This is a genomic window from Solwaraspora sp. WMMD792 (assembly GCF_029626105.1).
Taxonomy (GTDB): domain Bacteria; phylum Actinomycetota; class Actinomycetes; order Mycobacteriales; family Micromonosporaceae; genus Micromonospora_E.
In genome coordinates, this window is the sequence record NZ_JARUBH010000009.1 from 6,443,464 (window position 1) to 6,558,806 (window position 115,343).

Here is a 115,343-nt window from a genome sequence, read left to right on the forward strand (position 1 = left end):
CGTACACGACTGGCTGGCCCCGGTCGCCTACCTGCACCCCGGCGGACCGAAACCCGGCGACGAGAGCGGCGGCCGGCGGGGCCAGGCCGGTGACACCGCACCCGGCCACTGGCTGGCCGCCGGGTTCGTCGGCTTCGCCGCGTACCTGGGCGACCGGGACAGCGCCGACTGGTTCGCCGACTGGTTGACCCGGCACACCGCCACCGTCAACCGGGCGCACTGCCTGCTCAGCGTGAACGCCGTACCGGCCGCCGTCGCCCGGCTCGGCCCGGCGCTCGCCGCGGTCGGCGACTGCACCGTGCTGTTCAGCCACCTCGGTCTGCCTGGCCGCCAACCCACACCGCCGGCGCCGGCGACGGCAGCCACCATCCTCGCCCCGCTGGGCGAGCTGGCCAGGCTGCCCCACGTCGGGGTGAAGGTCTCCGGCCTGTACGCGGTCAGCGACCCCCCGTACGACCACCCGCACGCGGCCGCCCGGCCCTTCGTCGAGCAGCTGATCGAGTGGTACGGGCCACAACGGCTCTACTGGGGCTCCGATTTCCCGCCCTGTCTGGACCACGTCTCGTTCGCCCAGACACTCGATCCGGTCGGCCTGGCCGGCCTGAGCGTCGGCGAACACGCGGACGTGGCCGGCCGGAACCTGCTGAGGGCTCTCGGCGACAACGGATGACGGCCGGTCAACGGTCGTGCACTCGGGGCCGGGGCTCACGCCACATCGGCCAGATCGGCGGGCCGTCGGGCAGCCGGACCGGCCCGTGCGGCCGGTAGCCGTGCCGGAGGTAGAGATCCCGGTTGCGGGGCGTGGTCGCCTCCAGGTAACCGGGGGTGCCGTAGCCGTCCAGATGCCGGTGGTGGTGCCGCAGAAGCGCACTGCCCAACCCACCGCCCTGCCGCCATGGCGCCACCGCCAGGTAGGCCAGATGCCAGTGCGGCTGCCACGGATGGTGCGCCGCCAGGATCCGGCCCAACGCGGCGAAGCGGGGTTGCCACCGTCCGGTCGCGGTGAGCAGCTGGAGCTCGTGATCGCTGACCGTCTCCGGCTCGGTGGGCGTACGTCGCCCGCGCGGGTGCCAGACCGCGACCCCGCTGAACTGACCGGCGACGTGCACCGTGCCGCCGGCCCGGATGGCGTGCTCCAGCTCGATGGTGAACAGCGTCCGGAAGACCTCCGCCCGTGCCTCCAGGTCTTTGACCAGCCACTGCGACACCGGCGCGATCAGGAACGCCTCGGTGAGCAGGGTGGCGGCCTGCGGGAGGTCGTCCACTCCGGCGGTACGGATCGTCACGGCGGCTGGGTGGATCGCGGTCATCAGCGGCCTCCTGCCGGTCGGCGTATCTGCGTGACGGGTGGCCCGGCCGGTGGGCCGGGTCATGCAGATGACGCCCGTGGGACCGGGCCGGATGGCGTAGCGGCAGGTCAGATGCCCGACACTCGTACTGTCGGTGGTGGATGCTGCAATACACCGGGTTGGTACCCGGGCGGGCTGGAGGCTCGATGGCGACGTTCGTACTGATCCCCGGCGGTGGGACCGACCCGTGGTACTGGCACCGGCTGGTCAACGAGTTGCGGGTCCGTGGGCATGAGGCGATCCCGGTCGACCTGCCGTGCGAGGACGACGCCGCAGGGTTCGACGAGTACGCCGACACCGTGGTCGCCGCGATCGGCGGCCGAGCGGACGCCGTGCTGGTCGCGCATTCGCTCGGCGGCTTTACCGGGCCGCTGGTGGCCGCCAGGGTGCCGGTGCGGATGCTGGTGCTGCTCAGCGCGATGATTCCGGTGCCGGGTGAGACCGCCGGGGACTGGTGGGCGAACACCGGGCACGCGGCCGCCCTGGCCGGGCAGCCCGAGTTGGACGTGCTCGCGTTGTTCACCCACGGGATGCCGGACGACTTGGCGGCGGAGGTGCTGCGGCACGACCGCGACCAGTCCGGCGCGCCGTTCGGGCAGCCCTGGCCGCTGCCGGCGTGGCCGGATGTACCGACCCGGTTCGTCGTCTGCCGCGACGACCGCTTCTTCCCCGCCGGCTTCATTCGCGGCCTGGTCGCGCGGCGGCTCGGCATCACGCCCGACGAGATCGGCGGTGGCCATCTGGCGGCGCTCACCCACCACCGGGAGCTGGCCGACCAGTTGGAGGCGTACCTCCTCGACTGACCCAACCGGGTTGCCCGCCGAGCGTGAGCCCGGCGCGCAACCGGACCGAGGGCGTCGCAGACCTGCGACGCCCCCGGTTCCGGTGCGCTGTCCGGCCAAGGCCTGGTCAGGATCGACTCGACCGGGCCCTGGGCAGGATCACAGCTCCAGTGACCAGGTGTTGATGTAGCCGGTGTCCCCGCTGAAGACGTCGCGGACCCGCAGCTGCCAGGTGCCGTTGGCGGTCTCCGAGGACAGGTTCACCGTGTACGTCTCGATCACGTTGTCGGCTCCGTCGAAGAACGCCCAGCTCTTCAACCGGTAGGAGGAGCCGTCCGGGGCGATCAGGTCGACGATCAGGTCACCCCGGTAGGTGTGCTGGATGTTGACGTCCACCGTCGACGACGACGAGGGGGTGCTGCTGCAGCCGCTGATCGAGATGCTGCTGCTCACCCACGATCCGCTGTCCGGGATCGCCACGTCGGTGCCGTTGGTGCCGGTGCAGCTGCCGCCCGGACCGATCACCGTCAGGGTGAACGTCGCGGTACGGGTCGCCGAGCTGCCGGTGCCGGTGACGGTGACCGGGTAGCTGCCGCCCGGGGTGCTCGCCGAGGTGCTGACGGTCAGGGTGGCCGAGCCGCCCGAGGTGACGCTCGACGGGCTGAAGCTGGCGGTCGCGCCGCTCGGCAGACCGCTGGCCGAGAAGCTGACCGACTGCGCCGAACCGGACGTGGTGGCGGTGGAGACCGTCGCCGTCACCGAGCCACCCGGGGTGGTCGAGCCGGACGTCGGGCTGACCGACATGGAGAAGTTGTCCGCCGGCGGGGTGCCGTCGTTGACCACGTACAGCAGCCGGTTGGGCGAGCCGCTGCCCGGGTTGCCCACCGCGCCCACCGTCGCGTTGTCGTACAGGTAGTCGCGGACCTCCTGCGGGCTCCAGCCAGGGTTGGTCGAGGCGACCAGGGCAGCCGCGCCGGCCACGTGCGGCGCGGCCATCGAGGTGCCGCTGATGGTGTTCGTCGCGGTGTCGCTGGTGTGCCAGGCCGAGGTGATCGACGACCCGGGGGCGAACACGTCAAGGCAGGTGCCGTAGTTGGAGAAGCTGGACCGGCCGTCGTTGCTGGTGGTGGAGCCGACGGTGATGGCTTCGGTGACCCGGGCAGGGGAGGTGTTGCAGGCGTTGGCGTTGCTGTTGCCCGCCGCCAGGCTGTAGGTCACACCGGCCGCGATCGAGTTGCGCACCGCGGTGTCCAGCGAGGTGTTGGCGCCGCCGCCGAGGCTCATGTTGGCCACCGCCGGCAGTTCGGCGTTGTCGGTCACCCAGTCCACACCGGCGATGACACCGGCGGTGGTGCCGCTGCCGGAGCAGTTCAGCACCCGGACGCCGACCAGGGTGACGTCCTTGGCGACGCCGTACGCGGTGCCGCCGACGGTGCCGGCGACGTGCGTACCGTGGCCGTTGCAGTCGTCCGCGGACCCGCCGTCGACGGCGTCGAAGCCGCTGACCGCCCGGCCGCCGAAGTCGTTGTGGCCGAACCGGATCCCGGTGTCGATGATGTACGCGTGCACGTTGGACGCGGTGTTCGGGTAGGTGTACGAGTCGTCCAGCGGCAGATCACGCTGGTCGATCCGGTCCAGCCCCCATGACGGCGGGTTCGGCTGGGTGCCGGTGATTCGTACGGTGTGGTTCTGCTCGACGTACTCGACCGCCGGGTGGGCGGCGATCCGGGCCGCCTGCTTGGCGCTGGCGGAGATCTCGAAGCCGCGCAGCGCGGCGGTGTAGGTGCGGGCGACCGTCCGACCGTGCTGGCTGGCCAGGTTGCGGGCGGTCGCGGCGACCTGTCCCCGGGTGACCGCGCTCTTCTTGAAGACCACGATGTAGCTGTCCGGTACGGCGGTCGGTCCACCAGCGTGCCGGATCGTCCCCTCCGGTTCGGCGGCGGTGACCGGTCCGGTGACTGCCGCCACCATGGCCAGTGCGGTGGCACCGACGATGATGATCCTGCGGGGGAGATTCATCTCCCGTCCTCCCATCAGATCGGCAGGCGTCAGTCCGCTGACGGTGACAGCGGATCAGTGAACGCCGATCTTGCTGAGAGTAATCTGAGTCGACACTGGGAAGTTATATTCCGAAACGTCTATACCACTGGTGCGATGGAACCGACGGGATCATCGCCCACCTGCGGTGCCGTGCCCGAAGAGCGGGTGGTGCCGGGTGGTCTGAAACAAGGAATTTTCATGATCGCCCTTGGCGGGGGCGGGTGATCGAGGCTCAGCGGGAGACCAGCCGACGCCGTACCCCGCGGGCGTACTTGCGGGCGACGAAGACGGTCGCCCGGCCGAGGCTGCGGGCCCCACCGACGGTGACCGTCTGCCCGGCCCGTCGGCCGCCGCGCGGTCCGGCCGTAGCCGAGCCGCCCGCCGCGCCCGACCCGGCCGCGGTCAGGTCGACCACGTCGTACTCGCTGCCGGTCTCCCACCGTTGCCCGTGGCTGGCGGCAACCGCCTCGACCAGCGCGCCGTCGGCGGTACCGGCGTGCAGCGCCCGGCTGCGGGCTGCGGTGGACCACAGCTCGACGGCGTGGGTCGGGGCACCGGCACCGGCCGGCAGCACCCGGAGCAGCCCGCACCGCCACTTCTCCATCGCCGCGACCAGCGAGCGGACGGCCCGCGGACCGACGCCCAGCCGGGCCGGCACCCGGAGCAGGTACGGCGCGGGGAAGGCGGTCACCGGAGCGCTGCTGACCATGCGTACCCGTGGTTCGCTGCGGTACTCGGCGGCCAGCAGCCGCAGGTCGGCCCGGCCGCTGTCGGCTCGGCTGCCGTCGGTCCCGCTGCCGTCGGTCCCGCTGCCGTCGGTCCCGCTGCTGTCGGCTCCGCTGCTGTTGGTCCCGGCCACGGCCCAGTCGCCGACCAGGGCCACGTGCAGGTCGCGCTCGTCGCTGCCGAGCAGCCGGTCGACGCAGGACCGGACCACCTGGTACGGCTGGTCGACCGGTACCACGGCGGTCACCAGTGGCACCTGCCAGACCCGGCCGGGCCGGTTGCGACGCTCGCGGGGGAACGGCACCAGGTCGGTCAGCTCGGCGTCGGCCCGCTGCCCGGCGGTGACCGGATCCGCCGGGGCGGCCGTCCACAGCGTCGCCGCCGGCTCCGGCACGAACACCGCCCCAGCCTGCGCCAGCCGGTAGGCGACCTCGACGTCAGTGCCCTGGAACCGGTCGGAGCCGGCCTGGTAGCGGTCCCGCTGGAAGGCGTAACCGGTGCCGGCGGCGGCCAGGAAAACGAGATGGTCGGCGGTGCGGAGCTGATGTGTGGTATCGAGCAGCCGGGCCAGCCCGGGGTCGACCGTACTGCCCGGGAAGAGTTGGCCGAGGGTGCCGGCGCTGGCATGGGCCACGATCACGTCCGGGTCCGGGGCCCGGCCGGAGAAGATCATCGGTACGGCGACACTGACCGCCGCCGGACTGGCCTGCTGCCAGCGGGTGAGCGCCGAGACCAGGTCCGGTGCCGGGACCGCCCCGGCCGGAATCCGGACGATGATCTCGCCCTTCGCGGTGCCGACCTGGTCGGCGAAGTCGCTGTCGGCGGTGACGGTGACGATCTGCAACAGCCGGTCCGGGTACCGCTGCTGGCGCAGCGCGGCGACGGTACGGGCGGCGCCCGCCGGGTCGCCACCGTCACCGACGACCAGCACGCTCACCTGGGCGGTGGGCGCCGGGTGACCGGGCTCCACGGGGGCGATCAGGGTCCAGTCGTTGTGTGGTGACGGAGCGGCGGACACGGCACCAGGCAGGGACACGCGTGCAGCGTACCGGAAGCCTGGCCGGTAGCCTCTGCCGTGATGTGGGTCGGCGTCGCGAGCGTCGGCCCGACGTGGTGCTCCGAGCCGGAACGACAAGGTGGCGCAGGGTGGCGGAGAATGCGGTGGGTGGCGTCGTGCGCGGCGGGAGCCCCGATCACCGGCGCTGGTGGTGGCGGGTCCGATTGACTGATCGACCGGACGGCCGCCCGGTGTCCGGGCCGACCACCGGGGCGGCCCGCCGGGCGCTGGTGGACGCCGACTCGGTGGCGGCGCTGCGCCGCCTGCTGGCTGAGCCGGCCGCGGCCACGCCGACCCGCCAGCTGGTGGTCCGGGTACGCCGTTGGCGTCCGCCGACCGCCGGCTGGTCCGGCCGGCTGGGCCCGGTACCGGGCCTGCGGCGGCACCGGGTGCGGCTGCCGCGCGGTGGCGGCAACGCACGGCTGAGCGTCGATCTGGCCGAGCCGGTCCCGCTGCACGATCTGCTCACCGCCGCGCTGGCGGTGCTGGCGCCGGTCCGGCCGTTGCCCCGACCGGCCAGCGCCGACGTCGCGGCGGTCGGGGTGGCGCCCGGCTGGCTGCCGGTCGACGCCAACCACTCGGTGACCGGGGCGCTGACGACGAACCCCGAGATCCGCGGGTACGACGTGGTGCTCGCCCCGGACGCGGCGACGCTGGCCGCGCCGTCGGACCTGGTCGGGGTAGCGGTGACCGCCGGTGGCACCGGTGCCCGGGTGGCCAACCGGCAGCCGCTGGTGCTGATCGATTCGGCGGTGGCGAACCCGGTCGGCCGGGGCCGCCGCTACGGGCCGACGGAGCCGACCGGGGTGCTGGAGTTCCTGCCCGGCGACCCGGTGCCGGGCTGGCAGGTGCGGCCGGCTGAGTCCGTCCCCGCCCCGGCGAATCCGGCACCGGTCGGGGCGGATTCCCCGGCAGCCGGTGCGGTGCCGGCGGCGCGCGGCGGGTTGGCCGGCGTGCCGCTGTCCGGCGACCAGCTGGCGGCCATCCGCCGGTTCACCCATCTGATCTGCCCCGACGTGCCGGCGGTCGCGCCGGCGGCGGAGGCGACGCTGCTCGCCCAGCTGGCGGCGACCGGTGCCGTGCTGCGGGTGCCGCAGCTGCCGCCGGCAGTGGCGGACCGGCTGGCCGAGCCGCTGCTGGCGGTGCTGCACAGCGACCTGCCCGGGGTCGGCGCGGATCCGTTGGAGTGGGAGATCCGCAGCGTACGGCAGCGGTCGGCGGCGTTGCGTGGGCACGCCGCCGCGTTCGCCGCCGGTGACGTCACCGCCGACACGTTTCCGGCGTTGGCGGCGCCGCCGTCGGTGAGTGCGGTGCTGGTCACCCGGCGGCCCGAGTACCTGCCGGACGTGGTGCGGCAGCTGGCCGGACAGACCTACCCGGAGTTGGAGATCGTGCTCTGCCTGCACGGTATCGAGTTGACGGCGGACCTGCGGGCGCGGCTCGGTGAGTGTGGCCGGCCGATCCAGATCTTCAGCGCGCCCGCCGGGTTCAGCTTCGGCGAGGTGATGGGCGCGGCGACCGCGCGGGCGCGGGGCAGCCTGGTCACCAAGGTCGACGACGACGACGTGTACGGCCCGGAGCACATCTGGGACCTGGTGCTGGCCCGGGAGTACTCGGGCGCGATGCTGGTCGGCAAGGCGGCCGAGTTCGTGGTGCTGCAGATGCTCGGGGTCACGGTCCGCCGGGCCGCGGTGCCGCCGGAGGCGTACGGCGCCCCGGTGGCCGGCGGCACGATGTTGATGGCGCGCGGTGACCTGGAGGCGGTCGGTGGTTGGCGGCCGGTGCCCCGGTCGGTGGACCGTGGCCTGATGGACCGGGTGCTGCGTGCCGGCGGGCTGATCTACCGCACCCATCCGCTCGGCTACCTGTACGAACGGCGGGCGGCCGGGCACACCTGGGACGCCGGTCTCGACTACTTCCTGCGGCGGGGTGGCCAGCAGTGGGACGGGGTACCCCGGCACCCGGAGTTCGGTACGTCGCCGGTCGGACTACCCGAAGTAACCGCTCGGTAATCCATCCGACCTCCTGGTAATCGAGTTGTCACAATATGAACATGGCACGTTTACCCGATGTGCCAGGGCGATGGCGCTCGTCACAGTCATTCGGGGGCCGGCAACCGATGGCTGGGGGAGGTGACGGTGACCACCGTCGCGCTCAAGGATGTATCCAAGGTCTTTGCCGACGGGACCGTCGCCGTCGACAAGGTCAACCTCGACGTCAACGACGGTGAGTTCATGGTGCTCCTCGGCCCGTCCGGCTGCGGCAAGTCGACCGTGCTGCGGATGATCGCCGGGCTGGAGGATCCGAGCAGCGGTGCGGTGCTGCTGGACGGCGAGCTGGCCAACGACATTCCGCCCCGGGACCGCCGGGTCGCGATGGTCTTCCAGGACTTCGCCCTCTACCCGCACATGTCGGTGGGGGACAACATCGCCTTCCCGCTGCGCCTGTCCGGAGTGGAGACGGCGTCCCGGCAGGAGCGGGTGGCGGACGTCGCCAGCGCGTTGGGCATCGGCGACGTACTCGCCCGCAAGCCCAGTCAGCTATCCGGTGGCCAGCGGCAACGGGTGGCGATGGGGCGGGCCATCGTCCGCCGTCCCGGCCTGTTCCTGATGGACGAGCCGCTATCCAACCTGGACAGCGGGCTGCGGGCCGAGCTGCGGGCGGAGATCTCCGGGCTGGTCCGCGAGCTCGGCGTCAGCACCGTCTACGTCACCCACGACCAGGCCGAGGCGCTCACCATGGCCGACCGGGTGGCGATCATGCGCAAGGGCGTGCTGCAGGACGTCGGCACCCCGACCGAGGTGTACGGCCGGCCGGCCACCCTCTACGTCGCCGCGTTCCTCGGCAGCCCTCGGATGAACCTGCTGGAGGCATCGGTCTACGTCCATCTCGACCGCTACGTCGCGCTCAACCTGGGCGAACAGACCCTCTACCTGCCCTGGACCGATCTGCGCGCCCGGGCCGTGTCGCACTACCACGGGGAACGCATCGTGGTCGGCCTGCGGGCCGAGGCCCTGACCCCGGTCGCCCCCGGCAGCCCGGGTGACGTGCTGCAGGGCCGGATCCGGTTCCTCGAACACCACGGCCACGAGTCGCTGGCCTACCTCGACATCGGGGCCACCGCGATCGTGGTCGACGACCTCGCCGGCACGGCGGTGGAGCCGGCCGGTGCCGGCGGCCGCCTGCGCCGGTTCGGCGGCGTTATGCAGCGCCTCACCGGTCGGTCCGTCGGCCGGGCGGCCGTCGGCGAGCAGTCGGCCGAGTCCGGCCCGGACCGGGAGAGCGTGCTCAGCGACCCGGGGCGGCACCACCGCCGGCCGGCCGAGCTGGCCGTGCGACTGGCTCCGTACCCGGCGGTCACCCCCGGCCATCCACTGGCCGTCTCGGTCCGGATGGACGCCCTGCACTTCTTCGACGAACGGGGCGACCGGATCGACGTCGGCTGGCGATGAGTGACTGACCGGTCACCATGGGCTGGCGCGCCGGTGGAAACCGAGCCGGCCGACCGGAGATCAGGTTAGATTGGCTGCGTGCTCGGTCTACCCGCTCATGTGACCGCCTGCCTGTTCGACCTCGATGGGGTGTTGACTCAGACCGCGAAAGTGCACAACGCGGCGTGGGAGGAAACCTTCAACAACTTCCTCCGCGCCCGCGCCGACGAGACCGGCCAGCCGTTTCAGCCATTCGATCCGGGCGCCGACTACAGCCGGTACGTCGACGGCCGACCACGAGCCGACGGGGTGCGTTCCTTCCTCGCCTCGCGAGGCGTTGAGCTTCCCGAGGGGTCGGCGGACGACCCCCCGGAGGCCGACACCGTGTACGGCATCGGCACCCGGAAGAACGAGGTGCTGCTGCGACGCATCGCCGAAGACGGGGTGCAGGTCTACGACGGTTCATTGGCCTACCTTCATGCTGCCCGCTGGGTCGGGCTGCACCGGGCCGTCGTCTCGGCCAGCGCCAACTGCCGGGACGTGCTGATCGCGGCGGGGATTGAGGAGTTGGTCGAGGTGCGGGTAGACGGGGTGATCGCGCGCGAAAAGGGCCTGCGGGGCAAGCCGGAACCAGACACGTTTCTGGCCGCTGCCGCGCAGCTCGGCGTCGAGCCGGGCAACGCCGCGGTGTTCGAGGACGCGCTGGCCGGCGTGACGGCGGCGCGTGCGGGGGAGTTCGGCTGTGTCATCGGTGTCGACCGGGTCGGCATCGGTGACGAACTGCTCGCCAACGGTGCCGACATCGTGGTGAGCGATCTGGGGGAGTTGCTGGTCGGAGCCGAACGGTGATCCGCGAGCGGGCCTACCCCGTGGAGCCGTGGCACGTGCGGGAGACCCGGCTCGACTTCGACATCCTGGCCCAGTCGGAGTCGGTCTTCGCCCTCGCGAACGGGCACGTCGGATTCCGCGGCAACCTGGACGAGGGCGAACCGCACGGACTGCCCGGCACCTACCTGAACTCGTTCTACGAGTTGCGGCCGCTGCCGTACGCCGAAGCCGGCTACGGCTTCCCCGAGTCCGGCCAGACGCTGGTCAACGTCACCAACGGCAAACCGATCCGGCTGCTGATCGACGACGAACCGTTCGACGTGCGCTACGGCGACCTGCTCTCCCACGAGCGGGTGCTCGACCTGCGGGCCGGTCTGCTGGACCGTCGGCTGGAGTGGCGCTCGCCGGCCGGGCGTACCGCCCGGGTCCGTAGCACCCGGCTGGTGTCGTTCACCCAACGGGCGGTCGCGGCGATCTGCTTCGAGGTGGAGGCGGTCGACGAGCCGTTGCGCATCATCGTGCAGTCCGAGCTGGTCGCCAACGAGGAGCTGCCGGCACAGAGCAAGGACCCGCGCGTCGCGGCGGTGCTGGAGACGCCGCTGCAGGCCGAGGAGCGGCTGGTACAGCCCGACGGCGGGCTGCTCATTCACCGGACCAAGGCCAGCGGGCTGCGGATGGCGGCGGCGATGGGGCACGAGATCGACGGCCCCGGCGAGGTGTCGGTCAGCACCGAGGGTTTCGACGACTGGGTCCGGACCACCGTCTCCTGCCTGCTGGAGCCGGGGCAGCGGCTGCGGATGGTGAAGCTGCTGACGTACGGCTGGTCCAGTCAGCGCTCGTTGCCGGCGCTGCGCGACCAGGTCGGCGCGGCGTTGGCCGGCGCCCGGATCTCCGGCTGGGAAGGGCTCTGCGCCGAGCAGCGCAAGTACCTCGACGACTTCTGGGGCCACTCGGACGTGCGGGTGGACGGCGACCCGGAGATCCAGCAGGCGGTCCGGTTCGGGCTGTTCCACGTCCTGCAGGCCGGTGCCCGAGCCGAGCAGCGGCCGATCGCGGCGAAAGGGCTGACCGGACCGGGGTACGACGGGCACGCCTTCTGGGACACCGAGATGTTCGTGCTGCCGGTGCTGACCTACACCCAGCCGGGGGCGGTCGCCTCGGTGCTGCGCTGGCGGCACTCGACCCTGGACCAGGCGCGGGAGCGGGCCCGGATGCTCGGGCTCAACGGGGCGGCGTTCCCGTGGCGGACCATCCGTGGCCAGGAGTGCTCGGCGTACTGGCCGGCCGGCACGGCCGCGTTCCACGTGGCGGCGGACATCGCCGACGCGGTCCGGCGGTACGTGCACGCCACCGGGGACGTCGAGTTCGAGCGGGAGATCGGCCTCGAACTGCTGGTGGAGACCGCCCGGTTGTGGCGTTCGCTGGGCCACCACGACCGGCACGGCCGGTTCCACATCGACGGGGTGACCGGGCCGGACGAGTACACCGCCGTGGTCGACGACAACATCTACACCAACCTGATGGCGCAGCGGAACCTGCTGACCGCCGCCGACTGCGCGCTGCGCTACGCCGACCGGGCCTGGGTGCTCGGCGTCGACGACGAGGAGACCGCGGCCTGGCGGGACGCGGCGCTGTCGATGCACGTCCCGTACGACGACGAGCTGGGTGTGCACCCGCAGTCGGCCGGGTTCACCCGGCACCAGGAGTGGGACTTCGCCGGCACCCCGCAGGACCACTATCCGCTGCTGCTGCACTACCCGTACTTCGATCTGTACCGCAAGCAGGTGGTCAAGCAGGCCGACCTGGCGCTGGCGATGCACTGGCGGGGCGACGCGTTCACCGAGGAGGAGAAGGCCCGCAACTTCGCCTACTACGAGCGGCGTACGGTGCGGGACTCGTCGTTGTCGGCGTGCACCCAGTCGGTGATCGCCGCGGAGACCGGCCATCTGGAGCTCGCCCACGACTACATGGGTGAGGCCGCGTTGATGGACCTGCACGACATCAACCGCAACACCCGCGACGGCATCCACGTGGCCGCCCTGGCCGGGGCGTGGCTCGCGCTGGTCGCTGGCTTCGGGGGGATGCGTGACCACGGCGGGGAGCTGGCCTTCGCTCCCCGGCTGCCACAGCGGATCAACCGGCTGGAGTTCGCCATGATGTGGCGGGGCCTGCGGCTGCGGGTGGCGGTCCAGCACGACGAGGTGACCTACTCGCTGCGCGACGTCGACCCCAACGCCACCGTTGACCTGACCCACCACGGCGAATCGATCACGGTGGCTGCGGACAAGCCGGTCACCCGGGCGATCCCGCCGGCCGGCCCGGTCGGTCCGCCGCCGCAGCAGCCGACCGGCCGGTCACCGGTACGCCGGTCGGCGCGTACCGACTGACGACCTACGTCTCGTGCGGTGCCGGGCCGGCCCGGCACCGCACGAGGTGAGGTCAGGTCACAGCAGGGACAGATGTACGTGGTTGGTGTGGTCGCTGTTCGGGTCGCCGCCGGCGCCGCTGTACGAACTCCAGCCGGTGGTCGGTGACCAGAACTGCCGGTACCAGATGACGTACAGGATGCCGAGCTTGTCGGCGTTGCGGACGAAGAAGGCGGTCAGGTTGTTGCCGTACAGCCGGTCGTCGCCGAAGGCGTCGCCGCCGAACCCCTGCTGCTGAGCGGAGAAGTCGCAGGCCCGCCCCTTGGGGTGCTCGAACGGTCCGCCGGGGCGGAAGCAGGAGACGAAGCGGGTGAAGCCGGCCTTCTTCGCCTCGTTCAGCGCGTGCATGGTGCGCGGCGTGATGCAGCCGCTCGTGGTGGGGTCGTCCAGACTGCACGACTGGGACGGCCAGGAACCGTCCGAGTTGCGCGGCGCCTGGGCGGCGACCGGCGAGGTGGCCGAGACGAACCCGTTGGTGGCGACCGCGCCGACCAGTTGCAGGGCCTTTTCGGCCTCTTTCTTCTGGCGGGCCATCGCTTCGAGTTGCTGTTCCTCGCGGGCCACTTCGGCGTCGATCGCGGCGACCGCCCGGGCGGCCTGTTCGCGGGCCTCGTTGAGCTCCCGGATCCGCTTGTTGTCGTGCATGGCGATCATGTCCAGGCCTTCGGCGCGTTCCAGCAACGCGTCCGGGTCTGCGCTGTTGAGCAGGACCATCACCGGGGTGATCCGACCGAGACGGTACGAGTTGGAGGCGACCTGGCCGATCTGTGGGGTCAGCGCCGCTATCCGTTCCTCGACCTTTTCCAACTCGAGGTTGAGTTTCAACTGGCGTTTGCGGGACTCGTCGACCGCCGCCTTGGCTTCGACGTAGCCCCGGCCGGTCGATTCGAGCACTTCGCTGAGCAGTGGCGGGGCGCCTTCGTCGTCCGGATCCTGAGCGGCGGCCGGCGACGCTACGACGAAGCCGGCGAGCAGGGCGGCGACGGCGGCGAGGGCCGCGGCCGTCGGAATCCGCCGGCGGAGGGGTGCGGTCATCCTGTTCCTTTCCTTGGCCGCCGACCGAGTTAGCTGACGGGTTCGGGACGGAACGATCCCTACCGCTGGCGCGGATTCACCCCGGTGGAAACGTGGTTCCCCGGCTCACCCCGGAGGGTGATTGGGCGGCGGTCACCGCCGGCACCGGTGGGCGCCGCCTGGCGGAGACCGCCGGCAAGCTTACCGGATCGGTCACCGGCATCAACACCTCGACAATCCTGACTGAGCTGAAAAATCCGTTACCAGGCAACGACTTTCGGTGATGTCCACTGTCTGCGTTCGGCGGCGTACGACAAGTCGTCAGGCGGGCCGGATTCGCTGCGCCGAGGTTAGCGGCTGACTACAGTGCGTATGAGGAAAAGCGGGAAAGTCGCAGCGTCGGACGGATCTTCGATGAGAGATGACGATTCCCCGGTCGGGCCGCCGGACGCCGACAGCGTGGTGGTGATCGGCCTCGGCCGGTTCGGTGGTCAGGTCGCCCAGTCTCTGCTCCGTCTCGGCCACGACGTGCTGGGCATCGACGAGCACCCCAAACGGGTGCACCGCTGGTCCGAGCGGCTGCCGAGGGTGGTCGAGGCGGATTCGACCGATGACCAGGCGTTGCGCCAGTGTGGCGTCGCCGACTACCCCCGCGCGGTGGTCGGCATCGGCTCGGACGTCGAGGCCAGCATCCTCACCGTGGTGGCGCTGACCGAGCTGGGTGTCCCGGAGGTCTGGGCGAAGGCGATCACCGCCAAGCACGGCCGGATCCTCGCCTCGGTCGGCGCGCACCATGTGATCTTTCCGGAGGCGGCGATGGGTGACCGGGTGGCCCACCTGCTGGCCAGTCGGATGCTCGACTTCATCGAGTTCGACGACGGGTTCGCCATCGCCAAGGTCTGCGCCCCACCGGACGCCGCCGGCCGGACGTTGGCCGAGTCCCGGCTACGTCAGCGGTACGGCATCACGGTGGTCGGGATCAAGGAGCGGGACCGGCAGCTGAGGTACGCGGGACCTGAGACGTTGATCCCGCCGGATGCGCTGCTGATCGTCGCCGGGGCGACCACGGCGGTTCAGCAGTTCGGCCGGTGAACATGGGCGTGACCGCCTCATCACACCTTCATTTCGTGAGCTGATCAGCCGCCGGACTTTCGCAAACTCGTGACTCAGGCTACAGTCCCTGCATGGGAGCGCTTCCATCGATGGATGTGCCCCGCTGAAGTAGTCGACGCGTGGCGCGGCGATGGCGACATCACCGTGTCAACCGCACAGCTCCCGAGGCTGGCGGCGGGCCAAGCCCGGACTCCGCCGCCAGCCCGCGCACCACCTGTCGAGAGGAGGTGGAACCAGAGCCACTCGCGTGGCCCGGCTCCCGCGCGTCACGCACGACCTGGACGCCAGACCGCTCGTGCGTGTTTAGCAACTGATGGTGGGGACGGGGGTTGCCCTCCCCGTCCCCACGCTAGTCCTCGATTGTTACGGCGGGGAATCGCCGACAAGTCAGGACCGCGACGCCGGTCCGTCCGACAGTGCTGCCCGGCCTGCCGATGCATCGGCAGGCTTCGTTGTATATGGGGCCTGGGGCAGCGGCTGGGCTGCCGCGCCCGGTCTGTGGCGACGGTCGGACCGGGCCCTTTCCGTCGCCCCGCATGGGTTCGAGGTTCGTCGATCGGTAGTGGGCAAGCTCACAGTCGGTCGATCCGCTGGTCGCGACCGGACGATCCGGTCGCGCGCCGCCGGCGCGGTGGTGCCCGGCTAGTCAATCGACAATCATGGATATCAAGGTCGCTGGTCCGTCCCGGCGGCCGCACCGAAAGCGAGATGTCCATGCCGCAACCGCCGCACCGCTGCCGCCGGTGGATCCGGCGCGATCCCAACCACACCCGACGCCGGCTCGGCGTCGCGGTCGCCGCCGCACTGCTCGGCCCACCCCTGCTACCGGCGTCCGTGGCGCTCGCCGCGGCGGACACCGAGCCGCCGACCACTCCCGGCACCCCGACCGTCGCCGAGATCAGCACCACCGACGTCACCCTGGTCTGGACGGCGGCCACCGACGACGTCGGGGTGACCGGCTACCGGAATGCGGGCCAGTGCTCCGGCCTTCAGGCCGGGGGTGAAGGCCCGCGCTGGGAGGGCCGCCAGGCCCGAGCAGTGCCTTAACCGGGACGGTTCTGCTGCTCGATGTACTGCTTGATGACGCTCAACGGTGCGCCGCCGACAGACCCGGCGAAGTACGAGCCGGACCAGAGTTTGTTGGCCCGGTAGTAGTGGCGTGCCAGGTCGGGGAACTCCTGCCGGAGGCGGCGCGAGGAGACCCCTTTGAGGCTGTTGACCAGCCTGGCCACGGCGACCTTGGGCGGGAAGTTGACCAGCAGGTGGACGTGGTTGTGGCCGCCGTTGAACTCGACCAGTTCGGCCTCGAAGTCGGCGCACACGTCTCGCATGATCGCCTCCATCCGGGTCAGGTGCCGGTCGGCGAACACGTTGTGCCGGAACTTCGTTACGAAAACCAAGTGGACATGCATCGCGAAAGTGCAGTGCCTGCCGGTGCGGATGCCTCGAAGTTCGACCATAAACCAACATGATACAGTGATGGCCGTGCAGCTCCGTTACAACTACCGGATCACCCCGGACGCCGCCCAGCGCACCGCGCTGGCGCAGGCGTTCGGGTGTGCCCGCGTGGTTTTCAACGACGGACTCAGGCTGCGTCAACAGGCCCGCGAGGCGGGCGAGAAGTACATCTCCGACGGCGACCTGTCGAAGTTGGTCATCACAGCGGCCAAGGCCAGCGAGGACCGGGCCTGGCTGGGTGAGGTGTCGGCCGTGGTGTTGCAGCAGGCCCTCGCCGATCTGAACACCGCGTACCGCAACTTCTTCAACTCGCTGTCCGGCAAACGCCGGGGCCGCACGGTGGCCCCGCCCCGGTACCGGTCCCGTAAGGACAACCGGCAGGCGATCCGGTTCACGAAGAACTCCCGGTTCAAGGTCTGTGACAACGGCCGCCTGCGGCTGCCGAAGATCGGCGACGTTCCGGTGCGCTGGTCGCGCGGCCTGCCGTCGGATCCCACCTCGGTCACCGTGATCAAGGACACAGCAGGCCGGTACTTCGCCTCGTTCGTCGTGTAGATCGGCGAGGACGAAACGCTGCCGCCGGTCGACTCCGAGATCGGCATCGATCTGGGCCTGACCCACTTCGCGGTCATGTCCGACGGCACGAAGGTGACCGCACCGAAGTTCCTGCGCCGCGCGGCCCGCAAGCTCAAGCGGTTGCAGCAGGCACTCTCACGCAAGCAGAGGGGCAGCAACCGCCGTAGGAAAGCCGTGATCGAGGTGGCCCGCGCTCACGCGCGGGTAGCCGACACCCGGCGGGACTGGCAGCACAAGCTGTCCACGGCGATCATCCGCGAGAACCAAGCGGTGTACGTCGAGGACCTGTGCGTTGTCGGTCTCGGCCGGACTCTGCTGGCGAAGTCCGTGCACGATGCGGGCTGGGCCGCCTTCACCGGCATGCTGGAGTACAAGGCGCAGCGGTACGGGCGCGCGTTCGCCCGGGTGGACCGGTGGCTCCCGTCCACCCGGATGTGCTGCGACTGCGGCCGGATCAACGAGAAGATCGCGTTGAACGTCCGGGAGTGGGACTGCCCGTGCGGCAGTCACCACGACCGGGACATCAACGCCGCCATCAACATCAAGGCCGCCGGACAGGCGGACTTCAACGACCGTCGAGCGCACGTAAGACCGGGACTTGTCCCGGCGGCGCGCAGTGAAGCGGTAACCCACCCGGACGCTGCGTGTTCCACGCGCAGCGTGGAGGGAATCTCCGTCCTTCAGGGCGGAGAGGATGTCAAGAGGTCGCCCGACTGCACACCGACTACGTCGTGATCAGCACGACCCCCGACTACGCGATCACCATCGGCGGGCTGGGGCCGTCGCAGACGTACCAGTTCTGGGTGTACGCGCTCGACGCCGCCGGCAACCGTTCGCCGGCCAGCCCGAGCCTGCGCCTGACCATGCCGCCCGGCGACGACCAGCCACCCACCGCGCCCAGCGCGCTGACCACCACCACGATCGGCGCCGACTCGGTCACCCTGCGGTGGCAGCCGTCCGTCGACAACGTCTACGTCGCCTGGTACGAGGTGCTGCGAGTCGACCCTGACGGCTCCACCACCCCGGTGGCGACCGCCCCGCAACACCCGCCGACCGGACCGACCGCCCGGGTCGGCGCACTGCGGCCGCAGACCGCGTACACCTTCGTGGTGCGGGCCCACGACGACGCCGGCAACACGTCACCACCGTCCGAGCCACTGACCGTGCGGACCCTGCCGGCGGCACCGGTCTGCGAGGTCAGCTATCAGGTGGTGAACCACTGGCCCGGAGCCCTCCAGGCCCAGCTGACCATCCACAACGCCGGACCGGCCGTGATCGACGGCTGGACCCTGCGCTGGACCTTCCCCGGCGACCAGCAGATCAGCCACCTGTGGGGCGCCGAACCGGTCGACCTGATCCCGCCGGACATCACCGTCACCAACACGCCGTGGAACAGCCGGATCCCGGCCAGCGGCAGCGTACAACTCGGTTTCGTGCTCAGGTACTCGGCGGACAACACGCCGCCCACGGACTTCCTGCTCAACGGCGACCGGTGCACGTCCTCGGGTTGACCCCTCGTCGAAGACGCGCTGGTGACGGCGGCTTGCTAGCCTCGCCCGCATGCGGGTGCTGGTGGTCGAGGACGACCCCGAGGTACGCAGCGCCGTCGTCACCGCGCTGCGCTCCGGCGGATTCGCCGTCGACCAGGCGGCCGACTGGAGCCAGGCCGACCTGAGCATGAGCATCAACGACTACGACTGCCTGGTGCTCGACCGGATCCTTCCGGAAGGCGACTCACTGCACCAGCTCGGCCACCGACGGCGGGCCGGGCTCACCACACCGGCCCTGGTGCTCACCGCGCTGGACAGCGCCGGGGACCGGATCGCCGGCTTCCAGGCCGGTGTCGACGACTACGTGGTGAAGCCGTTCGTCACCGCCGAACTGGTGCTGCGGGTCCGGGCGCTCTGCCGACGCCGCGGCGCAACCACCCCGCCGCTGTTGCGGGTGGCGGATCTGGAGGTCGACGCCGCCCGCCGGGAGGTGCGCCGCGCCGGCGTCCTGCTGACGCTCACCCGCAAGGAGTTCGCCGTACTGGAGATGCTGCTGGTCCGGCGCCCGGCGGTGGTCAGCCGGAGCGACCTGTTCGAACACTGCTGGGACGAGCTCGCCGACCCCAGCTCGAACGTGGTGGACGCGGTGGTCGCCCAGCTGCGCCGCAAGCTCGGCGAGCCGCAGCTGATCCACACCGTACGCGGGGTCGGCTACCGGGTCGGCGGGGCGCCGTCGTGACCGCCGGCCGGGTCGGCGGGGCGCCGGCGTGAACCGCCGCGACCGGCGGGGCGGCAAGCCGCTGCAGACCGCTGACCGGCTGCGTAACCTGCGGATCCGGATCACGCTGCTGGTGATGGCGATCAACGTGGTCGGCCTGGCCGGAATGGGTGCCGTCGCGTTGCTGGTCGACGGACGGCAGCGGGACGAGGTGGTCGCCGCCGAGCTGCGGCGTACCGCCAGCACCGCCGCCGCCCTGCTCTACTACGAGTCCGGGGCGCTGCAACTCGACAAACTGTTCGACAACGCGGTCGCCAACGGCACCACCGCCGTCTACGTCTACGAGGCCGGCCGAACCGACCTCAGCCTGGTCTTCGCGTACCCGGCCAGGCTGCCGGTCGTCCCGCCGGACAACCTGCTCGCACCGGCCCGGACGGTCTGGACCTCCGGCACCGAGCTCGCCGGCGGAGTCGGCGACACCGCCGGTACCCCCACCCCGCTGCTCGCCGTACCGTTCGAGCACGCCGTCACCGGGGCGGTGGCCGGCGCCGTCGTGGTGCTCGGCGACACCGGGCCGGCCGAGACCGCCAACCGGCGGCTGGCCCTGGCCCTGGTCGCCGGCGGCGTCAGCTTCACCGCGCTGGCCTGCGCCGGCGGTTACCTGCTCGCCCGCCGCGGCACCGAGCCCATCGCCGACGCGCTCAACCAGCAGGAACGGTTCGTCGCCGACGCCGCGCACGAGTTGCGCACCCCGTTGACCGTGATCCGTGCCGTCTCCGAGACCGCGCTGGCCGAGCCGCAGCGCCGCCCGGCGGCGCTGCGCCAGGTGGTGCGCTCCGCCGACCGGCTCGCCGACTCGGTCTCCGTCCTGCTCACCCGGGCCCAGCTCGTCGCCGGCCTGCGCGACCTGCGCCGCGAGCCGTTTCGCCTGGACCAACTGGCCGAGGAGGTGCTGACCGACACCGTCGTCGCGCCGCACCGGGCGGTGCCGGTCACCGAGGCGGTGGTGGCGTACGGCGATCCGGCGCTGGTCCGGATCGCGCTGCGCAACCTGATTCAGAACGCGGTCCAGCACGGTCGGGCCGCCGACCAGCCGGCCGAGATCCGGCTCGAGGTCACCGGCGGACCGCCGACGGTACGGGTACGCGACCACGGCACCGGGCTCAGCGAAGCCGTCGCCGCCGCGCCTGAGCAGCGGTTCCGCAGCGGCACCGAGGACGGCACCGGGCTCGGGCTGGCCATCGCCAGCTGGGTGGCGCAACTGCACGGCGGGCAACTGCGGCTGGTCAACGCCGAAGGCGGCGGTGCCGAGGCCCGGCTGCGGCTGCCCGGCGGTCAGGGCGGGTAGGGCGGGTAGGGCGGTATGCCCGAGCGGACCGGCCAGTGTGCCGGGACCACCCGATCAGGGCACGTAGACCGCGTTGTCGCCGTCAGGGCGGATCGCGAACCAGATGCCCGACTGGCCGTGACCGTTCGCGTCGCCGGGCATCCGGTCACCGGCGTACCCGTACAGCGGCCAGCCGGCCAGGCTCAGCTGCCGGCTCCCGTCGGACCGGTCGAAGCAGCCGACCAGCTGCCGGTCGATCCCCTCCACCCGTACCTCGCCCTCGCAGGGGGCCGGAAGCCAGGACTGCCGGCACTGTCCCTCGCAGGCGGACCAGGTCGGTGCCGCGGTGTCCCGGTCGGACCGGTACAGCACGAACCCCTGCGCGTCGATGACGATCTCGTCCAGCGTCCGGGAGTCGACCGCGTACAACGCGGTGCCGGTCGCGGTGGACGACGGCGCGGCGGAAACACCCGCCGGGGTCCCCGCCCCGGGGTCACTGCACCCGGCGAGGACCAACCCGGTGAGGGTCAACACCGCGCTCAGGACCAACCGTCTCATCAAAACCTCACGCTCCTACCAGCAGGATAGGCGGGTCCGACCGGGTACAGGAGGTGGACGTGCGCACGTTGCTGCGGCCGACGGCGGTGCTCGGCCTGCTGTCGGTGCTGACCGGATGCGTCGCGGCCGGCGGCGAGCAGACGGCACCGGCCAGCGCCTGCGGCAGCCGCATCGCGGTCCTCGGCCCGCTCTCCGGTGACTCGGCCGACCTCGGCGGCAACGTCCGCGACGGCGCCCGCCTGGCCTTCGACCAGTACCGGGCGGAGCATCCGGACTGCCCGGTGGAGCTGGTCGAGTTCGATTCGCAGGGCGACCCGAAGCAGGCCCCCGCGCTGGCCCAGCAGATCGTCAACGACGCCCGCATCATCGGGGTGGTCGGTCCGGGTTTCTCCGGCGAGGCCGAAGCGGCACTGCCGATCCTCGACCAGGGTGGCGTCGCCACCATCACCACCTCGGCGACCCGTACCGAACTGAGCGAACGCGGCTGGTCCACCTTTCACCGGCTGGTCGGCAACGACGCCGCGCAGGGGCGTGCCGCCGGTCGGTACATCGACCAGGCGCTGGGCGGCACGGCGGTGTTCGTCGTCGACGACGGCGGGGCGTACGGCCAGGGGCTGGCCGACCAGGTGGCCGCCGGACTCGGCGCCAAGGTGGTGCAGCGGGCGACGGTCGCCGCCGGTGCGACCGACTTCAGCGCGGTCGTCGGGCAGATCCGTTCCGCCGACGCCGACGTGGTCTTCTACGGCGGCTACTACGCGGAAGCCGGTCGGCTGCGCCGACAGCTCCGCGCGGCCGACATCCCGGCGACCTTCGTCGCCGGTGACGGGGCGAAGGCGGACGGCTTTCTCCGCGAGGCCGGCGACGACGCCGAGACCGGGGTGGTGATCACCTGCCCCTGCCTGCCGCCGGAGCGGGCCGGGGCCGAGTTCCCGCAGCGCTACCGGGAACGCTTCGGGGTGGATCCGGGCACCAACTCCGCCGAGTCGTACGACGCGGCGACGGTGTTCCTCGCCGGAATCCAGGCCGGACACGGAGACCGGGCCGCGATGGCCGCGTTCGTCGACGACTACGACGCGCCCGGGGTCACCACCCGGATCGCCTGGACCGGCACCGGCGAGCTGGTGGCGTCGTCGGTGGTGGTCTGGGCGTTCCGCGTCCAGCAGGGCCGGTTCGTGGCGGAGCGGTCCATCCCGGCAAGTTGACCTGCGCGCCCCTGGCGGGCGCGTCCGTGAACGTGGCAGAGGAGTTCAGTCATGACCCTACCGACCACGGCCGGCAGTGGCGGTGCCGGCGACGCCTGCACCGGGGCGGACAGCCGGCCCGGTGGCGGCACCGAGAAGGTGCTGCGCGCCGTCGCGGCCGGCCCGCTCGGCGCGTACCCGTTGCTGGAGGCCGCGTTCTGCTGGAACGAGCGGCGGCCGGTCGGCTGGCGCCGGCTGGGGGCGGCGTCGACCACCGCGGACCGGCAGCTACCGGTTGCGCAGACCGAGCAGCCCGCGGCCGCGGCCCGGACCGCCCGCCTGCTGTCCACGATCACCTGGTCGGTGACCAGCCCGGTCGGCGCATGCACGTCGCTGACCAGGGTCGAGGTGTCCTCGGACGGGTACCACCGGGTGTTGCGGGCGTTGGCCGGCGCGTGGCGCGACGGGCGGCGGATGCTCGGCAGTCCCGGGCTGGCGGCCGCGCACTACCCCGCTGCGCTGGCCGTCTGGCGGATGGCCGCGCTGCTGGCTCCGGCGGACCGGACCGCCGGGGTGCTCGCCATCTCGGTGAGCACCCCGGCGGCGGCGCTGCTGCGAAGTGCCGCACCGGCGTTGGCGCTGCCGCACACGGTCGTCGAGCGCAGCGGGCGCAGCACCGTGATCCGGGTGGACCGCCCGACGCTGTTCCGCCGGCTGCTGACCGAGATCGACCCGGCCGTCACCGGTTCGGGCGACGGCACGCCCGCCGGACGGCCGGTGGTGGCGGTCGGACGCCGGCTGCCGGCCGAGTCGATGCGCCGGCTGGCAGCCGCCGGCTGACCGGGCCGTCGGCCGGGCCGACGGAGTCCACCGGCCGGGCCGACGGAGCCCGCAGCCGGTCAGCAGGTCAGCCGGCTGCGGCGGGGCCGGTCCGGCGGCGCGGCCGGCGGGTCAGCCCGAAGCCGACCACGCCACCGACGGCGGCCAGTACACCACCGGCCACCGTCCAGATCCACCGACTCGTCAGGCCGGGCAACCAGCCGCTGAACCAGCCGACGACACCATCCCACCAGGACTCTTCGCTGACCTGTCCGGCGGCGTCGGCCGTATCGGTGCCGTCGGCCGTGTCGGTGCCGTCGGCCGTGTCGGTGCCGTCGGCCGCGCTGGTGAGCACCGCCCCCTGCCGTACGGTCGGCGTCAGCGGCGCCGCCAGCCGGCCGCCCTCCGGGCTGGTGTCGCCCGACACGTCGGCGCTCACCCGCAGCTCGACCTGCACCGGCAGACCGAGGTCCTGCTCCGGCAGGTCGGTGACGGAGAGTCGGACGTAGTAGGTGCCGGGTAGTGGATCGGCGGACCACGGCTCCGCCCAGGCCCGGACCTGCCGCAGTACGCAGCCCGCCCGTACCTGCCGGTCGGTGGCGGATCCGACGGGCGCCTGCATGCCCGCGGTGCACGGCTGGCGGCGGCGCAGCCCGTCGAACACGTCGATGGTCCAGGTCGACGCGCCGCTGCGCGTCGCCGGATCGGCGAGGGTCACGGTCGCCGCGATCGAGCTGGTCTGCCCGGCCTGGGCCGGGAACGACCAGTACAGGTACTCGCCGGTCGCGGCGGAGACCCGAACCGGCTGGTCGATGTGGACCGCCGCAGCGGTGAGGAACGACGTACCGGCCTTGGTGAGAGTGGCCTCCACCGGTGCCGGGGTGGGGCCGTCGGCCGCCGCCGGGGTCGCGACGAGAAGGACGGCGGCGCCAGCGGCGCCGACGGCCAGGCCGGTGCGGGTCAGCCGGAATGTACGACGGGTCAACTCAGCTCTCCTTCCAGACAGTGGTCCACCAGCGGGTCAGCCAGCCGGCGAAGACTCCGGTGACCAGCCCCGCGAGGCTGAGCACGATCAGCAGCAGCCAGCCGCGGCCCAGGCCCGGGCTTTCCGGGGTGGGGGAGGCGGCCACCAGATCGACGGTGAGCTCGATCGGCATGCCCGGGGCGTCACCGGCCCCGCCGGCGGCGGCGAACGAGTTGCTGACCACCAGGCAGACCTCGGAGGGCGGTGGTTCCACGCCGGCGGCCGTCGGCGCGGCGGCGGACGGAGTACCGGCCAGGTCAGCAGTTCCATCGGCGTCGTCGGCCCGGTCGGTGTCGTCGGCCCGGTCGGTGTCGTCGGTCCGGTCGTCTTCCGGGCCGGCGGACCAGCGCAGGCCGGTGGACAGTACGTCGGTCCGGCCGCTGCCGGCGTCGGTACCCCGGACCAGTTCACGGCCGTTGGGATGGACCGCGCGGAGCAGGATCCCGTAGTCCCGGTTCACCGGGCGGTCCAGCGCGATGCTCACCGAGGCGCGCAGCTCCTGGTCCGCTCGGATCGGTACGCGGTACCAGCGGTGCTCCTCGAAGCGTTCCCGGTCGGTGTAGACGCCGGCCGCGAGCAGTGGTGCCGCCGTGCAGTCGGTGCTGCCGGTGACCAGCTCCGGGGTCTGGGTGTAGGTGTCCTGGGCCCGGTCGACCAGCTGGTTGATCCGGTCGGCGAGCTGGTCGGCGCTCTGCGCGGTGGTGTACGTGCCGCCGGTGGCCCCGGCGATGCAGACCAGCTGCTGGCGGACCTTGTCGTCGAGGGTGAGGCCGAGCGTGTCGACGATCAGCCGGGTGCCCTGGGCGGCGAGTTCCCGGGCGACGTCACACGGGTCGGGTGGGGCGCAGGTGTCCTCACCGTCGGTGATCAGAACGATGCGGCGGGCGGTCTCACCAGAGCCGAGATCCTTGGCCGCCTCCCGCAGCGCCAGCCCGATCGGGGTGAAGCCGGTGGGCCGCAGGCTGGCGATCGCGGCCTTCGCCTGGTCGCGGTCGACCGGCCCGACCGGCACGATCTGCTGGGTGTCCTGGCAGCCGAGTGCCTTGTCGTCGCCGGGGTAGGTGGCACCGAGGACCCGGATGCCCAGGTCGGTGCCGGCCGGCACGGCGTCGACGACCTCGTTGAACGCGCGTTGGGCGACGGCCATCCGGGTCTGGCCGTTCATGTCGGGCTCCCGCATCGAGCCGCTGACGTCCAGGACCAGCTGCATCCGCAGGTTCTCGGTGGTCTCGTCGGCACCGGCGGGCGGGGTTCCGGGCAGGATGATGACGCCCAGTAGTCCGATCAGGACAGCCTGGGCGGTACGTCGGATGATCACCGGGCGATCCTAGTGATCATCCAATGTGCCCTCCACAGTGGCAGGCCGCGGACCGGTGCGGGATCGGGCAGCGGCCACGGGGTTGCGACCGGGCGGTCGTCACGCGTACCGGCTCAGTCGCGGTGTGGGGTCTCGAACAGTTCGGTGACCATCTTGGCGTAGTCGCGGGCCATGTCGCCGAACTGGTAGCTGCGGGCGGCGGCCCGGGCCGCCAGCTCCACGTGTCTGCCGCGCAGATTGGTCGAGGCCAGCAGGGCGTCGGTCAGCCCGTCGCGGGCCGCCGGATCGAAGCCGATGGTGTACGCCGGATCGAGCAGCGCGGTCAACGCGCCCACCCGTGGCGCCACCACCGGGCGGCCGAACGAGACCGCCAGATGGAAGCTGCCCGAGTTGAGCACCGTGCGGTACGGCAGCACCACCGTGTCCGCGGCCTTGAAATAGAACTGGACCTCCTCGTCCGGGACCGGATCGAACATCGCGGTGATCCGAGGGTCACGGTCGCAACGTTCGGCCAGCCCGTCGCGCGGGTCGAGCCGTTTCGGCGCCCCCGCGACGATCAGCCGCAGCCGGGGATCCTGCTCACCGGCCGCGTTGAACGCGTCGAGCAGTTCGCTGACCCCCTTGTACGGTCGGATCCCACCGAAGAACAGCAGGACGTGATCGTCTGCGGCGTACCCGAACCGGCGACGGGCCGCGAGCCGGCTCACCGAGTCGGGATACACCCCGAGGTAGCTGCTGTGCCGGACGATCCGGACCTTCTCCGGCGGCAGCGGATAGTGTGGCGCGGTCGCCGCCACCGTCTCCGGGCAGAGCAGGTGCACGACATCGGCCTCGGCGGCGAGGTACCGGGCCAGCTCCTTCTCCACCTCCGGGAACTTCCACTCGTGCGGGAAGACGTTGTGAATGGTCCAGATCAGCCGGCCGCCCCGACGCCGCAGGTCGGCGATCCGGTTCTGGAACTCGGCCAGCCGCGCCGCCGCCTGCTGGGCGTCGGTGGCCGGGTGCACGATCGGGTCGGTCCAGTGCACGTGCAGCACGTAGTTGTCCAGCCGACCGGCGGCCAGGTGCGGGGCAGCGGAGACCCGGACGGCGTCGGCGACCGGGAACCACCGCACCCCGACGTCGCGTAACCCCGACATCAGCAGCTGCTGGTACGGATTGTCCAGGTAGTAGGGGTACGTGCCGACGAACCGGCTGTTCGCCCGGCGCGGCTGCGGGTCGAGCCCGTCGATCACCGCGTGCAGGTCCACCGCCCGGCGGGCGAACGAGTGCCGCTCGCGTACCACCGCGGACAGCTGGCCGGCCAGCGCGACGGTGCCGGCGGGGTCGCCGGTCAGCCGGGCGATCAGGTCGCCGAGGCTGGCCGCGTCGCTGTACGTGGGCAGCTGCGCCAGCCCGAGTTCGGCGAGCCCGATCCGGCAGTTCGTCAGGGGCAGCGCGCCCGCCGCCAGGCTCTCCAGCAGCCGGGAGTTGACGTTGCCGTACGGCCGGGTGGTGTGGTTGAGGTCGTCGAGCACCAGCAGCGCCCGCCGGTACAGGCCCGGCAGGTTGAAATAGCTGGTCGGGCCGCCGGCGTACCGGGAGAAGTACGAGTTCAGCCCGCGCTGCTCGCCGAAGACGACGAACGGGAAGGTGATGTCCACCCCACGCAGGCACTGGTACAGGTGCCGCTCCCGGCCCCACGAGTTGACCGTCGTCACCGCGCCACCGCGGACCTGGTCGGCACCGGGCAGGGTGAACAGCTCGGTGTCCACCCCGAGCGGCAGCAACCCGACCGGCCCGTCGTAGTGCTCGCGTAGCCGGCTGACCGAAGCGGACGAGGAGGCGACCACCGTGTCGAACAGGGCGAGGTGCGGATGCTCTCGCCAGCGGTCGGTTTCGTTGCGGACCCAGGCGACGATCCGGCAGCGGTCCGGCACGGTCAGCGGGTCGAACGTCGGGATCATGGCGACCGCCACGTCGGTCTCCGGCGGCAGCTCCGCCCAGCGCTCCGCCGGCAGGTACGCGACCTCGTAGCCGTGTCGCTGCAGGTGGCGGCCGATCCCGACGGCGACGTAGAGGTCGCCGCGGCCGGCGTCCAGGTCGACGGTGGAGACGCAGAACAGCACCTTCACCGCGTCCGAGCGGTGGAACCGGTCCTGCCCGCAGGCCCGCCGGTAGGCGTCGCACAGCACCGGATCAGCGGTCAGCCCGTGAAACTGGGCCGGCACGTTGGTGGCCGGCGCCCTGCGGCCCTCCGAGCTGTCGGCACCGGCACCGGTGCCGGTCGTGGCGCGTCGGTTGGTCGACCGGCTCCGTCGGCGTTTGACGGCCCGCAGGCCCTCGTTCGGCCGGAACACGTACCGGACCATCTTTCCGGCCCGGTACGTGTTGCTGTTGGTCATCTTGTTGATCCGGGTCTGCAGCCTGGTCGCCGTCTCCTGCAGTTCCTTGACCTTCTGCTGCGAGTCCTTCAGCTTCGCCTGGAACTGCGTCCGTTCCTGCTCGGCCCGGCGCAGCGTCTCACGGGCCTGCAGCGCGTCGAGTCGTTCCTGGCCGACCAGGTCCTGGGCGAGGCGGAACTGCTCGTCCAGCTGCCGGTGCCGGTGCTGCAGGTCGTCGAGTTGCGCGGCCAGCCGCTCGTTCTCGGCCAGCGCGTCGAGGTGGGCCGAATGCTCGGCGGCGAGCCGCTGCTCGGCCAGGCTGATCCGGACCGCTTCGGTGGACGGCCGGCACTCCATGACGTACTGGTAGGTCTCGGCCTCCGCACCTAGCTGGGCTACCACCCGGCGCAGCTCGGCGCTGATCTCGAAGGCGCGGGCCCGGTGCGGAGTCTGCTCGGCGGACCGGATCGTCCGGTGTGTCGCGCTGACCAGGAACCCGTTCGACTCCAGCAGCGTCTGCATGCTGGTCCGGGTGAAGAAGCGCAGGTGGGTCGAGTCCAGCAGGCCCGTCCTGGTGTACTCGAAGTTGCCGGTCATCAACTCGATGATGATCGACTCGTGCGCCATGTTCGGGAAGCTGACGACCAGCAGACCGTCCGGAGCGAGGATCTTGTCGTCACGCAGAGCGCGCAGGACGGAACCCGGCTCGATCAGGTGCTCCAGTACGTCGGCGAGGATCACCACGTCGTACTCGCGGCCGGCCAGCACGCCGGGCCAGTCCGGTTCCCGCAGGTCGACGACCATCGTCTCCTGTACGCCGCCGGCCCGGGCCTCGGCGAGCGCCTCGGTGTCGACGTCGGCGCAGGTGACGGTGCGCCCCGCGACGGTGGCGAGCATGCCGGAGACGACGCCCGGCCCCGAACCGAGGTCGAGTACCCGGGGGCCACCGCTCGCCGCCAGCCGGTAGACGGCGGCGGCGGTGTTGTTGGTGTCCTCCGGCTCGAAACTGTAGGAGTATCTGCTCAAGTCCGTCTCCGCGGGTGCGCCGTGGGCCTCGTCGGCCGGGCGGTGCGTAGTCGGGGCGCAGGGGGTGGCTGAACAGCAACTTTACTGGATCAACGGGGTGAGCGGCGGCGAAGCGACAGCAACCGCGTCAAATCTGGTTGGCGATCCGTCGGGCTCCGCGCGGCTGGCGATCGGGCTCGTCTCCGGCTGACGATCCGCTCGTCGTCTCCGGCTAGCCGCAGACGAGCGCGTCGATGTCGTCGCGGCGGCCGAGGCGACCGTCCCGGCCGTCGGCGAGAGCCAGTTCGACGAGCTTTTCGTAGCCGACGCGCAACTGCGGGGCATGGGTGGCGACCTGCTGGAGCCAACAGGTGGCGAACGCCTCCAGCTCCGACTCGATCTCGCTCAGCGGGGCGGTGAAGAACCGCTTGCTGAAGTGCAACCGGTTCCGGCACATGTAGTAGACGTAGTACGGCGGCGGGTATCTGCCGGCCGACCGTTTGTAGTGCCAGACCCGGGAGTAGGGAGCGAGGACGGTACGCCAGCCGGCCTGCTGGGCGCGCAGGCAGTAGTCGGTCTCCTCGTAGTACAGGAAGTAGTCCTCGGACAGCAGACCGATCTGGCGTAGCGTCTCCCGCCGGATCAGGAAACACGCGCCGGTGACGTAGTCGACGTCGCGTACCGTCCCGTCCGGCACGGACGGATCGAACACCCCGGCGTCGGCGTGGTACGTGGACCCGTGGCCCTTGATTACGCCGCCGTTGAACAGAATGCGGGCCGGGTGTCCGCCGTCGAGGATGCGGCTGCCGACGATCCCGGCGTCCGGGTGCTCCTCGGCGGTCTGCAGCAGACGGGTCAACGTCTCCGCGCTGACGACCGCATCCGGGTTGAGCAGCCAGACGAACTCGGCGGACGACGCCAGTGCGGCCCGGATCCCGATGTTGCAGCCAGCGGCGAAGCCGACGTTGTCGCCGGCCGAGACGACCTCCACGGCCGGATCCAGCAGGTCGGTGAGATCGGGTCCGGGGTGCTCCCGTTCGGTGTTGTCGACGACGATCACCCGCTGGTCGGCGGTGTCACTGGCCTGCAACGAGGTGAGGCAACGGACAGTGTCGTCGTAGTGCCGGTAGTTGACTACGACGGTTGCTACCCGCGGCCCGATCCGCACAGGTGACCTCCCGAACGGCAGGCGTCCGTAGCCGGTCCGTCCACCTGGGCCGAGGCTATCAGCTCGGCCACCGGGTGTACGGCGGACCGCGCGGAGCCGGTCCGCCGTACACCGTCGGGTCACCGCCAGGTGTCGGTGAGGGTCGTCGCGTCGCCGGCCGGGGTGGCACTGCGGTTGCCGCCCGACTCCCAGTCGACGGTGCCGTCCGGTGCCCGCTTCAGGTACTTGTACTCGAAGGACTCACCGGCCGGCAGCGTGACGCTGCCCGACCAGACCGGGTAGTCGTCCGGAGCGAGGGCGACCGCCCTGGTCGGGTCCCACGAGCCCAGCGCCGGGACCGAGCCGACGACCAGGACGTCCTGCCCGTACCAGGTGGTCGCGGTGACGTCGAAGGTGACCGTGACGGTGCCCGGCTGCTCGCCGCCGGAGTCGGGCTGGCCCCAGGTGGCGGTGAGCGGGGTGCCGCCGACGCCGGTGCGGTTCGCGCCAGCTTCCCACTCGACGATGCCGTTCGGCGCCACCTTGACCAGTTTCCACTCGAACGCCGTACCGTCCGGGACGTCGACGGAGCCGGTCCAGGTCGGGTAGCTGGCCGCGTCGGTGCCCAGCGGCGCCGCGCCGGCCGGGTCCCAGGAGCCGAGTTCGGGCAGTGAGCCGACCACCCGTACCTGCTGACCGGGCGTGGTCTGCACGGTGGCGGTGACCGGGGTGCCGTCGCCCGGGGGCGGGTCGACCGGGCCGCAGCCGGCCGGGTCGGTGCAGTCGAGCCGCGCCGCGACGTGCAGTGCCACTGCCCGGTTCGCCGGGATGTCGGCATGGAAGCCGCCGTCGGTGACGGCGATCGTGCCGCCGGTGCAGGTGCCACTGTCCGCCCGGTAGGTGCCCCGGGCCACGTTGCAGTACCAGCCGTCCGGCAGGCCGGTGGTGAAGCTGCGGCTCCAGGTGCTGCCGGTCGCGTTGAACGCGGCGTACCCGCGGTCGGCGCGGGCGAAGCCGAACCGGCCGTTGCCGTCGGTGACGACGCCGCCGATGCCGGTGCCGGCGGTGGCGTTGCGGAAGCTGACCATGCCGGCGACCTGCTCGTCGCGGTGCTCGCAGATCCACTCGGCGCTGGCGCAGTCGGTCGGCAGCGTGGTGCCGTCGCCGGTGCTGGGCGGGCCCTGGGCGACCACCGGGCCGAAGGCGTAGCTGGACATCAACTGCGGGGTCCCGTACGGGTGGGCCAGCATGAACGCGTCGGCCAGGTAGTAGCGGTCGCCGTCCTGGTAGGTGAGCGTCGGGGTGGCCCGCTGGGTGTCGTGGTTGTCGATGAAGACGACAGCCTGGTCGCCGGTCAGCCCGCCGTAGTCCGGCAGGCTGGCCAGCTGGGCGATGTTGCCGTCGCGGAAGGCCGCGGAGACCGCCCGCTGGTAGTCGAAGTTGGTGACCTTGCCATACGGTGCGTACGCGGTGTACGGGATGGTGCCGTCGCCGTACACCTCGTGGAACAGGTCGGGCCGGCCGCCGAAGCCGGGCACGTCGTCGAGCCGGGAGATGATGTCCGCCAGGTGGGCTTCCTGGACGTGTTTGGCGGCGTCCACCCGGAACCCGGCGACGCCGAGGGCGATCACCGAGTTCATGTACTTGGCGATCTTGCGGCGTACCTCCGGGTCGGCGGTGTTGAGGTCGGCCAGGTCGAGCAGTTCGCAGTCCTGCACCTCGGTCTTGCTGCCCCAGTTGCTGATGGTGCGGTAGCAGGGGCCGAAGTCGGCGTAGCCGTAGCTGTCGCCGGAGCCGTCGCCGAACAGGTCGGGATAGCCGTACTTGCTGTAGACGGTGCCGGCGCTGCCCGGCCCGCTGCCGACCGATCCGGTGCCGCTCATGTGGTTGAGCACCATGTCGACGTAGATCTTGACGCCCTGGTCGCGGCAGCGTTCGACCATGTCGACGAAGTCGGCTCGGTCGCCGCGCCGGGTCTGGTCGATCCGGTACGAGACCGGCTGGTAATCCTGCCACCACGGATAGCTGGCACCTTCGGCGCTGGGCAGCACCACATGCTCCTGCGGCGGGGATACCTGGACCCCACCCCAGCCGTCCGGGCCGAGTGTTGTCTCGCACTCCTCGGCGATGGAGTCCCACCGCCACTGGAACAGGTGCACGATGGTGTCGCCGTTGCTGACGGCGGCGGCGGGGGTGGTGGCGGTGGCGGGCGCGGCCAGGCTGACAGCCAGCGGGATGCCGAGGACGGCCGCCACGGCGGCGGCCATCGGTCTGGACACGGTCGATCCGGGTACGGACATCAGCGTTCTCCAATGCTGGTGACGGCTCGCCTGCGGGGGGACAGGCACGGGATCTGAAAGGATCTGCAAGGATCGCAAACACTTTCAGGCGTGTGGTGAGGGTAACAATCGGACGGCCTGTTGTGAACAGCTTGTTTCGGCCGCACGCTCGGAGACGCCGACGATGGACTCGCCCGATGCATGCTGTTTTGCCGCCGCAATCTGCAAGAAAAGACGGCAACTTGCAGCAAGAACTGTCGATCTGCGATCCGGGTCGGGTCAGTCGGCGGTCGGCAGGACCCGTCCCCGGCCACCGGCGGTCGGTCGACCGGCGGCCCCGACCGCCTCACTGACCGCCGCCGCCACCGCCGGATCGGCGTCCGGACGGGACAGCAGGATGAACTCCACCTCGCCCAGCGGCGGCAGATCGGCCGGGGTCACCGGGGTCAGGCCGGCCGGCACCAGCCGGGCCGAGTGCGGCAGCAGGCCGAGACCGGCGCGGGCGGCGGCCACCAGCCCGCCGAGGCTGCCGCTGGTGCAGGCGATCCGCCACGGCTGACCGGCCGACGAGAGCGCGGCGAGCGCCTGCGCCCGGGAGATGCTCGGCGGCGGGTAGACCACCAGCGGCACCGGTTCCCCGGCGGTGCGCCGTGGCGGCGTCGGCTGGTCCGCAGCGCCCAGCCAGACCAGCCGGTCCCGCCAGACCAGGGCGCCCCGGGACTGACCCGCCAGACGTTTGGCGAAAACCAGGTCGAGTGCCCGGGCGTCCAGCAACTGGTGCAGTGTGCCGCTCAGCGCCACGGTCAGCTCGACGTCGACCAGCGGGTTGCGGCGGCGGAAGGTCTGCAGCACGTCCGGCAGATAACTGGAGATCAGGTCCTCGGAGACGCCGAGCCGCAGCTTGCCGCGTACCACCGTGGTGCTGAAATGCCGGCGGGCCCGGTCGTGCGCGTCGAGAATGTCCCGGGCGAAGCTGATCATCGCTTCGCCGTCCACCGTCAGCTGCACGGTGTGCGTGTCGCGCAGCAGCAGCGGCCGCCCGGCCGCCTCCTCCAACCGCCGTACGTGCGCGCTGACCGTGGACTGCCGCAGACCGAGCCGCTCGGCGGCCCGGGTGAAGCTCAGCAACTGGCTCACCGCCAGGAAGCTGCGCAGCTGGACAGGCTCGTACACGATCCGGATGTTATCGCGTTACGCGATGACAGTCAGTGCGGTGATCAGCTTTCCCGCTGATCGGCCGGCCGCTCAGAATGGGTGGACCACCCCCCTGGCTACCTGGAGCACCCGGATGCGCTGGCCCCGCTGGCTGATCATCGACCCGTTCATCGCGATGCTGTTCGCCGTCGTGGCGCTCGCCGCGCTGCTCCCGGTCCGCGGTACCGCCGCCTCGGTCGCCGGTGTCGTCGCCAGCGTCGGCATCGCCCTGCTGTTCTTTCTGCACGGGGCCAGGATCGCCCCGGCGGCGGCGCTCGCCGGCGCCCGGCACTGGCGCCTGCACACCGTGGTGCTGAGCACCACCTTCGTGGTCTTTCCGCTGCTCGGCCTGGCCGTCGCGGTGATGAGCCCGCAACTGCTGCCAGCCGACCTCTACCAAGGGGTCCTCTTCCTCTGCGTGGTCCCCTCGACGGTGCAGTCGTCGATCGCGTTCACCTCGATCGCCCGGGGCAACGTGCCGGCCGCCGTGTTCAGCGCGTCGTTCTCCAACATCGTCGGGGTCGCGCTCACCCCGCTGCTCGCCGTGCTGCTCATGCAGAACACCGGTGACCTGCGGCTGACCGCCGGTTCGATCGGATCGATCGTCGGGCAGCTGCTGCTGCCGTTCGTCGCCGGTCAGTTGTCCCGGCGGTGGACCGCCGACTGGATCGGCCGGCACAAGAGCCTGACCTCGGTGGTCGACCGGGGCTCGATCCTGCTGGTGGTCTACACCGCGTTCAGCGCCGGTGTGGTCGCCGGGATCTGGCAGCAGATCGCCGTCAGCCAGCTGCTGGTTCTCGGGGCCACCGTCGGCGCCCTGCTGGCGGTGGTGATGGGGCTGCTGTTCGGCGTCACCCGGCTGCTCGGCTTCGACCACGCCGACCGGGCCGCGACGGTCTTCTGCGGCGCCAAGAAGAGCCTGGCCACCGGGTTGCCGATGGCGGCCGTGCTGTTCAGCCCGCAACTGCTCGGCCTGCTGGTCCTGCCGCTGATGATCTTCCATCAGATCCAGCTGATCGTCTGCGCGGCCCTGGCCCGGTGGTGGTCGAACCGGGCCCCGGTCACGCCGTCCGGGCCCCCGAGCGAACCCGCCGAGCCACGAGCGCCAGAGCGCCGAGCACCAGCAGGCCGAACACCAGTGACCCGCCCATCACCGTCGGCGCGGTGAGCATCCCGCTCAGAACCGACGCGGGTACGCCGACCACGCCCGGCTCCGGAAAGGTCAGCCGACCGGTCGCCTCGTGGGCGACGGTCCCGCTGCGCAGCCGTACGGTCACCGTCCACGGTCCGTCGGGCAGGTCCCCCGGCAGCTCGACCAGCACCGATCCGGTCTCCCCGGGCAGCAGGGTGGTCCCTCGTACCACCGGGAACGGCCCGGCCCGCGCCCCGGCCGGCCCCTCGGACAGCTCCACCTCGCCGGTCAGGTCGACGGCCCGGCCGCCGGTGTTGCGCACCCGGGCGCTGAGCGACGGCACACCGGCGTCATCGCGGGCCGGCAGCAGCCCTTCGATCTCGAAGTCGGAGCGCGGCTCGCCGCCCATCCCGACGTCGAGATAGACCCGGATGCCGACCCGGTGCACCTGGCGGACATCGCCCTGCACTCCCTGCCGGTCGCCCGGTTGACCACCGCCGGTGCCGCTGTCCGCACCGGTGCCGTCGTCGTCCGTGCCATCGTCTGCGCCGTCGTCCGTGCCGGTCGCCGCCCAGATCACTGCGTACCGCTCGCCCTCGGATGCCTTGGGCGGCACGGCGATGGCCACCTCGACCCGGGCCTGCTCGTACGGTGCCAGATCCAGTCGGGGCCGGTCCACGGTGATCCAGGAGGTCAGCTCGTTGCCGGTGCCCGTGGCGGCGAAGCGGAACCGGCCCTGCTCGATGCGGGCGGCGCCGGCATACACCTCGATCCGTCGGTGCAGCCCCGAGTTGTTGACCACCAGCACCTCACGCCGGATGCTGGTGCCCGGCGGTACGTGGTCGACGATGTACCGGTGCGCCCGTGGATCGGCACGACGCTGCGTGGGCGCCTCCAGCAGTTGGATGCCGATCCCGCCGTCGGCGGCGGGCGCCGGCTCCGGGGCCGGGGCGGCGCCGGCCCGGGCCGGGTGGCCCAGACCGGCGACGCAGCACAGCAGGACGGCGAGCGACAGCCACCGTCGACGGCGGTCAGGCGACCGAATGGGTCACCGTCCCGGTGTAGGTGCCGGCGACGTTCGCCAGCGGTACGTTGACCTCCAACGTCGGGTTCCAGGACGCCGAGTTGTTCCCGGTGCCGCCGGCGTGGGTGAACGCGGTGACCGGCGTGACGTCACTGAGCGGGACGGCCGCGCCGGCGTCGGCCTGCCCCGGCGTGAAGGTGCCGTTTCCTTCGGTCGCGGTCGCCGCGCCGGACCAGTAGTCGATGTTTCCGGGAGTGACGATCTCGCTCGCGTCACCGCCGTCGTCGGTGGTGAAGTCGGTGGCCTGCACCTCGGCGGTCCAGGACGCGTCGGCGGCGGCCCGGGTGTCGTCGACGGTCACCGCGCCGAGCTGGCCGGTGATCGTCGTGCCACTGCCGCCGTTGCCCAGGTCGGCGGTGCCCGGGACGGTCATGTCCAGGGTGCCGGCGTCCAGGTCGAAGGTCGTCGTGGTGTCCTGCTGGGCGGCGGCCGGGGCGGCCGCCAGGGCGATCGCCGTCACCGTCGCGGCGCCGACGGTCAGCAGTCTGCTGATACGCACAGGTTCTCTACCTTCCTTGATCGTTCCGGTTTTTCCGGTCTGGGGGAATCCGGTGCGCAGTCGCGCCGGGTCCGACTGATGGGAGGGGTGAGGTGGTCAGCGGACGACGACCGAGTCGAGCTGCTCGGTGCCGTACCGCTCGATGTACTGCTCCAAGGTGTCGTCGCGTACGGCGCTCCAGAACTCGACGCCGCGATCGGTGTCCAGCCATATCACCCACTGGTCGCCGACGTACCCGGTGTTCGCCACCGGAGCGGTGACGAACCGGACGTCGTTACGGATCTTGCGTAGGTCGAAGGTGAGCTGCCGGAGCTTGTCGTTGGTCAGGCCGTCGTCGACGGTGACGGTCGCGGTGATCGCGTCGAGCAGCGCGCCGAGCTGCCGTGGGCTGGTCAGAGTGTCCCGGTCGAGAGTCTCGTCGAGCAGCGCGCGCAGGTAGTTCTGGTGGCGGCGCATCCGGTCGAAGTCGCCCTCCGGTAGGCCGTAGCGCTGGCGTACGTACTTGACGGCCTGCTCGCCGTCGAGCCGCTGCGGTCCGGCGGGCCAGCTGGATTGCAGGCTCGGTCCGGGCGTCCCGGCCGGGATCTCCACGGTCACCCCACCGACCGCGTCGGTCAGGTCCTGCAGCCCGACGAGGTCGATCAGGGCGACGTGGTCGATGCGCAGCCCGGTCACGTTCTCGACGGTCTGCACGGCGAGGCTGGCGCCACCGAGCGCGTACGCAGAATTGATCTTGAGGTTGCCGTGCCCGGGAACCGGGACCCACGAGTCGCGGGGGATGGAGACGACGTACGCCCGCTCCCGGTCGGCGGTGATCCGGACCACCATCAGCGAGTCGGTCCGGCCGTACGGCCCGGTGGGGGAGTCCGCGCCGGTGGCGCTGGAGGCGAGGCTGTCGACGCCGGCGAGCAGCACGGTCAGCCCTTCCGGCGTCGGTGCCGGCCGCTGGTCGGCCGGGATGGCGGCGAACGGGTCGGGGATCCGCTTGATCTCGCCGAGGTAGTAGTGGCTGACGGCGGCCACCCCGGCCACCCCGGCGAGGGCGGCGACCACCAGGCCGGTGATGCCGAGCAGGGCGATGCGGCGCAGCCGGCGACGGCCGTGCCGGGCCGGTGGCCGCCGGTGCTGGCCACTGCCGGCGCTCGACCGGGTCAGCGTCACCGGGCTGGTCGCCGAGGCCCCCGGCTGCCGGTCGGACCACTGCGGCTGGTCCGCCGCCCAGCGCGGCTGGTCGGCGGCCGCCCACTGGTCGTATGTCTGGTCGGCCGTGGCCCATTGGTCGTGCTGCTGGTCGATGGTCCACTGGTGTGACTCGGCCCAGTCGTCGTCCGCCGTGGCGGGGCGGTGCTGGCCCTGGTCGTGCGCGGGCAGGTCGGCCCAGTTCTCCGGGGCCGGTGCCGGATTGCCCTGATGGTCAGGTCGCCCGGTCAAGGTGATCACCTCTGGCTCGATCGCTGAGAGATCCAGGCTAACCAGACATTACGTATCTATAACGCCAATCGGCGAAAATCTAGACGAGACTCGGGCTGACCGGCGTCGTCGGGTGAACCTGATCGACAACTCGACACCCGGCGGAGCCAACTGGGGTTAGCGTCACAATATGTCAGCAATAGTCGGTATTGTCGGTGATGTGGGTGGCCGCCAAGAGGGCGTCGACCAACTCGCCCTGGCCTGCACCCCGCACGACCTTCAGCAGACCGGTCGCTACCTGGACGACCGCGCGGCGATCGTCGCCCGCTGGTCCGACGGCGACCGGGCGGCGACCCGGTCGCCGTACTCCGCGACCCGGTCGCCGCACTACGCGGCCACGGCGGACGCGGTCGCGGTCAGCTGCACTGCCCAACCCGACCTGCTCGACCTGTACCGGCGGCACGGTACGGCGGCTGTCACCAGGCTGACCGGCGACTTCGCGATCGCGGTCTGGGACCGCGACCGGAACCAGCTGCTGCTGGCGGCCGACCGGACCGGAGAGCGGACGCTGTACTGGCGGCTCAGCGGTGGCCAGCTGACCTTCGCCTCGCAGCTGCGGGCGTTGCTGGCCGATCCCCGTACCAGCCAGGAGCTCGACCCGGTCGCACTGCACCACTACCTGACCTACCGGTACGTCCCCGCGCCGTGGACGATCTACGCCGGCATCCGCAAGCTTCCCCCGGGCACGTCGCTGACCTGGGCGGACGGGCGGGTCACCACCCGTCGCTACTGGACAATCGACGCCGCTGCCGGGCCGTCGGCACCGGGCGTCGACCAGGCCGCCGAGCAGCTCCGCGGGCGGCTGGTCGACGCCGTGCGCTCCCGGCTGCCGGCCACCGGGTCGCCGCACGTGCTGCTCTCCGGCGGGATCAGCGCCACGCTGGTCGCGGCCGCCGTGACCCGCAGCACCAGCGTCAGGACGCACACCTGCTCCGTCGGGTTCGGCGAACCCCGGCTCGACCAGCGGGCGGCGGCGCGAGCCGTCGCCCGGGCGCTCGGCACCGAGCACCAGGAGTATCTGGTGACCGGGCTCGACCCGGCCGTACCGCAGCAGATCGCCGGCCTGTTCGACGAACCGTTCGCCAGCCCGGCCGCGATCCCGGCCTACCTGGTCGCCCGGTACGCCGGGGTGCGGCGGGCGGAGGCGTTCTGCGGCCTCGGCGGTGCCCTGCTGTACGGCGGGTTCCCGCACCACCTGCTGCTCGGCTGGCTCAACGGCTGGCCGCAGCGGCCGGCCGGACTGCCGGGGTTGCAGCGGGCCGGGGCCGCGTTGGTGCGGCGGAGCATGGCCGGGACCCCGGTGCGCCGGTTCGGCCGGCTGCTGGAGGTCGCCGGCTGCCCACCGCCGACCCGGTACGCGCGGATCGTCGCCGAGTGCAGCGCCGAGCAGAAGAATGCCCTCTACCTGGCGCGGCTGCGCGACGAACTCGCCGACGTGGACAGCGGCCTGCTGGCCGAGGCGGCCTACCTCGCCTCGTCGGGGGACTCCCAGGCGGCCCGGATGACCGATGCGGACCTGCTCGGATACCTGCCCGGCGACGTACTCGCCCGGTGGTCGACGGTGTCGGCCGGCGCGGGACTACGGCTGCAGGCGCCGTTACTCGACCACCGACTGATCGAGTGGGCGGCCGGCCTGCCGGCATCGTGGAAGGTGCCGGGGCGGCGGCGGAACCTGGCGCGGCGGACGGCGGCCGGCTGGTTGCCGGGCCGGGTGGTCACGTCCGATCCGGTGGACGCCCGGCCGCCGCTGGCCAGCTGGCTGCGAGCCGAGCTGCGCGAACTCGCCCGGGACCTGCTCACCGACCGGACCTTCCAGGACCGTGGCCTGTTCCAGCCGGCTGCGGTCCGCCGGCTGCTCGACGAGCACCAGGCCGGGCTCGACCACGCCGGCGAGATCTACACGTTGCTTCAACTCGAACTCTGGCTGCGGCACCGGACGGGGTCGGTGAGAGACCCCGCACTTGCTGGTCAGCGCGACATGACCTTGGAAGAATCGGGGTACGGCAGAACCGGTGCCGGAGGTTGCCCGGCGGCGGCGTCGCCAACCGGAGACCTTCGGTAACCGTGCCGGAACGGATAGTGTGATCATCATCGACGCGCCGGTCAACCAGGACCGGCGTCGCTGTACCTGCTGCACGTACGTGGAGGTGGAGTTCTCTAAATGACCGACCCGACCCCCACCAAGGCCTCCGGATCCGGCGACAAGTCCGGATCGAGTGAAAAGTCGGACTCAACCAGGCCGCCGGAGTCCCGGCGTCCGTTCCAGCTCTCCTCCTGGGCGGAAGCCAAGTTCATCGGCGACGTGCTCCGCACCGAGACCGTCGGCGGCGGGCTGCTGCTGCTCGGCGCGGTCATCGCGCTGATCTGGGCCAACTCACCGTGGGGTGACGCCTACACCGACCTGGGCCAGTTCGTGCCCTGGCCCGGCGGGGCACCGCTGCACCTGGACGTCGACCTGGCGCACTGGGCGGCGGACGGCCTGTTGGCGATCTTCTTCTTCGTGGTCGGTCTGGAACTCAAACGCGAATTCGTCGCCGGTGAACTGCGCAGCCCACGCCGGGCCGCGCTGCCGGTGATCGCCGCGGTCGGCGGCATGGCCATGCCGGCGCTCATCTACGTACTGATCAACCTCAACACCGGCGACAGCGCGCTGCGCGGCTGGGCGATCCCCACCGCCACCGACATCGCGTTCGCCCTCGCCGTGCTCGCCGTCATCGGCTCCCACCTGCCGCAGGGCCTGCGCGCCTTCCTGCTCACCCTGGCCGTCGTCGACGACCTGCTGGCGATCACCATCATCGCGTTCTTCTACACCGAACAGGTCAACTTCCTGGCCCTGGCCGGCTCCCTGCTGCCGCTGCTCGCCTTCGCGCTGCTGCTGCGGTTCGGCAGGACCTGGTGGTGGGCGCTGATCCCACTGGCCGCCATCACCTGGACGCTGATGCACGCCTCCGGCGTACACGCCACCATCGCCGGCGTACTGCTCGGCTTCATGGTGCCGGTGCTGCCCCGCAAGGGCGAGCAGCACGGCATGGCCGAGCACTTCGAACACCGGTGGCGGCCGATCTCCGCCGGCTTCGCCGTGCCGGTCTTCGCCTTCTTCGCCGCCGGGGTGTCGCTGCGGGACGGCGGCATCGGGTCGGTGCTGACCGATCCGGTGGCGATCGGCGTGATCGCCGGTCTGGTCCTCGGCAAGACGATCGGCATCCTGGGCGCCACCGGGCTGATGACCCGCTTCACCCGCGCCGACCTGGGCGGGCTGAAATGGGTCGACCTGCTCGGGGTGTCCCTGCTGGCCGGCATCGGGTTCACCGTCTCGCTGCTGATCGGCGAGCTGGCGTTCGGCGCCGGCAGCGACCGTGACGCACACGTCAAGGCGGCCGTCCTGATCGGCTCGCTGACCGCGGCGCTGCTCGCCGCCATCGTCCTCAGCCGGCGCAACAAGGTCTACCGGCGGATCTCCGAACAGGAACGGCAGGACCGCGACGGCGACGGGATCCCGGACATCTACCAGCAGCTGCCGCAACCGACACCGGACGACGACCGCCGCTGACCCGGAGTGCCCCGGCGGCGCCCCGCAACCCGGTCGTACCCCCTGGTCCTGCCCCTAGTCGAGGGACAGGTCCAGCAGCGACCGGAGTGCGGGGCCGTCGCCGTCCAGCGTGATCCGCCGGGTCAGCCGCACCGACTCCAACATTCGCCGGTCGTGCGTGACCAGCAGCAACGTGCCGGTGAACGACGCCAGCGCCGACTCCAACTGCTCGATCGCCGGCAGATCCAGATGGTTCGTCGGCTCGTCGAGGACCAGCAGATTCACCCCGCGCGCCTGCAGCAACGCCAACGCCGTACGGGTCCGCTCGCCCGGCGACAGGGTGGCCGCCGGACGCAGCACGTGGTCGGCCCGCAGCCCGAACTTCGCCAGCACCGTACGGGCCTCGGCGGGGGCCAGGTCGGCCGCCGCCCGGAACGCGTCCAACACCGGCTCGTCGCGCAGGAACAGTTGGCGGGCCTGGTCGATCTCGCCGACCACCACCCCGGGGCCGAGCCACGACTCGCCCGAGGCCAGCGGCAGCCGCCCCAGCAGCGCGCCGAGCAGCGTCGACTTGCCGGACCCGTTCGGCCCGGTGATCGCCACCCGGTCCGCCCAGTCGATCTGCAGATCCACCGGGCCGAGGGTGAACCCGCCTCGGCGTACCACCGCCCGGCGCAGCACCGCGACCACCGCGCCGGCCCGGGGCGCGGCGGCGATCTCCATCCGCAGCTCCCACTCCTTGCGCGGCTCCTCGACGACCTCCAGCCGCTCGATCATCCGCTCGGTCTGCCGCGCCTTCGCCGCCTGCTTCTCCGACGTCTCGCCCCGCAGGTGGGGGATGAACTTGTCGTTGTCGGTGGCCTTGCGCCGCGCGTTGCGGACGCCTTTCTCCATCCAGGCGCGCTGGGTACGGGCGCGGGTTTCCAGCCCGGCCCGGGTGTCGGCGTACTCCTCGTACGCCTCCCGGGCGTGCCGGCGGGCCACCTCCCGCTCGGCCAGGTACGCCTCGTACCCGCCGCCGTAGTGGTTGACCTGCTGCTGGGCCAGATCCAGCTCGACCACCCGGGTGACCGTACGGGCCAGGAACTCCCGGTCGTGCGACACCACCACGGCACCGGCGCGCAGTCCGGTGACGAACTGCTCCAGCCGGGCCAGCCCGGCCAGGTCCAGATCGTTGGTCGGCTCGTCGAGCAGCACCACGTCGTAGCGGCTGAGCAGCAGCGACGCGAGCTGGGCGCGGGCCGCCTGGCCGCCGGAGAGCGCCGTCGTCGGCTGGTCCAACGTCACCGTCAGACCCAGGTCGGCGACCACCTGCTCGGCGCGTTCGGCCAGGTCGGCACCGCCGAGATCCAGCCAGCGTTCCAGCGCCACCGCGTAGGTGTCGTCGGCACCGGGCTGGCCGGTGGCCAGCGCCTCGGCGGCGGCGTCCATCGCCTGCTGCGCCGCCGCCACCCCGGTCCGGCGGGCCAGGTAGTCGCGTACCGACTCGCCCGGTCGGCGCTGCGGCTCCTGCGGCAGCAGCCCGACGGTGGCGGTCGGCGGGCCGAGCGTGACCGTGCCCGATTCGGGCGTGTCCACCCCGGCCAGGATTCGCAGCAGCGTCGACTTGCCGGCACCGTTCGCGCCGACCAGACCGATCACGTCGCCGGGCGCGACGACGAGGTCCAGCCCGGTGAAGAGCTGCCGGTCACCGTGCCCGGCGGACAGGTCTCTGGCGATCAACGTGGCGCTCATGGCCCGGCGATCGTAGCCGCCGACCGGCAGACTGTGCTGCATGATTTCCACGCTGGCGATCGACTGCGGCGGCGGCGGCATCAAGGCGTCCGTACTCGACGAGGCCGGCACCATGCGGGCCCGGCCGCTGCGGGTGCCGACCCCGTACCCGCTGCCGCCGAAACGCTTCGTCGACACCCTGCGCGGGTTGAGTGACCAGCTGCCGGCGGCCGACCGGGTCACCGTCGGGATGCCCGGCATGATCCGGCACGGGGTGGTGGTCGCCACCCCGCACTATGTGACGAAGGCCGGTCCGCGGACCAAGGTCGACCCGGGACTGTTCGCCGAATGGTCCGGCTTCGATGCCCGTGCGGCGCTCGGCGCCGCCTTCGACCTGCCGGTGCTGGTGCTCAACGACGCCGAGGTGCACGGCGCCGGGGTGGTCGCCGGCACCGGCTGCGAACTGGTCCTGACCCTCGGCACCGGGCTCGGCTGCGCGCTGTTCGACGGCGGCCGGCTCGCCCCGCACCTGGAGCTGTCCCAGGCGCCGGTGCGCTGGGGGCAGAGCTACGACACCTACGTCGGCGAGCACGAACGCCGCCGGCTCGGCGACGCGTTCTGGTCCCGGCGGGTACGCGGCGTCGTCGACGGTCTGCGACCGGTGTTCTGCTGGGACCGGCTCTACCTCGGCGGCGGCAACTCGCGGCTGATCCGGCCCGAGCAGGTGGCCCGGATGGGCGACGACGTGGTGGTGGTGCCGAACACGGCCGGCATCGTCGGCGGCGTACGGGCCTGGACGCTGATCCGACCCTGAGACCGGTCCGACCGCGAGACCGGCCCGACCCCTGAAACCATTCCGGCCCTGACTGGTCTGTGCCGGGTCGTCCTGAATCTGACTGGGTGACCGGCGGATGTCCGGTACGGGAACAGTCGCATTCCGCCGGTGGTTGTGCCAGCGTCAAGGGTGTCGGTGATCGCGACCGGGAAGGTGGGGCGGCCATGGATCTGTTGGAGGAGTACCGCCGGGCGAACCTGTACTTCGAGTCCGGCGATCCATCCGGGGCGGCCCGGTTGCTGGAGCCGATCATCGCCGCCGAGCCCGACAACTCGGCGGTCCGCCAGCTGCTGGCCCGCTCCTACTTCAAGTCTGCGCAGCTCGGCCGGGCCGAGGAGCAGCTGCGCGAGCTGATCGACCGCGACCCGAGTGACCACTACGCCCATCACGTGCTGGGCCGTACCCTGGAACGGCTCGGTCGGCCGTCGCAGGCACTGCGGCACCTGCGGCTCGCCGCCGCCATGCGTTCCGAGCATTCGGACTACCTGGCCGCGCTGCGCCGGGTCGAGGCGAAGGTCAACGGAAGGGCGTCGTGAAGATCAAACTGGACCTGCACGACATCTACAACCGTGGCCAGGACATCGATCGGGCGCTGCGGGGTGTCATCGACGAGGCGGTGGCCAAGAAGGCCACCCTCGTCGAGATCATCCCCGGTAAGGGCTCCGGCCAGCTGAAGAAGCGGGTGCTGCGGTTCCTCGACCAGAAGGACGTCAAGCAGCTCTACCACCGGGTGGAGAAGGACTCGAAGAACTTCGGTCGACTTTTCGTCCATTTTCGATGGAAGTGACTCCGTCGCTGCGCCGGTAGCGACTCGGCCACCGCGCCGGTAGCGACGCCACCTATCGCGGGCTGAGGGCCGCCATCGCCCGGTCGACGTAGTCGGCGAGTGAGTGTTCGGTCGTGGACGCCAGCCAGGCGTGCTGCGCCGCGACCAGGCAACCGAAGGCGGCGGCGGCGAGCGCTCCCGGCGTCGGGTCGTCGGCGGCGTACGGGGCGCCGGCGGCCTCGGCCCGCTCCCGTAGCACCGCGACGACGGCGTGCTGCATGCTCTGCAGCTTGCGCAGGTAGACGGCGAGCAGCGCGGGCGTCTCCAGGATCACCCGCTGGACGGGCTTGCTGACCTGCTGTTGGCCTGACGTGTCTGCTGTGGCGTCCACGATGTCGAACAGCCGGCGTAGCGACGTCCAGACGGGTTCGTCGGCCGGCCGCTCCCGCAGGTTGGCGAGCATGTCGTCGGCACCGAGGTCGAACTTGCCAACGACGATGTCCTCCTTGGTCGGGAAGTAGCGGAAGACGCTGCGTTGGGACATGCCGACGGCCGCCGCGATGTCGTCGATCGTGGTGGCGTCGTAGCCCCGGGACACGAAGAGCTGCAAGGCCGCGTCGGCGATGTCGCGCTGCACCGCTCGGCGGGTGCGTTCGCGCAGGGTCGGTTGCTTTCCAGTCATGATGTGGCCCAGCCTAGCACCGGCCGTCGCAGTTGACAGTAGCTGACAGTTTCGGCGTACAGTGTCGTCATGACCAAGGTGATCGTCATAACCGGATCCAGCGACGGCATCGGTGCCGCGGCCGCCCGCCAGCTGCACAGCGCCGGCCACCGGGTGGTCGTCGTCGGGCGCTCCCCGCGCAAGACCGAGGCCGTCGCCCGCGAGATCGGCGCGGCGCACTTCCTCGCCGACTTCGCCCGCCTCGACGAGGTACGCAAGCTCGCCGCCGAGCTGGACGCCGCGTACCCGCGCATCGACGTGCTCGCCAACAACGCCGGCGGCGTCTTCGGCGACCCCACCAAAACCACCGACGGCTTCGAGCTGACCTTCCAGATCAACCACCTGGCACCGTTCCTGCTGACCCGGCTGCTCATCGACAAGCTGACCGCGTCGCGGGCCACCGTGATCCAAACGTCGAGCGTCGGCGCGCGGCTGGCCGGCAAGCTCGACGTCGACGACCTCAACCTCGACCGCAACTTCGACCCGGTACGCGCCTACAGCGCCGCCAAACTGGAGAACATCCTGTTCACCACCGAACTGCACCGTCGCTACCACGCCGAAGGCATCGCCGCCGCCGCCTTCCACCCGGGCAACGTCGCTACCAGCTTCGGCACCCAGTCGGCGAGCCGGTTGATGCGGTTCATCACCACCAACCCGGTCACCCGGGCCATGCTGACCACCCCGGAGAAGGGCGCCGACCAGCTGGTATGGCTGGCCACCAGCCGACCCGGCATCGACTGGGAGCCCGGCCGCTACTACGAGAAGCGCCGGCCCGCCAAGCGCGTCAACTCCCAGGCGTACGACCCTGAGCTCGCCCGCCGGCTGTGGGAGCGCTCGGAGCAGCTGCTCGGCTGACCGGCGTCGCCGGCACCGGGTCCGTCGACCAGGCCGCCAGCGCGGCTTTCGGGTCGTCGGCGAAGAACCGGATCGTCCGTACGAGTGCGAGCCTGCCCAACGGGCGGACCACCCGCAGCGGCTCGGCCAGCTCGACCACCAGGTTGGTCTGCGCGATCGCCGACACGATCAGCACGTCACCGTCGACCCGGATGGTGCCCTGCTCGTTGTAGTTGCGCACCATGCGGACCTCGGCGACCAGCCGACGGGGCACCCGTACGTCCAGGAACGCGGCGTTGCGGACCCGGATCTCGTCGGGCCCGATCACATGCGGCCGGGTCACGGTCGCGGCGATCACGGCCAATGCGATCAGTACGCCGTACGCGTCGACGATCAGGATCGCGTGCCGCAGCGGGTCCGGGGCACCGATCGCCCGCAGCAGGATCTCCACCGCGACCAGCTCCACGATCGACACCACCAGGAACATCACCATCGTCGACGCCACCGCCCCGGCGTAGGGCACCGCGGTCGCCGACTCCGGTACGTCGTGGCGGCGACGGCGTACCCACAGCCAGAGACTGGCCAGGCCGGCGGCTTCGAAGCCGACCAGCCGGCGCAGCACCACCCCGAGCCGTCGCGCGGTCATCGTCGGCCTCGCAGCCGGGCGACCAGCAGCCGGAACACTTCGGCCTGGGCGGGGGAGAGCTCACCGGCGATGGTGGTCAACCACTGGATACCTGCCGCGTCGCCCGCGTTCGCGACGATCGCCTCGGTCATCTCGGCCGGCAGGAAGCCTTCCAGGTCGGCGGCGAGCGACGCCACCCGTACGTCGGTCGGGTCGGCGTCGGCGATCTCGTCAAGCCGCCGGTAGAACTCCTGCGTACGGGCCAGCGTCGCCGGCTCGGTCAGTGGCCGGAACAGCGCGCTGAACTCGCTGCGGTGCTCCGGCCCGACCCCGGTGTCCAGCAGCGCCAGCATCTCGCGGTCCAGGGCGGCGAACGCCGAGCCGTCGGTCGGCAGCTGACGCAGCACCGCCGCCATCTCTTCGGAGACTGTGGCATCGGCGTCCAGCTCGTCGAGGTTCTCGCCGGCGGCCAGCAGTACGGCGAGCCGTTGCCGTCTGCTGGCGATCGCTGTCTGCTGGCGGGCCAGGTCGGCGTCCAGCTCGGTGAGCACCTCGCGCAGCTCCCGGCCCTGGTCGTCGGCGAGCACGTCACGAATCTCGTCGAGCGAGAGCCCCAACTCGGTCAACCGGCGTACCCGGGCCAGCGCTACCGCATCCCGCAGCCGGTACTCCCGGTAGCCGTTGGGCAGCCGCTCCGGCTCAGGCAGCAACCCGAGATGGTGGTAGTGGCGCACGGTCCGGGTGGAGATCCCGACCAGCGCGGCAAGCTCGCCGATTCGCATGCCACCAGTAGAAACGTTGCCGCTACGACAAGGTCAAGCAACGTGCGGCGCGGTCACGCATCCGCCGTGCAGGCGTCCTGCAGTTCGCGGAGGTGGTGGTGGTCGGTCGCGTACCACTTCAGCGAGGTGAGGCTGACGCACGTCAAAAAGCGAAATGACGTGCGTCAGCCTCACCTCGATCGGCCCGCTGCCGACGCGACGACAGACCGGGTCCGCACAGGACAAGTCGATAACGCCAAGCATCCTTGATGCACGCATAGCGTGATCCCGAGAAGGCTGGGCGGCTGGTTCGGCTTGATGCCGGAGACGCATCAAGATGCACCTGTGGCATCAGGCCAGCGGAGCCACCCTGCTCCGGAGCAACCCGAGCGGCCAGTTCAGCCCAGGTCGGCCCAGGTCAGCCAGAGCGACCGGGGCAACGGTTCAGTCTTTTCTTTATTCAGCAGCTGATGTACTGTCGCGGTCGTGGAGACGCTGACCTACGGGCAGGTGCTGGCGCGGTTCGGGCACGCTTTGTCCGACCCGGTGCGGGCCCGGTTGCTGCTCGCGCTGCGCGACGGCCCCGGCTATCCCGCCGAGCTGGCCGACCTGCTCGGCACCAGCCGGCAGAACCTCTCCAACCACCTGGCCTGCCTGCGTGGCTGCGGCCTGGTCGTGGCGGTGCCCGAAGGCCGGCGGTCCCGCTACGAGTTGGCCGACCCCCGGCTCGCCCACGCCCTGGGCGACCTGCTCGGCCTGGTGCTGACCGTTGACCCGGCGGCCTGCCCGACCGCTGACACCGACGGCTGCTGCTGATGTCCGCCCAGCTGCCGCTCATCCCGATCGGCCCAACCCGACCGTCCGAACAGAACCAGCTGACCGGGCATTGCGGCCCGGCCCGGCCGTCCGCCGTCCGGCAGGCGACGCTCGCCCGGCGGATCCGATGGTTCGTCGCCGCCACCATCACCTACAACGTGATCGAGGCGATCGTCGCGATCAGTGCCGGCACCGTCGCCTCCTCCACCGCGCTCATCGGGTTCGGCCTCGACTCGGTGGTCGAGGTGGCCTCCGCCGCCGCGGTCGCCTGGCAGTTCACCGGCGCCGACCACAAACGCCGCGAACGCCGGGAACGCGCCGCGCTGCGGGTCATCGCCGTATCGTTCTTCGCCCTCGCCGGCTACGTCGGCGTCGAATCGGTACGGGCACTGCTGGGCGCACACCGCCCGGACCACTCCACGGTCGGGCTGATCCTCGCCGCGCTCTCCCTGGCGGTCATGCCCGTGCTCTCCACCGCGCAACGCCGCGCCGGGCGGGAGCTCGGCTCGGTGTCGGCCGTCGCCGACTCCAAACAGACTTTGCTCTGCACCTACCTGTCCGCCGTCCTGCTAGTCGGCCTGGCGGTCAACTCGCTGTTCGGCTGGTGGTGGGCCGACCCGGCAGCCGCCCTCGTCATCGCCGCCGTCGCCGTCAGGGAAGGCCGGGAGGCCTGGCGCGGCGACACCTGCTGCTGCACGTCCTAACGGAGGAACAGTGATCGCCGGCTTCGCTCTCGTCCTCTACCTGCTCGCACTCGCCATCGCGTTCGGCTGGCGTAGCGTCGTCCAATGGCGGCGCATCGGTGACACCGGGCTGCGCCTGGACGCGGGCCGGCCCTGGCGGTCGCGGGTGCCGCGCTGACCCTTGCCGCCCAGCAGCAGATGAGAGCGTCGTGGCGGGATCCGGTACGCGGCCCGGGTCGGCCGGTTCCTGCCCGGCGTCGGCGGCTGGCGACCGCGCTCGGGTTGACCACCGCCGGGCTGACCGCACCGTCGGACCACGGCCGGCCGGGTGGCTACCATCGCCGGGTGAATGAGGCAGCCGACGGAAACAGGGGCGACCAGAGTCACCCGGGTAACCAGGGCGAGCAGCGGCGCGGCACGCTGTCGGTGGTGCCGACGCCGATCGGCAACCCGCGCGACATCACCCTGCGGGCGCTGGACGTGCTGCGTACCGCCGGGTTGGTCGCCGCCGAGGACACCCGGCGGGCCAGGCGGCTGCTCGACGCGCACGACATCGACGTCCGCATCGTCAGCTGTTACGACCACAACGAGCAGGCCCGTACCGCCGAGTTGATCTCCGTGCTGAACGCCGGCACCGACGTCGCGTTGATCTCCGACGCCGGTACGCCGCTGGTCAACGACCCTGGCTACCTGGTGGTCGGGGCGGCGTTGGCCGACGGGCTGCGGGTCGACCCACTACCCGGGGCGAGTGCCGCGCTGAGCGCCCTGGTCGGCTCCGGGCTGCCGGCAAACCGTTTCCTGTACGTCGGCTTCCTGCCCCGCAAGTCGGCGGCGCGGCGCACCGCGTTGACCGAGCTGGCCCCGTTGGCCGCCACGTTGATCTTCTTCGAGGCGCCGCACCGGGTGGTGGAGATGCTCGCCGACGTACGCGAGGTGCTCGGCGACCGGTCGGCGGCGCTGGTGCGCAACTTGACCAAGTCGCACGAGGAGTGGCTGCGCGGCCCGCTGTCCCGGGTGCACGCCGACCTGGCCGGCCGCGACGAGGTCAAGGGCGAGATCACCGTGGTGGTGGAGGGCGTACGGCGGGGTGGGTCGACCAACGGCGGCGTCGGGGCCGGCGGCCTCGACCCGGACCGGGTGATCGAATTGCTGCTCGGTGCCGGGCTGGACACCCGGACGGTACGGTCGTTGGCCGGCCAGTTGACCGGGCTGGCCCGCAACGAGGTCTACGACCGGGTGTCGGCGCTGCGTCCGCGCTGAAGGCGCCTGCATAGATCTATTGACATGCTCGAAACACGCTGAGAATATTCGAGTACTGCGGGTGGGAGCGCTCCCATCCGCTGCTTTCGATGCACGACCGCTGACGCGGCGCGCCGGGCAGAGCCTCGCCCGCGCCGCACGACCATCGAAAGGACCCGGCGTGTCGATACTCTCCCGGCGGCGGACCGTTCCGCTCGCCGTCACCGCAGTGGCGGCGCTGACCGCCACCGCACTCACCGCCGCTGTTCCCGCCCACGCGCAGGACGAGGCACCCGAACAGATCGTCAACGGCACCTTCGACGACGGCCACGCCCCCTGGTGGGGCACCCCCAACATCACCCTCGACTCCAGTAGCCAGCAGCTCTGCGCCGACATTCCAGGCGGCACCGTCAACCCCTGGGACGTGATCATCGGCCAGGACGACGTCCCGCTGGTCGCCGGTGAGACGTACGAATACAAGTTCTTCGCCACCGCGACCCCCAACAAGATCGTCCGGGCGTTGATCCAACTGCCGGTCGATCCGTGGACCCAGTACATGGCGGCCAACCCCGAGGTCAGCGTCTCCGGCAACAACTACACGTTCACCTTCACCGCGCCGACCGACCTGCCCAACGCGCAGGTGGCCTTCCAGATCGGCGGCAGCGCCGACCCGTGGCGGTTCTGCCTCGACGACGTCTCGCTGCGCGGCGGGGCGGAGCCAGAGGAGTACGTGCCGGACACCGGACCCCGGGTACGGGTCAACCAGGTCGGCTACCTGCCGAAGGGGCCGAAGAACGCCACCCTCGTCACCGACGCCACCGACCCGCTGCCCTGGAAGCTGTACGACTCAGGCGGCAAGGTCGTCGTCAACGGCAAGACCAAGCCGCGCGGGCTGGACGAATCCTCCGGCCAGAATGTCCACTCGATCACGTTCAGCCGTTTCGTCCGGCCCGGCACCGGCTACACCCTGGTCGCCGACGGCGAGACCAGCCACCCGTTCGAGATCGGCACCACCTTCTATACGCAGCTGCGCGCCGACGCGCTGAAGTTCTACTACACCCAGCGCAGCGGCATCGAGATCCGCGACGAGCTGCGGCCCGGCTACGGCCGCCCGGCCGGGCACGTCGGCGTCGCACCCAACCAGGGCGACCTGGAAGTGCCGTGCCAGCCCGGCGTCTGTGACTACACGTTGGACGTCTCCGGCGGCTGGTACGACGCCGGTGACCACGGCAAGTACGTCGTCAACGGTGGCATCTCCGTCTACCAGCTGATGAACGAGTACGAGCGGTCCCTGCGGGTGCACCAGGGCAAGCCGTGGTTGCAGCGTGACGGCGTGCTGGACCTGCCGGAGAGCGGCAACAAGCTGCCGGACATCCTCGACGAGGTGCGCTGGCAGCAGGAGTTCCTGCTCAAGATGCAGGTCCCGGCCGGGCAGCCGCTGGCCGGCATGGCCCACCACAAGATCCACGACGCCGCGTGGACCGGGCTGCCGCTGCTGCCGCACCTCGACGCCCAGCTGCGGGAGCTGCACCCGCCGTCGACCGCCGCCACGCTCAACCTGGCGGCCACCGCCGCCCAGGCGGCGCGGGTGTTCGCGCCGTACGACGAGGCCTTCGCCGACCGCAACCTGAACGCGGCCCGCACCGCGTGGGCGGCGGCCCTGGCCAACCCCGAGAGGTACGCCGACCCGGCCGACGCCACCGGCGGCGGTCCCTACGACGACGTCGACGTCACCGACGAGTTCTACTGGGCGGCCGCCGAGCTGTACCTGACCACCGGGGAGCGGGAGTTCCGCGACTTCGTGCTCGCCTCGCCGCACCACACCGGTGACATCTTCGAGGAGGGCGCCTTCAGCTGGCAGTGGACCGCGCCGCTGGGCCGGATGGCGCTGGCCACGACGCCGAACAGCCTGCCGGGCTGGTGGCAGGTGCGGGCGTCGGTGATCGAGGCGGCCGACCACTACCTGGCCACGCTCAAGGCCCACCCGTACGGCATCCCGTACGCCCCGGCCGGCAACATCTACGACTGGGGTTCGAACAGCGTCGTCGTCAACAACGCGATCGTGATCGCCACCGCGTACGACCTGACCGGCAAGGAGAAGTACCGCGACGGGGTGCTGCAGACGATGGACTACATCTTCGGCCGCAACGCGCTGAACATGTCCTACGTCACCGGCTACGGCACGGTGTCGTCGCAGAACCAGCACTCCCGCTGGTACGCCCGGCAGCTCAACGCGGACCTGCCGAACCCGCCGCGCGGCACCATCGCCGGTGGTCCGAACTCGTCCATCCAGGACCCGGTGGCGCAGCGGCTGCTGACCGGCTGCGCGCCGCAGTTCTGTTACATCGACGACATCGAGTCCTGGTCCACCAACGAGCTGACCATCAACTGGAACGCGCCGTTGGCCTGGATCGCGGCCTTCATCGTCGACCAGGGCCGCGGCTGATACCCCTCCGCCGCCCGGGCGTACACCGGGCGGTGGAGGTCAGAACGTGTAGGTCCGGGCGACGGTCACCAGTTCGCTGGTGTGTGAACCGGCCACCCCGACCCCGGTCGGCCGGGGGGTGAAGCCGGGCAGGTCCGCCAGGCCGTCGCTGCCGTCGGCCACCCGGATCCGGACCGGGCCGGCGGCGGCGTTCGCGCCGTCGCCGGCCCGCAGCACCAGCACGACCTCCAGCCCCTGCGGCGGCGGGGCGTGGAACACCGTCCCGAAGCTCCACCCGTCACCGGACGAGGTGCCGGTCGGCTCGACCGGCACCTCCCGGCCGGCGACCGTCGCCGACACCACCTCCGGCCCGCCGGCCGCCACGTGCAGCCCCACCAGCCGGACCGGTCGCTGCTGCAGCAGCCGCAACCGCAGGGTACGCAGCCCGTCGGCGGCCACCCCGCTGTCGTCGAGCAGGTCCAGCGCCGGGGCCGGCAGATCCGCCGCCTCGGCCGGCCCGGTACGCAGTGGATGGTCGCCGATCAGCGGGAACTCGTCCGCCACCGAGGCGGTCTGGTCCACGTACCCGGCGGTCCACGGCTGCGGCCGGGTCTCCCAGCTCAACCAGCGGGCCTCGCCGGTGTCGGTGTCCAGCGCGTACATCAGCTGGGTCGGCACCGGATGGTCGGCGTCGAACCGGTCCCCGACGAAGCCGACGACGGTGAGCACCAGCGCGGCGAGCCCGGCGGCGACCGCCGGCACCGGCCCGGCCCGGCGGGCCCGGATCGCGGCGACGCCGCGCTGCCCGCCGGCCTGCGGTAGCAGCAGGTCCAGCACCGGCAGCGCGGCCAGCGCCAGCAGCGTCGCGACGAACGCGGCGGCCGCGCCCAGGCCCATGCCCAGCGCCGGGAAGAGCAGCACTACCGTCGGCGCCAGCAACAGCACGCCGACCGTCGCCCCGGCGGCCAGCGCCACCACCGGCCACGGGCCGGTGATCCGCAGCGACAGGGCGACCAGGCAGCCGGCGGTGCCGGCCAGCGCCGGCAGCGTCGCCAGGTAGGACCCGCCGGGGGCGAGGGCGGCGAGCAGCAGACCGAGCAGGGCAAGCCAGGCCAGTCCACCGACGGCCAGCGCCGCCGGGCCGACCCGCCGCCGCAGCAACGCGTACCAGGTGAGAATCACGGCCGTGGTCAGCGCCAGCACCGCCAGCCGGTACGGCACCGGCCGGTACGGGTCGAGCAGGTCGGCGTACTCCGGCCGGAGCCGGACCACGACGGTCCACAGCAGCTGCGCGGCGACCGGCGCGGCGACCAGCGGGATCGCCGCCAGCCCGAACCCGGCGGCGAGCCGTGGCCAGTCGGCCCGGCCGCGTCGCCGGGTCGCCCAGGCCAGTACGCCGACCCCGACGGCGGCCAGCACCGCCAACGGCCAGGTCAGTGTGCCGGAGTAGCGGGCCAGCCCGAGCGGGGTGGGAAAGTAGGTGGCGTCGGAGTCGCCGGCCAGCGTCGGGATGTCCGTCGCGCCGAATCCGCGGGCCAGGCCGAGGGCGTTGTCGCCGTGGTGCTGCAGGCTGGCCAGGTCCATCGACGCGGGAGTGTCCTGCGGGGTGTGGTAGATGGCCGATCCGTCGATGTACGCCGAGTTCAGCCCGGCGAAGCCGGCGTCCAGGAACGGGGTGAAGTCGGTGTCGTTGGGCAGCAGCCGGTAGACCTCGACGGCGAACGACGTGCCGATCGGGTGCGGGGCGGCGCGGCCGAACACGTCGACCAGGGCGGCGTTGTCGCGGGACGTCTCGAAGGTGACCACCGGCCCGCTGCTGCCGCGCGCCTCCAGGTTGAGCACCACGGTGTCGTCGGCGTCGGCCAGCGGGTGCCCGGCGACGAACGCCGCCGCCCCGCACAGGCAGGCCTCCTCGGCGTCGGTGAACAGCAGCACGACGTCGTTACGCGGCCGGTCACCTTCGGTGATGGCGCGGGCCACCTCCAGCAGGGTGCCGACGCCGGCGCCGTCGTCGTTGGCACCCGGACTGACCTGGACCGAGTCGTAGTGGGTGACCAGCACGACCCGTCCGGTCGGGTCGGTCCCCGGGATCTGGGCGACCACGTTGCGTACCCGGGCCAGGGTGGCACCGTTGGCCGCGCCGCTGAGCTGCCCGGCCTCGACACCGACCGCGTCCTGGGTCTGCGGGGCCAGCCCCAGCCCGGTCAGCGTGTCGACCAGGTAGTCGCGGACCTCGTCGTTGGCGGCGCTGCCGCTCGGGTGGGGCCGCTGCGCGATCCGTTCGATGTGTCGGTGGGCCCGCGCGGCGCTGAACTCGCTGGCCGGCGCGTTGGCGCCGCGTGGCGCGGGTGGGCGCAGGTCGACCAGCGCGACGGTGGCCAGCAGGCCGAGGGCGGCCAGCGCGGCGAGCGCGGCGGCCGGCCGCCGTCGGGGGCGGGCGAACGCCCGGTGGGCGGCGGCGACGAGGGGTACGCCCATTGGTGCTCTCCTGCGCTGCGGGGGTCGGGGTGCCTACATCCTGCCCAACACGGGCCGGCCGGGTCACCAGGCATCGGCCGGGTGGCCTAGTTTGTGAATGTTCCCGTGGTTGTGTGCCCTGGTCGGCCGGGAGACGATCAGCGGGTCATCGAGAAGGAGCCCACCATCGATACTCACCTGGCGCGGCGGCGGACCAGCGGCAGGCCGGCATGACCGGTTCGTCACTCGTTCCGCCCCGTTCCCATCCTCGGTCCGAGCCGGGCCCGCCGGTTGCTGTGACGCCGGCGGAGCGGCTACGGGTGCTGCTGGTCGAGGACGACGAGGGCGACGCGTTCCTGGTCGGCGAGTTGCTGGCAGAGGCGCAGGCGGCGGTCGACCTGGTGGTGGCGAACAGCCTGAACCAGGCCCGGGAGCGGATCGCCGGGGTCGACTGCGTCCTGCTCGACCTGGGGCTGCCGGACGCGCAAGGGCTGGACGGCCTGCGCCGGGTGCTCGGCGTGGCCGGCCGGGCGGCGGTCTGCGTGCTCACCGGCCGGCAGGACGAACACCTCGGCATCGACGCGGTCGCCGAAGGCGCCCAGGACTACCTGGTCAAGGGCCAGGTCGACGGGGTTCTGTTGAGCCGCGCCCTGCGGTACGCCGTCGAGCGTAAACGGGCCGACGAGAACGCCCGCCGGCTGCGCGAGGTCGAGCTGCGGCAGGCCGAGTCGGCCCGGCTGGAGCGCGGCCTGCTGCCGCAGCCGCTGATGGACACCGACGAGGTGTCGGTGCACACCTTCTACCGGCCGGGTCGGCACGCCGCGCTGATCGGCGGTGACTTCTTCGACGTGGTGCAGACCACCCCGGAGCGGATCGACCTGATCGTCGGCGATGTCTGCGGGCACGGCGTCGACGAGGCCGCGTTCGGGGTCGAGCTGCGGGTCGCCTGGCGGGCGCTGGTGTTGGCCGGGGTGCCCGACGACGCGGTGTTGCCGGCGCTGGAGCAGGTGCTGATGAGCGAGCGCCGGCTGCGGGAGATCTTCGCGACGGTGGCCGCGATCCGGCTGGATCTGGCCGCCAACCGGGCCACTGTACGGTTGGCGGGACATCCGCCGCCGCTGTTGTTCCGCCACGGTCAGGTCGTGCCGGTGCCCGCCCCGGGCGGCCTGCTGCTCGGCGTCCACCCCCGCCCGCCCCGCGCCTTCGATGTGGAGTTCGACGCCGATGAGTGGTCCCTGTTGATGTACACCGACGGTCTGATCGAGGGGCGGCTCGGCGACTCCGACGAACGGCTGGACGTGGCCGGCCTGCAACGGCTGGTGGCCGAGCCGGCGGCCCGGGACGTGCCGCTGCCGGCGCTGCCCGGCTGGCTGGTCGGCCGGGCCGAGGAGATCAACGGCGGCCCGCTCGCCGATGACGTGGCGATGCTGCTGGTCAGCCGGGGCGGTGGCCGGTGACCGTACGCCCGATCGGCCGGTTGACGCTGCGCGCCCGGGTGACGCTGCTCTGCGTGGTGGTGGGCGGCCTGCTGGCGGTGCTGGCCGGCGGCGCGGCCCTGGTCGCCCGGGCCAACCAGGACCACATCGACACCATCCTGACCCAGGTCGGCCCGCTGCGGGCCGACGCGGAGAGCCTGCTGACCGTGCTGGTCGACCAGGAGACCGGGGTACGCGGCTACGCCGTCTCCGGTGACCCGGCCGATCTCGAACCGTACCGGCAGGGGGTGGTGCAGGAACGGCAGTTGATCGACCACATGCTCGGGCTGCTCGGCGCGGACGACCCACTGCGCGACCAGATCGAGGAGATCGCCGACCAGTCGCGGCAGTGGCGGGACCGGGTCGCCGAGCCGGCGATTGCCGCCGTCGAGACGGACGGGACCACCGCCGGGCAGGCGCTGCTCGACGGCGCCGCCCGGCAGCGGTTCGACACGTTGCGGACCGGCGTAGACCAATTGCAGACGGACATCCTCGCGGTGCGTAACCAGGTCGCGGCGGACGCCCGGGGGACCAGTCGGACGCTGGCCGGTCTGCTGGTCGTGGCGGCCGTGGTGGTGGTACTGGCCGGGGTGGTCCTGCTGATGTCGCTGAACCGCCTGGTGATCGGCCCGGTCACCGGTCTCGCCGCGCAGGTGCGGCAGGTGGCCAACGGCGAATACCACCGGGACATCGCCAACGTCGGGCCGCCGGAGCTGGCCGCGCTGGCCAGCGACGTCGACGGCATGCGCCGCAAGATCGCCGCCGATCTGGCCGAGGTGCGCGAGGCCCGGGAACGGGTCGAGTGGGTGAACAGCCAGCTGCAGAAACAGGCCGAGGAGCTGGTCCGCTCCAACCGTGACCTGGAGCAGTTCGCCTACGTGGCCTCGCACGACCTGCAGGAGCCGCTGCGCAAGGTGGCCAGCTTCTGTCAGCTGCTGCAGCGCCGGTACGCCGGTCAGCTGGACGCCCGCGCGGACCAGTACATCGCCTTCGCGGTCGACGGCGCGCAACGGATGCAGCGGCTGATCAACGATCTGCTGGCGTTCTCCCGGATCGGCCGGATGACCTCCGGCTTCACCGACGTCGACCTGAACAAGGTGATGACCGACGTGGCCAGCCAGACCGAGGCGAGCCGGGAGTACGCCGGTGGCGAGCTGACCTGGTCGCAGCTGCCGGTGGTCCCCGGCGAGGAGCCGCTGTTGACGAATCTGCTGGTCAACCTGGTCAGCAACGCGTTCAAGTTCCGCCAGCCCCAGGTGCCGCCCCGGGTGGAGATCTCCGCTCGTGAGCTGGCCGGCGAGTGGGAGATCACCTGCCGGGACAACGGCATCGGGATCGAGGCCGAGTTCGCCGACAAGATCTTCGTGATCTTCCAGCGGTTGCACTCGAAGGACGCCTACCCGGGCACCGGGATCGGGCTGGCGATCGGCAAGAAGATCGTCGAGTACCACGGCGGCCGGATCTGGGTGGACACCCAGGTCGACGAAGGTACGGCGATTCGTTTTACGCTTCCGATGACCGCCCGCCCGGACCCGGTGTCCGCCGCGTCGGCCGACGGCGGCACCGAGAAGGAGGCGATGGCGTGATGACCGAACCGGACGGCACGAGCCCGATAGAGGTGCTGCTGGTCGAGGACGACCCGGGTGACGTACTGATGACCCAGGAGGCGTTCGAGGAGCACAAGGTCCGTAACCGGCTCACCGTCGTCTCCGACGGCGCCGAGGCCCTGGCCTACCTGCGCCGGGAGGGCAAGTACGCCGATGCGGTGCTGCCCGACCTGATCCTGCTCGACCTGAATCTGCCCCGGCGCGACGGCCGTGAGGTCCTCGAGGAGATAAAGAAGGACGACGAGTTGGGCCGGATCCCGGTGGTGGTGCTCACCACCTCGCAGGCCGACGAGGACATCCTGCGCTCCTACCAGCTGCACGCGAACGCGTACGTGACCAAGCCGGTGGACTTCGAGCGGTTCATCGCGGTGATCCGGCAGATCGACGAGTTCTTCGTCAGCGTGGTGAAGCTGCCCCCGCGCGGCTGACACATGATCGACGAGGTGGGTGAGCTGCTGCGGGAGGCGGCGGCGCGGGCGGTGCTGCCCTGGTTCAACCAGCTGTCCGCCGAGCACATCACCGAGAAGGCCCCAGGTGACCTGGTCACCGTGGCCGACCAGCAGGCCGAGGAGGTCATCGCGGCCGGGCTGCGTCGGCTGGCGCCGGGTTCGGTGGTGGTCGGTGAGGAGGCGGTCGCCGTCGATCCGCGGCTGCTGCGTCGGCTGGGCGACGCCGGCCGGGTCTGGCTTGTCGACCCGATCGACGGTACGGCGAACTACGCGGCCGGCCGTCGGCCGTTCGTGATGATGGTGGCCCTGCTCGCCGGGGGTGAGCCGGTGGCGAGCTGGATTCTCGATCCGGTGGCCGGGTCGCTGGTGACGGCCGAGCGCGGGTCCGGTTGCTGGGTGGACGGGGTACGGCTGGAACAGCCGTCGACCATGCCACCGGTGGGCCGGCTGCGCGGGGCGGTGCCGCTGGAGTATCTGCCGGTGCCGGTGCGGGCTGCTGTCGAGGCCGGCGGTGACCGGGTGGGTGCGGTGCTGCCGGGGCAGCACTGCGCCGGCCGGGAGCACTGGGACATCGCCGCCGGGGAGCAGGACTTCGCGGTGTTCTGGCGGACCCTGCCGTGGGACCACGTGCCGGGCACGCTGCTGGTGCGGGAGACCGGCGGCGTCGCGATGCGGCTGGACGGCAGCCCGTACGACTTCACCGACGACCGGTCGGGGCTGCTGGTGGCCCGGACCGACGCGGCCTGGCAGGAGGTACGGGCGGCGCTGCTGCCGGCCGAGTGATCATCGGCCGCCGGCCGGCTGCCAGTCGACGGCCAGGCTCTCCCGGGCACCGGCGCGTTCCAGGTGTTCGCCGACGAGGTACTCCACCCGGGCGAGCCCGATGTCGTCGTCGCTGTCGGCGTGCAGCGTGAGACTGTCGTCGGTGGCGTCGATCCGGCAGGTACCGAAGCCGAAGTCGATCAGCCCCTGGTCGGCGGTCCATTTGACCGGTACGGCGGTGGCGAAATGTTCGCACAGCCGGGTCAGGTGGCGTTGCGACCGTGGGGTCCGGACGTGAGCCTCGGAACGTGGCACCGAAATCCTCACTGGAGACTGTGGATAAGGTTAGGCTAGCTTAATTTATTGCACCCCTGCGGCATCGCCGGGATGGCTGTGCGACACGCCGGCCGTCACGATCTGTAATCGTGCTGATTTTGCGTGATGAGTTCATTGCTGCAGGTAATAGTTGAGACTCGACTGCGCGCCATCTGCATGATGTGGTAATGCACTCGACGCGCCGGTGTTCCAGTGGTGACGGTGAAATCCGGTAAGCTGTGCCCGGTTTACGGACCGCGACCCGACAAAGTGATCCAGGAGGACGCGACTGTGGTCGGCACGACGGAATTCCGGCGGCGCTCCGGTGCGGCGGCGTCACTCGTTGCGCTGGTCACCGCGATCGCGCTGGTGATCGGCACGCCGGTCGCCTCGGCCGCACCCGACGCCCCGGACGAAGGCGACAACAAGAGCCTGCGCGAGGTCCTGGAAGCCGCTTCCAAGGGGCACATCGAGGCGAAAGCCAAGCTGGACAACTCCAAGAAGCGCCAGAAGGAGTTGACCGCCCAGTACGACGCCGTACAGGAGCGGCTCGTCTCGCTCACCGACGAGGTCGGGCTGATGGCGGCCGAGTCCTACCGGGTGGGGCGACTGACCTCGGTCACCATGCTGCTGAACAGCGCCTCCCCGGCCGACATGCTGGACCGCGCCGCCGGGCTGGAGGTGATGGCCCAGCGGGAGGGCCGCAACCTGCGGGCCCTCACCGAAGCTCACGAGCAGGCCGCCCGGGCCAAGGCCGCGATCGACAACGAGGTACGGGAGCAGGAAAAGCAGGTCGCCATCATGGCCCGCAAAAAGCAGGACGCCGAGCGCGCCCTGGCGGCCGTCGGCGGCCAGTCCAGCGGCGGATTCGTCAGCACCACCTCGGCCGCCGCCAAACCCGCGCCCCGCAACTCCGACGGCTCCTGGCCCTCCGAGTCCTGCAACGTCGACGACCCGACCACCTCCGGCTGCATTACCCCGCGCACCCTGCACGCCTTGAACCAGGCGAAGTCCGCCGGCTTCACCCGGTACGTCTCCTGCTTCCGCAACGGCGGCAGCGGCGAGCACCCCAAGGGCCGGGCCTGCGACTTCTCCGCCGAACCCGGCGGATTCCAGAACCGCGCCGCCACCGGCGGCAACCGCACGTACGGCAACAACCTCGCCAGCTACTACATCAACAACGCCGACCGGCTCGGTGTGCTCTATGTCATCTGGTACCGGCAGATCTGGATGCCCGGCACCGGTTGGCGGTCGTACAACGGCGGCGGCAGCCCGGCCGGCGACCACACCAATCACGTGCATCTGTCGATGCTCTGAACCACCCCCGTGCATCGCTGACCTCCGGTCGGGCGGCGGGCGGGATGCGTACCATCACAGCGATGGACTCGCCACCACCGGACGTCGCCACCGACAGCGCCGACCCGGCCACGCCGCTGCGGCCCGGCCTGGCCGCCGCGCTGGTCTTCGTCTCCAGCGGCGCCGTACTGGTGCTGGAGATCGTCGCGCTGCGGCTGGTCGGGCCGTACATCGGGGTGACCCTGCAGACCAACAGCGCGGTGATCGGCGTCGCGCTGGCCGCGATCGCCTACGGCACCTGGATCGGTGGCCGGATCGCCGACCGGCGCGACCCCCGCCCGCTGCTGCCGGCCGCGCTGGTCCTCGCCGGGATCACCACCGCGATCACCCTTCCGCTGGTGCGGTACGCCGGTGAACTGCTGCGCGGCAGCGCTGTGGTGGGCATCCTGCTGCTCACCATGGTGGCCATCGTGCTGCCGGCCGCGCTGCTGTCGGCGGTCACCCCACTGGTGATCAAACTGCAGCTCGGCGACCTGAACCGCACCGGCGAGGTGGTCGGCAAGCTGTCCAGCATCGGTACGCTCGGCGCGATCACCGCCACCCTCGGCACCGGCTTCTTCCTGGTCGCCACGCTACCCAGCAGCGTGATCATGATGACGCTGGCGCTGCTGCTCGGCGGCAGCGGCATCGCCCTCGGGGTGTATCTGCACCGCACCCGGCCACCCGCCGCCACCGCCACCGCCACCGCCACCGGCGGCGGCGCAGCGCCCGGCGGCCGGACCGGCACCGCCACGCGGTCCGCCGTCGCCGTGATCGGGCTGCTCGCCGTCGGCCTCGCCGTCGCCGCACCCGATCCGTGCGATGTGGAGACCGAGTACCACTGCGCCACCGTGCAGGCCGACCCGGACCGCGGCTCCGGCCGGCTGCTGCTGCTCAACTCGGCCCGCCACTCGTACGTGGACCTCGACGACCCCACCCACCTGGAGTTCGCCTACACCAAATGGATCGGTGCCGCCCTCGACGTGACCGCCCCACCCGGGGAACCGCTCGACGCGCTGCACCTCGGCGGCGGTGGCTTCACCATGCCCCGGTACCTCAGTGCCACCCGGCCAGGCACCCGCAACACCGTCTACGAGATCGACGGTGGACTGGTCGACCTGGGCGTGCGGGAGCTCGACGTACAGCCGGGTCCCGACCTGGCCGTGGTGGTCGGCGACGCCCGGATCCTGGTCACCGACCTGCCCACGGACAGCGTCGACGTGGTCGTCGGGGACGCGTTCGGGCACCTGGTCGTGCCCTGGCACCTGGCCACCCGGGAGATGGCCGCCGAGATTCGCCGGGTGATCCGACCGGGCGGCAGCTACCTGCAGAACGTGATCGACTACCCGCCGCTGCGGTTCATCCAGGCCGAGGTGGCCACCGTCGCGGCCGAGTTTCCCGAGGTGGCACTGATCACCCGGCCGGGGGCGTCGACCCGGCTCAGCGGCAGCAACTTCGTCATCCTCGCCGCCGACCGGCCGCTGCCGTTGGACGAGGTACGGGCCCGGTTGACCGCTTCGGTCGGTGCCGAGTTCGATCTGCTCGCCGGGGACGAGCTGACCGATTTCGTGGCCGGCGCGCAGCCGCTCACCGACGACTATGCCCCGGTCGACCAGCTGCTCGTCGCCCCCTGACGCGTTTCCGCAGGTGTAGCTCGGGCCAGATCGGGCAACTCGGGAGTCATGGGTGGGGTGGCGAACGACTGCGGGCAACTGCTTGGTGACCGGTACCGGCTGATCGAACGGCTCGGCACCGGCGGGACGTCGGTGGTCTGGCGCGGCTACGACGAAATCCTCGACCGGCAGGTCGCGATCAAGGTCCTCGCCCCGCAGTACGCCCCGGACCAGGTGTTCCACCACCGGATCCGGGTGGAGGCGCAGGCCGCCGCCCGACTGTGCCACCCGCACATCACCAACGTCTACGACTACGGCGAAGCCGTCCGGGACGAAGCCACCCTGCCGTACGTGGTGATGGAACTGGTCGACGGTGAGTCGCTGGCCACCCGGCTGCGCCGGGAACACATCCTGTCCTGGCGGGACGCGGTGGTGGCCTGCGCGGAGGTCGCCTCGGCGCTGGCCGCCGCGCACGCCACCGGCGTCGTCCACCGCGACGTCACCCCGGCCAACGTCATGCTGACCAGCACCGGAGCAAAGGTCGTCGACTTCGGCATCTCCGCGTTGGCCGGCGAGAGTGACGTCGGCCCGGACGGCAACCTGCTCGGCACCCCGGCGTACCTGGCGCCGGAGCGCCTCAACGGCGGCCAGGTCTCCCCGGCCACCGACGTGTACGCCGTCGGCCTGCTGCTCTACCGCTCACTCACCGGCCGGCTGCCCTGGCAGGCCGCGAGCGTCACCCAGATGCTGCGGGCACACCTGCACACCGTGCCCGACCCGATGCCGCCGGTCGCCGGACTGCCGGCCGAGGTGGTCGACCTCACCCTGCGGTGCCTGGCCAAATGCCCGGCGGACCGGCCGACCAGCGAGGAGGTGGCGAAGACGTTGGCGGCAGCCGTCGGGGTCGCCGCCGGGCTGTCGCCGTCGATGGTGGCACCGCTGCCGAACCGGCCGGGCTCCGCCACCGACTCCGACACCGACGGCGCCACCGACGACGGCCCGCCACCCGTCGGCGTCGACGTCACCTGCGGGCTGGAGGTCACCGGGCTGGACCTGCCGGTCGCGACCGGCACGGGCCGGCGGCGCCGGCTGCGGACCTCGTGGGTGCAGCGCCGGGCGGAAGCCGTGGTGATCGGGGTCGGCCTGATGATGCTCAGCGCCCTGGTCTGGGCCGGAGCCGGTGCCACGCCCGCCACCGACCGGTTCCGTGAGGCGGTGGCCGCGCCGCCGAACTTCGGGCTCGCCGCCCAGTCCTCGGCGCCCTGCCGGGTCGAATACACGGTGCGCGGCGACTCCGGGCGGGAGTTCGTCGCGGCGGCCACCGTCACCAACACCGGGTCCGCCGAGCTGACCGACTGGTCGTTGCGCTTCGCCTTCCCCGGCACCCAGCGGCTCACCGCGGTGCGGGGCGGACAGTGGGAACAGCAGGGCGGCGACGTACGGCTGCGGCCCGCGGCCGACGCCACCACCCTGGCCCCGGGGGCGACCGCACAGCTCCAGCTGGCCGGTGACTACGACGGGGTCAACACCCTGCCGCTGGAGTTCCACCTCGACGAGCTGATCTGCGACGTGTCCGTCGCGGCGGTCGCCGGACAGGCGGCGGGCGCGACGACCGAGCTGCTGGAAACGGCGACCGGTCAGCCCGCCACCGACCCGTCCCCGGCCCGGTCGGCCACCGATGGGCGGTAGGGATCGGGTGACGGGGTACGGGTTCAGGTGGCGGCGGCGAACCGCTGCACCTGTTCGGTGGTGCCGGAGACGATCAGCAGAGCACCTTCGCGCAGTTCGGTCTCCCGGTCGGCGTAGGTGAACCGCTCCCCCGGCATCTTCACCCCGATCACCGTCACCCCGTACCGCGACCGCAGGTCGGTCTCGCCGAGCCGCCGGCCCGCCGTACCGCTCGGCAGCCGGGTCTCGGCGATCGAGAAGCCGTCGTCGAACTCGATGAAGTCGAGCATCTTGCTGGTGATCAGGTGTGCCACCCGGTCGCCCATCGCGGCCTCCGGGTAGATGACGTGCCGGGCGCCGACGGAACGCAGGATCTTGCCGTGCTTGCCGGAGACCGCCTTGGCCCACACCTCGGTGACGCCGATCTCGGCGAGGCTGAGCACGGTCAACACGCTGGCCTCGACATCCGAGCCGATGCCGACCACCACCCGCTGGAAGTCCCGCAGACCCAGCTGACGCAGCGCCTCGGTGTCGGTCGAGTCGGCCTGCACCACGTACGTCAGGCGGTCCGCCCACTGCTGGACCACCGCCGGGCTGGAGTCGACGCCGAGCACGTCGAAGCCCATCCGCAGCATGGAATCGGCGATCTGGCCGCCGAACCGGCCGAGCCCGATGATGACAGCGGTCCGGGTGGATTTGGTGCCGGTACGGTCAGCCAACGATGGGTCGCTCCTCCGGGTAGTGGAACCGTCGCCGCCGGGTGTTCAACGCGATCGCCGAGCCCAACGTGACGCTGCCGATCCGGCCGACGAACATCAGCACGACGAGCAGCACCTGAGCGGGGTCGGGCAGGTCGCCGGTGATCCCGGTGGACAGCCCGGTCGTGCCGAACGCCGAGGTCACCTCGTACAGCGCCTGTTCGCCGCCGATGTCGTCGGTCAGGCTGATCAGCGCCAGGGTGCCGGCCCCGACCAACGCCACGCCGATCAGCGCGACGGTCAGCGCCTGACGCTGGCTGGCCGCCGCGATCCGGCGTCGGCCGATCACCACGTCGTGCTCGCCGCGCAGCTCCGACCAGATGACGAAGGCGAGCAGGAAGAAGGTGGTCACCTTGATGCCGCCGGCGGTGCTGGCGCTGCCACCGCCGATGAACATCATCCCGATGGAGACCGCCGTCGTCTCCGGGTTGAACTCTCCCGGGTCGACCGTGTTGAACCCGCCGGACCGGGTCATCACGTCCTGGAACAGCGCGGCCAGCAGCTTCTCGGGCAGGTCGAGCGGGCCCAGGGTACGCGGGTTGGCCCACTCGAAGGTGAGCATGCTGACGAAGCCGGTGCCGATCAGCGCCAACGTGCCCCAGACGGTCAGCCGGGTGTGCACCGACCAGCGCTGCGGCCGGCTGCGCTCGCGGGCCAGCTCGAACAGGGCCGGGAAGCCGAGCCCGCCGACCACCACGCCGACGATCAGCGGCAGGCAGATCCACCAGTCACCGACGAACTGGACCAGCCCGTCGGAGTAGAGGGCGAAGCCGCCGTTGTTGAACGCCTGGACGGCGTGGAACAGCCCGTACCACAGGGCCCGGGGCAGCGGGTAGTCGTAGTGCAGCCACAGCCGGGCGGCCAGGACGAGGGTGATCGTCGTTTCGGCGCCGAGCATCGTCGCCGCGATCCGCAGCAGCACCCGCCGGATGTCGGACAGCGCGAGGCTGTTGGTCTCGGCCTGCGCGGTGAGCCGGCTGCGCAGCCCCAGCCGGCGCGACACCAGCAGGCCGAGCAGGGTGGCCAGCGACATGATCCCGAAGCCGCCGAGCTGGGTGAGCACGGTGATCAGCACCAGGCCGAGCGGCGTCCAGTAGGCCGGGGTGTCGGTGACGGCCAGCCCGGTCACGCAGACCGCCGAGGTGGCGGTGAACAGGGCCGTGACGAGGGGTGCCGAGTCGGGTCCCTGGCGGCTGGCCGGCACCATCATCAGTACGGTGCCCACGGCGATCGCCCCGAGGAACGCGATCGGCACGATCCGGGCGGGGTTTCGCAGCGGCCGGCGCATCAAACATGTCATACCACCGCAAAACCGAAAAACACCGGAGATTGATCGACATTCATGTGGTGGTCGGCCGGTCACCGTCCGCCCGTCGCCCACCGGTCTCCCGCCCGTCGCCTGGGGCGTCTTCACTGACGCCGACGACGCCCTGCGACACCCCTGTGAGGAGACGACGTTGTCGCGTACTCTGCCGATCATGCTGCTCGCCGGCACCCTGCTGGCCACCATGGCGATCCCGTCCGCCGCCACCGCGACCGACCCGGCGGCCCGCGGCAAGCCGCCGCAGGCCGAGCCGAAACCACTGGTCATCGCGCACCGAGGGGCCAGCGGCTACCGGCCGGAGCACACCCTGGAGGCGTACCGGCTGGCGATCCGTCAAGGCGCCGACTACATCGAGCCCGACCTGGTGTCGACCGCCGACGGGGTGCTGGTCGCCCGGCACGAGAACGAGATCTCCGGCACCACCGACGTCGCCGACCGCGCCGAGTTCGCCGACCGGCGGGCCACCAAGACCATCGACGGGCGATCCGTCACCGGCTGGTTCACCGAGGACTTCACCCTGGCCGAGCTGCGTGCCCTGCGGGCCGTGGAGCGACTGCCGCAGGTCCGGCCGACCAACACGGCGTTCGACGGCGAGTTCGCGGTGCCGACCCTGCAGGAGGTCATCGACCTGGCCCGGTCGGAGAGCCGGCGGCTGGGCCGGACCATCGGCATCTACCCGGAGACCAAGCACCCCACCTACTTCCAGTCGATCGGGCTGCCGCTGGAGGAGCCGCTGGTCGACACGCTGCGACGCAACAAGCTGACCCGGCGTACCGACGCGGTGTTCATCCAGTCCTTCGAGACCGCCAACCTGCGCAAGCTGAGCCGGATGACCGACGTACGGCTGGTCCAGCTGCTCGGCGGCAGCGGCCGGCCGTACGACTTCGTCGTGGCCGGTGACCCGCGCGGCTACACCGACCTGGCTACCCCGGACGGGCTCGCCTGGATCAGCCGGTACGCCGACGCCATCGGGCCCACCAAGGACCTGATCGTGCCGCGCGACGCCGACGGCGCGCTGCTGGCCCCGACCTCGCTGATCCGCGACGCCCACCGGGCCCGGCTGGCGGTGCACGCCTGGACGTTCCGGGCGGAGAACCAGTTCCTGCCGGCCGACCACCGCATCGGTTCCGACCCGGCCGCCCGGGGCGACATCACCGCAGAGTACGAGCTGTTCTACGGACTCGGGCTGGACGGACTGTTCGCCGACCATCCGGACACCGCCGTGGCGGTGCGCGCCGCCACCCGCTGAGCCCGGCCCGGGGCCGCCGGTCGGTCGGTTCCGCTGGTCCTTGTTACGGTCCACCCCATGACCGTTACGCCGGACCGGGCCGAGTTACGCGACCGCGCCGAGCAGACGCTGCACCGGCTGGCCGGGCCGGGCGCGACGTTGCGCGACGACCAGTGGCGGGCCATCGAGGCGCTGGTCGTCGACCGGCGGCGGGTGCTCTGCGTACAGCGCACCGGGTGGGGCAAGTCGGCGGTCTACTTCATCGCCACCGCGCTGCTGCGCGCCGGCTCGTCCGGCACCGGCACCGACTCGTCCGGCACCGACCCGGCCACCCCGGCCGGGCCGGTGCCGACCGCACCGGCCGGGCCGACGGTGATCGTCTCGCCGCTGCTGGCGTTGATGCGCAACCAGGTGGCCGCCGCCGAACGGGCCGGCATCCAGGCCCGCACGATCAACTCCGCCAACCTCGACGAGTGGGACACCGTCAGCGCGGAGATCCGGGCCGGCACGGTCGACGTACTGCTGATCAGCCCGGAGCGGCTGAACAACCCGGACTTCCGGGACAACGTGCTGCCCAGCCTGGCCGCCACCACCGGCCTGCTGGTCATCGACGAGGCGCACTGCGTGTCGGACTGGGGGCACGACTTCCGCCCCGACTACCGGCGGATCCGGACCTTCCTGCGCGAGCTGCGCCCCGGGACGCCGGTGCTGGCCACCACCGCGACCGCAAACACCCGGGTCACTGACGACGTCGCCGAACAGCTCGGCGACACCAGCGCCACCAGCGAGGGCGGGGCCGGCAAGCTCGGCGACACGCTGGTGCTGCGCGGTCCGCTGGACCGCCAGTCGCTGCGGCTGGCCGTGCTCGACCTGCCCGGCACCGCGCACCGGCTCGGCTGGCTCGCCGATCACCTCGACGCGCTGCCCGGCTCCGGCATCGTCTACACGCTCACCGTCGCGGCCGCCGCCGAGACCGCCGAGTTCCTGCGCTCCCGGGGCTACGCCGTCGCCGCGTACAGCGGCCAGTCCGACGACGCGCAACGCCGCGCCGCCGAACAGGACCTGCTGGACAACAAGATCAAAGCGCTGGTGGCGACGTCCGCGCTCGGCATGGGATTCGACAAGCCGGACCTCGGTTTCGTGGTGCACCTCGGCGCGCCGCCGTCACCGATCGCCTACTACCAGCAGGTGGGCCGGGCCGGCCGGGCCCTGGACGGCGACCGGTACGCCGACGTGGTGCTGCTGCCCGGCCCCGAGGACCAGGCGATCTGGCGGTACTTCGCGTCGCTGGCCTTCCCCCGCGAGGAGCAGGTGCGTTCGGTGCTCGCCGCCCTCGAAAACGCCGGCCGTCCGCTGTCCACCCAGGCCCTGGAGCCGATCGTCGACCTGCGGCGCACCCGGCTCGAACTGATGCTCAAGGTGCTCGACGTGGACGGCGCGGTGCGCCGGGTGCGCGGCGGCTGGGTCGCCACCGGCGAGCCGTGGCACTACGACGCCGCCCGGCTGCACCGGGTGGCCCAGGCGCGCACCGCCGAACAGCAGATCATGCAGGAGTACGCGGTACCGGCCGACACCGCCCCGCCGGCTGGCCGACCCGGCTGCCGGATGGAGTTCCTCCGCCACTGCCTGGACGACCCGCAGGCCCAGCCGTGCGGGCGCTGCGACCGGTGCGCCGGCGGGTGGCTGCCGTCCGAGGTGAGCCCGGACGCGCTGCGCGCCGCCGAGACCTTCCTTGGCCGCGCCGGAGTGGAGATCGCCCCGAAGAAGCTCTGGCCGACCGGGCTGGAGGCGGTCGGCGTACCGCTGCGCGGCAAGATCGGCCCCGACGAGCAGGCACTGCCCGGCCGGGCCGTCGGGCGGCTGTCCGACCTGGGCTGGGGCAGCCGGCTGCGGGACCTGCTCGCCGCCGGCCGGCCGGACACCGCGCTGCCGGCCGACGTCGCCGGTGCGGTGATCGACGTGCTCCGCGAGTGGGCGCGCGGCGCCCAGCCCTGGCCGGCCCGACCGGTCGGGGTGGTGGCGGTCGCCTCCCGGACCCGCCCGGAACTGGTGGCCAGCACCGCCCGACGGATCGCCGAGGTCGGTCGGCTGCCGCTGCTCGGCTCGGTCGAGCCGGCCTGGGCCGAGCCGCCGTCGACTCAGGGCCGGGGCAACAGCGCCCAACGGGTCCGTACCGTCCACGACGCCTTCGCCGCGCCGCCGGAGCTGGCTGCGGCGTTGTCCGGGCTGACCGGTCCGGTGCTGCTGGTCGACGACCTGGTCGACACCGGCTGGACGTTGACCGTCGTGGCCCGGCTGCTGCGGCGCTCCGGTGCCCCGGCGGTGTTGCCGTTCGCCCTCGCCACCACGAACTGACCCGGTCCGAGCGGGACGGGGTCGCCCGGCCCCGGTCAGCCCGGCCCGGTCAGCCTGATCCGAGTCAGCCCGGCCGGCCGTAGCCCTTGATCGGCATCCGGTCGATCCGGTCGACGCGGACCACTTCACCGTGTCGCGGCGCGTGGATCATCTGGTCGGCCCCGATGTAGATCCCGACGTGCTGCACGTTGCTGTAGAAGAAGACCAGGTCACCGGGGCGGAGCTGGGCGCGGCCGATCCGGGTGACGGTGCCGAACTGGCGGCGGGCGTTGTGCGGCAACTGCACCCCGGCCTTCGCCCAGGCCGCCGAGGTCAGCCCGGAGCAGTCGTACGAGTGCGGCCCGGCCGACCCCCACCGGTACGGCTTGCCGAGCTGGGCGTGGGCGAAGGCGACGGCGTTGGCCGCGCGGCCGGTCGCCGCCTCGGGCAGCGGGCCGGCCGCCGGGCTGCGGTCGGCGGCGTCGGCACCGGACCGGTTCAGCAGCGCCTGCTGGCGGTCCCGCAGCTCGGTCAGCGCCCGGATGTCCGACTCGATCTGCCGTTGCGTCGCGGACAGCTGCTCCTGCTGCAGCAGCTGCTGCTCGATCAGCGCGTTCGCCGCCCGGCGCGCCGCTTCGCTGCGGTCGCGGGTGTCGCGCAGCCCGGCGATCGTCCGCTCGTTGTCGCGGTTGATCACGTCGGCGATGAGCAACTGGTCGACGAAGTGTTCCGCCGACGCGGTGGACAGCAGGGTGGCGACGGGTCGGGCACCGTTCACCCGGTAGTTGCTTGCCGCGAGTTGGCCGACCTGGTCGTGTCGGACCGCGAGCTGCCGGTCCAGTTCGATGATCGTTTCGCTGAGTCCAGCAGCGCGTTCCTGGTTGTGGCGCAGGTCCAGCCGGATCTCGTTGTACTGCTCGACCACCGTCTCCAACTGGTGGGCCGCCTGGTCGATCCGCCGGTCCAACTCGGCGATCGAGGCCTGCGCCTGGGCCGGAGCCGGCAGCAACGTGGCGGTTACAGCGGTGACGAGGGCGGCTGCCCTACCTGCCAAGCTATTAACGGTCACGGATGGTACAACGATGGTGCGTTGCGGAAGCCACGGCCGATGGTCCAGCCGACGACCAGCCGACGACCCGGCCGAGGCGTTGCCGGCCGGTAGCGACTACCGTCGGCGAGGTGGGAGAAACAGTGACCGGTGCCGGCGATCCGACGGGGCCGACAGACCCGGCAGGGCCGGCTGAGTCGACGGACCGGGCAGACCCGACGGGGCCGGGGACGTCGACCGTGCGGCTGGCGACCGGGGTGGCTGCCGTCGTGCTCGCGATGCTCGCCGGGTTCGCCCTGGGCCGGGCGGTGACCGCCCCGACCAGCATCGGCACCCAGTACGCGGCCGGCGCGCCCGACCACACCCACCCGCCCGGGACCACCCCGCACGTGCACGGCGGTGGTACCGACGGCGGTGACGGCGGTGCCCAGGTGTCCGGCCTGTCGGTCAGCGTCGGCGGCTACACCCTGGTGCCGGTGCAGCGGCAGTTGCCGATCGGCGACCAGGTCGACCTGCGCTTTCAGATCGTCGACGCCGATCAGCGCCCGGTCACCGCCTTTGACGTGGTGCACGACAAGCCGATGCACCTGATCATCGCCCGCCGGGATCTGACCGGCTACCAGCACCTGCACCCGACGATGGCACCGGACGGCACCTGGAGCGTCCCGGTCCGGCTGGCCGCCGCCGGCATCTGGCGGCTCTACACCGACTTCACCTTGCGCGACTCCGGCGGTACGCCGGTCGCGTTGACGCTCGGCGTCGACCTCGTGGTGGCCGGCGAGTACCTGCCGGCCGACCTGCCTGCCGCCGCCGACACCGCCGAGGTTGACGACTTCACCGTACGGATGCGCGGCGTCGCGCAGCGCGGGGTGGTGACGCCGCTGCTGTTCGAGGTGAGCCGGGCCGGCCAGGCCCCGACGCTGGAGCCCTATCTCGGCGCGTACGGGCATCTGGTCGCGCTGCGCGACGGCGACCTCGGCTACCTGCACGTGCACCCGGAGGCCGAGCTGGTCGACGGCGCGGTGAAGTTCTGGCTGACCGCCCCGAGCTCCGGCGACTACCGGCTGTTCCTGGACTTCCAGGTGGCCGGCGAGGTGCACACCGCCGAGTTCACCGTCACGGTCGACTGACCACGGTCGCCCCGGCGGCGTCCGGCACGGTCGCCCCGGCGGCGTCGGGTACCACCGCCCCGGCGTCGTCTGGTACCGCCGGCAGCAGGGTCTGCAGCCGGGGGGTCACCGCCCACTGGTCGACCAGCGCCCGGTAGGCCCGGTGCTGCTCGCGCCGGTCCGGTACGCCGCCGCGCCGGGCCCGCAGCAGCAGGTTGCGCGGCGTGTGCTGGGAGTCGATGAACTCGACCACGTCCACCCGGTAGCCGTACGCCCGGAGCAGGGTCGCCCGCAGCGTGTCGGTGAGCACGTCGGCGAACCGTTCCCGCAGGATGCCGGCGGAGACCAGCGGCCCGTACGGCTGCGGTGCCGGCTGCCGGCGCAGCTGGGCGGCGATGTCGTGGTGGCAGCAGGGCGCGGCCAGCACCCACCGGGCCTGCCAGTCGACGGCGCGGGCCAGCGCCTCGTCGGTGGCGGTGTCGCAGGCGTGCAACGCCAGCACCAGGTCAGGTGCCGGCTCGACCGGTGCCTGCCGGATCGTGCCGGCGACGAACCGGACCTGCCCGGCGCAGCCGAGCTGGTCGGCCAGCGCCGTGTTGCGCCGCCGCTGGTCCTCGCGGACGTCGACGCCGGTTACCACCGGCTGCGCGCCGCGGGCGACCAGGTAACGGTAGGCCGCGAAGGTCAGGTAGGCGTTGCCGCAGCCCAGGTCGACGACGTGCAGCGGCCCGGCGGGCAGCGTGTCGGGCAGGGTGGCGGCGAGCGCCCGCAGGAACGCGTCGACCTGGCGTCGTTTCGCGGCGTTGGCGCCGATCGCGGCGAACAGCGGGTCGTCCGGATCCAGCAGGTACCGCTTGGCCCGGTCGTGGTCGCCGGGGCCGGTGTCGGCCCGGTCGGCGGTGGACCGGTGCACCTGCGCGGTGCCCTTCTTGGTCACCCGCAGCTGCAGCGTGCTGGTGCTGGTCTCGACGTGCCAGTTGCCGAACGGCTCGGCGAGCAGCTGGTCGACCGCTGCTTCGGCGGGGGCACCCGGCGGCAGGTTACGGGTCACCGGCCGGGTGCCGTCGTTGGTGACGATCTGCAGATGGGTGCCGGCCCGCAGGGCGACCGGCCGGAGCTCGGCCCGAACGAGCGATGGGGCGGCGTTGCGCCGACGCCCGGCGGCGACCGCCCGGGTGAGCTGCGGGCTGAGCAGCAGCGCCCGGACGTCGTCGAGGGCGTCGGCGAGGGACCGAGTCAGTTTTCGCCGCCGCTGCCCTGGTCGGCCCGGCCGGCACCCCCTGAGCCACCCCGGCGGCGCCGTCGGCGGCGCGGCGAACCGCCCGAGCCGCCGTCCGACGTGGCGGCGGCCGTGATCTCCGTACCGCCGGTGGACGCCGCACCGGAGTCGGCGCCGGCGCCGCCGTCGACGAGCTGGCCGCCGCGCCGCCGCCGACGTGGCCGGCGCCTGGCCGGGGCATCGTCCTCACCGGCGGTCGTCGCGGTGGCGGCGGACCGGTCGGTGTCGTCCGGCGCGGCGGAGCGACGCGACCGCGACGACCGGCGGCCCCGGCTGTCGCCGCGTGCTCCGCGCTCGGCGCGGCCGTCGCCGTCACCGCGCCGCCGTCGACCGGCGCTGCGCCCGCCGAGGTCCTCCTCGACCTCGGCGGACAGCCCGGCGCGGGTACGGTCGGCGCTGGGCAGCGTGCCGGAGACGTCGCGGGAGATGTCCAGGTCTGCGTAGAGGTGCTCGGAGGTGTGGTACGTCTCCGGCGGCTCGGGCATCTCCAGCCCGAGGGTTTTGTCGATGATCCGCCACCGGGTCATGTCCTCCCAGTCGACGAAGGTCACCGCCACCCCGGTCGCGCCGGCCCGGCCGGTGCGACCGATCCGGTGGGTGTAGGTGTCCTGGTCCTCCGGGCAGTCGTAGTTGATGACGTGGGTGACGCCGGAGACGTCCAGGCCGCGGGCGGCGACGTCGGTGGCCACCAGGATGTCGATCTTTCCGGTACGGAAGGCGCGCAGCGCCCGTTCCCGGGCTCCCTGGCCGAGGTCGCCGTGCACGGCGGCCACCGCGAAGCCACGGAAGTCCAGGTCCTCGGCGACCCGGTCGGCCGCCCGCTTGGTACGCGTGAAGATCATCGTCAGCCCGCGCTCCTCGGCCTGCAGGATCCGGGCGACGATCTCGATCTTGTTCATCGGGTGGGTGCGGTAGACCACCTGACGGGTCAGCGGGGGAACGCCCGCCTCCGTGGTGTGCCCGGCGTGGATGGTCACCGGGTGGCGCAGGAACCGCCGGGAGAGGGCCACGATCGGGTCGGGCATCGTGGCGGAGAACAGCATCGTCTGCCGGTCCTCCGGCAGCATCGCCAGGATCCGCTCGACGTCGTCGAGGAAGCCCAGATCGAGCATCCGGTCGGCCTCGTCCAGCACCAGCGCCCGGATCCGGTCCAGCCGCAGCTTCTTCTGCTTGGCCAGGTCCATCAACCGACCCGGCGTACCGACCAGGATCTCCACGCCGGAGCGCAGCGTCTCGATCTGCGGCTCGTACGCGACGCCACCGTAGATCGGCAGCACCCGCACGCCCCGGGTGCTGCCGGCGGCGGCCAGGTCCTTGGCGACCTGCAGGCCGAGCTCGCGGGTCGGGACGACGACGAGTGCCTGCGGCACGCCGTCACCGCCCTCGGCCGGCGCGAGCACCCGGTCGATGAGCGGTACGCCGAAGCCGAGCGTCTTGCCGGTCCCGGTCGGTGCCTGGCCGATCAGGTCGCTGCCGCGCAGCGCGATCGGCAGGGCGTACTCCTGGATGGCGAAGGCGTGGACGATGCCGACCTCGGCGAGAGCGGTCACCGTCTCCGGGCGGGCGCCCAGGTCGGCGAAGGTGGGGCTGTCCGGCCGTGCCGGTGGGCGTTTCGCCGGCTCGTCACCGGCGTTGTGATCGAAAATGTCAGTCATCAGGTGTCGGGGGTGCCTCTCGTGGTGCGCCCCGCCTGTTCCTGAGGGCGCGTGTCGGATGCGGCGCCGTGACGGCGCCGGTTGTGCGGTGCGCACGGTGCGCGCCGGTTGTGGCCGGTGCCGGAAGGGCTCCGGTTGTGTGGCGCGCCGAGCCGGCGCGTCCGATGGTCGTCGGCACCGACGTCGCGTCGGTGCGGTGCGGGTGCTGCGACGTGCCGTCGCGATGCCGGGGCGACGCGTTGTCTGCGGCGTGCCGCAGTGCGTCAATTGACGGCGCTGGCCACACGCGATCAGCAGGTCGCGGGCCGCACGCGCGCCGCGAACCCCGCTCGAGCATCCTCGACGGCCGCAGCATTGCTGACCATGGTAGCTGACGGTCCGCGTCGACGTGCAGATCCTCGGCGACGGTGGCCGGACCGACGACTCAGCTGTGGTTCTTGTCACGCCGCCGGGGTGGTGCAGGCGCGGCGGCAGTGACGAACGGCACGGTCGTCGGCGGTGTCGGCCGGACGGCTTCGCGGCCGAGCCGCAGTCGCGACCGGCGCGGCGATCTGGCGGGTGAGCTGGGCGGACCGATCCGGATCAGGGTGAACCGATCCGGATCGGTGCGGTCGGTGGCCGGCAGCCGGGAGCTGGCGGCCGGTAGTCGGCAGCTGGCCAGGCGGCTTCGGGCCGGTCCGGCCAGGTCAGCGGACGGTGAAGCCGACCGAGCGGGGAGCAGCCTCGGCGATCTCGACGTACGCGATCTTGCTGACCGGGACGATGACCCGCCGGCCGCGCTCGTCGGTGAGTGACAGAGTCCCCTCGGTCGTGATTGCCTGGGTCACGATCTGCTCGATCTCAGCCGGTGACTGGGCACTGTCCAGAACGAGCTCGCGCGGCGCGTACTGCACGCCGATCTTGACCTCCACGGGTCCTCCTTGAGGTGGGCGAAAACAACGCCAACGCGAAGGTTAGCCGATGCGGACGCGCTGTGGTCAGGATGCCTCACCCTGCAGCGGGAACCCGGCGATGCCCCGCCAGGAGAGTGCGGCGAGCAACGACTCGGCTTCGTCCTTGGGCACCTGTCGACCACCGGCCAGCCAGAACTGGGCGGCGGTCTCGGCCGCGCCGACCAGCCCGGAGGCGAGCAGTTCGGCCCGGGATCGACTCACCCCGGTGTCCGAGATGATGGTGTCGGTGATCGACGCGATGCACTCGCGTTCGACGCGTTCCACCCGGGCCCGTACCAGCGGTTCGTTGCGCAGGTCGGAGTCGAAGACCAGCCGGAAGGCGCCGCTCTCCTCGTCGACGAAGTCGAAGTAGGCCTGCACCGCCCCGCTGACCCGTTCCTTGTTGTCGGTGGTCGCGGCCATCGCGGCGGCGACTTTTGCGATTATGGCGTCGCAGTGCGTGTCGAGCAGTGCCAGATACAACTCCAGCTTGCCCGGAAAATGCTGATAAAGCACCGGCTTGGACACGCCGGCCCGCTCCGCGATGTCGTCCATCGCCGCTGCGTGGTAACCCTGTGCGACGAACACCTCCTGGGCGGCGGCGAGCAGCTGCTTGCGGCGGGCGGACCTCGGCATCCGGGCCGGTCGGCCGCTTGTCTGTGCGTCGCTCGACGCAGCGGTCATGTCGAACCTCCGAGTCCGGTCGCGGCCATCTGGTCGGCGAAGAAACGAAACGATCAGTGCATATCACCTGGCCGGTCAATTGGCCCGACGTTGCAACTTATCGCCACTGTCAGCACACGGTAGCCTCAGCGGGGGCGACCGAGGAGCGCACGGTGGACGAATCAGGTGAACCCCGCGGGGCTGCACCGGGACCAGAGGACGGCGGAGCGGATCCGCGAGACCGTCGTGACCAGGGCATGGGCAGTTGGACGGGGTCGCCGACCCGGTGGTCGGACGGCTCCGGGGTCGGGCCGGACGCCGACCATGCCGGTGCCGGCTGGGCCGCCCGCGACGAACCGGTGAGCGGCCCGCACTGGGCCGACCCGCCGTCCCGGTACGCCGAGGTGCTGCCGTTCACCCGGACGCCGCGCGGCGGCTCAGCCACCCGCGGCTCCCGCAGCACTGACAACGGCCGCGCCACAGCCGTCAACGGCCGGCCGGTCTCCGGGCCGGCCGAGACCGTGGTACCGACCCCACGCCCCGCGCCGGCCGGTGAGTCGATCCAGCCGGGCGGCGCGGACACCGGACGGGCCGACGACGAGCCGACCGGCCGGGTAGCCGGTGGACCCGCAGACGATCCACCCGCAGCTGGCCGCCCCGCCGAGCGCCGGGGCGGTGACAACCCACGCCCGACCCCGACGCCGGTCAACCCGCCGCCCCGCTGGCAGGAGACGGCCCGGGTGGTGCCGACCGCGCCGCTGCGCGCGGTGCCGGTGGCCTCGGCGGCACCGGTGTCGCCCGCCCGGCAGACCCGCCCCGGCACGCCACCGGGCTTCCAGCCGCCGCCGACCGGCCGGCCGGGCGCGCAACGATCCGAGCCCGACGACCGCCCGGTCGAGCCCGACCGGCAGCGCTCCGCGCAGTCCGACCTCCCGCCCGACCGGCCGGACCTGCCGCCCGACCGGCCCGGGATGTCGCCCGACCGGCCCGGCCCCTCAGGCGCGCCGGCCGACCGGTCTGCTGGCGGCCCCGCCGGCCGTACGGCGGACGCAGCCGGACGTGACGAACCTGCCCGACGCGACGGCCCCGCCCGACGTGACGACCCTGCCGGACACGATGACCTTGCCCGACGCGACGACCCTGCCCGACGTGACGAACCTGCCCGACATGATGACTTCGCCTCGGCGCCGCCGCAGCCTGCTGGGCAGCCGTCCAACGCCGGTCCGCTCCGGCAGCCGACCGGCGAATGGCCCGGTCCAGGTGCTGGCGGGCCGTGGTCCCGGCAGGTGACCGGCGAGTGGCCCCGGCCCGGCGCCACCGACGAGTGGCGACGGCCGGTCCCGACCAGCGCCGCACCGGTCCCGACCAGCGCCGCACCGGTCCCGACCAGCGCCGCACCGGTCCCGACCAGCGCCGCACCGGCCGCAGACCAGTGGCACCGACAGAGCGCCACCGGTGAATGGCCACGACCGACCAGCTCCGCCGCCTGGGACCGGCCCGCTGGCGACGAGGCGGGCCACCGGATCCAGCGTGGTCAGGGGTCGGCCTCCGGGCCCCCGGCCGGCGAGCCGGACTGGTCGTACGGGCAGCACTGGTCGGCGTCGGAGCCGGGCTGGACGGACGGGCCGACCGATTCGAGCTGGGCGGCTGCGGAATCCGGCGGTCAGAGGTGGGCGTCCGAGGCCGCCGGTGGGCCGAGCGGCCCGGCGGAACGGGACGACCCCGAGCCGTCGGCCTGGTCCGACGATCGGACCGCCACGGCTGACAGCGGCTGGTCCGGTCCGCCGCCACCGAGCTGGGGCGGCGACGACCGCGGCGGCTGGCCGGGCGCGGCGGGCGGCGAGTCGGGTTGGGCGATGCCAGATCCGCCGACCGTGCCGGAGGAGATGCCGTGGCGCCCCGACCGCCCGGCCGACCTGGGCCAGGCCGCCGGGTACCGGCCGGTCAGTGGCCAGCCCCGGTACGAACCGACGGCTCCCGCCGGGCAGTACGAGCGGCCGGCTCCTGCCGGGCAGTACGAGCCGACGGCTCCCGCCGGCGGACAGTACGGACCGGGGCGGGTCGGCCAGGGCGACAGCGGCGGGGACGCCGACGACCTGATGCCCCGCCGCCGGGCGGTGTCCCGCCGCGCGGACGACGAGCTGGGCGAGGCGACGGTGTCCGGGCCGCCTGGTGCGTCGGTCCCTGCGGAGCCGCCTGGGGCGCCGGTCACCGCCGAGCCGGCCGGTGGCGCGCTGCCGCCGGTCGAACATCCGGCGGATCTGTCCACCACCCCCATCGCGGCTGCCGCGCTGGACGCGTTGCCGCAGCGGGTTCCCGCCGACCCGGACGTGCCGACCGTGCCACAGCAACTGCCGCCGGTCGAACACGCGGCGGAGACGCCGGAACTCGCGCGGATCGCGTCCCACCTGCGCCGCGGCGATGTCGTCGACCAGCCGCAGGAGCGGCCGGAAGGCTTCGACGTCGGAGCGATCCTGGCAGCGGTACGCGGCGTCGGCGGAGTCCGGGACGCCTCGCTGCGGACCACCGACGCCGGTGCCCACAGCCTCCGGCTCGACCTGTCCGAGGGTGCCGACCCGGCCGAGGTGAGCCGGTTGGTGGCGCGGCTGCTCCAGGAACGGATGGGCCTGGCGGCGGCCCCGCAGAACCTGCCGGGTGGCGAACCCGACCACGGGCTGCCGGCGTTGCCCGGCCGCGCCGATCTGCCGGCGACGGGTCGACCGCCGGGCTCGACGGCTCCGCCGTTGACGGCACCGGGCGGCATTCCCGGCTGGGTCGCCCCGGAACCGGCGGACGTACCGCGCCGCCGCCGACAGCCGCTGGGTCCCCGCCCCGGCCAGGACGATCCGCCGCCCCGGCACGCGGGCGCGGCCGCCGCGACAGCAGCTGTGCCGTGCGTGGAGCCGGCCGGTACCGCGCCGGAGAGCGGGCCGCCCCGGCCACTGAACCCGGGTGGTCGGCCCGGCCCTCGGGTCGTGCTGGACCACGTGCAGGTCAGCACGTTCGGCGTGGACGCCACCGTCGAGGTGCGACTGACCGCCGGCCAGCGGACCACGTCCGGTGTGGCGACCGGGCCGGCGGTTGACGGGTACGTGCTGCGGTTGTGCGCGGTGGCCGCCGCCTCGTCGATCGAGAAGCTGTTGGCCGGCCCGGCCGGCGCGGCGGACCGGGGACGGTGCATCGTCGAGCACGCGGCAGTGGTGCCGATGGGCGGCTGCGAGGTGGCGGTGGTCGTCGTACTGCTCGCCTGCGGTGGCTGGGTGGAACAGCTGGCCGGTTCGGCGGTCGTCTCGGGGGATCCGCGGCAGGCTGTGGTGAGAGCCACACTCGCCGCCGTCAACCGGCGACTGGACGCTCTGCTGGCCTGATCGGCACGCACCTGCGACCTGATCGGCACGGTCCGGCGGCCTGACTGGTCGCTCAGTGGCCCGGCCGGCGGGACGGTGTGCCGGACCGACGCGCCGGTCCGGGGTGCCCGGACCGACGTCGGCTGTGGCACGCTGGTCAGCGATGTCCGACCGCCGTACCCGCCCGACACGCCGTGACCACCCGACCGGGGCACGGAGCCGGTCGGCGCACCGCCGGCAGCGGCGGGACGCGTCGCGTACCCGCCGACGGCAGCTGCGGTGGCCGGTGCTGGCGGCGGCGCTGGTGACCGTGCTCGGGCTGGCGGCGATCGGGTTCGCGTTGCCCAAGGTCGGAGTGGGCGGCGATCGGGACGCGGTGGCCGCGCCACCCGGCGACACCACAGCGGCGACGCCCAGCGTCGAACCGCCCCCGACGACCGGCCCGCCGCCGACCACCGCGCCACCCGCGCCGGTGCTGCGGCTGTCCGGCACGGCGCCGTCGGCCGGCAGCGGCGAGTTCGACTTCAGCACCAAGCAGGGGAAGATCGCCGGTCGGTCCGGCACGCTGCGCCGCTACCGGGTGGCCGTGGAGATCGGCTCCGAGGAGGACGTCGAGGCGTTCGGTGACGCGGTGGAGAAGCTGCTCTCCGACGAACGGAGCTGGATCGGCGGTGGTCAGCTGCGCCTGCAGCGGGTGCCGGACCAGGCCGGCCACGACTTCACCGTCTACCTGGCCACGGCGCAGACCGCCGCCCGGATGTGCCAGGCCGGCTGGGTGGACATCCGGGTCGACGGCAAGCCGTACACCTCGTGTCGGGCGCAGGGCCAGGCGATCATCAACCTGGACCGCTGGCGGTTCTCGGTCGACCACTACGTCAGCGGTGAGGTTCCGCTCGACGTCTACCGGGCGTACGTGATCAATCATGAGGTCGGCCACGAGCTGGGCCACGGTCACGAGCGCTGTCCGGGGGAGGGCGAACCGGCCCCGGTGATGATGCCGCAGACCCTGTTCCTCGACGACTGTGTGGCCAACCCGTGGCCGTTCCTGGCTGGTAAGCAGTACTCCGGTCCCCCACTGTGATCGGTCCGCTCGGCGGATCGTCGGAGGACACGGGGCGTACGGTCGGATTGAATCCCTGAACCGATGGTCCCCGCGCGTCGTTCGGGCCTTACCGACATGCCGTGACAATCTGGGCAGGTCAGGCCAGGGATTCGCGCCGGTTCGCCCCCTGTCGTGCACCAGTCCGACCGGCGCGGGTGGCGAAGCACGCCATGAGGGGCGGGCCACGATGCACGACCGACGACCAGTCACCGAGGAGCCGGACCACCGGCCGGGCAACGGACCGGACCACCGGCCGGGCAACGGACCGGACCGCCAGTGGGATCACCGGACGGAGCGTCGACGGGCGTCGCGCCGCCGACGCCGCCGGGCCGGGGCACTCATCCTGGTGACGATGGCGGCGGCGCTGATCGTCACCGACGTCCTACGAGCCGGTTCCGGCGCTACCGGGCTGCTGGCGGCGGCGGTACGCGAGCCCGGCCCCGGCGGCGGGGCGGCACCCGCCGGCAGCACACCGCCGGACGGAGCAGGCCTGCCGCCCGCCCCGTCGCCGGCCCCGTCGCCGGCCAGCTACCCGGAGACCGGTCCGGGCACCTTCGGCTACCTCACCGGGACCGGCCCGCTGCTCGGCTGGGCCGGGGACCTCCGCCGGTTCCGGGTCGCCGTCGAGGACGGGACCGGTCAGCGCGCCGACGAGTTCGCGGCGATCATCGACGCGACGCTCGGTGACGAACGCAGTTGGGTCGCCTCCCGGCAGTTCCGGCTGCAGCGGGTGTCCCGGGTCGACGCCGCCGAGTTCACCATCTACCTGGCCACCCCGGGCACCTCGGAGCAGATGTGCGCGCTCGGTGGGCTGTCCACCGAGAAGTACACCTCGTGCCGGCTGCCCGGCCAGGTGATCATCAATCTGGCGCGTTGGCTGGAGGCGGTGCCACACTACGACGGGACGCTCGCCGAGTACCGCGCCTACGTGATCAACCACGAGGTCGGTCACCAGTTCGGCATGGGCCACGAACTCTGCCCGGCACCCGGCCGACCCGCCCCGGTGATGCAGCAGCAGACGTACGGAATGCAGGGCTGTGTGGCCAACGGCTGGCCGTACCTGGACGGCAAGCGGTACGCCGGCCCGCCGATGATCTGACCGATGGCCCTGACCGGGCGACAGTGCCGGCGGCTATTCCCGGATCCCGGATGGCGGGCGGTGTCGCTACTCATGGCCGAGTCGGCGCGAAGCGAGCAACAATAGCGCAGCCAGCATTGCCGATCCCGGGGAGTTCACCGTGTCGTTGCCCCCGCTCGTCGAACCCGCCGCCGAGCTGACCGTCGATGAGATCCGCCGCTACTCGCGGCACCTCATCATCCCGGATGTCGGGGTCGACGGCCAGAAACGCCTCAAGAACGCCAAGGTGCTCTGCGTGGGCGCTGGCGGGCTCGGCTCACCCGCCCTGATGTACCTGGCCGCGGCCGGTGTCGGGACGCTGGGCATCGTCGACTTCGACACCGTCGACGAGTCGAACCTGCAGCGCCAGATCATCCACGGCCAGTCGGACATCGGCCGGTCCAAGGCCGAGTCGGCCGCGTCGTCGGTGCGGGAGATCAACCCGTACGTCAACATCCAGATCCACGACGTGTCGCTGGACAACGACAACGTCTTCGACATCTTCGGCCAGTACGACCTGATCCTGGACGGCACCGACAACTTCGCCACCCGCTACCTGGTCAACGACGCCTGCGTGCTGCTCGGCAAGCCGTACGTGTGGGGGTCGATCTACCGGTTCGACGGTCAGGTCAGCGTCTTCTGGGACCAGCACGGCCCGAACTACCGGGACCTCTACCCGGAGCCGCCGCCGCCCGGCATGGTGCCGTCCTGCGCCGAGGGCGGCGTGCTCGGCGTGCTCTGCGCCTCGATCGGGTCGATCATGGTGACCGAGGCGATCAAGCTGATCACCGGCATCGGTGACCCGCTGCTCGGCCGGCTGATGGTCTACGACGCCCTGGAGATGACCTACCGGGTCATCAAGATCCGCAAGGACCCGAACGGCGAGCCGATCACCGGCCTGATCGACTACGACGACTTCTGCGGCGCCGTGTCGGCCGAGGCCGAGGAGGCGGTCGTCGACTCCACGATCACCGCCCGCGAGCTGAAGGACTGGCAGGACGCCGGCAAGGACTTCTTCCTGATCGACGTCCGGGAGCCGGCCGAGTACGAGATCGTCAAGATCCCCGGCTCGACGCTGATCCCCAAGGGCGAGTTCCTCAACGGCGAAGCCCTGGCGAAGCTGCCGCAGGGCCGGCAGATCGTGCTGCACTGCAAGTCCGGCGTACGGTCGGCCGAAGCCCTCGCCGCGGTCAAGGCCGCCGGTTTCGCCGACGCCGTGCACGTCCAGGGCGGGGTGCTCTCCTGGGTCAAACAGGTCGACCCGTCGTTGCCCAGCTACTGATCCCGCCCGCCGACCACTACCCGCTGAGCCGCTGACGACGGCACCGCCGGGGATCTGGTCCGTCCAGGTCCCCGGCCGGCTAGTTGACCTTGACTGAGTTACCGAGGCGGACCGCCCGACCCGCCGGTAGCCTGTCGTCCGTGGTCGATATGGATGCCGCCATCGGGTTCGTCGTCGCGCACGGCGACACCGTGGACCGGGCCCGGCTGTCCTGGTTGCGGACCGGGGCCGCCCCGCAGCCCGACGCACTCACCAGCGCCGAGGTCGGGCAGGCCCCGGACGGCGGCTGGCCCGCCTTCTGGGCCGGCGACGTCGCCTCGGTCGACGCCACCTGCTTCCGGCTCGCCGAGCTGGACGACCTCGGTGCGCTCGACCGGCCACCGGCCCGCAAGGCGCTCGACTGGCTGGCCAGCCGGCAACGGGCCGACGGCAGCTGGGAAGAGGACGAGAGCCTGGCCGCCGAGGCACCCGACTGGGCGCGGCCCGGCGACCCGGAGGCCACCTACTACCTGACCGCCAACGCCGGCTACTGGCTGAGCGTCGCCGACACCGACGGTGCCGGCGACCCCGGTCACCGCGCCGCCGCGCAGCGCGCCGCCCACTACCTGGCTGCCCAGATGCGCCCGGACGGCACTTGGCCGTCGTACCTGCTGGCCGGCTGGCTGGCCGCCGCCACCCTCTACCGGCAGACCATGTTCTACGAGTCGGCCCGGATGCAGGTGGTGCTCAACGACCGGCTCGCCACCATGGCCCCCGGCGACGTCGCCCAGCTGGCTGCCGCGCTGCGCCGGGCCGGCCTGGCCGACGACGACTGGTTGCTGACCAACGCCCGCCGTCGGCTGGCCAGCACGCAGCGCAGCGACGGCGGCTGGGACAGCGACGCGGGCGACGCGTTCGAGGTGCACGTCGTCCTGGCCGCGATCCGCGCCTGCCGCTGACCGGGCTGCCGGCGTGCGCGCCTGCCGCTGACCGGATTACCCGCGCAGGTGGCCGTCGCCGGTGACCACGTACTTCGTCGAGGTCAGCTCCGGCAGCCCCATCGGCCCACGGGCGTGCAGCTTCTGGGTGGAGATGCCGATCTCGGCGCCGAAGCCGAACTGCCCGCCGTCGGTGAACCGGGTGGACGCGTTCACCATCACCGCGGCCGCGTCGACCCGGGCGGTGAACTCCCGGGCGGCGCTCGCCGAGTCGGTGACGATCGCCTCGGTGTGCCCGGTGCCGTACCGCTTGATGTGCGCCACCGCCGCGTCGAGCGAGCCGACGACGGCGACCGAGATGTCCGCTGACAGGTACTCGGTGGCGAAGTCCTCGTCCGTGGCCGGCACCACGTCAGCCGAGAACGCGGCGACCTCCGGGGTGCCGTGCACGGTGACATTCGCGTCACGCAACGCCGCCAGCATTTTCGGCAGGAACGCCGCCGCCACGTCCACGTGCACCAGCAGCGACTCGGCGGTGTTGCAGGTCGACAGCCGCTGCGTCTTCGAGTTGACCGCCACGGCGAGGGCCTTGTCCAGGTCGGCGGCGGCGTCGACGTACACGTGGCAGTTGCCGACCCCGGTCTCGATCACCGGCACCGTCGACTCCTCGACGACGGTGCGGATCAGGTCCGCCCCGCCGCGCGGGATCAGCACGTCGACCAGGCCGCGCGCCCGCATCAGCTCCTTGACCGAGTCGCGCGACGAGGCGTCCAGCAGCTGCACCGCGTCGGCCGGTAGTCCGACGCCGACCAGCGCGTCCCGCAGCACCTCGACCAGAATCGCGTTGGAGTGCGCCGCCGACGACGAGCCGCGCAGCAGCGCCGCGTTGCCCGACTTCAGGCAGATCCCGGCGGCGTCGACGGTCACGTTCGGCCGCGCCTCGTAGATGATGCCGACCACCCCGAACGGCACCCGTACCTGGCGCAGCTCCAGCCCGTTGGGCAGCGTCGAGCCGCGTACCACCTCGCCGACCGGGTCGGCCAGCCCGGCCATCTCCCGCAACGCCTGCGCCATGTCTTCGATGCGCTTCTCGTTGAGCGCGAGGCGGTCCAGGATCGCCGTCGACAGGCTGTTGGCCCGTCCGGCGTCCAGGTCGGCCGCGTTCGCGGCCACGATCTCGGCGGTACGGGCGACGAGCGCATCGGCCATCGCCAGCAACCCGGCGTCCTTGGCCGCCCGGGTCGCGGTGACCAGCTCGTCGGCGGCCACCCGCGCCCGCTTGGCCTGCTCGGTCACGCTCACGCTCGCGCTCATTGTCGTCGTCTCCTCACATGTTCCGCTACAGCAGTACCAGGTCGTCGCGGTGCACGACCTCCCGCTCATATCCTGGCCCCAGTGCCGCGGCCAGCTCACCGGTGGACCGGCCGAGCAGCGTCGGCAACTCCACCGCGTCGTAGTTGACCAGCCCACGGGCCACCGGCGCACCCGCCGCGTCGACCAGGTCGACCGGGTCGCCGGCGGTGAACGTGCCGTCCACGGCGGTGATCCCGGCCGGCAGCAGCGACTTTCGGCGGGCCACCACCGCCTGCACCGCGCCGGGGTCCAGGTGCAGCCGGCCCCGGGGTGCGGTGGCGTGCGCCAGCCAGAACAGCCGGGCGGCGGGCCGGCGCTCCACCCGGTGGAACAGGGTGCCGACGGTGTCACCGCGCAACGCTTCGGCGGCGAGCGGGGCGGCGGTCAGCACCACCGGGATACCGAATCCGGTGGCGATCCGGGCCGCCTCCACCTTGGTGACCATGCCGCCGGTCCCTACCCCGGCCCGACCGGCCCTGCCGATCGCCACCCCGGCCAGGTCGGCGGCGTCGCGCACCTCGGTGATCCGTTCACTGGCCGGCTTCGCCGGGTCGCCGGTGTAGAGCGCGTCGACGTCGGAGAGCAGCACCAGCAGATCGGCGTGGACCAGGGCGGCGACCAGGGCGGCCAGTCGGTCGTTGTCGCCGAACCGGATCTCGTCGGTGGCGACCGTGTCGTTCTCGTTGACGATCGGGACCGCACCGAGGTCGAGCAGCTTGCGCAACGTCCGGTACGCGTTGCGGTAGTGCACCCGCCTGGTCACGTCGTCGACGGTCAGCAGCACCTGGCCGGTCGTCAGACCGTGCCGGGCCAGGCTGGCGGCGTACCGGCCGATCAGCAGGCCCTGCCCGACGCTGGCCGCCGCCTGCTGGGTGGCCAGGTCATTTGGGCGTCGGGTCAGCCCGAGCGGCGCGAGCCCGGCCGCGATCGCCCCGGAGGAGACGAGCACGACCTCCCGTCCGTCGTTCGTGAGGGAGGCGAGGACGTCGACGAGGGCGTCGACCCGGTCGCCGTCGAGGCCGCCGCCCGCTGTCGTGAGGGAGGAGGAGCCGATCTTGACGACGACCCGCTTCGCCTGGGTAACTGCGGCACGCACGATGCCCATTCTGCTTCCCTGCCCGGCGACGCCTGGCCCGAGATCTCATATCGTGGCGCGCGTGACCCCGCAGGAGTACGTGGAGGAAGTGCTGGCGCTCGTCGAACGCATCCCACCCGGGAAGGTCATGTCGTACGGCGCGGTCGCTGACGCGCTCTCTGAGCTTTCCGGGCGTTGTTCCGCCCGCCTGGTCGGGAACATCATGGCGCGGCACGGCTCCGCTGTCCCCTGGCACCGGGTGGTTTCCTCGGCCGGCCGGCTGCCGCCGGGGCATGAGGAGCGCGCCTCTGCTTTGCTGCGCGCCGAGGGTTGTCCGTTGCGCGGTGACGGCGTCGACATGAAAGCCGCCGCCTGGTACCCGCCGCAGGAAAGCGGGCGAGACCCGCGAGTGGAGGGCTGGGGTACGTAATTCCGTGGATATTACGTACCCCAGCCCTCCACTCGAGGCGGTCACCCGGCACGCTCGGCGATCGCCTGCCGTACCGTTTGGGGAATTTGTTCGCTTCGCCGGAGTACGTCGTCGGCGGTGAAGCGCAGCGCCAGCCAACCGGCGGCCCGCAGAGCGTTGAACCGGTGCACGTCCTTGCGGAAGGTGGTTCGCTCCCGGTGGTGGTCGCCTTCGTACTCGATGGCGATGCGCCACTGCGGGTACGCGAGGTCGACCCTGGCGATGAACTTCCTATTGCCTGCCGAGCCACTTGAGCTGGTTGCTGGGGTGACGACTTTGAACTGCGGGGTGGGCTTCGGCAGGCCGGCGTCGTGCAGCAGCAGCCGGAGTCGGCTCTCCATCGGTGACTCGCTCAACGGCTCAGCGAGGTTCAGCAGTTCGCGGAGCTGCTTCACCTGTCTCCACCCCGGGTGGGCGTCGACGTAGGCCGATAGCTGGGCTTTCGTGCAGGTCCGGCGGCGCAGGAGCGCGTCAATGGCGACGAGCGCGTCGGCCCTCGGCAGCCTCCTACCCAGGTCGAAGGCGGTCCGGACGCCGGTGGTGATGGGCATCCCGGTGAGGGAAGTGACGTCACGTTCCCAGTCGAGGGCCAGGTTGGCGTACCGGATGCGGGGGTGCGGGTCTGGTCGGGCCTTGCTCGGTACGGCGACGTGCACGGGTGCTGGCACTTTGCCCTTGTGTGGCAGCAGGTCGACGCCCCAGAGAAAGGCGGCACTCAGGCCGTAGATAGTCGCAATGGGTGGGAGACGGACTGCGACGGCGAGGCACCACATCCGGTGGTCGGTTGGCTGGTACGCGTCAGCATGCACGTAGACGTCGTGGAGCAGGCGACGCCAGGTCGGGCCGGCGAGCATTCGCTTGGTGATCAGGCCGGCGGCGACTGCCTGGCTGCCGGCGAACGGTTCGACGGTCAACTCGCGGGGCACCTTGACGGGGCGGGCCATCCGGCAGAGCTTGCCGGCACACATGCATGCTTCGCTGCCCCGATTGTCGACCTGGTCGCGAATCCGACTCAAGAGTGAGGGGGAGTGGGCTGGAAGGCTCCGGCCCGGTGCGGACGGTGGAGGGGCGGGAGCCGGCGGTGGTGGTGCAGGCGGGGCAGTCGATGACGGTGACTGGTGACTGCCCCGCCTGCGGGTGGGGTCGGCGCGGTCTCCCGCTGGCGGCGCCGAGCCGGCGGCGTCGGGTCAGATGTCGGCCGTCACCGCGGTGACTGCTCCGTCGAGGGTGGCGGCGGTGGCGATCAGCCTGGTGTGGTGCGGGCCGTCGGGCAGGTGGACTTCGCATCGCCGTGGGGTGAGCAGGACGGTGACGGCGGTGCCGGGGTGGTGGGTGGCGAGTGCGGTGAGCGCCGGCACCGGGTCGGGTGTGCCGTTGTCGGGCCGGGCATCGCCTGCGCCGCCGGGCTCACCTGGGTTGTTGTCGAGGTTGGTCGGCACCGGGATTGGGGTGGTCGGGTCGGTGGGCACGGTGGCGTCGCTGGCGTTGCGCAGGTGCTCGAGGGCTTGCGCGATCGCTTTCGGCAGGCTGGGCTGGTGTGCCCCGGGATCCCAGCGGTCGAGGTGGCTGGTGGTGTCGGGTGGGGCGAAGCGGACTCCCCACCGGAGGCCCTGGACCTGGTAGGGGATGCCGTCGTTGCGGCGGTGGTCGGCGACGCTGACGACCAGGGCCAGGCCGAGGGCGTACGCCAGTTTGACCACTGTGGCCAGGGTTGGCACCTTCGGCGGGGTGGCGTGCAGCAGGATCCGGCCGCCGGGGTGCCCGTTGGTGACATTTTCGAGGTACGCCGTGAGTGGGTTGCCGCCGGGCCGGTGCACGGTGGCGTAGCCGTGCAGCAGCTCGTGGTCGCGCAGGTGCATGGTGAGGCCGTCGAGGGTGGCCAGCTCGGTCGGGTCGAGGCCGAGCTCGGTGAGATGGTGGTTGAGCTGGTATTCCGGCGGGAGCTGATGGATCGCCTTGCCGTTGGGGTGGTAGCCGATCCACGGCGGTGCGGCTGGCGGCGTACCGCCGAGGGGTGGCCAGTTGAGGTGGCGGACCCGGCGGCGGCCGGCGGCGATGGTGACGGTCGCACCTTGATAGATGCGGTGGCTGCCGCCGCAGGTGCGGCAGCCACCGATCGGTTCGCAGTCGCAGTCTTCCCAGTGGGGCAGGTGGGTGCAGTCGGGGCAGCGCCGGTGCGGGATCGGTGGTCCCTGCCACGATGGTGGGGGCGGCTGCCAGGAGCGGGCCAGCCGCCCACCGGTGCCGGTGCCGGTGTGGGTGTCGGTGGTGCGCAGGGTGGTGTGCCACCAGCGGCCGTCGCGCCAGATGGCGTGCGCGCCGGGGGTCGGTTCGCCGGTGAGCAGCGCGGAGCAGTCGGCGACGATGCGGCGTTCGAGCTGGTCGACGTCGACCGGTGGTGGGCCGAGGCTGATGCCGTTGGCCGGGCGCGGGGTCACGTAGTGGGCGGGGGCGTGCTGGCTGCGGTCGACCAGCTCGTAGCAGGCGCGGGCGACACTGACCCGGGTGGCGGCCTCGGCGAAGCTGCCGTAGCGGCCGGTGCCGGCGGGGACCGGGCTGCCGGGCAGTTCGAAGCGGACGTCCCAGCGGAAGCGGTCGCTGTCGGGGGCGAACGAGTCGCGGCGGGCTTCGACGACCAGGTCGAGGCAGAGCAGTTCGGCGGTTTCGCAGAGTTCACCGAGGCGGCGGGCCGGGTCGGGTGGTGGTGGGGCGGCGGTGCGGCCGTACCAGATTCGCCATGGTTCGTAGCCTTCGCCGGCGATCGGCCCGGCTTCGAGGGCGTGCCGTTGGTGGTCGGGCAGGTCGGGCTGCCAGCCGGCGGGCAGCTCCGCCCACGGGGCGAAGATCGGTTCGCCGGGTAGCTCGGGGTCGTAGACGTGGGCGGCGCCGACCTGGGCGGCGAGGTCGTCGACGACGGGTGCCAGGTCGAGGCACCAGAAGCGGCCGTCGTCGGTGCGGGTCGGGGTGACTGCGCCGGGTACGACGTTCGCCGACGCGACGGCGGCGGTGTCGATGTTGGCGACGGTGAGCACGAACTGGGCGCGGCGTTTGCCGGCCCCGCCGCAGCGCGGGCACGCTGCGGCGGGGCTGCCGTCGCAGCGGGGGCAGCTGACGACGGTGACTGTGTGGTGCGGGGTCGGGTCGTGGGTCACGACTGTCCCGCGTACCTGGTGGTGGTGCCGGCGCCGGTCCAGGCGGGCAGGTTGACGGCGGCCTGCGCGGCGCGGGCCTGGCTGGTCTGCCAGCGGCGGAGCGCGTCCTTGATCCGGTCGTTCTGCTCGTAGGTGCGGTCAAGCTCGGCGTAGACGACGCCGAGGTCGTGGGCGACCCGTTCGAGGAAGGCGGCGACCTCGCCGGGGTCCAGGCCGGGTCCGTGCGCCTTGCGGGTGACGGTCGGGAAGCGGTGGGCGCGGATCTGCCAGGGCCGGATCGGCCGGTACGCGGCGGGCCGCTGGTTGCGGCCACGACCGTCGGCGGGTACGCGGTAGACGCCGCTGCCGTTCGGCCAGTCGCGTGGTGGTGTGCCGGCCATCGTGCGGCGTTGCCGGCGCAGCCGCCAACGTCGCCAGAGCTCTCGCATCACGTGTTCCTCCCCATTCCTTCGCTGCTGGTGTTCGGGTCTCGCGGTGCCGTGGGTGTGCCTGGACCGGGGGTGGCCCTGCCGCTTGCCGATCCCGGCGGGGCCACCCCCACCCCGATCGCCGCAGCCCTCCTCGGCAGTACGGCGACCAGGGCAAACCTTCGGGGCCGGGACGCCCAACGGCGTGACCCGCTGACCGCCCCGACCGGCCGCGTGGAGCCCTCTGAGGTTGGAGACCAAGGAGGAAACCTCGCACCGAGGAACCTAAGCGAAGTAGTTCGCTTAAGTCAACACCACTAGTTCGCTGTACCGGCATCTTGCTGCCTGAGCTGTCAGCGTGATCTCATGGCGGGTGGAGACCAAGGAGTGCCCATGCCCGCCACCAAGTGGGAGAAGCTTGCCGACCACATTCGCGCTCAGATCAAGAGCGGCGAACTGCGGCCCGGCGACAAGCTCCCATCAACTGCCCAGCTCAAGGCCGAGCACAACGTCTCGGACTCGGTGATCCGCTACGCCATGCATGCCCTGCGCACGGAGGGCCTGGTCGAGAGCGCCCACGGCGTCGGCGTCTTCGTCGCCGAACCGAAGTAGGACTCCGCCTACGTGGCTGGCTGCTCCGCTGACATCGCCGTGATGCTTGCGAGGCCTGGACGATAGCGGTACGACCGCGGGGCGCAATCTCGTCTACGTTGGTAGGCCTAGAGACTAGCCGTGGGAGCGCTCGTGGCGGGGCGGCACTGGTTCGCAGGCTCCGATAGTGTGGACCAATGGCTCGGGGAGCATCGAGACGCATCCCTGAGTGCAGGCCGATGGGAGGGACCGGATGGCCAGCATCCACGAGGTCAAGGCTGGTCTCGCCCAGGCCATGACACACGGCGGTGCGACCATCCAAGAGATCCGTGCTGCACGGGAGAAGCTCGAAGAGATCATGGGTGACGTCCGTGTGCTCGGGGCTGGCACGGGACACCCGCACATCGATGCGGCTATCAACGCCTGCGAGCAGAGCCTTAGGTACCTCCATGAAGTCTCCAACCTGATCTACGGAGCGAACGAGGCTACCCGCAACTACGGGGATCGGCTCGGCTGAGGCGTGGGCGATGAGTGTCGACGACGTCAAAGCCGCGCTTGTTGAGGCGAACACTCTGATGGCCAGAGCTCGCGGCATCTTCCTCGGAGCCACAGAGGTTGTTGTGGAGGGCGAAGCCCTAGCTGAAAGTGCTTGCCACGACAGCGGCAAAGACGAAGTTCTTGCGGCCGGAAAGACTTTCACCGCTGCAGCGCAGGAGATCGAACGGACTGTCCGTAGATTCGATTGCGCCATCGAACTGGCAGACGAATACCGAGGTCAGATCTAGTGACCGCAAGCATGGAACCTGTCCTTGCCCAGGTTCAGGCAGCTTTCGACAAGCTTGCCGAGGCTGCAGTACGAGCGAGACGTGCAGCGGCTGACGCTGAACAGGCCCGCGACATCTACGAGCGCACGGCTCAAGGTGCTACCGACCCAAAAGTGCGTCGAGCGATGACCGAGGCGCAGATCGCCGCAGACAAGTGTGGGCGATACGCGAATCTTCTTGACGCTGCTCGCGCCCAGTATGAGGCGTATTTCAGGGTCGTCGCACCCGGTTGGCAATTCACGAGTACCGACGGGATGCCGGATGGTGAACGGCTGGCCGAGGAGGCGCTGACACAGGAATCCCGCGCCGAGCAGCTTCATCGTAAGCTGGTCAACGGTGTCGGAGAAAAAGAGGGTGAGATCAAGCAAGGCGAGCAGTTGGCGCGCGACATCGCCTCTGCGATCAAGGATCTTGTGAAACCTGGGGACACTCATTCGGGTACAGTTGCACCTGGACAAAATCCGTTCCTGCAGCCAAGGGCACAAGATTCTCAACACCCTGTCGCCGACGTTGTGATCGCATTGACTGGCGCGGGGCTGATCGTCCATTCATTTATCAGGAAATTCAGGGATTCGAGAGCGAAGAAGAATGATTGAGATCAAGCCGGAGATAGTTGAGTATGTCCGCACGTTCGTACGCGATGACCACGAGGAGAACGATCGGATCGAACGCCTCCTTGATGAAGAGGGCTGGGGCGACGGTTTCGCCTCGTACCTGGCTGCGGTCTTCTACTACGCCATCGATCGTAGGTTCGGGGGCAGGTGGAGCCAAAGTGCGGTGATCCAATTTGTCGCAGACATGCGAGCTGCTAACCCCGTTGCGGCCCAAGTGGACCCAGGTGTTGCGGAAGCTGCGATTCGAGCTGCTCTGGACCCGGCGGCCGATTTGAACGTGCCGGCGCTGGAGTTGCCCAAAACGCAAATTGTAGCCATCCATCATGCGGTCGCCGATCTAGACATGACAGACAGCGATCTCGACGATCTCCTGCGCAAGGCCGAGCGCCTGGCGGCCCGATGAGATAATCGAGATGGAGGACTGAAAGGTGACTGTTGGCCAACATCCAAGAAGTCAAAGCCGGGCTTGCCATGTCCGAGGAGCAGGCAGCCGAGGTCGTCGCCCGAATTCAGGGCGCGATCGACGAGATCGAAAGAATGCTCGTCATGCTGCGATCTGTCTCGTCTACCGCTGGGCATCCGCTGGTTCAAGCTGCAACTACCCGTTGCGAGCAGAGTAAACAGCGCTTGACGGAGGCCACGAAACTTGTGCGGCAAGCTAGCAAGGCTACATCCGAGTACCGAGGGCTCCTTGGCTAGTCCTAACGGTGCGACCGGGCTGGCATTCGTGCAGTCCGGACTTCGTGATGTAGTTGCACAGGTGGCCTCTCGGCTCCTAATCTTCGACTTGCTCGTCGGCCAGACGAATGTTTCGGTGATATTCGATCAAAGACCAGTTGAGCGGGTGTTTGTCGGTCTGCTGCAGGTCGACGACAAACGTATTACTCATGGTGTCTATGACTCGACCACTCGGGTCAATTTGAATGGCTCCGTTGTCGAATAGTGTGTGATGGTTCGGGCAGAGGCAGAGGATGTTGCTGAGGTCGTCTGGGCCGTTGTGTGGCTTCCCGAGGGGCTTGATGTGTGCGGCTTCCGCGTATGGGCCGGCGGGGGTCATCAGCTTGATCCCGCAGACTTGGCATGTGTAGTCATGAAGACGCTTGGCCTCAGCTGCGACAGTGGCACTTCTAACGAGCCGTTGAATTGTGGCCTCGACCCGAGTGGTGCGGGCGGACGTCTCCGGCGGAGCGAGGCTCCTGGGTAGATCCAAGCTCTCGTAAGTCACTAAGCGAAAGCGCCAAATAGTGTACCCGTCGGTCCCGATGTCTTTCCAGTGGTCAACGACTCTGAAGAGTCCGTCATAGCGGAGACCGACCTTGGGTGAGTGCGTCTCGTCCCCTCCGGCGCCACGAATTACGCGGACCGGGTTGCCATCAAGTCGGCTCCTGGCAAGACCGAGGTTTCCGCGCGTGAGTTCTTGATGCGCAATCTGGCGCTTGGTTCGAGGATCGTTGCCGCCCTGGCCTGTGTAGACGATCTCGTCGCCGTAGTCTTCGTCGTCGATGTATCCGCCGGAGACGACGATGGACTCGGCTCCATCTGCCCCGCCGCAGATGCCGCCCTGAAGTGGCCGGTGGACCTTGGCCACTGCGAGATCAGTGCGGTTAGCGAACGTTGAGCCGGGTGGGTAGCCGGGGATCTCGCCGTACGTCCGCTCCGCCATAGCCGGCAGAGTAGGTCATGCGGACGGGAATGTGAAGACGATTCGATTCTGGCAAGTGGCTGCGCCGGAGGTTCAAGGCTGGCGTAGTCAGCTGTGCTGCAGGGATGGAGGCACAACGATGTCGATGCGCTGCTCCAGCTTGTGCGGGGTGGCGAAGAACTCTACGTCGCTGACGGACCTCAACTCGCGGACGATGGCCTGCGGCCAGTCGTGCTCGGCCCCGTCGAGGGCTGCGATGCGCTGCTGTTTGGGCACTTCCGACAAGCTGAAGATGTGGTAGCAGTGCTCGGCGGCCTGCTCCTGGTCGCGTCCGCTCACCGCCTGCACGTAAGCGGCCTTGTTGGCGGACGACACCTGCACGGTGACCGGCCGCTGGCGACCCGAGGTCAGCCGTACTGGTGCCTCGCGCTGCACCCGGCGGGCATCGTTGGTAGCCCACGCCTTGATTCGGGTGACGACCCGGTCCGGGAAGCGGACCGGGGGTTGTTTCACCGCCAGCCACCGCAACTGGTCCACCCGCATCGACGCCTGCGCCACGGCGAGTACCAGTTCACCCAACGACTCCTTGGCGCCGTAGGTGGCCAACTCGCCGGGTACGGCGTCGAAGCCGTTCAGGCCGGACAGGCGTGCTGCTTCGGCGATCGCTTCCGCAGGGCGACCGTGGTCGAAGTTGACGCCAGCCATCGACAGCAGGGTGGTCGCCGTGGCCCGGTCGGAGACGCGGTAGCCGTCACCGATCGGCTCGACGAGCAGACGCACCGAGTCGCCGTCGCCGTAGGTGAGGGGCAGATCGATGAGCAGGCCATCGCCGTACGCCTGGGTGACGCTCTGGTCGTTGACCGCCCGCAAGATCGCGCCTACGACGGTTTCGCTGTTCATCGCCACCCCCATCACGGCTCTGACTCACTATCCAGGTGAACGAGGCACCTAACGCTTTGTCCTATGCCGACGTTGCCCGATGTGGCTGCGGCTATGGACAATGATGTCCGTTCGAGCCAGGGAGGCCATGGATGGCAGTCGACGGAGCGCCTACGGACGAGCCCGCCCCGCGTCCGCTTGCTGACGCTCTCGCTGCACCACTGCTGGGCGCCTACCGTGCCGGCGGGTTCGGGCTGGCCTTCCTGCTGCTCGGCGCGTTGATCCTGACTGGTGCCGGAATTGCTGGTCGCGGGCTGGTCACCTACGTGCTGCTCGGCGTGGGCATCGTGCTTGTTCTCGTCCCCTGCTATTTCTTCTACGTCAAGGAGATCCGGCCCATCGATCGAGCCCGCCGGGCGGTGGTCAGCAACGAGGAGTTGATCAATGAGCTGCAGGAGGCGGCAGTCTCAGCCGCGCAGCTGGGATTGATGTTGCAGTCCGTGGTGTACAAGCACTCTCACGACGTCAACGTGGTGCTCAAGACGACCCGGTCGCAGCTGCGGCGTATTCCCTTTGGCCTGGCCAAGCAGATTGCCGACCAGCCCGCCTTGATCAATGCCGACGCGCTGGCCACAAGCGTGGTGACGTTCTCGGAGCGGGCCGAGGAGGTGCTCCGTGAACTCAACGCAGCGATCGTTGAGTCCGACGCAGCCCGGCTGCGCAAGTACATCGACGAGGCGGACAAGCTCAAGGCGTCGATCCGTGGGCTCCTGGCCGCACGCAATGAGCTGGCCGTCGAGGCCGGTACGGCCGCTGCGCCGCTAGCCTGACTGTACGTCGCTGGCTTGCGAGCATGAATCGGACTCCCAGTCGCCGAGGGCAGCAGGCGGGTTGTCTCCTGCCGATCGAGCGGCCTACCCGCCCCGCTGCAAGTCTGCTGTTCAACCACACCAGCGCGGAGGCTCCATGGGACTGGTTCCGTACCGCTGATGTGGTTGACTGAACCCGCATACGTGGAGCGGCCGAGGAGGTGGCGGGGCGGTGGTGCAGGTGCCGGCGGTGCTCGGTGAGCCGATCCGGTTTGTGCTGAACTGGGGTCGCCGCTACTCGCTGTGGGTGTTCAACTTCGGCCTGGCCTGCTGCGCGATCGAGTTCATCGCCACCAGCATGGGCCGGCACGACTTCATCCGGCTCGGCGTCATCCCGTTCGCCCACGGGCCGCGCCAAGCCGACCTGATGGTCGTCTCCGGCACGGTCACCGACAAGATGGCGCCGGCGATCAAGCGGCTCTACGACCAGATGCCCGAGCCCAAGTACGTCATCTCGTTCGGTGCCTGCTCCAACTGTGGCGGCCCGTACTGGGACTCGTACTCGGTGACCAAGGGCGTCGACCAGCTGATCCCCGTCGACGTGTACGTGCCCGGCTGCCCGCCCCGGCCGGAAGCGCTGCTGCACGGCATCCTGCGGCTGCAGGACAAGATCGCCGCCGAGCGGTCCGGCATCGGCGGCGTGCACCGGCCCGACCCGCTCGCCTCGCCGGTCGACCGGCTCACCGCACCGGCCGTCAAGCCACCGAGCTGAGCCGGCCCGCCAGCCAGAACCCGACCGACCGGCGAGCTGACCCGGCGTACCGCCGGGATCTGACCCGGCGCTCAGTGGCGCGGTTGCTGAAACGCGGTAGCCTGCGCGGACGTGAGTGATTCTCAGCGCGCGACGCAGATCGTCGACATCCTGACCGCCGAGTTCGGCGAGCTGATGGCGGTGGACCCGGCCGCCTTCCGCCGCAAGTTCCGCAAGATGGCCGCCAGCCCGTTCGCGTTCTACCGGGGCACCGCCTGCCTGTTCTACGCCGACCAGACCGAGCCCGACGGGCCGTTCAACGACGACAGCTTCTGCGACAAGCAGACCAGCCGGGTCTGGATCCACGGCGACCTGCACGCCGAGAACTTCGGCACCTACATGAACGGCTCCGGCGAGCTGGTCTTCAACGTCAACGACTTCGACGAGGCGTACGTCGGCCCGTTCATCTGGGACCTGCGCCGCTTCGCCGCCAGCCTCGCCCTGATCGGCTACGCCAAGGCGCTCTCCGACGAGATCATCGGCACCCTGGTACGCGAGTTCGCCACCGCCTACCTGGCCGAGCTGCGGGCCATCGTCGCCGGCGGCGAGGAGGCCATCGGCTCGATCACCCTGGCGAACGCCACCGGCGTGCTGCGCCACGTGCTGCAGGAGGCCCGGCTCAACACCCGCGTCGGCCTGCTGGAGAACCTCACCACCATCAACGACTACGAGCGGCGGTTCATCATCCGCGACGGGGTGTACGAGGTCGACGACGACACCCGGGCCGCGGTGACCGCCGCCTTCGGCGACTACCTGGCCACGTTGCCGCACCGGGCCGGCGGCGGTCGCGCCGTCGCCGCCCAGATCAAGGACATCGTGCTGCGCAAAGGCGTCGGCATCGGCTCGGCCGGGCTGCCGTCGTACAGCATCCTGCTCGAAGGCCACACCCAGGCGTTGGAGAACGACGTCGTCGTCTACATGAAGCAGGCCCAGGTGCCGGCCGTCGCCCGGCACGTCCACGACGAAGGTGTCCGGGCGTACTTCCGGCACCAGGGCCACCGGACCGCCGAGTCGCAGCGGGCGCTGCAGGCCCACGCCGACCCGTGGCTCGGCTTCACCGAGCTGGCCGGCGTCGGCCAGCTCGTCGCCGAAGTCTCGCCGTACGCCGCCGACCTGGACTGGTCCGACGTCAACGAGCAGGCCGAGCTGACCGGCGTCGTCACCGACCTGGCCCACTCGGTGGCCCGGATGCACTCGGTCGCCGACGACGAGTCCAGCCACGACCTGGTCGACTACTCCACCGAGGAGGCGATCGTCGCGGCGATCGACGCCGACGGGGCCGGCTTCGTCGCGGGCCTGGTCGACTTCGCCCACCGGTACGGTGCCCGCGCCCGCACCGACCACCGGATCTTCGTCGACCTGTTCCGCAACGGCCAGCTGCCCTGGGTGTAGCGCCGGGTGCCCGGTAACAGCGAGATCAAATTGTCAGGTCGCCGACCGCGCCGTTGGGCCGGGGCTGCCATCCTGGACAGTGTCGGCACGGACACGGATGAAGGGCTACCGTGGCGAGAAGACCCAGGCAGATCCCGGCCCGGCGGGGTAGCGGCAGCGGCAGGGCCAATCGTTCCGGTAGCGGCCTGCAGAACGCCGTGATCCTGACGGTCATCACGGCGGTCGTGGGCGCGGTAGTGGCCGCGGTGCTGACCAGGGATTCCCTCCTCGGCCTGGTCGACCGGGCCCAGGGCGGGACGCACCTGACGTACACCTTGGAGCGTCACTTCCCCACGACGGCGATCGACGACGCCTGGGCCCTGCCGGCAGATGTGACGGCCGAGCAGGAGGCGGCGATGCCGCCGGCCGGGCCGGACTTCCACAAGTGGGTGCTGGCCGAGGGCGGTGTGCAGGTCTACAGCCACGTGACCCGCATCGAGTTCACCAACCCCCGGGAGCGCCAGGTGCGGATCAACAGCATCCGGGGCCGGGTGGTGGACAGCCAACCAGCGTGGGACGGCAGCCTCTTCTGCCAGTACTCGGAGGGCACCGGGGACGTCACCGTCGTCGAAATCAACCTCGGTGACCAGGACCCGGTCGCGCGAGTCGCGAACGGTCGAGGGACCGGCTCCTCCTACTTCCTCTCCAACGGAGACATCACGCTGGCCAAGAACGAGACCCACAGCCTCGTGGTGACCGCACGCCCGCCGCCCGGTCGATGGGCGGCGTGGCACCTCGAAGTCAGATACACGGTCGACGGCGAGCCCGCCACGCTCGTCATCGACGACAACGGCTCGCCGTTCACCGTCAGCGACGAGGCTGACGACTACCAGACCTACCTCGTCCGGGCCGGAAAGCAGGAGTTCGACCACGACTGGCAGAAGGACAACGGCTGGTACGAGCGGTCCCCAGGCCAGTGCAGGAACCGGTAGTGGCCCGGTTGAGGAACCGCCGAGCACTCGCCGTCGCCATGAGCGCGGTGCTTCTCGCGACGCTCCTCGTCGCCTGCACCGGCAGCGGATCCGGGTCCGAGGCCGAGCCTGAGGCCGAGGCGACTCCTACGGCCGAGTCCGACGCGCAGCCGACGGCGGAGTTCGACGCCCCACCGACGGCCTCGTCTGACGCCCCGTCAACGGCGGAGTCCGACGGCCCGCAACTCGACGTCACCGCCACCAGCACAGTGGACGACTTCGGACTGCCCGGCGACGCGGCAGTAGTCGCCTTCCCCAGCCTCGCCGAGCCACCCGAACCACCAGCCGGGATCAGCACCTGCGGCGACCTGCACGCCTGGATGCGGACCCAGGGCGCGATCGACGTCGGCGGCAGCCAGGTCCAGGTCAACCTCTGGGCGCCGGCCGACGACGTGACCGTCACCGCCACCAAGGTCGAAGTGGTACGGCTGGAGCGGCGCGACCCGTTCGAGAGCCGGGCGATCGCCTGTTCCGCCACCCAGAAGGTTCCCGACGAGGGGCAGCTTCCGCTCGTTGACGTGCCCGGTGACACGCCCTCCCGGGCCGGCGACGCCCGGACCCTGGACGGGCTGGAAACCGGTGTGCCCACCGAGGTGCCAGCCCACTACGTACACATGTTCTGGACGTCACCGCAGCCGATCGAGCTGCGCGCCGGCGACCGGAAGCCGTACATCACGGTCCGGCTGGAGGCCCGCGACGGCTGGTACGACTGGGAGCTCGTCGTACATCTGCTCGTCAACGGAGAGCAGCGGACCTACCGGTTGCGGGACGGCCGCGACGACCGGCCGTTCAGCACCAACTCCGGTTACCTCGGTGACGACCTGACCCGCCTGCCACGTACGGAGAGCTACGTGTGGTGTGTGCACGACCAGCCGCCGCGACTGCACCGGCAGACCGCGCCGTTCCTCTGCCCGGACGAGGACCGATGAGCTGGGACGCGGGGTCGACTCCGGAGGCGGACCGGTGAGCCGGGCCGGCCGGCGAGGCACCGTACGCCTCGTCGCGGCGTCGGTCGTGCTCGCCGCCATCGTGGGCGGGACCGCCCATGTCGTCTGGACCAGATTCGGCCCGGCCGGCTCCGACCCCGACGGGGCAGGGCGGCAGCCGGTCGGCAGCGGGCTGTTCGCCATGTCCGACGGCGAATCGCTGACCCTGATGCGCGGCAGCAGCCCGGCCGTGACCATGCCGGCCGGGGACGGCTGGTCGCTGGGCCGACCCAGGTTCACAGCGGACGCCGCCTACGCGTACGCCATCTCCAGCAGCGAGGATCGCGAGCGGCACCGGATCCTGGTGGTGGACGTCGCCACCGGTGGACAGCACACCGTCGACTGCCCGGACTGCCCCAACGAGGGCACCCCGGTCGCCGCCGGCGGCAGCAGCGTGGCCTACCTGGACCAACGGAACCAACAGGCAGACCTGCAAATTTTGGACCTGGCCACCCCGGAGGAACCACCGAGCACCACCCCGGTACGGGGCCTGCCGCCGACCCCCGATCCGGACCACGGATACCGGGTGATCGCCGCCGTGCCGGATGTCGTCCTCGTCGCACCGAGCCGGGGGATCGGCAACCTGCAGCTGATCGGCCGCGACGGAACGGTGCGTACGGTGGCCGCCGATGACGACAGCGCCCCGTTCGACGCCGCAACCGGCACGGTCGACGGTGCCACGGTGCTCGCGTTCGACGCTCCGGTCATCCAGCCGGTCGAGGAGGGCGAGTTTCACTCCTGCATGTCCGCTGGCGTGTCGCTGCTCGACCCCGCGTCCGGGCAGTTGACCAGGACCCCGGGTTTCGCCATCGAGCACGGCCCCGACGACGGGACGCGCGTCACCGACCTGTGGTGGGGAGCCGACGGCGAGCTGTACGCCCTGGTCCGGCCGTTCTTCTGCCGGACCGACCGGCTGGACCGGGGCAACCCCGACCACCGGCGGGCCAGGCCGGTGACCCTGTGGCGGCTGACCGACGGCCGGTGGGAGCGCCTGGACAGCCTCCGGGGTGCCGAGTGGATCCGGCAGATCGACCCGGAGACGCAGATCATCCTCGACCGTAGTCGCCGACTCGTCGTACAGGACGCGCAGCGGCAGATTCCGGTCGCCACCGACCGGGAGCCGATGGTGACGGTGCCGCCGGCAACCGGCGCCGACCCCGCCATGGCGGTACGGACGACCCCGCCGCCGTGCACCGAGCAACTCTTCGCCGGCCTGGCCCCGACGCTGATCGAGGAGCCGGACGTCACGTCGGTCAACTGCCGGGACGGGTACGCCCACGTCCAGTTCACCGACGCCGCGCACGCCGACCGCCCACGCCAGGCGGTGCTGTTCGCCGCGATCGGGGCGAGCTGGCACACCCGGGCGCTCTCCACCGGATGGGACGGCCGGTTCCGCCCCGCCGACCTCGTCTACTTCGACCTGGACCCGCAGGAGCTGCAGCCACTGTTCCCGGACCTGATGCAGGAGCCGCCGCCTTCGGCGGAGCCGCCGGACGTCACCGCCTTCGTCGGGGCGTGGCGCAGCCAGGAGGACGGCCTGCTCGAAGTGCGCCCGGACGGCAGCGCCGAGGCGACGTACCTGGTTGACCGGTGGTCCGACCCGGTGCGGATGTCCACCGTCCAGCTGAAGATCATCCTCGCCACCCGCAACTCCGCGATCGCGGAAGTGGCCGCCAGCGACGGCCAGGGTGCTCAGGTCGGCAGCCAGTTCCGGTTCGGTTTTCAAGGCGACTGGCTCGTCCTGACCCCGCCGTACGGCTACGGGAATCTGTTCAAGCCCGCCTGAGCCGGATCAGCTAGGACGGCGCGGATCAGGGCGACGACGCCCGCCCGGATCTGCTCCGGTGGTTCGTCGCGCAGCTGGTGCAGCAGGTCGCTGCGGACGGCGGCAAGCAGGGCGTGCGCCAGGAAGTCGGCGTGCTCCGGGCCGCGTACGCCGGTGATGATGCCGGTCAGGTGGCGGTGCAGGTCGCCGTACGCCGGGTTGAGGTACGGGCTGCCCCGGCCGGCGCTCTCCAACGCCAGCGCCAGTGCCCGGTTGGCGTGTTTGTAGTCGAGGATCGCGTCGAAGATCGCGATGACCTGGGCAGTCGGGTCCCGGTCGGCTCCCTGTCCAGGATCGTGCAGGGCGGCCTGCAGGGCGGTGCCACGCTGGGCGGCGAGGGCCTGTAGCAGGCCGGTGCGGTCGCCGAAGCCACGGAACAGGGTGCCCTTGCCGACGCCGGCCGCCTGGGCGATGGCGTCCATGGTGACCTCGTCCGGGTCGTCGGCGGCGTCGAGCAGCCGGCCGGCGGCGGCCAGCACGGTCTCCCGGTTGCGGGCGGCGTCGACCCGTTCCTTACGTGCTGCTGCCGGCACGGTTGACCGTCCTCTCGCCCCCGCCTCGAATATCCGGACCGACGGTCCGTATAGTTGATCCGGACCGCCGGTCCGTATCCTAGAGGAGGCACCGTGACCGAAGCGCCCAGCCCTACCGTCAGCCCCGCCGCCCAACTGCTGCACCGCTGCCTTGACCACCTGCTCGCCAAGGACATGCCCGGCTTCCTCGCGCACTGGCACGACGACGCGGTGGCCGAGTTCCCGTTCGCCCCACCCGGCTACCCACGCCGCCTCGACGGCATCGCCGCCGTCACCGGCTACCTGATCGACTACCCGAAGCTGATCGACATCGCCGAGTTCCCCAACGTGACCGTGCACCAGAGCGTCGACCCCGAAGTAGTGATCGCCGAACTCACCGCCACCGGCACCGTCGTGCCCACCGGGCAGCCGTACCGGATGTCGTACGTCGTCGTGGTGACCGTGCGGGACGGCCGGATCGCCCACTACCGCGACTACTGGAACCCGCTGGCTGCCCCCGACCTGGCCTCGGCCGCCCCCGACCCGACCGCAGCCGCGCCCGACCCGACCGAGAGCGCGGTGGGCTCCGATGTCTGACCAGCGGACCGTCCTGGTCACCGGGGCGACCGGCAACATCGGCCGGCACATCATCGCCACCCTCGCCGCAGCCGGCCACCCGGTGCGGGCCGCCAGCCGGCACCGCCCCACCGACCCGGCCGCCGCCACCAGCCACGTCCCCTTCGACTGGCACGACCCGGCCACCCACCAGCCTGCCGTCGACGGCGTACACGCCGTCTACCTGATGCCGCCGCCGGCCAGCGCCGACCCGGTCGGCCAGGTCGGCGCTTTCCTCGACCTGGCTCAGGACGCCGGCGTACGCCGGATCGTGCTGCTCAGCTCGTCGGCGATCCGCACCGGCGACCCCGGCCCCGGCCAACTGCCCGCCACCGTCGCCGACCGGTTCCCGGAGTGGACGGTGCTGCGCCCGTCCTGGTTCATGCAGAACTTCGTCGGCGCGCACCCGCACGCGCACAGCATCCTGCACGACGGCGAGATCGTCACCGCCACCGGCGACGGCCGGGTCGGCTTCATCGACGCCGCCGACATCGCCGCCGTCGCCGTCCGGGCCCTGACCGACCCCGTGCCGCACAACGCCGAACATCTGCTCACCGGCCCGCAGACCCACAGCTACGCCGAGGTCGCGACCATGATCAGCGAGGTCTGCGGCCGACCGGTCCGGCACCGTACCGTCGACGTCGACACCATGCGCCACCGGCTCGCCAGCTTCGGCATCCCGGACGGCTTCGCCGCCCTGCTGGCCGGCATGGACGCTGCCATCGCCGCCGGAGCCGAAAACCGGACCACCAGTACGGTCGCCGACGTCACCGGCCGGGCACCGACCAGCCTGCGCGACTTCTGCACCGCCCACACCGGCTACTGGCGACAGACGGTGGCGTGACCGGGCTACCGTCGGATGGTGGCCCGACCCGGTTGGCGGTTCGAATCGACAGAGTTGCTGAGCGCCCCACTGGTGGCCGGTGGTCTCGTCCACGTCGTCGGCGAGGACGGGCACGTCCACACCCTCGATGCCGGCAGCGGCCGGCCCCGGTGGCGGGCCCGGCGGGGCGAGCCGAAGCCCAACCCGTACTTTCCGCCGCTGCCGCCGGTGCTCGCCGGTGACACCTTGGCCGTCACCGCCTCCCTCGGCGGGTCCGGCTGGGCGGACGCGGTGCTCGGGCTGGCCGGCGCCGACGGCGCCGACGGCGCCCAACGGTGGACGTACCCGCTCGTCGGCACCACCGTCACCGGGCTCGCCGCCGACGACTCAGCCGTCGTCGTCACCGACCGCGACAGTCTGACCTGCCTCGACCCGGCCGACGGACAGGTGCACTGGACGGTGCCGCCGCCGACGGCGACCGGACCGTGGCAGGCCAGCTTCGACCAGCCGGCGGTCGACGACGACCACGTGTACGCGATCGCCCGGTTCAGCCGACCGAACACGGCGCTCGACGGCGGGTACCTGATCATGGCCTTCGACCGGTCCACCGGCACCGAGGTCTGGGGCGTCCAGGTCGACGGCGGCTGGGGTGCCACGCTGACCGTCGGCGGTGACCTGGTCTGCGTCGGCGACGGTAAGGGGTGGTTCATCGTGCTCCGCCGCGACACCGGCGACACGGCCTGGTCGACGCAGATCCGGCCGAAGTTGGGGCTGCCGGTCCAGTCCGGGCTGTTCCCGTTCGCCGCGCCGACCGGGGCGGCGGCGTTCGCCGGTGAGCAGGTGGACCGGCCGGTGCTGGCCGAGCAGGAGATCCACGTACCGAGCCGCAACGGCGACGTCCACCTGATGGACCGGGACACCGGTGAGGTGCAGCGCGTCTGGCGGGTCGGCGTACCGGCGCTGAGCATCGCCGTCTCGGACGACCTGCTGCACGTCGGCGGCATCCACGGGCTGCTGGTCGCGTTCCACCGGGACCGCCGCGAGGTGAGCTGGTGGCGGAGGCTGCCGGTCGGCCGGATCGACGCGCTGACCGTCGCCGACGGCATGCTGTACGTCGGCGGCGAACGGCACCTCGCCGCGGTCGACCCGGCCACCGGGGCCGGAGCCTGGCGGCGCTTCCCGGCCCGGGTCCACCGGTCGTCGTACCCGCCGGGATCGGCCGACCGGGAGCTGACCAACGCCGACCTGCCCTGGGCCTGACAGCCCGTCCTCGGCCCGGAGCGACGGCCCGCCGGCCCGCCGGCCCGCCGGGTGGACCGGTCAGAACTCGATGACCGTTTTGATGCCTTCCTCCTCGGCGTACGCCCGCTGGAAGTCGTCCAGGCCGTACCGGTGGGTGATCAGGCCCATCAGCCAGTCGTGGTCGGCGCGGGCCAGCGCCTCGGCGGCCTGCCGCCAGTGCCGCCGGTTGGCGTTGACCGTGCCGAACAGGACGTTGTTCTTCAACACCAGGCAGCGGTTCAGCTCGTTGAGGTCCAGCTCGATGTGGTGGGCCTTGGCGTTGATCCCGGTCAGGCAGCCGATGCCGTTCGGCGCAAGTTTGCCGAACACCTCACGGACCACCGGCGGCGCGCCGGTGCACTCGATGATGACGTCCGGGTCGAAGTCCAGCTCCTCCACCGGCACCGCGTGGTACGTCGCCCCCAGCCGACGGGCCAGCTCCGGCTTCGGCCCGGACGTGCCCCGGGCCAGCACATGCGTCTCCAGGCCGCGCTGCACACTCAGCAGCGCCGCCAGCAGCCCGATCGGTCCGGCCCCGGTGACCAGCACCCGCTGCGGTGCCCAGAAGCCACGTGCGCCGATCTTGTCGACGTGGTCCCAGGCCTTCGCGACCACGCTGGTCGGCTCCAGCAGCACCCCGGCCAGCCCCAGCTCCGGCCGCAGCGGTACGGCGTACTCGGCCGGCACCCGCCACCGCTGCCGGGCGAACCCGTCGATCCCCTTGATCCCGCACTCGGTGTACCGCCCGTTGGTGCACATGTCCCACTCGCCGGCGGCACAGTACCGGCACGGCACCGGGTCCGGCCGCCGGACGATCCCGGCGACCAGGTCACCCGGCCGGGCCGTCCCACTCGGGTCCTCGACCACCCGGCCCAGCGACTCGTGGCCGAGGACCAGCGTGTCCCGGCCCGGCGGCGGCTCGCCGTACTCACCGCCGAGGATCTCCCCGTCGGTGCCGCAGATGCCGACCGCGACCGCCTCGACCAGCACCTCACCCTCGTCGGGTGACGGCTCCGGCGCGTCGTCGACGAGCCGCAGCGAATCGGCCTTGCCCGGGGTGACAGTCAGCGCACGCATGACCAGGATGTTTCCCCGCAGGTCAGTACCTACACGCGCAATGTCGGGCCCACCTGCGTACCACCCGCGCCCTTAGGATCAGACCCATGACCCCCGAGGAGATCGGCGCGCACCTGGTCAGCCTGCTCGACCAGCCGACGGAGGCGTCGGAGGCTGTGTCGGAGGCCGCGCAGGTCACCGCCACGGTCTCCGGCGGCGGCGACCGGTACGCCCGGGCCACCGTCGACGTACCCGCCGACAGCTGGCCGGCCGCGCTCGCCGCCGCCCGCGACGACGCCGACCTGGCCTGCGACTTCTTCGACTGGCTCTCCGCCGTCGACGAGCTCGACGACGGCTTCGCGATCGTCGCCCACCTGTGGTCCACCCGGCACCGGCACGGACTGCTGCTGCGCACCCGGGTGCCGCGCGAACGCCCCGAGCTGCTGTCCGTGGTCGACGTGTTCCCCGGCGCAGACTGGCACGAACGGGAAACCCACGAGATGTTCGGCGTCCACTTCGTCGGCCACCCCGCACTCACCCCGCTGCTGCTGCCCCCCGAGTTCGAAGGCCACCCGCTGCGCAAGGAGTTCGTCCTCGCCGCCCGGGTCGCCAAGCCGTGGCCGGGCGCGAAGGAGCCCGGCGAACCGGCCGGCGGCGGAGCCGGATCCCGACGGGCCCCGATGCGGCCACCGGGCGTACCGCTGCCGACCGAATGGGGTCCGCAGGCCGCCAGGTCCGCGCCCGACGCCGACCCCGACGCGGCCGGCAGGCCCGGCCCCGACGGTGGCCGACCCGACGGGGGTACGCCCTGATGCCACTCTGGCTGGAGTTGACGATCCGGGTCGGTGCCGTCGTCGTCGCGTTCCTCACCCTGCCGCTGCTCGTCGGGCAGATGGAACACAAGGCGATGGCGCACATGCAGGGCCGGCTCGGCCCGATGTACGCCGGTGGCTTCCACGGCTGGGCGCAACTCATCGCCGACGGCGTCAAGTTCGTGCAGAAGGAGGACATCACCCCGCGCGCCGCCGACCGGCCGGTGTTCCGGCTCGCCCCGGCGATCGCCCTCGTGCCGTACCTGCTGGTCCTGCTCGTCATCCCCCTCGGGCCGGGCGACCTCGTCGGCCAGCCGCTCGACGTCGGCCTGTTCTTCGTCCTGGCCGTGATGGGCGTCGGCGTCGTCGCCGTGCTGATGGCCGCCTGGGCGTCGGCCAACAAGTACAGCCTGCTCGGCGGGCTGCGCGGCGCCGCCCAGCTGCTCGCCTACGAACTGCCGCTGGTGCTCGCCGCCGCCAGCGTCGCGATGGCCGCCGGCACCCTGTCGCTGTCCGGCATCGTCGAAGCGTGGCGTCCCTGGTGGCTGCTCTGGCAGGCACCCGCCCTGGTGGTGTTCTTCCTCGCCGGCATGGCCGAGATCCGCCGCCCACCGTTCGACATGCCGATCGCCGACTCCGAGCTGGTCTTCGGCTACCTGACCGAGTACACCGGGCTGCGGTTCGCGTTCTTCCTGCTCGCCGAGTACGCCGGCATCGTCGTCATCGCCGCGCTGACCACCGTGCTGTTCCTCGGCGGCTGGCAGGGGCCGTTCGGTGTCGAACAGCTCGGCTGGCTGTGGACGCTGCTGAAGGTCTTCGCCGTCGCGTTCGTGATCATCTGGCTGCGGGTGTCGTTCCCCCGGCTGCGCGAAGACCAGCTGCAACGGTTGTGCTGGCTGGTGCTGGTGCCGCTCGCCCTGGCGCAGCTGGTGCTCACCGCAGGGGTGAAGGTGACCATCTGATGACCAGCGCCACGCACACCCAGGAGCGTGCGGACGGCCGGGCCGACCGACCTGACGGGCCCGACCAGCCCGACGAGTCGCCGCCGGCCGGCACCGCTGGGGCGCCGGGGGACCGGCTACGCCAGCCGCCGGTCGACCGGCGGCGCTGGCTGGACCGGGACCGGCGGCGCTGGCTGGCCCGGACCGCCCTCGCCGTGACCCTGGCCGCTGGCGCCGCCGGGCAGATCGCGGTCTGGGCCGCCGGCAACTGGCTGTGGAACGACGAGACCGCCATCGCCATCAACCTGCGCCGCACCTTCCTCGAACTGACCCGGGGGATGGAGTTCCAGCAGGTCGCCCCGGTCGGCTGGCTGTGGCTGGAAAAGACCCTGTGGTTGGCGTTCGGCGACGGCGAACGGGTGCTGCGGCTGCCGTCGCTGGCCGGCATGCTGGCCGTCCTGGCGCTGACCGCGATCATCACCCACCGGGTGGTCGGGCGGTGGGCGGCGGTCGCCGCGACCGTGCTGATCGCCGCCGCGCCGATGATCCTGACCTACGTCGGCGAGCTCAAGCAGTACGCCGTCGAATCGGCGATCGCCCTGGCGGTACTGCTGCTCGGCGACCGGTACCTGGCGTCGGTCGGCTCCCGCCAGGGCCGGTCCCGTTGGCTGATCCCGGTCGGCTGGGCGGCGGCCACCGGCGTCGCCGTCTTCGTCAGCCTGACCGCGGTGCTGGCCCTCGCCGGTGCCGTCGCCGGCATGACTCTGCTGCTCGCGCTGCGTCGCCGCTGGACCGACGCAGCGGTCCTGCTCGCCGGCTCCGCGCCGGCGGTCGCCTTCGCCGGCTACCTGATCCACCGCCGCCGCCGGTTCCCGTTCATGCCCGGCCAGTCCGACTATTTCGCCGACGGCACCCCGCCGGCCGGCTCCGGGCCGGTGGAGATCCTCGCCTGGCTGCCCCGGATGTGGTCCAGCTTCGTCACGGTGACCCTGGACTGGCGTCAACCGTTGCTGGTCCTGCTGCTGGTCGTGGCCGGCGTCGCCGTGCTGAGCTGGCGGCGCCGGTCGCTGTGGGCGGCGATGCTCGGCGGGACCCTGCTGGTGGCGGTGGCCGCCGCGGCGGCCCGGGGCCTGCCGCTCGCCGACCGGGTGGCGACCTGGCTGATCGCCCCGACGGTGATCCTGGTCGTCGCCGGCCTCGACGGCGGCGTACGGCTGGCTCTGCACGCCGGCACCGGTCTGACCTCGCGCGCCGGTACCGGGGTGCGGCGGGCCGGTCGGGTGGTGGTGGCGTCCCTGGCGTTGCTGCTGGCCGCCGCCGTGCTGCCGGTGATCGCCCACCCGGCGGCCGTCGCGGCGTACCGGCAGGTGGCCGACCCACGGATGAAGGACGCCGGCCCCGCCGCGCTCGCCGACGTGGCCGCCCGGGCCCGACCCGGCGACGTCGTTCTCTTCTACTGGTTCAGCTACCGGATGGTGGTCTGGTACGGGCCGCAGCACGACCTGGCACCGCGTACCGTCCGGCTGTACCCGTCCGATCACGACAAATGCGACCCGCAGGCGTTCGGCGAATGGCTCGGTGACGCCGACCGGGTCTGGTACGTGCACGGCCGCAACCTCAGCGGCGAGCCGGCCGACTACCCGACCCGGGTCGCCGCCGAGCTCGCCGAGCTCGGCACCGTCGTGGAGATCCGTGACTTCCCCGCCGACCGCTGGTCGACGTCCACCGCGGCCTGGGTGCTGGTCGACCTGACCGCCGGCCCGGACCCGCAGCCGCCGGCCGTCGAATCGGATCCCGGGTACGCCTGCCTCGGCCGCTGGTGACAGCGTGGCAATCGGCGACGGAGACCGGAGACAGCGGAGATCGAAGGCAACGGAGATCAGGTGCTCGCGTGCCCGGCACGGATTCGGCAGGATGAGGCGCATGGACCGACGCGGCGGACGACCGGCATGAGCGGCGAGGAGCACGACACCGGACACAGCGGCACCGGACACGGTGGTGCCGGGCACAGCGAGAGCGGGCACCGTGGCGGGCACGGCGAAGGGCTGCTGAAAGGCCTGGCGACGACCTTCAAGACGATGGTCTCCCCGGCCCACACCCAGCAGTACCCGGACGTCGCCCCCGACCTGCCGCCCCGCTCCCGTGGGGTCATCGCGCTGCTGGCCGAGAACTGCACGGTCTGCATGCTCTGCGCCCGCGAATGCCCCGACTGGTGCATCTACATCGACTCGCACAAGGAGGAGGTGCAGGTGCCGGGGGCGGCACGGGCCCGGCAGCGCAACGTCCTCGACCGGTTCGACATCGACTTCTCGCTCTGCATGTACTGCGGCATCTGCGTCGAGGTCTGCCCGTTCGACGCGCTCTACTGGTCGCCCGAGTTCGAGTACGCCGAGTACGACATCCGGAACCTGCTGCACGACAAGGAACACCTCGGCGAGTGGATGGCGAGCGTACCGCCGCCGCCGGCGCACGACCCGAACGGCGAACCGGCCAAAGAGGAGACCGCCGCCGTCCGCAAGGCCGCCGCGCCCGGTCGGCCCGCCCGCGGGGCGACCGCGTGACCGGTACGGACATGCTGCTGCTCGCCCTCGGCGCGGTCGCCGTCGGCGCAGCCGCTCTGGTGGTGACCACCCGGCACATCGTCCGCGCCGGGCTGTACCTGGTCGGCTGCCTCGGTGCCGTCGCCGGCCTGTACCTGGTGCTCACCGCCGAACTGGTCGCCTGGGTGCAGGTGCTGATCTACGTCGGCGCGGTCGTGGTGCTGCTGCTGTTCGCGGTGATGCTCACCCGCGCCCCGATCGGTGCCGCCACCGACCTGGACCGGCCCGGCTGGCCGGCCGCGCTGATCGGCGGCGGGGCCGGGCTGGGGCTGGCCGCACTGTTCGTCGACGCGTACCGCTGGTCGCGCGTCGACCTGCCGGACGCCGGCACCGCCGACCGGCTCGGCACGGCCGTCTTCGGCAGCTGGGTATTGCCGTTCGAGGTGCTGTCGGTGCTGCTGCTGTCCGCGCTGATCGGCGCGATCGTGCTGTCCCGCCCCGACGTCGGCGCGCAGCCCGAGCCGGCTGAGCGGCCCGAGCAGGCCGGGCAGCCTGAGTGGACTGAGCCGGGCGGGCGCGGCTGATGCGCCCGGTCATCCCGTACCTCGTCGCCGCCGCGCTGTTCGGGCTCGGCCTGTACGGCGTGCTGCGCCGCCGCAACGCCGTCCTGCTGCTGATGTCGGTCGAGCTGATGCTCAACGCCGTCAACCTGATCCTGGTCACCGCCGACACCACGGTGCGCGCTGCGTTGCCGTACACCGGGCAGACGTTCGCCCTGTTCATCATCGTGATCGCCGCCGCCGAGGTGGGTGTCGGGCTGGCCATCGTGCTGCACCTGTACCGGCTGCGGGCCAGCGTCATCGTCGACGACGTGCCGCTCGGCGACGATGCGGACGGGCCGCTCGACGCAGACCCGCCGGCCGACGACGCTGCCGTGCAGGTCGACAGCGTCGCCGAGCGGCAGGAGGTGACCCGGTGACCGGGGCGACCCTGGGCCACCTGCTGCCCGCCGTACCGTTCGCGGCCGCGCTGGCCGGCCTGCTGGTCAGCCTGCGGCCCGACCCGCTGTCCGCCACCCGACGGCGGGTCGCCGCCGGGCTCGGCATCGGCGGCGCCGCCGCCGCGCTGGTCACCGCCGTCGCGCTGCTGGCCAGCGGGGCACCGAACGTCGAGCAGTCCCGGCCGTGGGTCGACGTCGGCGGGCTGGCGGTCACCTTCGGCGTACGGCTGGACGGCCCCGCCGCCCTGGTCGCCGTCGCGGTCGGCGCGGTCGCGCTCGCCGTACAGCTGTACTCCGTCGCCTACCTCGCCGACGACGACCGCTACCCGGCGTACGCCGCCCAGGTCAGCCTGTTCACCGCCGCGATGCTGCTGGTCGTCGTCGCCGGTGACCTGATCATGCTGCTGGTCGGCTGGGAGGTGATGGGCGCCTGCTCGTACCTGCTGATCGCACACGACCGGCGGCTGCCCGAGGCACCGGCGGCGGCCATGAAGGCGTTCCTGGTCACCCGGGTCGGCGACGTCGGATTCCTGCTCGGCATCGCGGTCCTCGGCATCGGCGCCGGCAGCTTCCGGATCGCCGAGGTGCTCGCCCACGACTACCCGCCGGCCACGGTCACCACTGCGGCGCTGCTGCTGCTCGCCGGAGTGGCCGGCAAGAGCGCCCAGTTCCCGCTGCACACCTGGCTGCCCGACGCGATGGCCGGCCCGACGCCGATCTCCGCGCTCATCCACGCCGCCACCATGGTCGCCGCCGGGGTGTACGTGGTGACCCGGCTCTACCCGGTCTTCGTCGCCGCCCCGGCCGCGCTGATACTGCTCGGCGTGCTCGGCGTCGTCACCCTGCTGCTCGGCGCGTTCGCGGCCACCGCCGCCGACGACATCAAGCGGGTACTGGCCTGGTCGACCGTGTCCCAGCTGGGCTACATGACCGGCGCGTTGGCCGTCGGCTCACCACCGGCCGCCCTGTTCCACCTGCTCACCCACGCCGCGTTCAAGGCGCTGCTGTTCCTCGCCGCCGGCTGCGTGATCCACGCCGTCGGCAGCAACCTGATGTCGGCGATGGGCGGGCTGCGCCGGCCGATGCCGGTCACCTTCGCCGCCACCGCCGTCGGGCTCGGCGCGCTCGCCGGGCTGCCGCCGCTGGCCGGCTTCTGGAGCAAGGAGAGCGTGCTGTACGCGGCCGCCGAAGCCGCCCGCCACCCGGGCGACGGGCCGGTGCCGGCGTGGCTGGGCTGGCTGGTCTGGACCGCCGGTCTCGTCGGGGTTGCGGTCACCGCCTGGTACGCCACCCGGCTGCTGCTGCGCACCTTCCTCGGGCCGTCCCGGGTGCCCGCCGACACCCACCCGCACGACCCACCGGCGCTGATGCGCTGGCCGGTGCTGGCGCTGGCCGTGCCGGCCGGGCTGCTCGGCCTGGCCGCGTTCAGCCCCACCTTCACCGGCTGGCTCGGCTCCCCGCCGGGCGGACTGGTCCACTTCGGCCCCGACCTGGTGCTGCCGGTGCTGCTGCTGGCCGTCGGCGTCGGCGCGGCGGTGTGGCTGCACCGACGTGACCCGGCCGCCGACCCGGCGCGGGTGCTCGGCCCGCTGCGGCCGGCGTTCGCGGCGGCGTTCTGGCTCGACGCGGTGCAGCGGGCCGTCGTGGTCCGCCCGGTGGCGGCGCTCGCCGCCGCGGCCCGGGTCGGCGACGAATCCGGCGTGGACGGCGCGGTCACCGGCACCGGCCGGGCGGTGACCGGGCTGGGCGACTGGCTGCGCCGCCGGCACGCCGCCCCGCTGCCCCGGGCGGTCACCATGGTCCTCGCCGGCGTACTGCTGATCGGGTTGGCGACCGCGGCCGCCGCCGCCCTGGGGAGCGCGGGATGAGCGGGGGCAGCCGACGATGACGTACGCCGACGACGGGTGGACCGTCGGGCAGTTCGCCCTGCTGGCTGTGCTGGTCGTGCCGGCGCTCGGCGCGCTGCTGCTCGCCCTGCCGGTCGGCGGCGACCGGGCCGGCCGGATCACCGGCACCGTCTTCGCGGCGGTGACGTTCCTGGTCAGCCTGCCGTTGCTGCGCGACCCGACCGGGGTCGGCTGGTTCGCGTACGGTCCGCCGCTGGACGACCCGTCGGGCGTGCTGCCCTGGCATCAGCTCGACCTGCCCTGGGTGCCCGCCCTGGACCTGCGGTTCCACCTCGGTGTCGACGGCATCTCGTACCCGCTGGTGCTGCTCACCACCGGGCTGACCCTGCTGTGCTGCGCGTACACCGTCTGGCGCGCCCCGCATTCCCGCAACGGGCGGGCGTTGGTCGCGTTGCTGCTGGTCGTCGAGGTCGGCATCGTCGGCACCTTCCTCGCCCTCGACCTGGTGCTGTTCTTCGTCTTCTTCGAGGTAGTGCTGCTGCCGATGTACGCGATCATCGCCGGCTGGGGCGGCACCACAGGGCAGGCCGACACCGCGCACCGGCGGGCGGCGACCAAGTTCGCCATCTACACCCTGGCCGGGTCGGTGCTGCTGCTGGTCGGCGTGGTGACCGTGACGACCGCCGCCGGCACCGCCGACCTGACCGTGCTCACCGGCGGCGACGGACTCGGCCGGGGCACCCAGCTTTTCGCGTTCACGCTGCTGGCGCTGGCCTTCGCGGTCAAGGCGCCGCTGTGGCCGCTGCACAGCTGGCTGCCCGACGCGCACAGCCAGGCGCCCACCGTCGGCAGCGTGATCCTCGCCGGGGTGCTGCTCAAAATGGGCACGTACGGGCTGATCCGGGTCGCCGTCGGCGTCGCCCCCGAAGGAGCCCGCTGGGCCGCCCCGGTGCTCGGCACCCTCGCCGTCGCCGCGATCATCATCGGCTCCCTGGTGTGCCTGGCGCAGACCGAGCTGAAACGGCTGATCGCCTACTCCAGCGTCGGACACATGGGGTTCGTGCTGCTCGGCATCGCCACGCTGAGCGCCACCGGCATCCAGGCCGCGCTGATCGGCAACGTCGCCCACGGCGTCATCACCGGCCTGCTGTTCTTCCTCGCCGGGGCGGTCAAGGACCGCTACCACACCGGCGAGCTGGCCGCGCTCGGCGGACTGCGGGAACGCTCCCCGGCGCTGTCCGGGCTGCTCGGCTACGCGGCGATCGCCTCCCTCGGCCTGCCCGGCCTGGCCGGCTTCTGGGGCGAGGCGTTCGCCGTCGTCGCCGCCTGGCAGCGCGGTGGGGCACTGTGGACGACGCTGGCCGTGGCGGCGGCGGTCGGGGCGGCGCTGACCGCCGCGTACCTGCTGCGGATGCTGCGCCGGGTCACCCACGGCCCGGCCGGGCCGGCGGTCCGGGCCACGCCCACCCCGGCGATCAGCCGCCCCGAGGCGCTGGCCTGGGCGCCGCTGGTGCTGCTGGCGCTGGCCATCGGGCTGGTGCCGGCGCTGGTGCTCGGCGTCGCCGAGTCACCGGTCACGATCCTGCTGGAGGTGATCCGGTGACCGACGGGAGCGCCGCACAGACAATCGACCACCTGGCGCTGCTGCCGGCGTACCTGGCGGCGGCGACGGCGGTCGCGGTGCTGCTGGCCGACCTGTTCGTCGGCCGGCGGGCGGTCACCGGGGCGACGGCGGTCGCTGGCGCCGCCGGGGTCGGCCTCGCCGCGCTGGTGGCGCTGGCGCATCCGGCGCGGGCCACGTTCTGCGGTACGCCGTCCGGCGTACCCACCGAGGGCGGACTGCCCGACGGCGGGCTCGTCGACGGCGGGTTCGCCTGCTCGTACGTCGCCGACGGCCGGGCCGCCCTGGTCGCGCTGCTGTTCGCGGCGCTCACCGCCGGCGTGCT

General features: G+C 71.7%; 101 protein-coding genes, 2 pseudogenes and 1 riboswitch (2 of these 104 only partly in view). Of the genes and pseudogenes, 66 read left to right on the forward strand and 37 right to left on the reverse strand.

Annotated elements, in window-relative coordinates; translation table 11 throughout:
- On the forward strand, positions 1-670 hold the 3' portion of the coding sequence (locus tag O7629_RS29990) for an amidohydrolase family protein (RefSeq protein WP_278173500.1). The gene continues 200 nt to the left of window position 1, outside the view; 670 of the gene's 870 nt are visible here — the last part of the coding sequence; its start codon lies off the left edge, out of view; it ends in the stop codon at positions 668-670.
- A 7-nt stretch (positions 671-677) separates the two neighbouring features.
- Here O7629_RS29990 and O7629_RS29995 read toward each other — a convergent pair whose 3' ends face one another.
- Positions 678-1,310, reverse strand: coding sequence for a GNAT family N-acetyltransferase (locus O7629_RS29995; RefSeq protein ID WP_278173502.1), 633 nt, complete (start codon positions 1,308-1,310; stop codon positions 678-680).
- 185 nt (positions 1,311-1,495) lie between these two features.
- Here O7629_RS29995 and O7629_RS30000 point away from each other — a divergent pair, with 185 nt between their 5' ends.
- Positions 1,496-2,152 carry an alpha/beta hydrolase gene (locus O7629_RS30000; RefSeq protein ID WP_278173503.1) on the forward strand — a complete coding sequence of 219 codons (657 nt, stop codon included), beginning with the start codon at positions 1,496-1,498 and terminating at the stop codon, positions 2,150-2,152.
- A gap of 138 nt (positions 2,153-2,290) precedes the next feature.
- On the opposite strand, the gene O7629_RS30005 is transcribed toward O7629_RS30000, so the two are convergent.
- Positions 2,291-4,150 carry a S8 family peptidase gene (locus O7629_RS30005; protein WP_278173504.1) on the reverse strand — a complete coding sequence of 620 codons (1,860 nt, stop codon included), beginning with the start codon at positions 4,148-4,150 and terminating at the stop codon, positions 2,291-2,293.
- A gap of 253 nt (positions 4,151-4,403) precedes the next feature.
- A complete protein-coding gene (locus O7629_RS30010; RefSeq protein WP_278173505.1) occupies positions 4,404-5,933 on the reverse strand; it encodes a hypothetical protein in 1,530 nt (509 codons plus the stop codon).
- Positions 5,934-6,145: 212 nt separating this feature from the next.
- On the opposite strand from O7629_RS30010, the gene O7629_RS30015 reads away from it, so the two are divergent.
- From O7629_RS30015 to O7629_RS30030, 4 genes are all read left to right on the forward strand, one after another.
- Positions 6,146-7,966 (forward strand): glycosyltransferase, encoded by a 1,821-nt coding sequence (locus O7629_RS30015; RefSeq protein ID WP_278173507.1) that lies wholly within the window; start codon positions 6,146-6,148, stop codon positions 7,964-7,966.
- Positions 7,967-8,092: 126 nt separating this feature from the next.
- Positions 8,093-9,406: an ABC transporter ATP-binding protein gene (locus O7629_RS30020; RefSeq protein ID WP_278173509.1), complete on the forward strand. Its 1,314-nt coding sequence runs from the start codon at positions 8,093-8,095 to the stop codon at positions 9,404-9,406.
- Positions 9,407-9,484: 78 nt separating this feature from the next.
- Positions 9,485-10,234: a beta-phosphoglucomutase family hydrolase gene (locus O7629_RS30025; RefSeq protein ID WP_278173511.1), complete on the forward strand. Its 750-nt coding sequence runs from the start codon at positions 9,485-9,487 to the stop codon at positions 10,232-10,234.
- Positions 10,231-12,600, forward strand: coding sequence for a glycoside hydrolase family 65 protein (locus O7629_RS30030; RefSeq protein ID WP_278173512.1), 2,370 nt, complete (start codon positions 10,231-10,233; stop codon positions 12,598-12,600). Before O7629_RS30025 ends, O7629_RS30030 begins: the two co-directional genes overlap by 4 nt.
- Positions 12,601-12,657: 57 nt before the next feature.
- Here the strand turns inward: O7629_RS30030 and O7629_RS30035 are convergent, their stop codons facing one another.
- Positions 12,658-13,674 (reverse strand): hypothetical protein, encoded by a 1,017-nt coding sequence (locus O7629_RS30035; protein ID WP_278173513.1) that lies wholly within the window; start codon positions 13,672-13,674, stop codon positions 12,658-12,660.
- Between the two features lie 2 nt (positions 13,675-13,676).
- A riboswitch (cyclic di-AMP (ydaO/yuaA leader) is annotated at positions 13,677-13,812 on the reverse strand.
- Positions 13,813-14,067: 255 nt separating this feature from the next.
- Here O7629_RS30035 and O7629_RS30040 point away from each other — a divergent pair.
- Positions 14,068-14,745, forward strand: coding sequence for a TrkA family potassium uptake protein (locus O7629_RS30040; RefSeq protein ID WP_278173514.1), 678 nt, complete (start codon positions 14,068-14,070; stop codon positions 14,743-14,745).
- Positions 14,746-15,474: 729 nt separating this feature from the next.
- Positions 15,475-15,813, forward strand: a complete 339-nt coding sequence (locus O7629_RS30045) for a hypothetical protein (RefSeq protein WP_278173516.1) — start codon at positions 15,475-15,477, stop codon at positions 15,811-15,813.
- Here the strand turns inward: O7629_RS30045 and tnpA are convergent.
- Positions 15,810-16,226 (reverse strand): IS200/IS605 family transposase, encoded by a 417-nt coding sequence (gene tnpA, locus O7629_RS30050; protein WP_278173517.1) that lies wholly within the window; start codon positions 16,224-16,226, stop codon positions 15,810-15,812. The two genes, O7629_RS30045 and tnpA, sit on opposite strands and share 4 nt — an antisense overlap.
- A 19-nt stretch (positions 16,227-16,245) precedes the next feature.
- On the opposite strand from tnpA, the pseudogene O7629_RS30055 reads away from it, so the two are divergent.
- From O7629_RS30055 to O7629_RS30070, 4 genes and pseudogenes are all read left to right on the forward strand, one after another.
- A pseudogene (locus O7629_RS30055) lies at positions 16,246-17,535 on the forward strand (transposase).
- Positions 17,532-18,311 carry a cellulose binding domain-containing protein gene (locus O7629_RS30060; RefSeq protein ID WP_278173519.1) on the forward strand — a complete coding sequence of 260 codons (780 nt, stop codon included), beginning with the start codon at positions 17,532-17,534 and terminating at the stop codon, positions 18,309-18,311. Before O7629_RS30055 ends, O7629_RS30060 begins: the two are co-directional and overlap by 4 nt.
- 49 nt (positions 18,312-18,360) lie before the next feature.
- Positions 18,361-19,029, forward strand: coding sequence for a response regulator transcription factor (locus O7629_RS30065; protein ID WP_123606287.1), 669 nt, complete (start codon positions 18,361-18,363; stop codon positions 19,027-19,029).
- 28 nt (positions 19,030-19,057) lie between these two features.
- Positions 19,058-20,356, forward strand: a complete 1,299-nt coding sequence (locus tag O7629_RS30070; RefSeq protein WP_278173521.1) for a HAMP domain-containing sensor histidine kinase — start codon at positions 19,058-19,060, stop codon at positions 20,354-20,356.
- A gap of 54 nt (positions 20,357-20,410) precedes the next feature.
- Here the strand turns inward: O7629_RS30070 and O7629_RS30075 are convergent, their stop codons facing one another.
- Positions 20,411-20,893 (reverse strand): hypothetical protein, encoded by a 483-nt coding sequence (locus tag O7629_RS30075; protein ID WP_278173523.1) that lies wholly within the window; start codon positions 20,891-20,893, stop codon positions 20,411-20,413.
- 59 nt (positions 20,894-20,952) lie between these two features.
- Here O7629_RS30075 and O7629_RS30080 point away from each other — a divergent pair, with 59 nt between their 5' ends.
- Together O7629_RS30080 and O7629_RS30085 are read left to right on the forward strand one after the other, a co-directional pair.
- Positions 20,953-22,095, forward strand: a complete 1,143-nt coding sequence (locus O7629_RS30080; protein WP_278173525.1) for a branched-chain amino acid ABC transporter substrate-binding protein — start codon at positions 20,953-20,955, stop codon at positions 22,093-22,095.
- 51 nt (positions 22,096-22,146) lie between these two features.
- On the forward strand, positions 22,147-22,914 hold the full coding sequence (locus O7629_RS30085) for a hypothetical protein (RefSeq protein WP_278173527.1): 768 nt from the start codon (positions 22,147-22,149) through the stop codon (positions 22,912-22,914).
- Between the two features lie 67 nt (positions 22,915-22,981).
- Here O7629_RS30085 and O7629_RS30090 read toward each other — a convergent pair whose 3' ends face one another.
- The 3 genes from O7629_RS30090 to O7629_RS30100 form a co-directional block, all read right to left on the reverse strand.
- Positions 22,982-23,878 carry a peptidase gene (locus O7629_RS30090; protein ID WP_278173530.1) on the reverse strand — a complete coding sequence of 299 codons (897 nt, stop codon included), beginning with the start codon at positions 23,876-23,878 and terminating at the stop codon, positions 22,982-22,984.
- 1 nt (position 23,879) lies between these two features.
- Positions 23,880-25,235, reverse strand: coding sequence for a VWA domain-containing protein (locus O7629_RS30095; RefSeq protein ID WP_278173532.1), 1,356 nt, complete (start codon positions 25,233-25,235; stop codon positions 23,880-23,882).
- 113 nt (positions 25,236-25,348) lie between these two features.
- Positions 25,349-28,624 (reverse strand): methyltransferase domain-containing protein, encoded by a 3,276-nt coding sequence (locus tag O7629_RS30100; protein WP_278173534.1) that lies wholly within the window; start codon positions 28,622-28,624, stop codon positions 25,349-25,351.
- Between the two features lie 64 nt (positions 28,625-28,688).
- On the opposite strand from O7629_RS30100, the gene O7629_RS30105 reads away from it, so the two are divergent.
- Positions 28,689-28,814, forward strand: coding sequence for a hypothetical protein (locus O7629_RS30105; protein WP_278173535.1), 126 nt, complete (start codon positions 28,689-28,691; stop codon positions 28,812-28,814).
- Between the two features lie 21 nt (positions 28,815-28,835).
- On the opposite strand, the gene O7629_RS30110 is transcribed toward O7629_RS30105, so the two are convergent.
- The 3 genes from O7629_RS30110 to O7629_RS30120 all read right to left on the reverse strand — a co-directional run bounded on the left by O7629_RS30110 (position 28,836) and on the right by O7629_RS30120 (position 33,202).
- Positions 28,836-29,771, reverse strand: coding sequence for a glycosyltransferase family 2 protein (locus tag O7629_RS30110; protein ID WP_278173537.1), 936 nt, complete (start codon positions 29,769-29,771; stop codon positions 28,836-28,838).
- Between the two features lie 119 nt (positions 29,772-29,890).
- On the reverse strand, positions 29,891-32,050 hold the full coding sequence (locus O7629_RS30115) for a carbohydrate-binding module family 20 domain-containing protein (protein WP_278173538.1): 2,160 nt from the start codon (positions 32,048-32,050) through the stop codon (positions 29,891-29,893).
- Positions 32,051-32,308: 258 nt separating this feature from the next.
- On the reverse strand, positions 32,309-33,202 hold the full coding sequence (locus O7629_RS30120; protein ID WP_278173539.1) for a LysR family transcriptional regulator: 894 nt from the start codon (positions 33,200-33,202) through the stop codon (positions 32,309-32,311).
- Between the two features lie 115 nt (positions 33,203-33,317).
- Here O7629_RS30120 and O7629_RS30125 point away from each other — a divergent pair, with 115 nt between their 5' ends.
- Positions 33,318-34,391: a bile acid:sodium symporter family protein gene (locus O7629_RS30125; protein WP_278173540.1), complete on the forward strand. Its 1,074-nt coding sequence runs from the start codon at positions 33,318-33,320 to the stop codon at positions 34,389-34,391.
- Here O7629_RS30125 and O7629_RS30130 read toward each other — a convergent pair.
- The 3 genes from O7629_RS30130 to O7629_RS30140 form a co-directional block, all read right to left on the reverse strand.
- On the reverse strand, positions 34,285-35,157 hold the full coding sequence (locus O7629_RS30130; RefSeq protein WP_278173541.1) for a hypothetical protein: 873 nt from the start codon (positions 35,155-35,157) through the stop codon (positions 34,285-34,287). The genes O7629_RS30125 and O7629_RS30130 overlap by 107 nt on opposite strands.
- A 229-nt stretch (positions 35,158-35,386) precedes the next feature.
- Complete coding sequence (locus tag O7629_RS30135; RefSeq protein ID WP_278173543.1) at positions 35,387-35,938, reverse strand: hypothetical protein; 552 nt, start codon at positions 35,936-35,938, stop codon at positions 35,387-35,389.
- A 96-nt stretch (positions 35,939-36,034) separates the two neighbouring features.
- Positions 36,035-37,369: an LCP family protein gene (locus O7629_RS30140; protein ID WP_278173545.1), complete on the reverse strand. Its 1,335-nt coding sequence runs from the start codon at positions 37,367-37,369 to the stop codon at positions 36,035-36,037.
- Positions 37,370-37,568: 199 nt separating this feature from the next.
- On the opposite strand from O7629_RS30140, the gene O7629_RS30145 reads away from it, so the two are divergent.
- Positions 37,569-39,470 carry an asparagine synthase-related protein gene (locus tag O7629_RS30145; protein WP_278173546.1) on the forward strand — a complete coding sequence of 634 codons (1,902 nt, stop codon included), beginning with the start codon at positions 37,569-37,571 and terminating at the stop codon, positions 39,468-39,470.
- 99 nt (positions 39,471-39,569) lie between these two features.
- Positions 39,570-40,958: a Na+/H+ antiporter NhaA gene (nhaA, locus tag O7629_RS30150; protein WP_278173547.1), complete on the forward strand. Its 1,389-nt coding sequence runs from the start codon at positions 39,570-39,572 to the stop codon at positions 40,956-40,958.
- Positions 40,959-41,012: 54 nt separating this feature from the next.
- Here nhaA and O7629_RS30155 read toward each other — a convergent pair whose 3' ends face one another.
- Positions 41,013-42,671, reverse strand: a complete 1,659-nt coding sequence (locus O7629_RS30155; protein ID WP_278174731.1) for an ABC-F family ATP-binding cassette domain-containing protein — start codon at positions 42,669-42,671, stop codon at positions 41,013-41,015.
- A gap of 40 nt (positions 42,672-42,711) precedes the next feature.
- Here O7629_RS30155 and O7629_RS30160 point away from each other — a divergent pair, with 40 nt between their 5' ends.
- From O7629_RS30160 to O7629_RS30170, 3 genes are all read left to right on the forward strand, one after another.
- Positions 42,712-43,464, forward strand: coding sequence for an ROK family protein (locus tag O7629_RS30160; protein WP_278173548.1), 753 nt, complete (start codon positions 42,712-42,714; stop codon positions 43,462-43,464).
- 185 nt (positions 43,465-43,649) lie between these two features.
- Complete coding sequence (locus O7629_RS30165; protein ID WP_123607363.1) at positions 43,650-44,021, forward strand: tetratricopeptide repeat protein; 372 nt, start codon at positions 43,650-43,652, stop codon at positions 44,019-44,021.
- Positions 44,018-44,272 carry a Smr/MutS family protein gene (locus O7629_RS30170; RefSeq protein ID WP_123606272.1) on the forward strand — a complete coding sequence of 85 codons (255 nt, stop codon included), beginning with the start codon at positions 44,018-44,020 and terminating at the stop codon, positions 44,270-44,272. The genes O7629_RS30165 and O7629_RS30170 overlap by 4 nt, the downstream gene beginning before the upstream one ends.
- A gap of 52 nt (positions 44,273-44,324) precedes the next feature.
- On the opposite strand, the gene O7629_RS30175 is transcribed toward O7629_RS30170, so the two are convergent.
- Positions 44,325-44,933 (reverse strand): TetR/AcrR family transcriptional regulator, encoded by a 609-nt coding sequence (locus O7629_RS30175; protein ID WP_278173551.1) that lies wholly within the window; start codon positions 44,931-44,933, stop codon positions 44,325-44,327.
- 69 nt (positions 44,934-45,002) lie between these two features.
- Between O7629_RS30175 and O7629_RS30180 the strand changes: the two genes are divergently transcribed.
- The gene (locus O7629_RS30180) at positions 45,003-45,827 is read left to right on the forward strand and encodes an SDR family NAD(P)-dependent oxidoreductase (protein ID WP_278173553.1); all 825 of its coding nucleotides are present in this window, start codon (positions 45,003-45,005) and stop codon (positions 45,825-45,827) included.
- On the opposite strand, the gene O7629_RS30185 is transcribed toward O7629_RS30180, so the two are convergent.
- Positions 45,757-46,452, reverse strand: a complete 696-nt coding sequence (locus tag O7629_RS30185; protein ID WP_278173555.1) for a hypothetical protein — start codon at positions 46,450-46,452, stop codon at positions 45,757-45,759. The genes O7629_RS30180 and O7629_RS30185 overlap by 71 nt on opposite strands.
- The gene (locus tag O7629_RS30190) at positions 46,449-47,213 is read right to left on the reverse strand and encodes a MerR family transcriptional regulator (RefSeq protein WP_278173556.1); all 765 of its coding nucleotides are present in this window, start codon (positions 47,211-47,213) and stop codon (positions 46,449-46,451) included. Before O7629_RS30190 ends, O7629_RS30185 begins: the two co-directional genes overlap by 4 nt.
- 465 nt (positions 47,214-47,678) lie before the next feature.
- Here O7629_RS30190 and O7629_RS30195 point away from each other — a divergent pair, with 465 nt between their 5' ends.
- From O7629_RS30195 to O7629_RS30215, 5 genes and pseudogenes are all read left to right on the forward strand, one after another.
- Positions 47,679-48,008, forward strand: coding sequence for a metalloregulator ArsR/SmtB family transcription factor (locus O7629_RS30195; protein ID WP_278173557.1), 330 nt, complete (start codon positions 47,679-47,681; stop codon positions 48,006-48,008).
- Positions 47,999-48,712 (forward strand): cation transporter, encoded by a 714-nt coding sequence (locus O7629_RS30200; RefSeq protein WP_278174732.1) that lies wholly within the window; start codon positions 47,999-48,001, stop codon positions 48,710-48,712. The genes O7629_RS30195 and O7629_RS30200 overlap by 10 nt, the downstream gene beginning before the upstream one ends.
- 13 nt (positions 48,713-48,725) lie before the next feature.
- A pseudogene (locus O7629_RS30205) lies at positions 48,726-48,839 on the forward strand (isoprenylcysteine carboxylmethyltransferase family protein); the annotation flags it as partial.
- Positions 48,840-49,036: 197 nt separating this feature from the next.
- On the forward strand, positions 49,037-49,951 hold the full coding sequence (gene rsmI, locus O7629_RS30210) for a 16S rRNA (cytidine(1402)-2'-O)-methyltransferase (protein ID WP_278173561.1): 915 nt from the start codon (positions 49,037-49,039) through the stop codon (positions 49,949-49,951).
- 208 nt (positions 49,952-50,159) lie between these two features.
- Positions 50,160-52,376: a glycoside hydrolase family 9 protein gene (locus O7629_RS30215; protein ID WP_278174734.1), complete on the forward strand. Its 2,217-nt coding sequence runs from the start codon at positions 50,160-50,162 to the stop codon at positions 52,374-52,376.
- Between the two features lie 39 nt (positions 52,377-52,415).
- On the opposite strand, the gene O7629_RS30220 is transcribed toward O7629_RS30215, so the two are convergent.
- Complete coding sequence (locus O7629_RS30220) at positions 52,416-54,833, reverse strand: M28 family peptidase (RefSeq protein WP_278173563.1); 2,418 nt, start codon at positions 54,831-54,833, stop codon at positions 52,416-52,418.
- A 275-nt stretch (positions 54,834-55,108) separates the two neighbouring features.
- Here O7629_RS30220 and O7629_RS30225 point away from each other — a divergent pair, with 275 nt between their 5' ends.
- From O7629_RS30225 to O7629_RS30240, 4 genes are read left to right on the forward strand one after another with little or no spacing between them, the layout of a single operon-like run.
- Positions 55,109-56,269, forward strand: coding sequence for a fused response regulator/phosphatase (locus tag O7629_RS30225; RefSeq protein ID WP_278173565.1), 1,161 nt, complete (start codon positions 55,109-55,111; stop codon positions 56,267-56,269).
- The gene (locus tag O7629_RS30230) at positions 56,266-57,873 is read left to right on the forward strand and encodes a sensor histidine kinase (RefSeq protein ID WP_278173567.1); all 1,608 of its coding nucleotides are present in this window, start codon (positions 56,266-56,268) and stop codon (positions 57,871-57,873) included. Before O7629_RS30225 ends, O7629_RS30230 begins: the two co-directional genes overlap by 4 nt.
- Positions 57,873-58,322, forward strand: coding sequence for a response regulator (locus tag O7629_RS30235; RefSeq protein ID WP_278173569.1), 450 nt, complete (start codon positions 57,873-57,875; stop codon positions 58,320-58,322). The genes O7629_RS30230 and O7629_RS30235 overlap by 1 nt, the downstream gene beginning before the upstream one ends.
- A gap of 3 nt (positions 58,323-58,325) precedes the next feature.
- Positions 58,326-59,126 carry an inositol monophosphatase family protein gene (locus tag O7629_RS30240; protein WP_278173571.1) on the forward strand — a complete coding sequence of 267 codons (801 nt, stop codon included), beginning with the start codon at positions 58,326-58,328 and terminating at the stop codon, positions 59,124-59,126.
- Here O7629_RS30240 and O7629_RS30245 read toward each other — a convergent pair whose 3' ends face one another.
- On the reverse strand, positions 59,127-59,420 hold the full coding sequence (locus O7629_RS30245; RefSeq protein WP_278173573.1) for a DUF2218 domain-containing protein: 294 nt from the start codon (positions 59,418-59,420) through the stop codon (positions 59,127-59,129).
- A 291-nt stretch (positions 59,421-59,711) separates the two neighbouring features.
- Between O7629_RS30245 and O7629_RS30250 the strand changes: the two genes are divergently transcribed.
- The 3 genes from O7629_RS30250 to O7629_RS30260 all read left to right on the forward strand — a co-directional run bounded on the left by O7629_RS30250 (position 59,712) and on the right by O7629_RS30260 (position 64,057).
- Complete coding sequence (locus O7629_RS30250) at positions 59,712-60,737, forward strand: hypothetical protein (RefSeq protein WP_278173575.1); 1,026 nt, start codon at positions 59,712-59,714, stop codon at positions 60,735-60,737.
- Positions 60,738-60,799: 62 nt separating this feature from the next.
- Positions 60,800-62,389: a fused MFS/spermidine synthase gene (locus O7629_RS30255; RefSeq protein ID WP_278173576.1), complete on the forward strand. Its 1,590-nt coding sequence runs from the start codon at positions 60,800-60,802 to the stop codon at positions 62,387-62,389.
- 48 nt (positions 62,390-62,437) lie between these two features.
- A complete protein-coding gene (locus tag O7629_RS30260) occupies positions 62,438-64,057 on the forward strand; it encodes a serine/threonine-protein kinase (RefSeq protein WP_278173577.1) in 1,620 nt (539 codons plus the stop codon).
- A 23-nt stretch (positions 64,058-64,080) separates the two neighbouring features.
- Here the strand turns inward: O7629_RS30260 and O7629_RS30265 are convergent, their stop codons facing one another.
- Both O7629_RS30265 and O7629_RS30270 read right to left on the reverse strand, forming a co-directional pair.
- Positions 64,081-64,755 (reverse strand): TrkA family potassium uptake protein, encoded by a 675-nt coding sequence (locus O7629_RS30265; protein ID WP_278173578.1) that lies wholly within the window; start codon positions 64,753-64,755, stop codon positions 64,081-64,083.
- On the reverse strand, positions 64,748-66,082 hold the full coding sequence (locus tag O7629_RS30270; protein ID WP_278173579.1) for a potassium transporter TrkG: 1,335 nt from the start codon (positions 66,080-66,082) through the stop codon (positions 64,748-64,750). Before O7629_RS30270 ends, O7629_RS30265 begins: the two co-directional genes overlap by 8 nt.
- 169 nt (positions 66,083-66,251) lie before the next feature.
- Between O7629_RS30270 and O7629_RS30275 the strand changes: the two genes are divergently transcribed.
- Positions 66,252-67,367, forward strand: a complete 1,116-nt coding sequence (locus O7629_RS30275; protein ID WP_278173580.1) for a glycerophosphodiester phosphodiesterase — start codon at positions 66,252-66,254, stop codon at positions 67,365-67,367.
- A 57-nt stretch (positions 67,368-67,424) separates the two neighbouring features.
- Positions 67,425-69,701 (forward strand): DEAD/DEAH box helicase, encoded by a 2,277-nt coding sequence (locus O7629_RS30280; protein WP_278173582.1) that lies wholly within the window; start codon positions 67,425-67,427, stop codon positions 69,699-69,701.
- Positions 69,702-69,765: 64 nt separating this feature from the next.
- On the opposite strand, the gene O7629_RS30285 is transcribed toward O7629_RS30280, so the two are convergent.
- Positions 69,766-70,734: a C40 family peptidase gene (locus O7629_RS30285; RefSeq protein WP_278173583.1), complete on the reverse strand. Its 969-nt coding sequence runs from the start codon at positions 70,732-70,734 to the stop codon at positions 69,766-69,768.
- A gap of 233 nt (positions 70,735-70,967) precedes the next feature.
- Here O7629_RS30285 and O7629_RS30290 point away from each other — a divergent pair, with 233 nt between their 5' ends.
- The gene (locus O7629_RS30290; RefSeq protein WP_278173584.1) at positions 70,968-71,858 is read left to right on the forward strand and encodes a hypothetical protein; all 891 of its coding nucleotides are present in this window, start codon (positions 70,968-70,970) and stop codon (positions 71,856-71,858) included.
- Here O7629_RS30290 and O7629_RS30295 read toward each other — a convergent pair.
- From O7629_RS30295 to O7629_RS30310, 4 genes are all read right to left on the reverse strand, one after another.
- Positions 71,845-73,077 (reverse strand): SAM-dependent methyltransferase, encoded by a 1,233-nt coding sequence (locus O7629_RS30295; RefSeq protein ID WP_278174735.1) that lies wholly within the window; start codon positions 73,075-73,077, stop codon positions 71,845-71,847. The genes O7629_RS30290 and O7629_RS30295 overlap by 14 nt on opposite strands.
- Complete coding sequence (locus O7629_RS30300) at positions 73,074-74,771, reverse strand: DEAD/DEAH box helicase (RefSeq protein WP_278173585.1); 1,698 nt, start codon at positions 74,769-74,771, stop codon at positions 73,074-73,076. The genes O7629_RS30295 and O7629_RS30300 overlap by 4 nt, the downstream gene beginning before the upstream one ends.
- 686 nt (positions 74,772-75,457) lie before the next feature.
- The gene (locus O7629_RS30305; RefSeq protein WP_278173586.1) at positions 75,458-75,682 is read right to left on the reverse strand and encodes a DUF3107 domain-containing protein; all 225 of its coding nucleotides are present in this window, start codon (positions 75,680-75,682) and stop codon (positions 75,458-75,460) included.
- A 66-nt stretch (positions 75,683-75,748) separates the two neighbouring features.
- Positions 75,749-76,387 (reverse strand): TetR/AcrR family transcriptional regulator, encoded by a 639-nt coding sequence (locus tag O7629_RS30310; protein ID WP_278173588.1) that lies wholly within the window; start codon positions 76,385-76,387, stop codon positions 75,749-75,751.
- Positions 76,388-76,623: 236 nt separating this feature from the next.
- Here O7629_RS30310 and O7629_RS30315 point away from each other — a divergent pair, with 236 nt between their 5' ends.
- From O7629_RS30315 to O7629_RS30335, 5 genes are all read left to right on the forward strand, one after another.
- On the forward strand, positions 76,624-79,734 hold the full coding sequence (locus tag O7629_RS30315) for a hypothetical protein (protein ID WP_278173590.1): 3,111 nt from the start codon (positions 76,624-76,626) through the stop codon (positions 79,732-79,734).
- A gap of 142 nt (positions 79,735-79,876) precedes the next feature.
- On the forward strand, positions 79,877-80,794 hold the full coding sequence (locus O7629_RS30320) for a DUF3152 domain-containing protein (protein WP_278173592.1): 918 nt from the start codon (positions 79,877-79,879) through the stop codon (positions 80,792-80,794).
- Between the two features lie 208 nt (positions 80,795-81,002).
- The gene (locus O7629_RS30325) at positions 81,003-81,914 is read left to right on the forward strand and encodes a DUF3152 domain-containing protein (RefSeq protein WP_278173594.1); all 912 of its coding nucleotides are present in this window, start codon (positions 81,003-81,005) and stop codon (positions 81,912-81,914) included.
- 139 nt (positions 81,915-82,053) lie between these two features.
- On the forward strand, positions 82,054-83,214 hold the full coding sequence (moeZ, locus tag O7629_RS30330) for an adenylyltransferase/sulfurtransferase MoeZ (protein ID WP_278173595.1): 1,161 nt from the start codon (positions 82,054-82,056) through the stop codon (positions 83,212-83,214).
- Positions 83,215-83,363: 149 nt separating this feature from the next.
- The gene (locus O7629_RS30335) at positions 83,364-84,152 is read left to right on the forward strand and encodes a prenyltransferase/squalene oxidase repeat-containing protein (RefSeq protein ID WP_278174737.1); all 789 of its coding nucleotides are present in this window, start codon (positions 83,364-83,366) and stop codon (positions 84,150-84,152) included.
- Between the two features lie 36 nt (positions 84,153-84,188).
- On the opposite strand, the gene O7629_RS30340 is transcribed toward O7629_RS30335, so the two are convergent.
- Together O7629_RS30340 and proB are read right to left on the reverse strand one after the other, a co-directional pair.
- On the reverse strand, positions 84,189-85,433 hold the full coding sequence (locus O7629_RS30340) for a glutamate-5-semialdehyde dehydrogenase (protein ID WP_278174739.1): 1,245 nt from the start codon (positions 85,431-85,433) through the stop codon (positions 84,189-84,191).
- A 37-nt stretch (positions 85,434-85,470) separates the two neighbouring features.
- On the reverse strand, positions 85,471-86,580 hold the full coding sequence (gene proB / locus O7629_RS30345; RefSeq protein WP_278173596.1) for a glutamate 5-kinase: 1,110 nt from the start codon (positions 86,578-86,580) through the stop codon (positions 85,471-85,473).
- A 61-nt stretch (positions 86,581-86,641) separates the two neighbouring features.
- On the opposite strand from proB, the gene O7629_RS30350 reads away from it, so the two are divergent.
- The gene (locus tag O7629_RS30350) at positions 86,642-86,989 is read left to right on the forward strand and encodes an MGMT family protein (protein ID WP_278173597.1); all 348 of its coding nucleotides are present in this window, start codon (positions 86,642-86,644) and stop codon (positions 86,987-86,989) included.
- 41 nt (positions 86,990-87,030) lie between these two features.
- Here O7629_RS30350 and O7629_RS30355 read toward each other — a convergent pair whose 3' ends face one another.
- The 3 genes from O7629_RS30355 to O7629_RS30365 form a co-directional block, all read right to left on the reverse strand.
- Positions 87,031-87,972: a DUF559 domain-containing protein gene (locus tag O7629_RS30355; RefSeq protein ID WP_278173598.1), complete on the reverse strand. Its 942-nt coding sequence runs from the start codon at positions 87,970-87,972 to the stop codon at positions 87,031-87,033.
- A 243-nt stretch (positions 87,973-88,215) separates the two neighbouring features.
- On the reverse strand, positions 88,216-90,180 hold the full coding sequence (locus O7629_RS30360; RefSeq protein ID WP_278173600.1) for a hypothetical protein: 1,965 nt from the start codon (positions 90,178-90,180) through the stop codon (positions 88,216-88,218).
- Complete coding sequence (locus O7629_RS30365; protein WP_278173602.1) at positions 90,177-90,608, reverse strand: DivIVA domain-containing protein; 432 nt, start codon at positions 90,606-90,608, stop codon at positions 90,177-90,179. Before O7629_RS30365 ends, O7629_RS30360 begins: the two co-directional genes overlap by 4 nt.
- A gap of 345 nt (positions 90,609-90,953) precedes the next feature.
- Here O7629_RS30365 and O7629_RS30370 point away from each other — a divergent pair, with 345 nt between their 5' ends.
- The 5 genes from O7629_RS30370 (at position 90,954) to O7629_RS30390 (ending at position 93,019) form a co-directional block, all read left to right on the forward strand.
- Positions 90,954-91,199 carry a winged helix-turn-helix domain-containing protein gene (locus O7629_RS30370; protein WP_278173604.1) on the forward strand — a complete coding sequence of 82 codons (246 nt, stop codon included), beginning with the start codon at positions 90,954-90,956 and terminating at the stop codon, positions 91,197-91,199.
- A gap of 232 nt (positions 91,200-91,431) precedes the next feature.
- The gene (locus O7629_RS30375) at positions 91,432-91,695 is read left to right on the forward strand and encodes a hypothetical protein (RefSeq protein WP_278173606.1); all 264 of its coding nucleotides are present in this window, start codon (positions 91,432-91,434) and stop codon (positions 91,693-91,695) included.
- A 10-nt stretch (positions 91,696-91,705) separates the two neighbouring features.
- Positions 91,706-91,963, forward strand: a complete 258-nt coding sequence (locus O7629_RS30380) for a hypothetical protein (RefSeq protein WP_278173608.1) — start codon at positions 91,706-91,708, stop codon at positions 91,961-91,963.
- Positions 91,963-92,598, forward strand: coding sequence for a hypothetical protein (locus tag O7629_RS30385; RefSeq protein ID WP_278173610.1), 636 nt, complete (start codon positions 91,963-91,965; stop codon positions 92,596-92,598). The genes O7629_RS30380 and O7629_RS30385 overlap by 1 nt, the downstream gene beginning before the upstream one ends.
- Positions 92,591-93,019 carry a hypothetical protein gene (locus O7629_RS30390; RefSeq protein ID WP_278173612.1) on the forward strand — a complete coding sequence of 143 codons (429 nt, stop codon included), beginning with the start codon at positions 92,591-92,593 and terminating at the stop codon, positions 93,017-93,019. The genes O7629_RS30385 and O7629_RS30390 overlap by 8 nt, the downstream gene beginning before the upstream one ends.
- Positions 93,020-93,391: 372 nt before the next feature.
- Here O7629_RS30390 and O7629_RS30395 read toward each other — a convergent pair whose 3' ends face one another.
- Together O7629_RS30395 and O7629_RS30400 are read right to left on the reverse strand one after the other, a co-directional pair.
- Entirely contained in the window at positions 93,392-94,279 is an 888-nt protein-coding gene (locus tag O7629_RS30395) for a YDG/SRA domain-containing protein (protein WP_278173614.1), read from the reverse strand.
- An 87-nt stretch (positions 94,280-94,366) separates the two neighbouring features.
- Positions 94,367-95,158 (reverse strand): hypothetical protein, encoded by a 792-nt coding sequence (locus tag O7629_RS30400; RefSeq protein WP_278173616.1) that lies wholly within the window; start codon positions 95,156-95,158, stop codon positions 94,367-94,369.
- Positions 95,159-95,289: 131 nt separating this feature from the next.
- On the opposite strand from O7629_RS30400, the gene O7629_RS30405 reads away from it, so the two are divergent.
- The 6 genes from O7629_RS30405 to O7629_RS30430 all read left to right on the forward strand — a co-directional run bounded on the left by O7629_RS30405 (position 95,290) and on the right by O7629_RS30430 (position 101,931).
- The gene (locus O7629_RS30405; RefSeq protein WP_278173618.1) at positions 95,290-95,967 is read left to right on the forward strand and encodes a hypothetical protein; all 678 of its coding nucleotides are present in this window, start codon (positions 95,290-95,292) and stop codon (positions 95,965-95,967) included.
- A gap of 214 nt (positions 95,968-96,181) precedes the next feature.
- Positions 96,182-96,718 (forward strand): NADH-quinone oxidoreductase subunit B, encoded by a 537-nt coding sequence (locus O7629_RS30410; RefSeq protein WP_278174740.1) that lies wholly within the window; start codon positions 96,182-96,184, stop codon positions 96,716-96,718.
- Between the two features lie 111 nt (positions 96,719-96,829).
- On the forward strand, positions 96,830-98,149 hold the full coding sequence (locus tag O7629_RS30415) for a DUF2252 domain-containing protein (RefSeq protein ID WP_278173620.1): 1,320 nt from the start codon (positions 96,830-96,832) through the stop codon (positions 98,147-98,149).
- 224 nt (positions 98,150-98,373) lie between these two features.
- Complete coding sequence (locus O7629_RS30420) at positions 98,374-99,120, forward strand: hypothetical protein (protein ID WP_278173622.1); 747 nt, start codon at positions 98,374-98,376, stop codon at positions 99,118-99,120.
- Between the two features lie 38 nt (positions 99,121-99,158).
- Positions 99,159-100,088, forward strand: a complete 930-nt coding sequence (locus O7629_RS30425) for a hypothetical protein (RefSeq protein ID WP_278173624.1) — start codon at positions 99,159-99,161, stop codon at positions 100,086-100,088.
- Positions 100,089-100,122: 34 nt separating this feature from the next.
- Complete coding sequence (locus tag O7629_RS30430; protein WP_278173625.1) at positions 100,123-101,931, forward strand: hypothetical protein; 1,809 nt, start codon at positions 100,123-100,125, stop codon at positions 101,929-101,931.
- Here O7629_RS30430 and O7629_RS30435 read toward each other — a convergent pair.
- Entirely contained in the window at positions 101,904-102,503 is a 600-nt protein-coding gene (locus tag O7629_RS30435; protein ID WP_278173627.1) for a TetR/AcrR family transcriptional regulator, read from the reverse strand. The genes O7629_RS30430 and O7629_RS30435 overlap by 28 nt on opposite strands.
- A 93-nt stretch (positions 102,504-102,596) precedes the next feature.
- On the opposite strand from O7629_RS30435, the gene O7629_RS30440 reads away from it, so the two are divergent.
- Genes O7629_RS30440 through O7629_RS30450 form a run of 3 tightly spaced genes read left to right on the forward strand, consistent with a single transcriptional unit; the run spans position 102,597 to position 105,180 of the window.
- The gene (locus O7629_RS30440; RefSeq protein WP_278173629.1) at positions 102,597-103,079 is read left to right on the forward strand and encodes a nuclear transport factor 2 family protein; all 483 of its coding nucleotides are present in this window, start codon (positions 102,597-102,599) and stop codon (positions 103,077-103,079) included.
- On the forward strand, positions 103,072-103,941 hold the full coding sequence (locus O7629_RS30445) for an NAD(P)H-binding protein (RefSeq protein ID WP_278173630.1): 870 nt from the start codon (positions 103,072-103,074) through the stop codon (positions 103,939-103,941). Before O7629_RS30440 ends, O7629_RS30445 begins: the two co-directional genes overlap by 8 nt.
- Positions 103,942-103,959: 18 nt before the next feature.
- Positions 103,960-105,180: a PQQ-binding-like beta-propeller repeat protein gene (locus O7629_RS30450; protein WP_278173631.1), complete on the forward strand. Its 1,221-nt coding sequence runs from the start codon at positions 103,960-103,962 to the stop codon at positions 105,178-105,180.
- 60 nt (positions 105,181-105,240) lie between these two features.
- Here O7629_RS30450 and O7629_RS30455 read toward each other — a convergent pair whose 3' ends face one another.
- A complete protein-coding gene (locus O7629_RS30455) occupies positions 105,241-106,278 on the reverse strand; it encodes a glucose 1-dehydrogenase (protein ID WP_278173633.1) in 1,038 nt (345 codons plus the stop codon).
- Between the two features lie 86 nt (positions 106,279-106,364).
- On the opposite strand from O7629_RS30455, the gene O7629_RS30460 reads away from it, so the two are divergent.
- From O7629_RS30460 to O7629_RS30500, 9 genes are all read left to right on the forward strand, one after another.
- A complete protein-coding gene (locus O7629_RS30460) occupies positions 106,365-107,069 on the forward strand; it encodes an NADH-quinone oxidoreductase subunit C (RefSeq protein ID WP_278173634.1) in 705 nt (234 codons plus the stop codon).
- Positions 107,069-108,031 carry an NADH-quinone oxidoreductase subunit NuoH gene (gene nuoH, locus O7629_RS30465; RefSeq protein WP_278173636.1) on the forward strand — a complete coding sequence of 321 codons (963 nt, stop codon included), beginning with the start codon at positions 107,069-107,071 and terminating at the stop codon, positions 108,029-108,031. The genes O7629_RS30460 and nuoH overlap by 1 nt, the downstream gene beginning before the upstream one ends.
- Positions 108,031-109,833, forward strand: coding sequence for a hypothetical protein (locus O7629_RS30470; RefSeq protein WP_278173638.1), 1,803 nt, complete (start codon positions 108,031-108,033; stop codon positions 109,831-109,833). The genes nuoH and O7629_RS30470 overlap by 1 nt, the downstream gene beginning before the upstream one ends.
- Positions 109,834-109,959: 126 nt before the next feature.
- Positions 109,960-110,571: an NADH-quinone oxidoreductase subunit I gene (locus O7629_RS30475; protein ID WP_278173641.1), complete on the forward strand. Its 612-nt coding sequence runs from the start codon at positions 109,960-109,962 to the stop codon at positions 110,569-110,571.
- Positions 110,568-111,134 carry an NADH-quinone oxidoreductase subunit J gene (locus tag O7629_RS30480; protein ID WP_278173642.1) on the forward strand — a complete coding sequence of 189 codons (567 nt, stop codon included), beginning with the start codon at positions 110,568-110,570 and terminating at the stop codon, positions 111,132-111,134. Before O7629_RS30475 ends, O7629_RS30480 begins: the two co-directional genes overlap by 4 nt.
- Positions 111,134-111,529: an NADH-quinone oxidoreductase subunit NuoK gene (nuoK, locus tag O7629_RS30485; RefSeq protein WP_278173644.1), complete on the forward strand. Its 396-nt coding sequence runs from the start codon at positions 111,134-111,136 to the stop codon at positions 111,527-111,529. The genes O7629_RS30480 and nuoK overlap by 1 nt, the downstream gene beginning before the upstream one ends.
- Positions 111,526-113,418 (forward strand): NADH-quinone oxidoreductase subunit L, encoded by a 1,893-nt coding sequence (locus tag O7629_RS30490; protein ID WP_278173645.1) that lies wholly within the window; start codon positions 111,526-111,528, stop codon positions 113,416-113,418. Before nuoK ends, O7629_RS30490 begins: the two co-directional genes overlap by 4 nt.
- A 16-nt stretch (positions 113,419-113,434) precedes the next feature.
- Positions 113,435-115,000, forward strand: a complete 1,566-nt coding sequence (locus O7629_RS30495; RefSeq protein ID WP_278173646.1) for an NADH-quinone oxidoreductase subunit M — start codon at positions 113,435-113,437, stop codon at positions 114,998-115,000.
- Positions 114,997-115,343, forward strand: partial view of a proton-conducting transporter membrane subunit gene (locus tag O7629_RS30500; RefSeq protein ID WP_278173647.1) — the beginning only. Its footprint extends 1,252 nt past the window's final position; only the first 347 of its 1,599 coding nucleotides appear in the window; it begins with the start codon at positions 114,997-114,999; its stop codon lies beyond the right edge, outside the window. Before O7629_RS30495 ends, O7629_RS30500 begins: the two co-directional genes overlap by 4 nt.

Bases quoted from the DNA above. Each gene is read 5' to 3' on its own strand.
- O7629_RS30255 (WP_278173576.1), top strand. From the start codon at position 60,800: ATGGACTCGCCACCACCGGACGTCGCCACCGACAGCGCCGACCCGGCC.
- O7629_RS30280 (WP_278173582.1), top strand. From the start codon at position 67,425: ATGACCGTTACGCCGGACCGGGCCGAGTTACGCGACCGCGCCGAGCAG.
- O7629_RS30040 (WP_278173514.1), top strand. From the start codon at position 14,068: ATGAGAGATGACGATTCCCCGGTCGGGCCGCCGGACGCCGACAGCGTG.
- O7629_RS30260 (WP_278173577.1), top strand. From the start codon at position 62,438: ATGGGTGGGGTGGCGAACGACTGCGGGCAACTGCTTGGTGACCGGTAC.
- O7629_RS30375 (WP_278173606.1), top strand. From the start codon at position 91,432: ATGGCCAGCATCCACGAGGTCAAGGCTGGTCTCGCCCAGGCCATGACA.
- O7629_RS30380 (WP_278173608.1), top strand. From the start codon at position 91,706: ATGAGTGTCGACGACGTCAAAGCCGCGCTTGTTGAGGCGAACACTCTG.
- O7629_RS30310 (WP_278173588.1), bottom strand. From the start codon at position 76,387: ATGACCGCTGCGTCGAGCGACGCACAGACAAGCGGCCGACCGGCCCGG.
- O7629_RS30160 (WP_278173548.1), top strand. From the start codon at position 42,712: ATGATTTCCACGCTGGCGATCGACTGCGGCGGCGGCGGCATCAAGGCG.
- O7629_RS30470 (WP_278173638.1), top strand. From the start codon at position 108,031: ATGACCAGCGCCACGCACACCCAGGAGCGTGCGGACGGCCGGGCCGAC.
- O7629_RS30125 (WP_278173540.1), top strand. From the start codon at position 33,318: ATGCGCTGGCCCCGCTGGCTGATCATCGACCCGTTCATCGCGATGCTG.
- O7629_RS30045 (WP_278173516.1), top strand. From the start codon at position 15,475: ATGTCCATGCCGCAACCGCCGCACCGCTGCCGCCGGTGGATCCGGCGC.
- O7629_RS30495 (WP_278173646.1), top strand. From the start codon at position 113,435: ATGACGTACGCCGACGACGGGTGGACCGTCGGGCAGTTCGCCCTGCTG.
- O7629_RS30300 (WP_278173585.1), bottom strand. From the start codon at position 74,771: ATGACTGACATTTTCGATCACAACGCCGGTGACGAGCCGGCGAAACGC.
- O7629_RS30335 (WP_278174737.1), top strand. From the start codon at position 83,364: ATGGATGCCGCCATCGGGTTCGTCGTCGCGCACGGCGACACCGTGGAC.
- O7629_RS30115 (WP_278173538.1), bottom strand. From the start codon at position 32,050: ATGTCCGTACCCGGATCGACCGTGTCCAGACCGATGGCCGCCGCCGTG.
- O7629_RS30180 (WP_278173553.1), top strand. From the start codon at position 45,003: ATGACCAAGGTGATCGTCATAACCGGATCCAGCGACGGCATCGGTGCC.
- O7629_RS30175 (WP_278173551.1), bottom strand. From the start codon at position 44,933: ATGACTGGAAAGCAACCGACCCTGCGCGAACGCACCCGCCGAGCGGTG.
- O7629_RS30155 (WP_278174731.1), bottom strand. From the start codon at position 42,671: ATGAGCGCCACGTTGATCGCCAGAGACCTGTCCGCCGGGCACGGTGAC.
- O7629_RS30240 (WP_278173571.1), top strand. From the start codon at position 58,326: ATGATCGACGAGGTGGGTGAGCTGCTGCGGGAGGCGGCGGCGCGGGCG.
- O7629_RS30365 (WP_278173602.1), bottom strand. From the start codon at position 90,608: ATGCGAGAGCTCTGGCGACGTTGGCGGCTGCGCCGGCAACGCCGCACG.
- O7629_RS30355 (WP_278173598.1), bottom strand. From the start codon at position 87,972: ATGGCCCGCCCCGTCAAGGTGCCCCGCGAGTTGACCGTCGAACCGTTC.
- O7629_RS30185 (WP_278173555.1), bottom strand. From the start codon at position 46,452: ATGACCGCGCGACGGCTCGGGGTGGTGCTGCGCCGGCTGGTCGGCTTC.
- O7629_RS30220 (WP_278173563.1), bottom strand. From the start codon at position 54,833: ATGGGCGTACCCCTCGTCGCCGCCGCCCACCGGGCGTTCGCCCGCCCC.
- O7629_RS30190 (WP_278173556.1), bottom strand. From the start codon at position 47,213: ATGCGAATCGGCGAGCTTGCCGCGCTGGTCGGGATCTCCACCCGGACC.
- nuoH (WP_278173636.1), top strand. From the start codon at position 107,069: ATGCCACTCTGGCTGGAGTTGACGATCCGGGTCGGTGCCGTCGTCGTC.
- O7629_RS30460 (WP_278173634.1), top strand. From the start codon at position 106,365: ATGACCCCCGAGGAGATCGGCGCGCACCTGGTCAGCCTGCTCGACCAG.
- O7629_RS30000 (WP_278173503.1), top strand. From the start codon at position 1,496: ATGGCGACGTTCGTACTGATCCCCGGCGGTGGGACCGACCCGTGGTAC.
- O7629_RS30370 (WP_278173604.1), top strand. From the start codon at position 90,954: ATGGCGGGTGGAGACCAAGGAGTGCCCATGCCCGCCACCAAGTGGGAG.
- O7629_RS30325 (WP_278173594.1), top strand. From the start codon at position 81,003: ATGCACGACCGACGACCAGTCACCGAGGAGCCGGACCACCGGCCGGGC.
- O7629_RS30065 (WP_123606287.1), top strand. From the start codon at position 18,361: ATGCGGGTGCTGGTGGTCGAGGACGACCCCGAGGTACGCAGCGCCGTC.
- tnpA (WP_278173517.1), bottom strand. From the start codon at position 16,226: ATGGTCGAACTTCGAGGCATCCGCACCGGCAGGCACTGCACTTTCGCG.
- O7629_RS30405 (WP_278173618.1), top strand. From the start codon at position 95,290: ATGGCAGTCGACGGAGCGCCTACGGACGAGCCCGCCCCGCGTCCGCTT.
- O7629_RS30075 (WP_278173523.1), bottom strand. From the start codon at position 20,893: ATGAGACGGTTGGTCCTGAGCGCGGTGTTGACCCTCACCGGGTTGGTC.
- O7629_RS30085 (WP_278173527.1), top strand. From the start codon at position 22,147: ATGACCCTACCGACCACGGCCGGCAGTGGCGGTGCCGGCGACGCCTGC.
- O7629_RS30315 (WP_278173590.1), top strand. From the start codon at position 76,624: ATGGGCAGTTGGACGGGGTCGCCGACCCGGTGGTCGGACGGCTCCGGG.
- O7629_RS30425 (WP_278173624.1), top strand. From the start codon at position 99,159: ATGAGCGCGGTGCTTCTCGCGACGCTCCTCGTCGCCTGCACCGGCAGC.
- nuoK (WP_278173644.1), top strand. From the start codon at position 111,134: ATGCGCCCGGTCATCCCGTACCTCGTCGCCGCCGCGCTGTTCGGGCTC.
- O7629_RS30395 (WP_278173614.1), bottom strand. From the start codon at position 94,279: ATGGCGGAGCGGACGTACGGCGAGATCCCCGGCTACCCACCCGGCTCA.
- O7629_RS30475 (WP_278173641.1), top strand. From the start codon at position 109,960: ATGAGCGGCGAGGAGCACGACACCGGACACAGCGGCACCGGACACGGT.
- O7629_RS30445 (WP_278173630.1), top strand. From the start codon at position 103,072: ATGTCTGACCAGCGGACCGTCCTGGTCACCGGGGCGACCGGCAACATC.
- O7629_RS30235 (WP_278173569.1), top strand. From the start codon at position 57,873: ATGACCGAACCGGACGGCACGAGCCCGATAGAGGTGCTGCTGGTCGAG.
- O7629_RS30035 (WP_278173513.1), bottom strand. From the start codon at position 13,674: ATGACCGCACCCCTCCGCCGGCGGATTCCGACGGCCGCGGCCCTCGCC.
- O7629_RS30320 (WP_278173592.1), top strand. From the start codon at position 79,877: ATGTCCGACCGCCGTACCCGCCCGACACGCCGTGACCACCCGACCGGG.
- O7629_RS29995 (WP_278173502.1), bottom strand. From the start codon at position 1,310: ATGACCGCGATCCACCCAGCCGCCGTGACGATCCGTACCGCCGGAGTG.
- O7629_RS30005 (WP_278173504.1), bottom strand. From the start codon at position 4,150: ATGAATCTCCCCCGCAGGATCATCATCGTCGGTGCCACCGCACTGGCC.
- O7629_RS30390 (WP_278173612.1), top strand. From the start codon at position 92,591: ATGATTGAGATCAAGCCGGAGATAGTTGAGTATGTCCGCACGTTCGTA.
- nhaA (WP_278173547.1), top strand. From the start codon at position 39,570: ATGACCGACCCGACCCCCACCAAGGCCTCCGGATCCGGCGACAAGTCC.
- O7629_RS30165 (WP_123607363.1), top strand. From the start codon at position 43,650: ATGGATCTGTTGGAGGAGTACCGCCGGGCGAACCTGTACTTCGAGTCC.
- O7629_RS30455 (WP_278173633.1), bottom strand. From the start codon at position 106,278: ATGCGTGCGCTGACTGTCACCCCGGGCAAGGCCGATTCGCTGCGGCTC.
- O7629_RS30400 (WP_278173616.1), bottom strand. From the start codon at position 95,158: ATGAACAGCGAAACCGTCGTAGGCGCGATCTTGCGGGCGGTCAACGAC.
- O7629_RS30270 (WP_278173579.1), bottom strand. From the start codon at position 66,082: ATGCGCCGGCCGCTGCGAAACCCCGCCCGGATCGTGCCGATCGCGTTC.